This is a genomic window from Kineosporia mesophila, from assembly GCF_021129235.1.
Lineage (GTDB): Bacteria > Actinomycetota > Actinomycetes > Actinomycetales > Kineosporiaceae > Kineosporia > Kineosporia mesophila.
Map to the genome: position 1 here is coordinate 1 of NZ_JAJOMA010000004.1, position 115,343 is coordinate 115,343.

At 69.3% G+C, this 115,343-nt stretch carries 101 protein-coding genes and 3 tRNA genes (1 of these 104 running past the window's edge); 52 read left to right on the forward strand and 52 right to left on the reverse strand.

What is annotated here, in order from left to right; translation table 11 throughout:
- Nucleotides 1-2,331, reverse strand: a 2,331-nt coding sequence (locus tag LR393_RS06630) for a 5-oxoprolinase/urea amidolyase family protein (RefSeq protein ID WP_231482310.1), incomplete at its 3' end; no start/stop codon positions are given.
- A gap of 124 nt (nt 2,332-2,455) precedes the next feature.
- Here LR393_RS06630 and LR393_RS06635 point away from each other — a divergent pair.
- The 7 genes from LR393_RS06635 (at nt 2,456) to LR393_RS06665 (ending at nt 9,363) form a co-directional block, all read left to right on the forward strand.
- Nucleotides 2,456-3,109 (forward strand): TetR/AcrR family transcriptional regulator, encoded by a 654-nt coding sequence (locus LR393_RS06635; RefSeq protein ID WP_231482311.1) that lies wholly within the window; start codon nt 2,456-2,458, stop codon nt 3,107-3,109.
- A 105-nt stretch (nt 3,110-3,214) separates the two neighbouring features.
- Nucleotides 3,215-4,810, forward strand: coding sequence for an ABC transporter substrate-binding protein (locus LR393_RS06640; protein ID WP_231482312.1), 1,596 nt, complete (start codon nt 3,215-3,217; stop codon nt 4,808-4,810).
- 7 nt (nt 4,811-4,817) lie between these two features.
- Nucleotides 4,818-5,669: an ABC transporter permease gene (locus LR393_RS06645; protein ID WP_231482313.1), complete on the forward strand. Its 852-nt coding sequence runs from the start codon at nt 4,818-4,820 to the stop codon at nt 5,667-5,669.
- Nucleotides 5,666-6,667 (forward strand): ABC transporter permease, encoded by a 1,002-nt coding sequence (locus LR393_RS06650; RefSeq protein ID WP_231482314.1) that lies wholly within the window; start codon nt 5,666-5,668, stop codon nt 6,665-6,667. The genes LR393_RS06645 and LR393_RS06650 overlap by 4 nt, the downstream gene beginning before the upstream one ends.
- Entirely contained in the window at nt 6,664-8,199 is a 1,536-nt protein-coding gene (locus tag LR393_RS06655; protein WP_231482315.1) for an ABC transporter ATP-binding protein, read from the forward strand. Before LR393_RS06650 ends, LR393_RS06655 begins: the two co-directional genes overlap by 4 nt.
- Nucleotides 8,196-9,008 carry an N-acyl homoserine lactonase family protein gene (locus LR393_RS06660; protein ID WP_231482316.1) on the forward strand — a complete coding sequence of 271 codons (813 nt, stop codon included), beginning with the start codon at nt 8,196-8,198 and terminating at the stop codon, nt 9,006-9,008. The genes LR393_RS06655 and LR393_RS06660 overlap by 4 nt, the downstream gene beginning before the upstream one ends.
- A 145-nt stretch (nt 9,009-9,153) precedes the next feature.
- Nucleotides 9,154-9,363 (forward strand): hypothetical protein, encoded by a 210-nt coding sequence (locus LR393_RS06665; RefSeq protein WP_231482317.1) that lies wholly within the window; start codon nt 9,154-9,156, stop codon nt 9,361-9,363.
- 25 nt (nt 9,364-9,388) lie between these two features.
- Here the strand turns inward: LR393_RS06665 and LR393_RS06670 are convergent, their stop codons facing one another.
- The 3 genes from LR393_RS06670 to gabT all read right to left on the reverse strand — a co-directional run bounded on the left by LR393_RS06670 (nt 9,389) and on the right by gabT (nt 14,274).
- Entirely contained in the window at nt 9,389-11,458 is a 2,070-nt protein-coding gene (locus tag LR393_RS06670) for a methyl-accepting chemotaxis protein (protein ID WP_231482318.1), read from the reverse strand.
- A 67-nt stretch (nt 11,459-11,525) separates the two neighbouring features.
- On the reverse strand, nt 11,526-12,953 hold the full coding sequence (locus tag LR393_RS06675) for an NAD-dependent succinate-semialdehyde dehydrogenase (protein ID WP_231482319.1): 1,428 nt from the start codon (nt 12,951-12,953) through the stop codon (nt 11,526-11,528).
- Between the two features lies 1 nt (nt 12,954).
- Entirely contained in the window at nt 12,955-14,274 is a 1,320-nt protein-coding gene (gene gabT / locus LR393_RS06680; RefSeq protein WP_231482320.1) for a 4-aminobutyrate--2-oxoglutarate transaminase, read from the reverse strand.
- Nucleotides 14,275-14,344: 70 nt separating this feature from the next.
- Between gabT and LR393_RS06685 the strand changes: the two genes are divergently transcribed.
- From LR393_RS06685 to LR393_RS06730, 10 genes are all read left to right on the forward strand, one after another.
- Nucleotides 14,345-15,283: a LysR family transcriptional regulator gene (locus LR393_RS06685; protein WP_231482321.1), complete on the forward strand. Its 939-nt coding sequence runs from the start codon at nt 14,345-14,347 to the stop codon at nt 15,281-15,283.
- Between the two features lie 90 nt (nt 15,284-15,373).
- A complete protein-coding gene (locus LR393_RS06690; RefSeq protein WP_231482322.1) occupies nt 15,374-16,711 on the forward strand; it encodes a flavin monoamine oxidase family protein in 1,338 nt (445 codons plus the stop codon).
- A 277-nt stretch (nt 16,712-16,988) separates the two neighbouring features.
- The gene (locus tag LR393_RS06695) at nt 16,989-17,894 is read left to right on the forward strand and encodes an ABC transporter permease (protein WP_231482323.1); all 906 of its coding nucleotides are present in this window, start codon (nt 16,989-16,991) and stop codon (nt 17,892-17,894) included.
- A complete protein-coding gene (locus tag LR393_RS06700; protein ID WP_231482324.1) occupies nt 17,894-18,664 on the forward strand; it encodes an ABC transporter permease in 771 nt (256 codons plus the stop codon). The genes LR393_RS06695 and LR393_RS06700 overlap by 1 nt, the downstream gene beginning before the upstream one ends.
- Before the next feature lie 53 nt (nt 18,665-18,717).
- Nucleotides 18,718-19,812, forward strand: a complete 1,095-nt coding sequence (locus tag LR393_RS06705; RefSeq protein ID WP_231482325.1) for an ABC transporter substrate-binding protein — start codon at nt 18,718-18,720, stop codon at nt 19,810-19,812.
- A gap of 34 nt (nt 19,813-19,846) precedes the next feature.
- Entirely contained in the window at nt 19,847-20,956 is a 1,110-nt protein-coding gene (locus LR393_RS06710; RefSeq protein WP_231482326.1) for an ABC transporter ATP-binding protein, read from the forward strand.
- Nucleotides 20,953-21,777 (forward strand): carbon-nitrogen hydrolase family protein, encoded by an 825-nt coding sequence (locus LR393_RS06715; protein ID WP_231482327.1) that lies wholly within the window; start codon nt 20,953-20,955, stop codon nt 21,775-21,777. The genes LR393_RS06710 and LR393_RS06715 overlap by 4 nt, the downstream gene beginning before the upstream one ends.
- Before the next feature lie 27 nt (nt 21,778-21,804).
- On the forward strand, nt 21,805-22,491 hold the full coding sequence (locus LR393_RS06720; protein WP_231482328.1) for an RraA family protein: 687 nt from the start codon (nt 21,805-21,807) through the stop codon (nt 22,489-22,491).
- The gene (locus tag LR393_RS06725) at nt 22,488-23,222 is read left to right on the forward strand and encodes a 3-keto-5-aminohexanoate cleavage protein (RefSeq protein ID WP_231482329.1); all 735 of its coding nucleotides are present in this window, start codon (nt 22,488-22,490) and stop codon (nt 23,220-23,222) included. The genes LR393_RS06720 and LR393_RS06725 overlap by 4 nt, the downstream gene beginning before the upstream one ends.
- Before the next feature lie 5 nt (nt 23,223-23,227).
- Nucleotides 23,228-23,710 carry an Lrp/AsnC family transcriptional regulator gene (locus LR393_RS06730; RefSeq protein WP_231482330.1) on the forward strand — a complete coding sequence of 161 codons (483 nt, stop codon included), beginning with the start codon at nt 23,228-23,230 and terminating at the stop codon, nt 23,708-23,710.
- Here LR393_RS06730 and LR393_RS06735 read toward each other — a convergent pair.
- Both LR393_RS06735 and LR393_RS06740 read right to left on the reverse strand, forming a co-directional pair.
- Nucleotides 23,707-24,213, reverse strand: a complete 507-nt coding sequence (locus LR393_RS06735) for an Lrp/AsnC family transcriptional regulator (RefSeq protein ID WP_231482331.1) — start codon at nt 24,211-24,213, stop codon at nt 23,707-23,709. The genes LR393_RS06730 and LR393_RS06735 overlap by 4 nt on opposite strands.
- A 10-nt stretch (nt 24,214-24,223) precedes the next feature.
- Nucleotides 24,224-25,153, reverse strand: coding sequence for a nucleoside hydrolase (locus LR393_RS06740; RefSeq protein ID WP_231482332.1), 930 nt, complete (start codon nt 25,151-25,153; stop codon nt 24,224-24,226).
- A 339-nt stretch (nt 25,154-25,492) separates the two neighbouring features.
- Here LR393_RS06740 and LR393_RS06745 point away from each other — a divergent pair, with 339 nt between their 5' ends.
- The gene (locus LR393_RS06745; RefSeq protein WP_231482333.1) at nt 25,493-27,001 is read left to right on the forward strand and encodes a tyrosine-type recombinase/integrase; all 1,509 of its coding nucleotides are present in this window, start codon (nt 25,493-25,495) and stop codon (nt 26,999-27,001) included.
- A gap of 151 nt (nt 27,002-27,152) precedes the next feature.
- Here the strand turns inward: LR393_RS06745 and LR393_RS06750 are convergent, their stop codons facing one another.
- The 3 genes from LR393_RS06750 to mobF all read right to left on the reverse strand — a co-directional run bounded on the left by LR393_RS06750 (nt 27,153) and on the right by mobF (nt 34,320).
- Entirely contained in the window at nt 27,153-28,061 is a 909-nt protein-coding gene (locus tag LR393_RS06750) for a hypothetical protein (protein ID WP_231482335.1), read from the reverse strand.
- The gene (locus tag LR393_RS06755; protein ID WP_231482336.1) at nt 28,058-28,846 is read right to left on the reverse strand and encodes a hypothetical protein; all 789 of its coding nucleotides are present in this window, start codon (nt 28,844-28,846) and stop codon (nt 28,058-28,060) included. The genes LR393_RS06750 and LR393_RS06755 overlap by 4 nt, the downstream gene beginning before the upstream one ends.
- Nucleotides 28,847-29,136: 290 nt before the next feature.
- Nucleotides 29,137-34,320 (reverse strand): MobF family relaxase, encoded by a 5,184-nt coding sequence (gene mobF, locus LR393_RS06760; protein ID WP_231482344.1) that lies wholly within the window; start codon nt 34,318-34,320, stop codon nt 29,137-29,139.
- 946 nt (nt 34,321-35,266) lie between these two features.
- Between mobF and LR393_RS06765 the strand changes: the two genes are divergently transcribed.
- From LR393_RS06765 to LR393_RS06775, 3 genes are all read left to right on the forward strand, one after another.
- The gene (locus LR393_RS06765) at nt 35,267-35,809 is read left to right on the forward strand and encodes an RNA polymerase sigma factor (RefSeq protein ID WP_231482345.1); all 543 of its coding nucleotides are present in this window, start codon (nt 35,267-35,269) and stop codon (nt 35,807-35,809) included.
- Complete coding sequence (locus LR393_RS06770; RefSeq protein WP_231482349.1) at nt 35,806-36,369, forward strand: hypothetical protein; 564 nt, start codon at nt 35,806-35,808, stop codon at nt 36,367-36,369. The genes LR393_RS06765 and LR393_RS06770 overlap by 4 nt, the downstream gene beginning before the upstream one ends.
- 440 nt (nt 36,370-36,809) lie before the next feature.
- Nucleotides 36,810-37,187 (forward strand): hypothetical protein, encoded by a 378-nt coding sequence (locus LR393_RS06775; RefSeq protein WP_231482351.1) that lies wholly within the window; start codon nt 36,810-36,812, stop codon nt 37,185-37,187.
- A gap of 340 nt (nt 37,188-37,527) precedes the next feature.
- On the opposite strand, the gene LR393_RS06780 is transcribed toward LR393_RS06775, so the two are convergent.
- The 7 genes from LR393_RS06780 to LR393_RS06810 are packed head-to-tail and all read right to left on the reverse strand — an operon-like array spanning nt 37,528 to nt 44,544.
- Complete coding sequence (locus LR393_RS06780; RefSeq protein WP_231482354.1) at nt 37,528-38,709, reverse strand: NAD-dependent epimerase/dehydratase family protein; 1,182 nt, start codon at nt 38,707-38,709, stop codon at nt 37,528-37,530.
- A complete protein-coding gene (locus tag LR393_RS06785; RefSeq protein WP_231482358.1) occupies nt 38,706-39,365 on the reverse strand; it encodes a histidine phosphatase family protein in 660 nt (219 codons plus the stop codon). Before LR393_RS06785 ends, LR393_RS06780 begins: the two co-directional genes overlap by 4 nt.
- Nucleotides 39,347-40,507 carry a glycosyltransferase family 4 protein gene (locus LR393_RS06790; RefSeq protein ID WP_231482363.1) on the reverse strand — a complete coding sequence of 387 codons (1,161 nt, stop codon included), beginning with the start codon at nt 40,505-40,507 and terminating at the stop codon, nt 39,347-39,349. The genes LR393_RS06785 and LR393_RS06790 overlap by 19 nt, the downstream gene beginning before the upstream one ends.
- The gene (locus LR393_RS06795) at nt 40,504-41,646 is read right to left on the reverse strand and encodes a glycosyltransferase family 4 protein (protein WP_231482366.1); all 1,143 of its coding nucleotides are present in this window, start codon (nt 41,644-41,646) and stop codon (nt 40,504-40,506) included. Before LR393_RS06795 ends, LR393_RS06790 begins: the two co-directional genes overlap by 4 nt.
- Entirely contained in the window at nt 41,643-42,551 is a 909-nt protein-coding gene (locus tag LR393_RS06800) for an aminoglycoside phosphotransferase family protein (RefSeq protein WP_231482368.1), read from the reverse strand. Before LR393_RS06800 ends, LR393_RS06795 begins: the two co-directional genes overlap by 4 nt.
- Complete coding sequence (locus LR393_RS06805; RefSeq protein ID WP_231482370.1) at nt 42,548-43,513, reverse strand: glycosyltransferase family 2 protein; 966 nt, start codon at nt 43,511-43,513, stop codon at nt 42,548-42,550. Before LR393_RS06805 ends, LR393_RS06800 begins: the two co-directional genes overlap by 4 nt.
- Nucleotides 43,510-44,544 (reverse strand): hypothetical protein, encoded by a 1,035-nt coding sequence (locus LR393_RS06810; RefSeq protein ID WP_231482375.1) that lies wholly within the window; start codon nt 44,542-44,544, stop codon nt 43,510-43,512. The genes LR393_RS06805 and LR393_RS06810 overlap by 4 nt, the downstream gene beginning before the upstream one ends.
- 279 nt (nt 44,545-44,823) lie before the next feature.
- Between LR393_RS06810 and LR393_RS06815 the strand changes: the two genes are divergently transcribed.
- Together LR393_RS06815 and LR393_RS06820 are read left to right on the forward strand one after the other, a co-directional pair.
- Entirely contained in the window at nt 44,824-46,197 is a 1,374-nt protein-coding gene (locus tag LR393_RS06815) for a hypothetical protein (protein ID WP_231482378.1), read from the forward strand.
- A gap of 14 nt (nt 46,198-46,211) precedes the next feature.
- Nucleotides 46,212-46,688, forward strand: coding sequence for an NUDIX domain-containing protein (locus LR393_RS06820; RefSeq protein ID WP_231482380.1), 477 nt, complete (start codon nt 46,212-46,214; stop codon nt 46,686-46,688).
- On the opposite strand, the gene LR393_RS06825 is transcribed toward LR393_RS06820, so the two are convergent.
- The 3 genes from LR393_RS06825 to LR393_RS06835 all read right to left on the reverse strand — a co-directional run bounded on the left by LR393_RS06825 (nt 46,646) and on the right by LR393_RS06835 (nt 48,085).
- Complete coding sequence (locus LR393_RS06825; protein WP_231482382.1) at nt 46,646-47,191, reverse strand: DUF6082 family protein; 546 nt, start codon at nt 47,189-47,191, stop codon at nt 46,646-46,648. The two genes, LR393_RS06820 and LR393_RS06825, sit on opposite strands and share 43 nt — an antisense overlap.
- A 161-nt stretch (nt 47,192-47,352) precedes the next feature.
- A complete protein-coding gene (locus LR393_RS06830) occupies nt 47,353-47,616 on the reverse strand; it encodes a DUF397 domain-containing protein (RefSeq protein ID WP_231482385.1) in 264 nt (87 codons plus the stop codon).
- A 109-nt stretch (nt 47,617-47,725) separates the two neighbouring features.
- Nucleotides 47,726-48,085 carry a hypothetical protein gene (locus LR393_RS06835; RefSeq protein ID WP_231482389.1) on the reverse strand — a complete coding sequence of 120 codons (360 nt, stop codon included), beginning with the start codon at nt 48,083-48,085 and terminating at the stop codon, nt 47,726-47,728.
- Nucleotides 48,086-48,571: 486 nt separating this feature from the next.
- Between LR393_RS06835 and LR393_RS06840 the strand changes: the two genes are divergently transcribed.
- Together LR393_RS06840 and LR393_RS06845 are read left to right on the forward strand one after the other, a co-directional pair.
- Nucleotides 48,572-49,498 (forward strand): helix-turn-helix domain-containing protein, encoded by a 927-nt coding sequence (locus LR393_RS06840; protein ID WP_231482392.1) that lies wholly within the window; start codon nt 48,572-48,574, stop codon nt 49,496-49,498.
- On the forward strand, nt 49,495-49,707 hold the full coding sequence (locus LR393_RS06845; RefSeq protein ID WP_231482395.1) for a DUF397 domain-containing protein: 213 nt from the start codon (nt 49,495-49,497) through the stop codon (nt 49,705-49,707). The genes LR393_RS06840 and LR393_RS06845 overlap by 4 nt, the downstream gene beginning before the upstream one ends.
- A gap of 287 nt (nt 49,708-49,994) precedes the next feature.
- Here the strand turns inward: LR393_RS06845 and LR393_RS06850 are convergent.
- The 5 genes from LR393_RS06850 to LR393_RS06870 form a co-directional block, all read right to left on the reverse strand.
- Nucleotides 49,995-50,068 (reverse strand) — tRNA-Met (locus LR393_RS06850).
- A gap of 127 nt (nt 50,069-50,195) precedes the next feature.
- Nucleotides 50,196-50,269 (reverse strand) — tRNA-Met (locus LR393_RS06855).
- Between the two features lie 101 nt (nt 50,270-50,370).
- A complete protein-coding gene (locus LR393_RS06860) occupies nt 50,371-51,546 on the reverse strand; it encodes a GH12 family glycosyl hydrolase domain-containing protein (protein ID WP_231482398.1) in 1,176 nt (391 codons plus the stop codon).
- Between the two features lie 352 nt (nt 51,547-51,898).
- Nucleotides 51,899-51,975, reverse strand: a tRNA-Met gene (locus tag LR393_RS06865).
- A 67-nt stretch (nt 51,976-52,042) separates the two neighbouring features.
- The gene (locus LR393_RS06870; protein WP_331282915.1) at nt 52,043-55,078 is read right to left on the reverse strand and encodes a UPF0182 family membrane protein; all 3,036 of its coding nucleotides are present in this window, start codon (nt 55,076-55,078) and stop codon (nt 52,043-52,045) included.
- A 113-nt stretch (nt 55,079-55,191) separates the two neighbouring features.
- Here LR393_RS06870 and LR393_RS06875 point away from each other — a divergent pair, with 113 nt between their 5' ends.
- Nucleotides 55,192-55,752 (forward strand): PPA1309 family protein, encoded by a 561-nt coding sequence (locus LR393_RS06875; RefSeq protein ID WP_269326811.1) that lies wholly within the window; start codon nt 55,192-55,194, stop codon nt 55,750-55,752.
- Nucleotides 55,753-55,812: 60 nt separating this feature from the next.
- Here the strand turns inward: LR393_RS06875 and LR393_RS36245 are convergent, their stop codons facing one another.
- Entirely contained in the window at nt 55,813-56,925 is a 1,113-nt protein-coding gene (locus LR393_RS36245) for a YlbL family protein (RefSeq protein WP_231482404.1), read from the reverse strand.
- On the reverse strand, nt 56,922-58,397 hold the full coding sequence (locus LR393_RS06885; RefSeq protein WP_231482411.1) for an NAD-dependent epimerase/dehydratase family protein: 1,476 nt from the start codon (nt 58,395-58,397) through the stop codon (nt 56,922-56,924). The genes LR393_RS36245 and LR393_RS06885 overlap by 4 nt, the downstream gene beginning before the upstream one ends.
- Nucleotides 58,398-58,859: 462 nt before the next feature.
- Between LR393_RS06885 and LR393_RS06890 the strand changes: the two genes are divergently transcribed.
- Nucleotides 58,860-60,431: a zinc-dependent metalloprotease gene (locus LR393_RS06890; RefSeq protein ID WP_231482414.1), complete on the forward strand. Its 1,572-nt coding sequence runs from the start codon at nt 58,860-58,862 to the stop codon at nt 60,429-60,431.
- Entirely contained in the window at nt 60,428-61,021 is a 594-nt protein-coding gene (locus tag LR393_RS06895; RefSeq protein WP_231482417.1) for an NUDIX hydrolase, read from the forward strand. Before LR393_RS06890 ends, LR393_RS06895 begins: the two co-directional genes overlap by 4 nt.
- On the opposite strand, the gene LR393_RS06900 is transcribed toward LR393_RS06895, so the two are convergent.
- On the reverse strand, nt 60,996-61,640 hold the full coding sequence (locus tag LR393_RS06900) for a M48 family metallopeptidase (protein ID WP_231482419.1): 645 nt from the start codon (nt 61,638-61,640) through the stop codon (nt 60,996-60,998). The genes LR393_RS06895 and LR393_RS06900 overlap by 26 nt on opposite strands.
- Nucleotides 61,641-62,208: 568 nt before the next feature.
- Here LR393_RS06900 and LR393_RS06905 point away from each other — a divergent pair.
- From LR393_RS06905 to LR393_RS06920, 4 genes are all read left to right on the forward strand, one after another.
- On the forward strand, nt 62,209-62,364 hold the full coding sequence (locus LR393_RS06905; protein WP_231482420.1) for a DUF5679 domain-containing protein: 156 nt from the start codon (nt 62,209-62,211) through the stop codon (nt 62,362-62,364).
- Between the two features lie 241 nt (nt 62,365-62,605).
- Nucleotides 62,606-63,712: a ThiF family adenylyltransferase gene (locus LR393_RS06910; protein WP_231482421.1), complete on the forward strand. Its 1,107-nt coding sequence runs from the start codon at nt 62,606-62,608 to the stop codon at nt 63,710-63,712.
- A 2-nt stretch (nt 63,713-63,714) separates the two neighbouring features.
- The gene (locus LR393_RS06915; RefSeq protein WP_231482423.1) at nt 63,715-65,091 is read left to right on the forward strand and encodes an ABC1 kinase family protein; all 1,377 of its coding nucleotides are present in this window, start codon (nt 63,715-63,717) and stop codon (nt 65,089-65,091) included.
- 451 nt (nt 65,092-65,542) lie between these two features.
- Complete coding sequence (locus tag LR393_RS06920) at nt 65,543-65,794, forward strand: hypothetical protein (RefSeq protein ID WP_231482426.1); 252 nt, start codon at nt 65,543-65,545, stop codon at nt 65,792-65,794.
- A 251-nt stretch (nt 65,795-66,045) separates the two neighbouring features.
- Here the strand turns inward: LR393_RS06920 and LR393_RS06925 are convergent, their stop codons facing one another.
- The 7 genes from LR393_RS06925 to LR393_RS06955 form a co-directional block, all read right to left on the reverse strand.
- Entirely contained in the window at nt 66,046-67,488 is a 1,443-nt protein-coding gene (locus tag LR393_RS06925) for an alkaline phosphatase family protein (protein ID WP_231482435.1), read from the reverse strand.
- 141 nt (nt 67,489-67,629) lie between these two features.
- Complete coding sequence (locus tag LR393_RS06930; protein WP_231482436.1) at nt 67,630-67,797, reverse strand: hypothetical protein; 168 nt, start codon at nt 67,795-67,797, stop codon at nt 67,630-67,632.
- A gap of 81 nt (nt 67,798-67,878) precedes the next feature.
- Nucleotides 67,879-68,109, reverse strand: a complete 231-nt coding sequence (locus LR393_RS06935) for a WhiB family transcriptional regulator (RefSeq protein ID WP_231482904.1) — start codon at nt 68,107-68,109, stop codon at nt 67,879-67,881.
- A gap of 247 nt (nt 68,110-68,356) precedes the next feature.
- Nucleotides 68,357-68,647, reverse strand: coding sequence for a hypothetical protein (locus LR393_RS06940; protein WP_231482437.1), 291 nt, complete (start codon nt 68,645-68,647; stop codon nt 68,357-68,359).
- Nucleotides 68,648-68,913: 266 nt separating this feature from the next.
- Complete coding sequence (locus LR393_RS06945; protein ID WP_231482438.1) at nt 68,914-69,555, reverse strand: hypothetical protein; 642 nt, start codon at nt 69,553-69,555, stop codon at nt 68,914-68,916.
- Nucleotides 69,555-72,182, reverse strand: a complete 2,628-nt coding sequence (locus LR393_RS06950) for an FtsK/SpoIIIE domain-containing protein (protein WP_231482439.1) — start codon at nt 72,180-72,182, stop codon at nt 69,555-69,557. The genes LR393_RS06945 and LR393_RS06950 overlap by 1 nt, the downstream gene beginning before the upstream one ends.
- A 101-nt stretch (nt 72,183-72,283) precedes the next feature.
- Nucleotides 72,284-74,416 carry an ATP-dependent DNA helicase UvrD2 gene (locus tag LR393_RS06955; RefSeq protein WP_231482440.1) on the reverse strand — a complete coding sequence of 711 codons (2,133 nt, stop codon included), beginning with the start codon at nt 74,414-74,416 and terminating at the stop codon, nt 72,284-72,286.
- A gap of 100 nt (nt 74,417-74,516) precedes the next feature.
- Between LR393_RS06955 and LR393_RS06960 the strand changes: the two genes are divergently transcribed.
- A complete protein-coding gene (locus tag LR393_RS06960) occupies nt 74,517-74,777 on the forward strand; it encodes a mycoredoxin (RefSeq protein WP_231482448.1) in 261 nt (86 codons plus the stop codon).
- An 86-nt stretch (nt 74,778-74,863) separates the two neighbouring features.
- The gene (locus tag LR393_RS06965) at nt 74,864-75,403 is read left to right on the forward strand and encodes a nucleoside/nucleotide kinase family protein (RefSeq protein ID WP_231482449.1); all 540 of its coding nucleotides are present in this window, start codon (nt 74,864-74,866) and stop codon (nt 75,401-75,403) included.
- Between the two features lie 32 nt (nt 75,404-75,435).
- Here LR393_RS06965 and nudC read toward each other — a convergent pair whose 3' ends face one another.
- Complete coding sequence (gene nudC / locus LR393_RS06970; RefSeq protein ID WP_231482451.1) at nt 75,436-76,350, reverse strand: NAD(+) diphosphatase; 915 nt, start codon at nt 76,348-76,350, stop codon at nt 75,436-75,438.
- A 39-nt stretch (nt 76,351-76,389) separates the two neighbouring features.
- Between nudC and LR393_RS06975 the strand changes: the two genes are divergently transcribed.
- The 5 genes from LR393_RS06975 to LR393_RS06995 all read left to right on the forward strand — a co-directional run bounded on the left by LR393_RS06975 (nt 76,390) and on the right by LR393_RS06995 (nt 81,167).
- The gene (locus LR393_RS06975; protein ID WP_231482453.1) at nt 76,390-77,301 is read left to right on the forward strand and encodes a phosphotransferase; all 912 of its coding nucleotides are present in this window, start codon (nt 76,390-76,392) and stop codon (nt 77,299-77,301) included.
- A complete protein-coding gene (locus LR393_RS06980; protein WP_231482457.1) occupies nt 77,285-78,073 on the forward strand; it encodes an endonuclease/exonuclease/phosphatase family protein in 789 nt (262 codons plus the stop codon). Before LR393_RS06975 ends, LR393_RS06980 begins: the two co-directional genes overlap by 17 nt.
- A 120-nt stretch (nt 78,074-78,193) precedes the next feature.
- Complete coding sequence (galE, locus tag LR393_RS06985; RefSeq protein WP_231482460.1) at nt 78,194-79,168, forward strand: UDP-glucose 4-epimerase GalE; 975 nt, start codon at nt 78,194-78,196, stop codon at nt 79,166-79,168.
- A gap of 152 nt (nt 79,169-79,320) precedes the next feature.
- Nucleotides 79,321-79,764: a CoA-binding protein gene (locus tag LR393_RS06990; protein ID WP_231482462.1), complete on the forward strand. Its 444-nt coding sequence runs from the start codon at nt 79,321-79,323 to the stop codon at nt 79,762-79,764.
- On the forward strand, nt 79,761-81,167 hold the full coding sequence (locus LR393_RS06995) for an LCP family protein (protein ID WP_231482465.1): 1,407 nt from the start codon (nt 79,761-79,763) through the stop codon (nt 81,165-81,167). The genes LR393_RS06990 and LR393_RS06995 overlap by 4 nt, the downstream gene beginning before the upstream one ends.
- A 143-nt stretch (nt 81,168-81,310) precedes the next feature.
- Here the strand turns inward: LR393_RS06995 and purE are convergent, their stop codons facing one another.
- Nucleotides 81,311-81,892 (reverse strand): 5-(carboxyamino)imidazole ribonucleotide mutase, encoded by a 582-nt coding sequence (gene purE, locus LR393_RS07000; RefSeq protein ID WP_231482467.1) that lies wholly within the window; start codon nt 81,890-81,892, stop codon nt 81,311-81,313.
- 26 nt (nt 81,893-81,918) lie between these two features.
- Entirely contained in the window at nt 81,919-83,100 is a 1,182-nt protein-coding gene (locus tag LR393_RS07005) for a 5-(carboxyamino)imidazole ribonucleotide synthase (protein WP_269326845.1), read from the reverse strand.
- A 176-nt stretch (nt 83,101-83,276) separates the two neighbouring features.
- On the opposite strand from LR393_RS07005, the gene LR393_RS07010 reads away from it, so the two are divergent.
- Nucleotides 83,277-83,888 (forward strand): GtrA family protein, encoded by a 612-nt coding sequence (locus LR393_RS07010; RefSeq protein WP_231482472.1) that lies wholly within the window; start codon nt 83,277-83,279, stop codon nt 83,886-83,888.
- A gap of 22 nt (nt 83,889-83,910) precedes the next feature.
- Here LR393_RS07010 and LR393_RS07015 read toward each other — a convergent pair whose 3' ends face one another.
- From LR393_RS07015 to LR393_RS07025, 3 genes are read right to left on the reverse strand one after another with little or no spacing between them, the layout of a single operon-like run.
- Nucleotides 83,911-84,888, reverse strand: a complete 978-nt coding sequence (locus LR393_RS07015) for an adenylate/guanylate cyclase domain-containing protein (protein WP_231482475.1) — start codon at nt 84,886-84,888, stop codon at nt 83,911-83,913.
- A complete protein-coding gene (locus tag LR393_RS07020) occupies nt 84,888-85,478 on the reverse strand; it encodes a PH domain-containing protein (RefSeq protein WP_231482479.1) in 591 nt (196 codons plus the stop codon). The genes LR393_RS07015 and LR393_RS07020 overlap by 1 nt, the downstream gene beginning before the upstream one ends.
- 7 nt (nt 85,479-85,485) lie before the next feature.
- Complete coding sequence (locus LR393_RS07025; protein WP_231482480.1) at nt 85,486-86,331, reverse strand: biotin--[acetyl-CoA-carboxylase] ligase; 846 nt, start codon at nt 86,329-86,331, stop codon at nt 85,486-85,488.
- Between the two features lie 111 nt (nt 86,332-86,442).
- Between LR393_RS07025 and LR393_RS07030 the strand changes: the two genes are divergently transcribed.
- The 5 genes from LR393_RS07030 to LR393_RS07050 all read left to right on the forward strand — a co-directional run bounded on the left by LR393_RS07030 (nt 86,443) and on the right by LR393_RS07050 (nt 92,817).
- Nucleotides 86,443-88,065, forward strand: coding sequence for an acyl-CoA carboxylase subunit beta (locus tag LR393_RS07030; protein ID WP_231482481.1), 1,623 nt, complete (start codon nt 86,443-86,445; stop codon nt 88,063-88,065).
- 9 nt (nt 88,066-88,074) lie between these two features.
- Nucleotides 88,075-88,305, forward strand: coding sequence for an acyl-CoA carboxylase subunit epsilon (locus LR393_RS07035; RefSeq protein WP_231482482.1), 231 nt, complete (start codon nt 88,075-88,077; stop codon nt 88,303-88,305).
- A 591-nt stretch (nt 88,306-88,896) separates the two neighbouring features.
- Nucleotides 88,897-89,574, forward strand: coding sequence for a Maf family protein (locus LR393_RS07040; protein WP_231482483.1), 678 nt, complete (start codon nt 88,897-88,899; stop codon nt 89,572-89,574).
- A 149-nt stretch (nt 89,575-89,723) separates the two neighbouring features.
- Nucleotides 89,724-91,391 carry a putative bifunctional diguanylate cyclase/phosphodiesterase gene (locus tag LR393_RS07045; RefSeq protein WP_231482484.1) on the forward strand — a complete coding sequence of 556 codons (1,668 nt, stop codon included), beginning with the start codon at nt 89,724-89,726 and terminating at the stop codon, nt 91,389-91,391.
- A gap of 31 nt (nt 91,392-91,422) precedes the next feature.
- The gene (locus LR393_RS07050; protein WP_231482485.1) at nt 91,423-92,817 is read left to right on the forward strand and encodes an endonuclease/exonuclease/phosphatase family protein; all 1,395 of its coding nucleotides are present in this window, start codon (nt 91,423-91,425) and stop codon (nt 92,815-92,817) included.
- A 29-nt stretch (nt 92,818-92,846) separates the two neighbouring features.
- On the opposite strand, the gene trxA is transcribed toward LR393_RS07050, so the two are convergent.
- Nucleotides 92,847-93,221 carry a thioredoxin gene (gene trxA, locus LR393_RS07055; RefSeq protein WP_345718740.1) on the reverse strand — a complete coding sequence of 125 codons (375 nt, stop codon included), beginning with the start codon at nt 93,219-93,221 and terminating at the stop codon, nt 92,847-92,849.
- A gap of 158 nt (nt 93,222-93,379) precedes the next feature.
- Here trxA and LR393_RS07060 point away from each other — a divergent pair, with 158 nt between their 5' ends.
- Nucleotides 93,380-95,173, forward strand: coding sequence for an acetyl/propionyl/methylcrotonyl-CoA carboxylase subunit alpha (locus LR393_RS07060; protein WP_231482491.1), 1,794 nt, complete (start codon nt 93,380-93,382; stop codon nt 95,171-95,173).
- Between the two features lie 83 nt (nt 95,174-95,256).
- On the opposite strand, the gene LR393_RS07065 is transcribed toward LR393_RS07060, so the two are convergent.
- Both LR393_RS07065 and LR393_RS07070 read right to left on the reverse strand, forming a co-directional pair.
- Nucleotides 95,257-96,069, reverse strand: coding sequence for a purine-nucleoside phosphorylase (locus tag LR393_RS07065; RefSeq protein ID WP_231482497.1), 813 nt, complete (start codon nt 96,067-96,069; stop codon nt 95,257-95,259).
- Nucleotides 96,070-96,077: 8 nt separating this feature from the next.
- Nucleotides 96,078-96,554, reverse strand: a complete 477-nt coding sequence (locus LR393_RS07070) for a gamma-glutamylcyclotransferase (protein WP_231482500.1) — start codon at nt 96,552-96,554, stop codon at nt 96,078-96,080.
- A 133-nt stretch (nt 96,555-96,687) separates the two neighbouring features.
- Here LR393_RS07070 and LR393_RS07075 point away from each other — a divergent pair, with 133 nt between their 5' ends.
- Both LR393_RS07075 and LR393_RS07080 read left to right on the forward strand, forming a co-directional pair.
- Complete coding sequence (locus LR393_RS07075; protein WP_331282916.1) at nt 96,688-98,046, forward strand: NAD(P)H-quinone dehydrogenase; 1,359 nt, start codon at nt 96,688-96,690, stop codon at nt 98,044-98,046.
- A 40-nt stretch (nt 98,047-98,086) separates the two neighbouring features.
- On the forward strand, nt 98,087-99,799 hold the full coding sequence (locus LR393_RS07080) for a phospho-sugar mutase (protein ID WP_231482504.1): 1,713 nt from the start codon (nt 98,087-98,089) through the stop codon (nt 99,797-99,799).
- Here the strand turns inward: LR393_RS07080 and LR393_RS36250 are convergent.
- Nucleotides 99,796-101,898 (reverse strand): tetratricopeptide repeat protein, encoded by a 2,103-nt coding sequence (locus tag LR393_RS36250; protein ID WP_231482512.1) that lies wholly within the window; start codon nt 101,896-101,898, stop codon nt 99,796-99,798. The genes LR393_RS07080 and LR393_RS36250 overlap by 4 nt on opposite strands.
- 29 nt (nt 101,899-101,927) lie before the next feature.
- Nucleotides 101,928-103,034, reverse strand: a complete 1,107-nt coding sequence (locus LR393_RS07090) for an adenosine deaminase (protein WP_231482513.1) — start codon at nt 103,032-103,034, stop codon at nt 101,928-101,930.
- Between the two features lie 144 nt (nt 103,035-103,178).
- Between LR393_RS07090 and LR393_RS07095 the strand changes: the two genes are divergently transcribed.
- Both LR393_RS07095 and LR393_RS07100 read left to right on the forward strand, forming a co-directional pair.
- Entirely contained in the window at nt 103,179-104,201 is a 1,023-nt protein-coding gene (locus LR393_RS07095) for a hypothetical protein (protein ID WP_231482514.1), read from the forward strand.
- A gap of 2 nt (nt 104,202-104,203) precedes the next feature.
- Complete coding sequence (locus LR393_RS07100; RefSeq protein ID WP_231482515.1) at nt 104,204-104,506, forward strand: hypothetical protein; 303 nt, start codon at nt 104,204-104,206, stop codon at nt 104,504-104,506.
- Here the strand turns inward: LR393_RS07100 and ligD are convergent, their stop codons facing one another.
- Nucleotides 104,507-105,598: a non-homologous end-joining DNA ligase gene (ligD, locus tag LR393_RS07105; protein WP_231482516.1), complete on the reverse strand. Its 1,092-nt coding sequence runs from the start codon at nt 105,596-105,598 to the stop codon at nt 104,507-104,509.
- Between the two features lie 3 nt (nt 105,599-105,601).
- Nucleotides 105,602-106,714, reverse strand: a complete 1,113-nt coding sequence (locus tag LR393_RS07110) for an ATP-dependent DNA ligase (protein WP_231482517.1) — start codon at nt 106,712-106,714, stop codon at nt 105,602-105,604.
- A 112-nt stretch (nt 106,715-106,826) separates the two neighbouring features.
- Between LR393_RS07110 and LR393_RS07115 the strand changes: the two genes are divergently transcribed.
- On the forward strand, nt 106,827-107,603 hold the full coding sequence (locus LR393_RS07115) for a beta-phosphoglucomutase family hydrolase (RefSeq protein ID WP_231482518.1): 777 nt from the start codon (nt 106,827-106,829) through the stop codon (nt 107,601-107,603).
- Nucleotides 107,600-109,969 carry a glycoside hydrolase family 65 protein gene (locus LR393_RS07120; RefSeq protein WP_231482520.1) on the forward strand — a complete coding sequence of 790 codons (2,370 nt, stop codon included), beginning with the start codon at nt 107,600-107,602 and terminating at the stop codon, nt 109,967-109,969. Before LR393_RS07115 ends, LR393_RS07120 begins: the two co-directional genes overlap by 4 nt.
- Before the next feature lie 198 nt (nt 109,970-110,167).
- Here the strand turns inward: LR393_RS07120 and LR393_RS07125 are convergent, their stop codons facing one another.
- The 5 genes from LR393_RS07125 to LR393_RS07145 form a co-directional block, all read right to left on the reverse strand.
- The gene (locus LR393_RS07125) at nt 110,168-111,460 is read right to left on the reverse strand and encodes a thymidine phosphorylase (RefSeq protein WP_231482521.1); all 1,293 of its coding nucleotides are present in this window, start codon (nt 111,458-111,460) and stop codon (nt 110,168-110,170) included.
- A 152-nt stretch (nt 111,461-111,612) separates the two neighbouring features.
- Nucleotides 111,613-112,098, reverse strand: a complete 486-nt coding sequence (locus LR393_RS07130) for a cytidine deaminase (RefSeq protein WP_231482522.1) — start codon at nt 112,096-112,098, stop codon at nt 111,613-111,615.
- A gap of 4 nt (nt 112,099-112,102) precedes the next feature.
- On the reverse strand, nt 112,103-113,365 hold the full coding sequence (locus tag LR393_RS07135) for an ABC transporter permease (protein WP_231482523.1): 1,263 nt from the start codon (nt 113,363-113,365) through the stop codon (nt 112,103-112,105).
- Nucleotides 113,362-114,498: an ABC transporter permease gene (locus tag LR393_RS07140; RefSeq protein WP_231482905.1), complete on the reverse strand. Its 1,137-nt coding sequence runs from the start codon at nt 114,496-114,498 to the stop codon at nt 113,362-113,364. Before LR393_RS07140 ends, LR393_RS07135 begins: the two co-directional genes overlap by 4 nt.
- 5 nt (nt 114,499-114,503) lie before the next feature.
- Nucleotides 114,504-115,343, reverse strand: the 3' portion of a protein-coding gene (locus tag LR393_RS07145; RefSeq protein ID WP_231482524.1) for an ABC transporter ATP-binding protein. 726 nt of this gene lie beyond the right edge of the window; 840 of the gene's 1,566 nt are visible here — the last part of the coding sequence; its start codon lies beyond the right edge, outside the window; the stop codon is at nt 114,504-114,506.

Consider the following 115,343-nt stretch of genomic DNA (forward strand, 5'->3'; position numbering starts at 1 on the left):
GGTCCCCGGGGGGGGGGCGCCGGGGGGGGGGAGACGTTGGAGGACGCCGTCCTCACCCGCCGCTGTCGGCAAGACTTCCGTCCGGGTCACGAAGGACACGGTGTCCCCCGGGCGCAACTGACCGAGTTTCCAGCGCTCGGAACGGATCACGGTCACCGGGCAGACGAAACCACCGAGTGACGGGCCGTCCGGGCCGAGCAGGATCGGGGTGTCCCCGGTGAAATCGAGAGCCCCCACCGAATAGGCGTTGTCGTGGATGTTCGAGGGGTGCAGCCCGGCCTCACCGCCGTCCCGGCGCGCCCACTGCGGTTTCGGGCCGATCAGCCGCACACCCGTGCGGGCCGAGTTGAAATGCACCTCGTAACGGGAGCTCAGGATCTGGCGCATGTCGTCACGGGTGAAGAACTCCGGGGCGCCGTGCGGGCCGACCGTGACAATCAGTTTCCAGTGGCTCGTGAAGGGCCCGGGCCGCAGAGGGGTCTGGGCCGGCGCCGTCGAACGGCCCAGACGCAGCACGTCACCGGGCCGCAGCGCCCGCCCACCGTGACCGCCGAACCCACCCAGGGTGAAGGTCGCGGTCGATCCGAGGTACTGCGGTACGTCGAAGCCGCCGGCCACGGTCAGGTACGTGCGCAGCCCGGCGCTCGCCTCCCCGACCGAAACCACCGATCCGGCCGCGACGTCCACCACGGTCCAGTGCCCGACCGGCGTGCCGTCCACCGTGACCGGCGCGGGCGCCCCGGTCACGCAGATCCGGGCGGCGTGCGTGAACGTCAGTTCCGGCCCGTTCGCCGTGCATTCGAGACCGGCCGCGTTGTCGTCGTTCCCGAGCAGCCGGTTACCGGCCCGCAGCGACCGGTCGTCCATCGCACCGCTCGGCGGCACGCCGACCGGCCAGAAACCCTGGCGGCCGTCCGCGTCCTGGATCGTCGTCATCAGGCCCGGCCGGCCCACGGTGACCCGCGGCTCGGGATCGCCCAGATCGTCCAGGGTCCCGGTGTGGTGCTCCAGGCCGGTGAACTCCGGCAGGCTCGTGACCGTGCGCAGCAGGCCGAGATTCACCTCGACCCCGTCGAACCGGGTCTCCCGCAGGGCCTCCCCGAGACCCCGCAACGCGGTGTCCCGGTCGGCGCCGCTCACGATCACCTTGGCCAGCAGCGGGTCGTAGTCGGTCGGGATCCGGGTGCCGGTGGCGACCCAGCCGTCCACCCGCACTCCCGGCCGTTCGGGGAACTCGACCCGGGTCAGCAGACCGGCGTTGGGCCGGAACCCGGCCGCCGGGTCCTCGGCGTAGATCCGCGCCTCCACGGCGTGGCCGCAGACCGGGACCGACCCTTGCGGAAAGGCCGTCAGCAGGTCCTTCTCACCGGACGCGAGCCGCAGCATCCAGGCGACCAGATCCACCCCGGTGACCGCCTCGGTCACCGGGTGCTCCACCTGGAGGCGGGCGTTCACCTCCAGGAACGAGGCCTCACCGCGCTGCGCGTCGTAGACGAACTCGACCGTGCCGGCCGACCGGTAACCGACCGACGCCAGCAGGTTCCGCGCCGAGGAGTGCAGGCGCTCGCGCAGCTCGTCGGGAAGGCCCGGGGCCGGGGCCTCTTCCACCACCTTCTGGTGCCGCCGCTGCAACGAGCAGTCGCGGTCACCGAGCGACACCACGGTTCCGGCGCCGTCGCCGAACACCTGGACCTCCACGTGCCGGGCGCGTTCCACGTACCGCTCGGCGAACACCCCGGTGTCGCCGAAACTGCGCTGCGCGAGACCGGAGACCCGCTCGTACCCGGCCCTCAGCTCCGCCTCGTCGCGGCACACCGACATCCCGATGCCACCGCCACCACCGGTGGCCTTGAGCATGACCGGGTAACCGACGGCGGCCACCGCGGCCACCGCCTCGTCGGCCGACGCCAGCAGCCCGGTGCCCGGGAACACCGGCACGCCCGCGGCCACCGCCGCGGCCCGGGCGGTGTGCTTGGCCCCGAGCAGACGCAGCTGCTCCGGGGTCGGGCCGACCCAGATCAGCCCGGCCGCCTCGACCCGCTCGGCGAACGCCGCGTCCTCGGAGAGGAATCCGTAGCCCGGATGCACCGCCTGCGCTCCCGTGCGCCGGGCGGCGTCGAGCAGGGCCTCCGGATCGAGGTAGCTGCGCGCCGGCCCGATGAGTACCGCCTCGTCGGCCTGCCGTACGTGCGCCGCGGCTCGGTCGACCTCGGAGAACACCGCGATGGTGCGCATCCCGAGACTCCGCGCCGAGCGGATGATGCGGCAGGCGATCTCGCCGCGGTTGGCCACCAGCAAGGCGCCGATCCGTTCCGCCACTGTCCCCGTCACCGACTTTCTGTTGATTGACAGAAAGTCAAGACAGGGCCGATTGACGCCACGTTCCGCGCCGGTTAAGTCGGTGTAACACGGTGCGACAGGAGCAGATCCGGAAGCAGGACCTACACTCCTGGCCATGTCGTCCCTAGGTCGTCCCCGCGCGAAGGGGCCGTCCACGTCCGGCCTCACCACCGAGCAGGACATCCTGGCCGCCGCCGCCCACCTGTTCTGCCAGGCCGGCTACGGCAGCACCAGCACGCACAAGATCGCCGCCCGGGCGGGCATCAGCCAGGCCTCGATGTATCACTACTTCCCGGGTAAACAGGCCATTCTGCTGCGCCTGCTGCTGGAGACCGTACGGCCCTCGGTGGAGTACGCCACGGCCCTGGCCGAGCGCGACGACCCGGCCGACGTGCGCCTGCGGGCCCTGTGCCTCTACGACACCCGGCTGCTGCTGTCCGGGCGCGACAACCTCGGATCGCTCTACCTGACCCCCGGGCTCGACCAGGACGACTTCAGCGAGTTCCGGCTCGAGCGCGAACGGCTCTACGAGGTCTACCGCGAGCTGGTCGCGGGCGTGCTCGGGACCGACCCGGAAACTGCCCGGCCGGCCGCGATGCTGGTCATCGGACTGATCGAGTCGGTGATCCTGCGGCGCCGCACCGAGGGTGAGATGAACGCGGACGAGGTGGCCCCGGCGATCGCCGACGCCGCGCTGCGCATCCTGCGCGTACCCGAGCGCCGACTGCTCTCTGTGGCCCGAGTCACACCCGAAGCCGGTCTGGTTTAACCGAACTCATTGGGCCGCGTATCACTCCGGAAACACTGGGCGGGCTGAATAGGGCCGACTTCCTATCAGTTGATCGAAAGTGCCACCGGCCGAGCGAGGAGCCCCATGAGCCGCCGAATGTCACCTCACCGCAGGCCCCTCCGCCGGAACCTCGGGATCTCGGCCGGACTGGCCACCGTCGCCCTGGCCCTCGCCGCCTGCTCGGGTGGCGGCTCGGGATCGGCCGGGGCCCGGCCGAAGGACGCGCTGCGCCTGGCCATCTCCTCCGAGATGCCCACGCTCGACCCGCAGACCGTGTACCAGTACGAGGGCAACCAGGTTCTCACGGCCGTCTACGAGGGGCTGCTCAGCTACAGCTCCGACTCGACCGACGAAATCGTGCCGATGCTGGCGAAGTCGTACAAGCTCTCCGACGACGGGCTCACCTACACCTTCGCCCTGCGCGACGACGTCACCTTCGCCGGTGGCCGGGCCATGACCTCCGCCGACGTGAAGGCGAGCTTCGAGCGCCTGGCCGCCGCCGGTGTGGAGTCCCAGATGGCGTACATGGTGGCCGGTGTCGCCAAGTACCAGACGCCCGACGAGCACACCTTCGTGGTGAGGCTGAAGGCGCCCAGCAGCTCCTTCCTCTCGCTGGTCGCCAGCCCGTTCGGGCCGAAGGTGATCGACTCGACGGTGCTGGAGGAGAACAAGGCCGACAACGCCCTGGAGTACCTCAAGACGCACACCGCCGGTACCGGGCCCTACCAGCTCGGCTCGATGACCGCGGGCCAGGAGTACGACCTCACCCGGCGCGACGACTACTGGGGTGAAGAGCCCTCTTTCGCGACGGTCACGGTGAAGGTCATCAGTGACGTGGCGACCCAGCTGCTCCAGCTGGAGGGCGGCGACCTGGACATCGTCACCGGGCAGCCGGTGGCCACGCTGCAGCAGTTCGCCAAGGACGGCGACTACCAGGTGCAGCAGTTCCCGACCCTGCAGAAGGCCAACCTGCACGTCAAGACCAGCGGCACCCTGTCGGACATGAAACTGCGCGAGGCGCTGCGCGACTCGATCGACCGCAAGACCCTGGTCAGTCAGGTCTGGGGGGACTACGCCAAGGTCTCCGGGCAGATGTACCCGGCCGGGATGGTGGCCGACGGCACGGCGACCGACACCTGGCAGACCGCGACCGGCAACCTCGCGACGCTGGCCCAGGGCAAGACCATCACCCTCGGGTACATCGCCGGGCGCACCGCCGACCAGCAGGCCTCCGAGGCGCTGCAGGCGCAGTGGACCGACGCCGGGGCCACCGTCGAGCTGGTCGCCGTGCAGGGCAACGACATCTACGGTCTGTCGGGCAGTCTCGACACCGCGCCGGACCTGCTCTTCGAGACCGCCTACCCGGACTCGGCCCACCCCGACACCTGGGCCCGGCTGTTCTGGTACTCCGACCTGACCAAGGGCAACGGCGCGCTGAACTACCTGGCCGGCGGAACTCCCGCCGCCGACCGGTACATCGACCGGGGCGCCGCGGCCACGGACGAGACGGTCGCCGAGAAGGCCTACGGGGCGGCCGGGGACGCGATCCACAACGACATCTCGTACATCACGCTGGCCGACATCGACGACGCGTTCATCATGAGCAAGGACCTCACCGGTGCGGGTCACTGGCTCCCGCTCTCGGTCACCCTCGACCTGCGCACCCTGAAGCGGAGCTGAGAACACCATGACGGTGGCGACCGCGACGCCGGGACGGCGGTGGTTCCGGCTCGCGGGGCCGCGACGGGGCGGAGCCGGGCAGCTGGAACTCTGGTGCCTCTACCTGATCGTCGCGCTCACGGTGATCCTGCCGTTCGCCCACTGGCTCGTGCCCTCTGGTGAAACTGAGATCGTGGGGACGCCTTTCACGGCTCCGGGGGCCCAGCACTGGCTGGGCACGGACGAACAGGGTCGCGACGTTCTCTCCCGGGTGATCCTGGGTCTGGCGTCGTCCTGGTGGGGCGTGCTCGGGATCATCGTGTGCAGTCTGCTCATCGGGACGATCATCGGGACGATCGCCGGCACGCTCGGCGGCTGGGTGGACGCGGTGCTGATGCGGCTCACCGACGCCGTTCTCGCGCTGCCCGGGCCGCTGGTCTCGCTGCTCGTGGTGGCGGCGCTCGGCCCGGGCCTGCGCAACGTGCTGCTGGCCGTCACGGCCACCTGGTGGCCCTGGTACGCCCGGATCGTCCGGAGCGAGGTGCGGGCGGTGCGGGTACTCCCCCACGTGGACGCGGCCCGCTCGGCGGGCATGTCCCCGCTGCGGGTCGCCCTGCGCCACGTACTGCCGGGTGTGCTGCGCCCGATCGTGGTCGTGGCCTCCCTCGACGTCGGATCGGTGCTGTTGCTGCTGGCCTCCCTCTCGTTCATCGGTCTCGGCGCCCCCGCGCCGGCCGCGGAGATCGGGAGCATGTCGGCGGCCGGCTTCACCTATCTGTTCAGTGCGCCCTGGGTCGCCCTGGCACCGGCAGCGGTGCTCTTCACGGTGACCATGGCCGCCAACTTCGCCGGTGACGGTGTACAGGAGCGGATCGGATGACGGGCTTCGCGCGGCAGTTCGGTATTCGCCTGGCCTCGATGGCCGGGGTGCTGCCGGTGCTGACCTTCGTGGTCGAGGAGATCCAGCGGCAGTTGCCCTCCGACCCGGCCCGGGTGCTGGCCGGGCGTACGGCCTCGCCGCAGGCCCTGGCCGCGGCGCGTGAGCGGCTGGGTCTGGACGAGCCGCTGATCACCCACTACGTGGGCTATCTCGGCCGGCTGCTCAGCGGCGACCTCGGCACCTCGGTCTCCACCCGGCGGCCGGTGGCCGACGACATCGCCACCTACCTGCCCGCCACGCTGGAACTGGTCCTGGTCGCGGCGCTGCTGGCCCTGGTCGGCGGGCTGCTGCTCGGCGTGGTCGGGGCCCGGGACGGCCTGACCGGCGGCCTGGTGCGGGTGGTCTCGGTCGCCGGGGCCTCCGCCGCCTCGTTCCTGCTGGCGATCGTGCTGCTGCTCGTGTTCTACCGCGACCTGGGCTGGTTCCCGGCCGGTGGCCGGGGTGACACGGCCGACGGCCCGACCGGCATGACCCTGCTGGACTCGCTCCTGCACGGCGACCCGGGCGGATTTCTCGATGCGGTCCGGCATGTCGTCCTTCCCGCCGTGGTGCTGGCCCTCGGGCCGGCGGTGGCGATCGGACGGGTGCTCCGGGCCTCGCTGCGGGAGGTGATGGCGGCCGACTTCGTCCGCTCGGCCCGGGCCAAGGGCGCCGGCTGGTGGCTGACGGTGTGGCGGCACGGACTGCGCAACGCCGCCGGGCCCGCCCTGTCGATGGCCGGGCTCCAGGTGAGCATCATGTTCGGCGGTTCGGTGGTGGTCGAGAGCCTTTTCTCCTGGCCGGGTCTGGGCCGCTACCTCTCCACCGCGATCGCCGCCTCCGACCTGGCCGCGATCACCGGGGTGGTGCTGGTGCTCGGGGTGGCCTACGTGCTGCTCAACTTCCTCGTGGACACCCTGCAACTTCTGATCGACCCGCGACTGAGGGAGTCGGAGTGAGCAACATCGTGGCCCGGATCAGCGGTCTGACCGTCGGTTTCGGGGACAAGCGGGCCGTGGACGGCGTGGACCTTCAGATCCGGGCCGGTGAGATCGTCGCGCTGGTCGGCGAGTCCGGCTCGGGCAAGACCGTGCTGGGCAGTTGCCTGCTCGGCATCCCACCCGCGCACGCGCAGATCGGCGGCACCATCGACATCGATGGCGTCGACATGCTGCACGGCCCGGAGAAGGCGCGCCACCACGTGCGGCGGCACCGGCTCGGCGCGGTCTTCCAGGATCCGCTGACCTCGCTCGACCCGACCATGAAGGCGGGGGCGCAGGTCTGCGAACGCGGCGCCTCGGACGAGCGCGGTGTGGCGGTGATGGCGGAGTGCGGGGTTCCCGAGCCGGAGGCCCGTTTTCACTACTGGCCGCACCAGCTATCCGGCGGCCTGCGGCAGCGGGTCAGCATCGCCGGGGCGATCGCGACCGACCCCGAGGAGGCGCCCGCGCTGATCGTCGCGGACGAGCCGACCACGGCGCTCGACGTGAGCGTGCAGGCCACGGTGGTCGCCCTGTTCGCCCGGCTGCGCGAACAGCACGGCTGCTCGGTGCTGCTCATCACCCACGACCTCGGGGTGGCCGCGCAGATCGCCGACCGCATCGTGGTGATGTCGGCCGGCCGGATCCGCGAGCAGGGCCCGGCGCGGAAAGTGCTGCGTTCGCCGGAGCACCCGTACACCCGGCAGCTGCTGGCATCGCGCCTGGACATCGCCGGTCCGTTCGGTGCGGCGGAAACCTCGTTCGCCACAGCGAACCCGGTGCTGCGGCTGCGGAACATCACCAAGGACTTCCCCGTCCCGCACCACCGCCGGGAGAGTCGTCGCGTGCTGCACGGGGTTTCCCTGGACCTGGCCGAGGGCGAGTCGGTGGCGCTCGTGGGTGAGAGCGGCAGCGGTAAGTCGACCCTGCTGCGGATCGCGGCCGGCCTCGAGCCGGCAACGGGGGGCACGATCGGGAGTGAAGCGGACGCGCGTCCACAATTGATCTTTCAGGACGCACGCGCCTCGCTGACCCCGTGGATGCCGGTAGGCGCCCAGATCGCGGAGCGACTGGCGCTGGCCGGGGTGGCGAGATCGGACCGGCCGGGGCGGGTTGCCGAACTGCTGGAGCAGGTCGGCCTGGACCCCGCGGTGGCGCGCTCAAGACCGCGGCAGATGTCGGGCGGGCAGTGCCAGCGCGCGGCGATCGCCCGGGCCCTGGCCTCCTCGCCCCGGGTGCTGCTGTGCGACGAGCCGGTCAGCGCGCTCGATGCCACACTGGCCACCCAGGTGGTCGAACTGCTCGACAACCTGCGCCGGACGACCGGGGTGGCGCTGCTGCTCGTGACGCACGACCTGGCCGTGGCCAAGCGCATCGCCGGGCGCATCGCGGTGATGACCGAAGGCCGGATCGTCGAGGAGGGTGAGGTGCGCAGGGTGTTCGAGGCACCGGAGCACGCGTACACCAAGAGTCTGCTGGCGGCTTCGCCCAGTCTGGCGGCCGTTTCGTGAGCGTGCGCGAGTGGGACGCCGCCCTCGGCCTGGAGGGTCGTCCGCTGCGGATGCACCCGATGATCGTGGGCTACGAGCCGATCCGGGAGCCGATCTCGGTGCCCGGCGGCGATCCGGCCCGGTTCCTGCTGGAACCGGTGACCGTGGCCGCCGTGGTGTACGCGAACGGCTGGCTGATGTTCGACAGCGGCTTCAACGTCGACGTGGTGCGCGATCCGGCCGCCCGGGCGGAGTATCTCAACTTCGAGAGCTACACCGCCCTGCTGCCTCCCGGCGATCCGCTGGCCGATCAGGTCGCGGCACTCGGGCTGTCGTGGGACCGGCTCAAGGGGTGCGGCATCTCGCACGTGCATCTGGATCACACCGGGGGCCTGCGCCTGGTCGACGCCCCGGTGCTGATCCAGCGGGCCGAGTACGAGTTCGCGCGGCGCATCCCGGAACTCGACGACAACTACGTCACGGTGCCGGGCGACTTCCTGCGCGCGGACCTGGACATCGTGCTGCTGGACGGCGACACCGAACTGGCCGAAGGCGTCACCGCCCTCGACACCCGCGGCCACACCCCGGGTCATCAGTCGTTCCGGGTCGAGCTGCCCACCCGCACGGTAGTTCTGGCGTGCGACGCGGCGGACCTGCGGCAGAACGTCGTCGAGGCTCTGCCCTGCGGCACCACCATGCGGCCGCAGGACGAACCCCACGCCCTGACCTCGATCCGGCGGCTCCACGCCCTGGACCAGGAGGACGGGGTCGAGGTCTGGCCGGGTCACGACCCGGACTGGGCACCGTGGCGAGAGACCACGATCACCTGACTGTGAGGTTCCTGTGATCAATTGACCAGATTTTCCGGACCTAAATGTCCTACGATCGCCCCTCCTGATCTACTTTTCACCAGGGGCGGTCGTAATCTCCACGCGGATCTCACGGCGCAGGCTGTTCCTGCTGCCGATCATCGTCATGCTCGCTCTGGGCCTTCTCCCCTCCGCCGGGAGCGCCCAGGCCGCGGCCTCGTACAACCCGTCCCACACCCTGGTCGGCATCGACTTCAGCCGGGGCGAACTGCCATTGGCGGCCGGGAAGACGCGGAAGCTCGAGACGGCCTACAGCAACTGGTATTCGGGTCTGACGAACAGCGCCCACCCCTACGAGTTCGCGCGCGAGAGCTGATCACAGCGGCTTCGGCCGGTTCGGCTCACCGCCGGACCGGCTGGAGCCGGTCCTCGACCGCCCGGACCAGGAAGTCGCGCTCCTCGGCGGTCAGATCGGTGAACTGCAGCCCCAGTAGTGGATTGTCGCCTCCGGTCACCCGGACCGCCTGGGCCTTGAGCTGCATCGGACGTCCCAGCACCTCCAGGGCCACCTCGACCCGTTCACCGATCGTCAGGAGAGGGCCGTCCGGTGGCAGGCAGCCGAGTCCGGTCTCGCTCAGGTCGATCAGGGTCGTCGTCCGGGTCTGCCCGCGATGGCTGATCAGGAGCGGAGTGGAGACCGGAACCCGTTCGTGGCCGCGGCGTTCCAGGGCCTCGTCCATACGTTCCATACCGTTCAGCCGCTGGATCGTCTCGCTCAGCGAGGCGTCCAGGTGCTCGACCAGCGCCAGTTGCTGCTCGGCCACCCCGGCCAGTCCGGAGGTGGCCTCGTCGACGCCCTCGATGCTGTCGGCGACCCCGCCGATGGCACCGTGCATCTGCGCGGCGTCCATCTCGATCTGGTTGATGATGCTCGTGATCTGCTCGGTCGACGAGGCCGTGGTCATCGCCAGGTTCTTCACCTCGGCGGCGACCACGCTGAAGCCGCGACCGGCCTCACCGGCCCGGGCCGCCTCGATGTTCGCGTTCAGGGCCAGGAGCTTGGTCTGGTCGGCCACCCCGGCGATCAGGTGGGCCATCCCCGCCACCTGGTTCAGGCTCTCGCCCAGAGCCGTGACCACCCGGTTCGCCTGCTCGGCCCGGGCCACCACGTCGCGGGTGACCTGGTTGGCGCCGGCCACCCGGCCGTCGATCGTCCCGGCCGCGGCCCGCACCGCCTCGACGTCCCGCACCACCGACTGAAGTTCCTCGACGACCGCCGCGGAGGTCTCGGCGACCACTTCCTTGGCCCGCTCCCGGGACTGCTTCTCCGCCTCCCTCTGCCGCAGGAAGGTGTCCCGGACCAGGGTCTCCTGGGCGGCATGGGCCGCGCGTAGCTCCCCGGCGGAGGCATTCAGCTGGTCCCGGGCCACCATCAGCGCCCGGCCGATGTCGCCCATCTCGTCCCGGCCGGACGGGAGCGGGTGGCTCCCCAGGTCCCCCTCCGTGATCGCCATCACGCCGGCCACGGTCTGGAGGACATCGTGCCGGGTGCGCCACCAGACCCCGACCGCCAGCCAGACCCCGATCGCGAAGAAGACCAGGGCCAGAGTCAGGACCCGGTCGCGGCGTTGCTCCAGCCGGTCGATCCGGGTGTCGAGCAGCTTCTCCAGCACGGTGGTGAGCGGGACGACAGCGGCCGTCGCGGCCGTGGTGAAGTCCTCGGCCCCCACCGCTCCCGGATCGGCCAGACCCCCGCTGAGCTGGGCGGCCAGCGCGCGGCCGGCGTCGGCGAGGGCCGTCGCCGGGGCGAGTTGCTGATCCAGGCCGTCCAGGGAGCTGTTCGCCGCGGCTGTCTTCACGTCGGCCGCGAGGGTGTCGGCGGAGCTCTGCAGGGTCCCGGCCCGGACCGCCTGATCAGCGATCCGGGAACTGAGCGACCCGCCGGTGCCGGGATGGGCGGCGTGCACCGCCACCTGCATCATCCTCGGCAGTTCGACCACCTGCGCGTCCATCACGTAGAAGGAGTCGAGGTCCGGGTCGAGAATGAGGTTGGAGTAGTTGCCGATCGCCGTCACCAGCCGGGCCAGGGAATCGATCTGGGCGGTGGGATCGGCGCCGGCGTCGCGCAGGTCCCGCACGGCGTCGTCCAGCCGCAGTTCGGGATGGTCCCCGGCCAGCGTGGTCAGGGTCGCCAGGTCCGGGGTCCGCCCGGCCAGCACCTGGATCATCTCGCCGAGCACCGGCTTCAGGGCGTCGGCCCCGTCGCGCTCGTGCCCGGCGAAACCGGTCTGCTCGTTCATCACGGCCGCGAACGACCAGGTCGCGACCGCCCCGGGAACCAGCAGCATGACGATGACCAGCATCAGGCGTGAACTGGAACGCAGCCGGTCCGTCACCGCCAGGGAGGGACGCAGGAACGCCGGTTCCCGGCTCCGGTGATCCACTCCCTGGTCGGCCTCCCACGCGGTCATCCCCCCGTCTCGACGGATACCGGCCGATTCTTGATCGCTCAGCTGCTATCAGACGACCACCAGGCAGCTACCAGGCGACGCTGAAGTACTGCGTCTCCGTGTACTCCTCCAGCCCGGCGCGGGCGCCCTCCCGGCCGATGCCGCTCTGCTTGACCCCGCCGAACGGCGCCGACGGGTCGGAGACCAGGCCCCGATTGACACCGACCATGCCGGCCTCGACGCGCTCGGCCAGCTTCAGTGCGGCGCCCAGGTCACCGGCGAAGATGTAGGCGGCCAGTCCGTACTCGGTGGAGTTCACCTGGGTCAGCAGGTCTTCGGTGTCGGTCCAGGTGACGATCGGGGCGATGGGGGCGAACGACTCCTCCCGCACCACGTCCGACTCCGAGGTGACGCCGGTCAGCACCACCGGGGTGAAGAAGTGCCCGGGTGCGGTGGCGGGTTTGGCTTCGTGGGCGATGCGGGCACCGGTCACCAGGGCGCTCTCGACCAGACGGTGGACGTTCGCCAGGGCTTTCGCGGAGATCAGCGGTCCGATGTCGCAACCGTCAGCGGCCGGGCCGACCTTCAGGGCCTCGACGCGCGCACCCAGCCGGGCGGTGAACTCGTCGGCGACATCGGCGTGCACGTAGAACCGGTTGGCCGCGGTGCAGGCCTGGCCGCCGTTGCGGAACTTGGCGATCATCGCGCCGTCCACCGCGGCGCCCAGGTCGGCGTCGGCGGTGACGATGAAGGGAGCGTTGCCACCGAGCTCCATCGACGTGTTCATCACCCGCTCGGAGGCCTGGCGCAGCAGCTGGCGGCCCACGGTGGTGGAACCGGTGAAGGAGATCTTGCGGACGCGGGGGTCGTCGGTCCAGGCCGCGACGATCGCCGGGGCGTCCTCGCCCGGCACCACGTTGACCACGCCGTCGGGAATCCCCGCCTCAGCCATCAGGGCGGCGATGTGCAGGGCGGTGAGCGGGGTCTCGGCGGCGGGCTTGAGCACCACCGTGCAGCCGGCGGCCAGGGCCGGGGCGATCTTGCGGGTCGCCATGGCGGCCGGGAAGTTCCACGGCGTGACCAGCGCGGCCACACCGACCGGGTGGTGGGTGACGATGGTGCGGGTGCCACCGGCCGGGGAGGAACCGAAGTCACCGTGCGGGCGCACGGCCTCCTCGGCGAACCAGCGGAAGAACTCGGCCGCGTAGGTCACCTCGCCGCGGGCGTCGGTGAGCGACTTGCCGTTCTCGGCCGCGATCAGCTGCGCGAGTTCCTCGGCGTCGCGCAGCATCAGCTCTCGGGTCTTCATCAGCAGGTCGGCCCGGGCGCGGGGCGCGGTGTCGGCCCAGGCGCGGAACGCCTTCGAGGCCGCGTCGACGGCCAGCACGGCGTCGTCCGGGCCGGCGTCGGAGACCTGGGCGATGACCTCGAGCGTGGCCGGGTCGACCACATCGAACGTGCCCCGGCTGCCCGCCTGCCCGGTGCCGCCGACGAGAACACCCTTGGTGTAATCCATCTCAGATCTCCTTCAGCGCAGCGACAATGACGTCCAGACCCTCGGAGAGCAGCTCGTCGGAGATGCTCAGCGGCGGCAGGAACCGGATCACGTTGCCCCAGGTGCCGCAGGTCAGGGTGATCACACCCTGCGCGTGAGCATAGGCCGCGACCGCCTTCGCCAGCGCACCGTCCGGCTCACCGGTCGCCGGGTCGACGAACTCCGCGGCGAGCATCGCGCCCCGGCCGCGGATGTCACCGATCCGGGGGTCTTTCAGGTCGCGCAGCCGGCCGAGCACCAGGGTTTCGATCTCCTGCGCCCTCCCCAGGAGCCCGTCGGCCTCGATCGTCTCGATCACGGCGAGCGCGGCGGCGCAGGCGAGCGGGTTACCCCCGTAGGTGCCACCGAGACCGCCGGGGTGAACCGCGTCCATGATTTCCGCGCGGCCGGTGACCGCCGAGAGCGGAAGCCCACCCGCGATGCCCTTGGCCGAGACCACCACGTCGGGTACGACGTTCTCCTGCTCGACCGCGAACCAGGTTCCGGTGCGGCCGAACCCGGACTGCACCTCGTCGGCGACGAAGACCACGCCGTTCGCGGTGCACCAGTCGGCCAGCGCGGCGAGGAATCCGGGGGCCGGGACGATGAAACCACCTTCACCCTGGATCGGCTCGATCACCAGCGCGGCGAGATTCGCGGCACCCACCTGGGTCTCGATCTGCGCCAGCGCGCGCCGGGCCGCCTCCGGACCGGAGAGCCCGTCGCGGGAGGGGTAGGACATCGGCGCGCGGTAGACCTCACCGGCGAACGGGCCGAACCCGTGCTTGTAGGGCGCGACCTTGGCGGTCATCGCCATGGTCAGGTTGGTGCGGCCGTGGTAGGCGTGGTCGAACACCACCACGGCGTCGCGGCCGGTGTGGGAGCGCGCGATCTTGACCGCGTTCTCGACCGCCTCCGAGCCCGAATTAAACAGGGCCGAGCGCTTTTCGTGATCGCCGGGAGTGAGCCGGGCGAGCGCCTCGGCGACCTGCACGTACGACTCGTAGGGGGTGATCATGAAACAGGTGTGGGTGAAGTCGGCGACCTGGGCCCGCACGGCCTCGACCACACGCGGGGCGCTGCTGCCGACCGTGGTGACGGCGATGCCCGACCCCAGATCGATGAAGCGGTTGCCGTCGACGTCCTCGACGATGCCCCCGGCCGCTCGGGCGGCGAAGACCGGCATCGTGGTGCCGACCCCCGGGCTGACGAAGGCCTGCTTGCGCTGCATCAGGGCGGCGGACTTCGGACCGGGCAGCGGTGTGCCGAGGTACCGGCTCTGTTCGAGGGGCTCAAGGGGCATGTAACGAGAGTGCGGCGCCAACCTCATGTTGTCCAAGACCTGTTCAGCACTAAATTCATGCCTTGTGAGCATGAACCTGCGATTGCTGCGTTACTTCACCGAGACGGTCGACGCCGGCTCGGCGACCCGGGCCGCGGCCCGGCTGCACGTGACCCAGCCCGTGCTCTCCCGCCAGCTGCGCCAGCTGGAGCAGGACCTCGGCCTGCCGCTGTTCGAGCGGCAGGGACACCGGCTGCGGCTGACCCCGGCGGGTGAACAGTTCCTGCCCCTGGCCCGGAACCTGCTGCGCCAGGCCGACGAGGTGCGGCGGGCCTCGGCGTCGATCGCCTCGGGGCGCCTGGACCAGCTGCACCTGGCCGTGCCCACGACCACGCTCAACGACGTGCTGGCCCCGTTCCTGGCCACCCTGCACCCCGACGACCCGGTGCCCATCGTGCGCCAGCTCGACCCCCGCGGCGCCGACGCGGCGCTGAGTTCGGGTGCGGATCTGGCCATCGTGCCCCGGCCCCCGGCCCGGCACCTGGCCTCGCACGCGCTGGCGGTGCTGCCGATCTGGGCCCAGGTGCGCAGGGACGACGAATGGGCCGACCGCACGACGGTGGACGTCGGTGAGCTCGCCGAGAGGACGCTGCTGCTGCTCACCGCCGACTTCCGGCCCCGCCAGCTGCTGGACGAGGCGCTGGACGGTGCCGGCCTGAGTTACCGGGAGGTGGTCGAGTGCACGAACGCCCGGGTGGCCCAGGCCCTCGCCGCGGCGGGCCGGGGGGTGGCCGTGGTCTCGGACGATCCCCGTTTCGACCTCACCCCGGTGGCCGTGACCGGCCCGGCCGGACCGGTCCGGATCAGCCTCTACGCCGCCTGGGACCCGCAGCACCACGCCGCGACCGCCCTGGCCGACCTGGCCGGGCGGCTGGCCGCCTTCTGCGCCGAGCAGTACGGCCCGGAGGTGGTTCCACCCACCGGAGCCGAAACTTCGGAAACCGTGGGCCCAACCGCGTCCACCCGTTGATTTCGTCGCCGTTAACCGCGCTTGACGCGAATTCGAGTGCCACCGACACTCATCACGACGATATACGTACCTCCAGGGAGATTCCTGATCATGAGTGCCGCCCTAACTGATGTCGACGTCGTGGTCGTGGGGGCCGGCGTCACCGGCCTGACCGCCGCCACCCGCCTCACGAAGGCCGGCCACAGCGTGGTGGTGCTGGAGGCCCGCGACCGTATCGGCGGGCGCCTGTGGACCGACACGATCGACGGCGTGCGCCTGGAACTGGGCGGGCAGTGGGTCTCCCCCGACCAGTCCGCCCTGCTGGAAACCCTGGACGAGCTCGGTCTGAAGACCTTCAGCCGCTACCGCGAGGGCAGCAGCGTCTACGTCGGCCGCGACGGGGTGCGCCGCACGTTCGACGGCGCCGCGTTCCCGGTGTCGGAGTACACCGAGGCCGAGGTCGACCGCCTCACCGTGCTGCTGGACCAGCTCGCCGGGCAGATGGACCCGCTGAGCCCGTGGGACCTGCCCGGAGCCGCCGAGCTCGACCGCATCTCCTTCTCCACCTGGCTGGAACAACAGACCGACGACGTGGAGGCGCGCGACAACATCGCCCTCTACATCGGCCCGGCCATGCTGACCAAGCCCGCGCACTCCTTCTCCGCGCTGTCCGCCGTGCTGATGGCCGCCAGCGCGGGCAGCTTCAGCCATCTGGTCGACGCCGACTTCATCCTCGACCAGCGGGTGGAGGGCGGCCTTCAGCAGGTGCCGCTGCTCCTGGCCGGGCAGCTGGGCGACCGGGTGATCACCGGCACGCCGGTGACCTCGATCGCGTGGGACGCCGACGGCGCCACGGTGAACGGCACCTGGCGGGCGAAGCGGGTCATTGTGGCCGTGCCGCCCACCCTGGTCTCCCGCATCGGTTTCTCGCCCAGCCTGCCCCCGGTGCACATGCAGGCCCGTCAGCACACCTCGTTCGGCATCGTGCTCAAACTGCACATCACGTACCCGACGCCGTTCTGGCGCGAGGACGGGCTCTCCGGCACCGCCTTCAGCCCGTACCAGGTGGTGCACGAGTCCTACGACAACACCAACCACGACGAGACCCGCGGAACACTCGTCGGTTTCGTCTCGGACGAGAACGCCGACGAGCTGCTCAGGCTGTCGCCGGACGAGCGTCGTGCCCGCACCCTGGCCTCGCTGGCCGCCTACTACGGCGAGAAGGCCCTGGAGCCGGAGGCCTACTACGAGAGCCAGTGGATGGCCGAGGAGTGGACGGCCGGCGCGTACGCCACCAGCTTCGACATCGGCGGCCTGACCCGGTACGGCGCCACGCTGCGCGAGCCGGTGGGCCCGCTCTCGTTCGGCACGTCCGACGTGGCCGGCCTCGGTTTCCAGCATGTCGACGGGGCCATCCGGGTGGGACGGATGCTCGCCGACTCCATCTGAGGAGCACCTGCCGAGAACTGAAAACAGCGACAAGGCCCGGGTTCTGCACAGAGCCCGGGCCTCGCTGCGTCATCCGGAACCGTATCTGCGCAGGTCGCCAACGGGAACCCGGCCGGGTGACGGGGCCCACACTGCGAAATGCGTCAAGGAGAAACCTGCCTACGACGGGTTCCGTCGCCCTCGGCCATGTCGCGGGACCCGGGATTCACGCACGATTAAGCATCTCGTCATCACGGGGCACGAACCCAGGAAACCACAGGGAAGGACGGATCCAGCGATGAGCGCAAGCACCGCAACAGCACCGGCGCGGGGCCTACGGGCACCGGCCCGCGGCACCCTGCTCGGGTACCTCCTGCTGCTGCCGGCCGTCGCGGTGATCGTCCTTCTGGTCATCGTGCCGATGGCCGTCATCGCCCGGCAGAGCTTCGCCCTGAGTGACCCTCTGCTCGGCGGCACGATGGGCGGTTTCACCTGGGACAACTACGCGAAGCTGTTCGACCCGGTGTATGCCAAGACGATGGGCTACAGCCTCGGCCTGGCCGCCCTGAACGCGGCGGTCTGCCTGGTGGTCGGCTACCTGCTCGCCTTCTACATCTCCACCCGGCCGGCGAACCGCCAGCCGGTGCTGCTGATGCTGGTGATCATCCCCTTCCTCACCGACTTCCTGGTGCGCACCTTCGCCTGGATCACCCTGCTGGGATCCGGTGGCCCTTACGTGAGGATAGCCCGCGCACTGGGTTTCGACGCCTCGTCGCTGGTGCCCTCGCAGTTCGCGGTGATCATGTCGCTGCTGTACGCCTTCCTGCCGGTGGCGGTGTTCCCGATCTACGCCTCGATGCGGGCGATCGACCCGTCGCTGCGGGAGGCGGCCTCCGACCTGGGAGCCGGCTGGTGGCAGACCCACCGGCGCATCTTCATCCCGCTCTCGGCCACGGGCATCGGCTCCTCGATCATGCTGACCTTCGTCCCGACACTGGGGGTCTTCGTGATCCCGGTGCTGCTCGGCGGCGGAAAAGACCCGCTGGTCGGCAATCTCATCGTCACGCTGTTCACCGAGTTCCGGAACGAGCCGATGGGCGCGGCCATGTCGATGGTCGTGCTGGTGCTGATGCTCGCCTCGGTCGCGGTGATCACCGGTCTGCTGCGGCTGCTCTCGATCCGCTCGAACAGGAGGGCCGCCTGATGGACCGCGTCGTCGCCTGGTTCTGCCGCCTCGTCTTCGTCTTCCTCTACGTCCCGATCGTCGCGGTCGTGGTCTACAGCTTCAACGCCTCCGAGGTCAGCTACCGGTTCACCGGGCTCACCACGCACTGGTACAGCGACCTGTTCCACGACGACCGGCTGCTCGCGACCCTGCGCACGAGCATCGTGGTCGGTGTGCTGGCCGCGCTCGTCGCCACCGCGATCGGCTTCCTGACCGCCTTCTCCCTGGCCCGGTTCCAGGTGAAGGGCCGGGCCTTCTTCCTCGGTGCCATCCTGATCCCGCTGATCGTGCCCGAGATCGTGATCGGTGTGTCGCTTCTCGAGGTCTTCAGCAGCATCGGCATGCAGACCGGCATCCTCACCCTGGTGCTGGGCCACATCGTGATCACGCTGCCGCTGGCCACGCTGGTGCAGATGGGCGCGATGGCGGCGCTCGACCCGAGCCTGTCCGAGGCCGCCACCGACCTGGGTGCCACCGGCTGGATCACGTTCCGGCGGGTGCTCTTCCCGCTGCTGCGGCCCTCGGTCCTGGCGGCCTTCCTCCTCAGCTTCACCACCTCGTTCTCCAACATCGTGATCTCGACCTTCACCTCCGGGGTCGGGTCCACCACGCTCCCGCTGCGGATCTACTCGTCCCTCCGCACCGGTCTCACACCGGAACTGAATGCCCTGGGAACCCTCCTGGTGCTCTTCACCCTGGTCGTGATCTTCCTGGTCGGTGTCCGGCAAATGCGGCGGATCCTGGCCTGAAAGCGCTCTCCCGGTACCGCTTCTCTCACTGCCCCTGCGTGAAAGGTCCCCCTGTGAAGACCAAGGCTCTCCTCGCCGCCGGCCTCGCGGCAACGTCCGTCCTGGCCCTCGGCGCCTGCGGTTCGTCGTCCTCCGGCTCCACCGCGAGCTCCGGCTCCAAGTCCAGCGACTCGGGAGGCAACCAGACCCTGGCGATCTACGCCTGGGCCGGTGAGATCCCGGACTCGGTGATCGACGGTTTCGAGAAGGAGACCGGGATCAAGGTCACCGTCGACACCTTCGACAGCAACGAGACGATGATCGCCAAGCTGGCGACGGGCAAGTCCGGCTACGACATCGTCGAGCCCAGCCAGTACGCCGTGCAGCTGATGGTGCAGCGCAACCTGCTCGACACGATCGACAAGTCCAAGCTCGAGGGCTTCGACAACCTCAACACCAAGTTCGTGAACCCGAGCTTCGACGCCGACAACGCGCACAGCCTCCCCTGGGCCTGGGGCACCACCGGCATCCTCTACAACGAGAAGTGCACCGGCGGTGAGATCACCAGCTGGAGCGACCTGTGGGACTCGAAGTACAAGGGCAAGATCTACATGCTGAACAACATGCTGTCGGCGTACATCGCCGGTCTGCAGGTTCAGGGCCTGTCCGCCACCACGACCTCGCAGGCCGACATCGAGAAGGCCACCACCAAGCTGCTCGAGCAGAAGCCGCTGCTGGCCGGCTACAACAGCGACAACTACGCCGACCTGGTCGGCTCGGGTGACGCCTGCATCGCCGAGGCGTACAGCGGCACCACCGCCGCCAAGGCCGTTCAGGCCAACCAGGACGTTCACTTCATCATGCCGTCCGAGGGCGGCACGCTCTGGACCGACTCGTTCTCGATCGTGAACGGCACGAAGAACCAGACCGCGGCCTACCAGTGGCTGAACTACACCCTCAAGCCCGAGGTCGCCGCGCTGCTCACCGACGACGGCTCGCTGGCCACCGCCAACTCGGCGGCCCTGGACCAGATCAAGAACGAGGACCTGGCGAAGAGCCCGGCCGTCTACCCGTCCGACGCCCAGCTCGCGAAGGCCGAGTTCATCGTCGACCCGGGTGAGGCCCTGACCTACTACCAGGACGGCTGGACCAAGGTCTCCGCATCCTGATTTTCCGAATCCTTCAGCACGGGAAGAGCAAACGATGACCCAGACGTCTGCCGTCCGGCTCCGCGGGATCACCAAGTCCTTCGGGAGCAACCTGGTGGTCGAGCCCCTCGACCTCGAGATCGGCCGCAACGAGTTCTTCAGCATCCTCGGCCCCTCCGGCTGCGGGAAGACCACGCTCATGCGCATGATCACGGGTTTCGAGACCCCGACCGCGGGCTCGGTGGAACTGGACGGCAAGACCGTCGACCGGGTGCCCACCCGGCAACGGGACCTCAACATGCTCTTCCAGAGCTACGCGCTGTTCCCGCACCTGTCCGTGTACGAGAACGTCGCCTTCGAACTGCGGGTGCGCAAGACCGCGAAGGCCGAGCTCGACCGGCGGGTGCGGGAGGCGCTGGCCCTGGTACGGCTGGAGGACTTCCCGCAGCGCAAGCCCTCGGAGCTCTCCGGCGGTCAGCGTCAGCGGGTGGCCCTGGCCCGCGCCGTGGTCGGCCGGCCCGCCGTGGTGCTGCTCGACGAGCCCCTCGGCGCCCTGGACCAGAAGCTGCGCAAGGAGATGCAGTTCGAGCTCAAGCGCATGCAGCGGGAAGTGGGGATCACGTTCATCTACGTGACCCACGACCAGGAAGAAGCACTGACCATGAGCGACCGGATCGCGGTGATGAGCAAGGGCCGCGTGCTCCAGGTCGCCGGCCCCACCGAGATCTACGACGCGCCGAACTCCCGGTTCGTCGCGAGCTTCATCGGCAGCTGCAACCTGATCGACGCGGTGATGTCGTCCGCGGACACCGTGGAGGTGGCCGGGCTCGGCCCGGTACCCGCCACCGTGACCGGCGGTTTCGCGACCGGTACTCAGGTCGTCGTCGCCGTTCGGCCCGAGCGCATGACCCTCACCGACCGGCCCACCGAGGGATCTTTCGCCGGTGTCATCTCGGAGCGGGTCTTCCTCGGTGACGAGTGGACCTACCACGTGAAGACCGGCGGGACCGAGCTCACCGTGCGGGTCCCCAGCGGCGAGACGTCGGCCGCCCTGGCCACCCTGCCCGAGGGCGGCCAGGTCTGGGTCAGCTGGCCCACCGCGGCCGGCCGGGTGCTCCCCGCGGACGACACCACCTCCCCCTCCCTGATCGGATCTCCCGCATGACCGCCGAAAACCCTTCCCTGCTGGCCGCCGTCGTACAGCTGGCCCCCACCACCGACGCGGCCGCCAACCGTGAGGTGATCACCTCGCTGGTCGCCGAGGCGGCGGCGGGCGGGGCCCGGCTGGCCGTGCTGCCGGAAGAGGCGATGCTGACCGCCGGTGAGGTGAAGGACGAGCCGGTGGCCGACGTGGTCGCCCGCGAGTGGCCTGCGTTCGTCACGTTGCTCTCACGGCTCTCGATTCAGCACGACATCTGGCTGATCGCAGGGGGTTACGAGCCTTCCGGACAGGCCCGCCCGTACAACACCCTGGTGGTGCTGAACCCGCGCGGAGAGGTGGTCACCAGCTACCGCAAGGTGCACCTGTACGACGCGTTCAGCTACAAGGAGTCGGACTACGTGGTGCCCGGCCCGGACCTGCCGCCGGTGGTCATGGTCGAGGGCGTCGCGATCGGCCTGATCAACTGCTACGACATCCGTTTCCCGGAACTGGCCCGCAACCTGGTCGACCGCGGCGCCGACGTGCTCAGCGTGTCGGCGGCCTGGGTCGCCGGCCCGGCCAAGGAAGACCACTGGACCACCCTGGTACGCGCCCGGGCCATCGAGAACACTTGCTGGGTACTGGCTTCCGGCACCAGCTCGGCCGACTGCATCGGTAACAGCCTGGCCGTGGACCCGCTCGGCGTGGTCCGCGCCGGTCTCGGCCCGGTGAAGACCGGGGTGGGCCTGGTGCGGATCTCGCTGGACCGCACCGCGGAGGTGCGGGAGATCCTGCCCTCCCTGGCCAACCGCCGCCTCTCCGTGAGTGTCGAGATCCCGGCCTGAGCCTCGTCCTCTGCTGTAAGGAACATTATGACTCTCACCATCGGCACCCCGCCGCCGGCGCTCTCCCCCGAACTGACCGAGAAACTCGGCCGGGTCTCCTTCCCGACCATCGGCCACTACCTCGAAGAGGGATTCGTCGAGCCGGCGATCCAGCGCCAGTGCGGTACGAGGAAGGTGGTCGGGCGGGCGATCACGGTGCGCCTGACGGGTCAGGACTCGACCGTGCTGCACCACGCGGCGGGATACTGCGAGCCGGGTGACGTGTTCGTCATCGACATGGGCGGCGACACCCGTCACGCCCCGGTCGGTGAGGTGCTCGGTGAGATCCTGCACGCCCGCGGTGCGACCGGCGTGATCATCGACGGCGTGATGACCGACATCGACGAGGTCGAGCCGCTCGGCCTGCCCGTGTACTCGCGCGGTCGCAGCGTTCTCACCACCAAGCTGCTGCACCTGGACGCCGGTGGGCTGCACGTGCCCGTCAGCATCGGTGGGGTGACCGTGCACCCGGGTGACGTGGTGCTGGCCGACCGCAACGGGGTCTTCATCGCCGCGCCGACCGTTCTCGAGGGCATCGTCGACACCGCGCTGGCCGATGACGCCGAGGAACCGGAGCTGGTCGAGCAGGTGCGCCACGGTGAACGACTGGGCGACCTGACCGGCGCCACCACAGCGATCCAGAAGATCCTGGCAGAGCGAGAGGCCACCCGATGAGCACCCTGATCAAGGCCGCGATCAACGGCGGCCGCGGATACGCCGAGAACCCGGCTGTGCCGATCACGCCCTCCGAGATCGCCAAGGCCGCCTTCGAGGCCGTGCGGGCCGGGGCCGATGTGGTGCACGCGCACGCCCGCACCAGCGACGGCGGGCAGACCATCCACCCGGACGACATCGCCGCCCTGGTGCGCGCGGTGAAGGCCGTGGACCCGAACATCGTTCTGGGCACCACCACCGGCCTGTGGACCTGTTCCGGGCACGCCGAACGGATGACACTGCTCGAGGCCTGGCCGGCCGACGCCCAGCCCGACTTCGCCAGTGTCGCGTTCTGCGAGGAGGGTGCGGCCGAGGCCGCCCAGCTGGTGCTGGCCAAGGGCATGGTGCTGGAGTCGGCCGTGTGGGCCCCCGCCGACGTGCCGGCGCTGCTGGCCTCGCCGACCCTGCACCAGAACGTGCGCATCCTGATCGAACCGGAGATCGAGGACGTGGACAAGGCGGTCACGATGGCCCGCGAGATCGCCGCACAGGTACGTGCCGCCGGGGTGAAGGCCCCGATCCTCTACCACGGCTACGAGGTCACGGCCTGGCCCCTGGTGCGCGCGGCGTTCGAGGACGGCTGCGAGACCCGGGTGGGCTACGAGGACATGCTCCTGCTCGAGGACGGCACCCCGGCCCTCGACAACGCCGCGATGGTCCGGCTGGCCCGGGAGATCGAACTGGCACGATAGAGCGCATGGCAGTCGACGAGATCGACCGCCGCCTGGTCGAGCTGCTCGGCGAGGACGGGCGGCGCACGTTCACCGAGATGGCCGCCGTGGTCGGCGTCTCCGAGGCGACCGTGCGCGCCCGGGTGCAGCGGCTCACCGCCGACGGCACCCTGCGCATCGTGGCCCTGTGCAATCCCCTGACCCTGGGCCACCAGTCGGTGCGGCTGCTGCTCACCGTGCGCGGGCTCACCCCGCGCGCGGTGGCCAGGAGCCTGCTCGGCCTGCCGATGATCGGTCATGTGGGCCTCACCTCGGGCGCGCACGACATCTACGTCGAGGCCACGCCGCGGGATCTCGCCCAGCTGGCCGACCTGCTCGACGAGCTGCGCCGCACGCCCGGGGTGGCCACGATCGACCAGTACGTGATGACCCGCCTGTACAAGGACTACTCGTGGTCGGGGCTGCGCAACCTCACCGGTGAGCGCGCCCACGGGGGCGGATCGACCTAACTCGCACCGGATGTCGGATGGGGACGGGTGGGCCGGTTCACCGGCTCGCGGAAGCCGGCCCAGAGGTAGTCGTCCTTGATCACCTCGAGCACAGTTGCCGTCTCCACCGTCTCGACCCCCTGCACCCTTCGCACCTTTTCCGAGAGAAAGGTCGAGAGGTGGGCATTGTCGGTAAATCTGACGTCGACGATCAGGTCGAAGCTGCCGATGCAGGCGCCGACGTACTTCACCTCGGGCATCTCCGACAGGGCGGTGGCCACACTGGCGAGCGTCGCACCCCGCACCCGGATCGACAGGTGAGCCTCCAGGAAGCCCATTTTCGTGGCATTGGGCATCCCGACGACCTGAACGATGCCGAGGCTCAGCAGCCGCTTGTAGCGAGCCCGCACACTGCCCTCGGAAAGCCCGACATACCGCCCGATCTCGCCGAAAGAGCGGCGGCCGTCGATACGCAGCTGATCGATGATCTTGCGGTCGATCACGTCGACGGCCTCGATCTCCATACGAACGACTCTAGGCGTTCTTCAGGCCGAGGAGCCGCTCGAGCAGGAGCGGACCGACCGCATCGTCGATGGCGGTGACCACGTCGATCGCCGGACCGGTCTCCACCGGCACGGTGCGGCCCCGCTCGGCGCCCGAGGTCTCGACCCGGATGCCGGTGGACCGCACGGTGGCGGCCGCGACGTCGCCGACGGCCAGCATCGTGGCCATCGGGTCGTGGAGGGCGCTGACGCGCCGGCCGTACCGGACCTCGTGGAAGCCCAGGTAGCAGTCGAGCATGCCGGCCAGCGCCACCTGGAAGACGCCCCCGGTGGCCGCCAGCGCGTCCTGGGCGGTGACGTCGAGCATGTGGGTCAGGGTGACGTCCAGCGGCACCAGGGTGACCGGCCAGCCGGCCCCGAGCACGAGGGCTGCGGCCTCGGCGTCGTTCCCGATGTTGGCCTCGGCGTGGTCGGTGATGTTGCCGGGCACCCAGACCGCGCCACCCATGATGGTGACGTGGGCGACCAGCTCGGGCAGGCGCGGCTCCAGCTCGAGGGCCCTGGCCAGGTTGGTGAGCGGCCCGACCGCGACCAGGTGCAACCGGCCCGCGTGGGCCAGTGCTGCCTCGACGATCTGCTGGGCACCGCTCACCGATTCCGGTTCGCGGGCGGACCGGGCGAGGGTGACGTCGCCGATGCCGTTCCCGCCGTGCACGTGCGGGGCGCCACCGGCGTAGCTGCCCACCAGCGGGTCGTGCTCGCCGACGGCGACCGGGATGTCGTCACGCCCCAGCACGGCCAGCAGGTCGAGCGTGTTGCGGGCCGCCTGCGCGGCGTCGATGTTGCCGCTCACCGTGCTGATGCTCACCAGCTCGATGCCGGTGCAGGAAACCAGGTGCCCCAGGGCCAGGGAGTCGTCGATCCCGGTGTCGCAGTCGAAGTGGACCGGCAGCTCGGACAAGGTGACTCCCAGGAGAAGGCGAAACGAACAGCCGATCAGCCTATCCCAGCATCGTTTCGGGCCCGGACCCGGACGGGCCGCCAAACCCATTGAGGCCTGGTCACCGGGGTTCCGGTGACCAGGCCTCAATCTTTGTAGCGGGGACAGGATTTGAACCTGCGACCTCTGGGTTATGAGCCACGCGCAGGCGTCAATCCACCCCTGTTCAGCGGTGCCATATTCTAGATAAAGTGCAGGTCAGAGGCACAATCAGCGTTCGCCGTGGTTCGCTACGAACCGGAGGCGAACGTGCTAGTTCGCTAGCTGATTGCCAGCAGATGATCTTCGAAAGGGCACGGCGTGGGGTACGTCATCACCAGGCTCGGCAAGAACGGCCACGAGCGTCACACCGGCATGTACCGCGACCTCACCGGCACGCCCCGCTCGGCCGGAACGTACGACAGCAGCGAGACCGCTCTGCGCAAGGCCAACGCCGCTGAGGACGACGCCAAGGCCGGCCGCGGTGGGAACCCCAAGCGCTCCCGGGCCACTCTGCGCGCCTACATCGAGACCGAGTGGCTGGTCCACCACGTCATCGAGGACACCACCCGCGAGGGATACCTCTACCTCCTACGCCGGTACGTCTACCCCGAGATCGGTGACCTGCGCCTGCGCGACCTCCAGCCCGAACGCATCCGGGCCTGGCTCACGCGTCTGTCCAGCGTCCACGACGCTAACCCGCCTACCGTCCGCAACGTCAAGGTCGTCTTCGACGCCGTCATGACCACCGCCGTGAACGACCAGATCATCCCCACCCACCCCGGACGCGGTATCCGCACCCCACCCGTGGCCCGCAAGCCCCGCCGCACCATCACCGCCGAGCACTACCAGCGCCTGCACGAAGCCCTGGCCGACGAACCCCTCATGCAGCTACTCGTCGAGACCGACATCGAGACCGGCCTGCGCTGGGGAGAACTGTCCGAACTACGCCCCCGCGACATCGACTGGGACAGCTCCATCCTCACCATCTCCCGCGTCGTCATCCACCTGCGCGCCAAGACCACCCAGGGTGGACCCCAGTTCAAGGTCAAGCACTACCCCAAAGACAAGGAATGGCGTCAGATCAAACTGGCCCCTCACCTGCGAGACAAGCTCCGCGAGCACTGCACCAGCCGCCAGCTCAAGCGCGATGACCTTCTCTTCCCCCTGCCCGAGGTCACAGGACCGGCCCGGCGACGACGGCCAATCGTCCTGCCCGACCCCGTGACCCTGGGCTTCACCGAGCCGAACGAGAAAGAACGCCGCTACCGTCACGGCACCCTGACCGCCTACCAGGCCGGGCGCTGCCGCTGCCAGTACTGCAAGGACGCCGTCGCCGTATACCGCGCCGAACGCCGAGCTGCGGGCAAGGACAACCCACGCAACCCCCGCGAGACCGCCACCGACGCAGAACGGCACATGTCCAACGACTGGTTCCGCCACAACATCTGGAACCCCGCCCTCACCCGCGCCGACGTCGGCTTCCGCGTCACCCCACACGGCCTACGTCACGCCCTCGACAACATCCGTACACCCACCCGCATGTTGGCTCAAAGGTTAATCCCAGAGGCATCTTCCGCTGTCTGTGCACTGCAACCAACTCCTGCAGCAACTTCCCTATCAGCCGACACCGCGATCCAGGGACACAACACCGGCGCCACCGATGGCGAGACCACGGCTCATCTGGCCACCGTCACCGCACTGCCCACACCCAGCACCAACCCCGCTGAAACCTTACAAGGCATGGATCCTGACCTTGTCCGACTGGTCCTCGCCGGATTACTCAATCAAATACGACCCACAGCTGAACCTACCGAAAAGACCTATTGAAAGATGCAGACATCGCGCACGCCTGAACGGTTTATAAGGAAACCGGTGAGGCTCTTCCAAAATTGCGAACCGGACGATGAGAGCAAGATTCGAAACGACATTGACCCATGAGAATCAGACGGCGAGCTGGCTTCAGCGATCGGGCACCCTTTCAGGGACGAGGGGTCGACCTATCCCACCACAGGCGGATAGGTGGGGGCTGAGATGCGGGAAGGATCTCACTGTAGTCGTTTTTGAAAAGTGTATTTACAGGAGGAACGTTCCATACTTGGGCATCAGAAATCAGCCATCTGTCGTGCCAGTCACGCAGACTGTCGTAACGCCACTCGCTCTGCACTCCCTTTAATGCCATCTCTGAAGAGAAGCGGTCAAAATCTTTTCTGGATCTCTCAGTTAGAACGTTTGTGTCATTGCCCGAAAGTATACGTATTTCCTTGACGCGCGCCGTATCCGTCTCTTCTGCGAGTTCTTCCAATGCTCGTGCACCAAAGTGTGGATCGGCCCAAATGACGGTGCCCCCTAGGGAACGAAGTAGGCGACGAAGACGTACCACGTTGAGAAAGGGCGTTTGAGGCGAAATCATTGCGGCCATGTTCTTGACCTCTCCAGCATTTGGAGACTTTTCATCCGATCCTTCAATGCGAACCGTCTTAAACTTCTTTGAGTATGTAAGAACCTGAAGTTTATTCAACCATATCAACGTGGGTCGCAAGTCCGAGATTGATGTAATGCGACCTGCTGCTCGATGCTTCCGGAGGAGATCAAGGACTCCTTCTTCAGGCACGGCACCCAGCCCGCGCGTCTCCTGTTCTATTACTTGTATGGGCGTTAATTGACGCAACAATCGCCCCAGAGCCAGCTCGGCTTCGCCGTTCTGCCGTAAAACGTGTCGCAGCTTGAACAGCGATTCGCCTGCTGCCGTGAGCTGGCCATCAAGCACAAGACCGCAGCGCTGCAGGAGATAGCCCGAGTGATCCTTAGGCGACTCATTCAGAGAGAAAAGCCGGATAGCTTCTAGCAACTGTTCCGGGTTCGTCACAAAGATTTCGTCGTCGTTCACCGATGCCCGAATCCCAGGGTGTGTAAAATATCCAGAACCTCCGGAGCATCATACTTAGAGAGGTCGATGCTTACGTTTATGCTAGCTTGCGTCGCATATCCGACAGAGGGAATGGGATGTTTCGAACCAACTGATATCGCTGCCGTGTGACGATCATTTACTTCTGTCGTTTCCTTCGAAACGGTCTGTGCAATATACGCCCCTGCCTGCGGATCGGCATCGTTCAGCAATGCATCCTTCGACGAATCGGTAAGAAAATTCATCTGAACGGACCCGTCCGCTGCAAGCATGTCCGCGAAGTCAAGACTTTTTAGAAATGCCCCGGCGGCGAGCCTGGAATCCTTTGGTGTTTTTTCATACTCGTACCGCAGCTTCGAGGCAAGCTTATCTTTCGATGGCATGGGCGTACCAGAGAACGTTCGGATGAGTTCCTGATACGCTTTTACATTCTGGACTGCTTGGCGCCTGGCCATAGATTGCTTATCGTCAACCCCATCTTGGACCAGGTTCAGACCAATCTCGCTCAAATAAATCTCATTTGGACGAGTCTCAATAAGACCGAACGCTCGAAGAAGAGTGATCTTACCCAGGAACGCACCATTTTTTGTACTTCGATGGCCAAGGCTCTTGGCAAGGACTTCTCGCGTCACTGAGCTGCGGCGTGCTACCTCCCACACTTTGCCAGCATGTGCGCTTGCTACGGAAAGCCCGCTGAGAGGAAGTATGCCCTTGGCGGGCTTCCTCGCAGAATGATTGTTTTCCGATGGGGGCAACTGCTCGGTCATTGACGCTCCATGGCTCACTTCAACTTCGCTGCCACCGCACGCCCCAGGGCCATGACTTCGTCACGCCTCGTGTCGGTGGAGATACGCCGAGTAGAAGAACGTAGCACGCTCGAGCGTCGCGCGCAGTGCTAATGCATGCGCTGCGGCAACGACTTCCTTGACATCAGGCAGTGGCGACGTTGTGCCTCATCTGCTCTTTCGCGTCATGGATCTCATAGACGCCGAGACGCGTTACAGAGCACGCGCCGCTGAATCAGGCATTCGTCCCCGCTTGGGACGGTAAGCGTTGTCTAGAGCCTTGGACGCGGTCCACGGTATCGCTGGGGGTCTTGCGGTGGTCGTAGACGGGGGGCCGCCGATGGTGTGGGGGCGGGCTGGGGCGCCGGTGCTGGCGTGGGGTTCGGGCGCGTATATCGGGTGCGGTTGACGCGGGGCGTCGTAGCCCGCCTGGCCCGCTGGTCGGCGCCCGCGCTGGGCACCTTCGCCCTGCCGCTGGTGGGGTCGCTGAGGTGCCCGCGTTCGCGCAGGACCTGGTGCAACTGCTGGACGTGGGCGGGGTGCGTGACGATGGCGTCCAGGTCGGAACCGGCGACGCCAGCCGTGCCGGCTGCCTGGGCTGGGGGTTCGGGACCGAGCCATCGGTGGCCGAGTTTCGCGGTGATGTCGGCACTGATGGCGAGGCGTTCGGTGTCCGGCAACGCGCGGTACAGGTCGATCGCGATCTGGCGTTCACGGTGCACGGGGTACACCTGGCCGGAGTGTGACCCAGGGCCGGTGGCCGTTGTCCTGGTGCGTGCTGGTGTCCTGTTCGGGGAGCGCTGCGGCTGGTTGTCAGACGACTGGCTGATCTCGTAGGCGGTGTGAAGGGCGTGGGCGGCCTGCCAGTAGCCCTGGTGGTGCGGGCTACTCGCATCGATGTAGGGACCCAGGGGTCGCCGGGAGTTCGGGGCGTCGTTCTCGCTGGTCTGGTCGGTGATCTGGTGCTGGTCGCGGTGCGCGGCTACGACGGCGACCTGCTGCATCCACGCGGCCTGCTGGCGGGGGTCGGTGGGTGGGATGCCCAAACTCTGGAGCCAGACCGGGCGGGTGGTGATCGCGTGCTGGGCGAGCTGCTCGACGCGCTGGCGCAGTTGTTCGGCGGCGGCGCGGGTGTAGTCGTCGTGCCGGGCAATGGCTGGAGTCCAGGGCGGCAGACCGGCCTCGACGGGGGCGAGCTGGGTACTGGTGGTGGCGTACCGGCGCACGTGGGTGACCAGATCGGCCAGGGAGACGGCAGCTGCCTCATCTCCGTCTTGTGTCTTGCGGGGCAGGATCCGGGTGATGTCAGTGCCTGCGTTCTCCTGGGCCTTGAGCAGCCAGGCCAGCCGCGACCACTGGTCGCTGAGCGTCGTGGTGCTCGTGCTGGATCGCTCCGTCCCCGGGGCCGTTGGGGCCTCGGTGCGAGTACCCGCCGTAGCGCCTGACTTCCCGGCGTTCGTGCTGGCATGGCTGCTGGTCTGAGAGATGGCGGGGTGGGTGTCGGCGTACTCGCCCAGGCGCCAGGCCAGGACGCTGCTGATGCTGCGGGCCCCGGCGAGGTCACGCCGGTTTCCGACCTCGCGGAGGACGTTGGCGGGGTCGTGGCCGGCCTCGTCCAGGCGCCTCAGGGCGGCCTGGACGGCGGGCCAGGCCGCTTCGCGGGTGGTCTGCTCGGCCAGCCGCGAGCCAATGACCGGGCCCAGCAGACCGCTGTAAACGTTGCGACTGGCGACCGTTTCGGTGCGCCGGATCGGCGCGTACGGGCCCGGATCAGCGGGGGTTTTCAGGGCGGTCGCCGGGTCGAGCGGTTCGTGTGTGGTGGTGATGTCGGCGATCAGGCGTGCGTATCGGGCGGCGTCCTGGCGGGTGGGCGCAGCCATCGGCGCGGGCGCGTGATGCTGGCTGGTCAGGGTCGTGATGCGCTCGGCCAGGACCTGCGCGCGGGTCGGTGGGGCCACATCTAGGCTCATCTGACTGAACTGAACCGACGACGTTGTCGACGGCGCCGACGGTACTGACGGGGTTCCGGTAGCGGTCAGGGGGCGGCCGGGGACGGTGAGTGTGTCCGTCCAGGTGGCGTCGTCCGTGACGACTTTCAGCAGGTCCTTGGGGTTCCATCCGGTGGTTGCCGCGTGGTGCAGGGCGCGGGCGACGTCGGGCCAGGCCGGGTCGTTCAACAGTGGTGTGGCCGCGCTCTTGCCGAGGAGCTGGGTGAGGTGGCGGCGGTGCTCGGTGGCGTTCAACCGTTCGACCGCGTGGACGTAGCGGGGCATGAGCGTCGCTAGGGACTCGCTCTCGGTTTGGGCGTCGCGGATGGTCTGGGTCGCGGACACCTGAGCGCCCTCAGCGGCCAGCACCGTGTGCAGGACGGCCAGGGCTGCGCGGGCGTGGGGGTCGTGGGCGGCGGCGTCGGCGCGGTGGTCTTCATCGACCGACAGCAGATGATGCGTGGCCACATACAGGTAGCTGGCTTTCGCGGCGCGGGTCAGGGCGACGTACAGGTGCTCCCGCAACATGCCCGCGCTGATCAGGGCGTGCATGGTGGCGACGGTGGAGCCCTGGGTGCGGTGCACCGTGGACGCGTACAGCAGCTCCACGTGCTCACGCACGTACGCGCTCGGTAGGCGGATCTGGCCGCCGTGTTCCAGGTGGCGGACCTGGAGTGAGCCGTCCTCGTGCCGGGACTCCACACGCCAGGCATCGCCGTTACGCACGAAATCCTTGCCCTGGTGGGTGGACAGGCGCCGGGAGTTGTGGCGGGTGACGATCCAGTCCCCGACCCCGGCACTGTTGCCGTCGTGCAGGGTGATGCCGTCGGTTTCGACCTGCCCGGCCTTCACGCGGTCGGCACGGGCCCGGGCGGACAGGGCGGTGACGTCGGCGTTGGACGCGGCCGCCATTACCGAGATCTTCCCGGCTTGCACATCGGCCCACCAGCCACTGTAGGCGGCATCGGTCATCGCCTCGACCGAGCCACCACGGATACGGTCCCGGCTGGCGTAGAAGTCCAGTCCGGCGGTGTCGCCGGTGCGGATCTTGAGGGTCGCGGCGGCTTCGTCCGAGTCGCGGAAACGGTGCAGCGTGGACAGTTCCACCGCCCCAGCCTCGGCGGCGATCAGCCGCAGAGCACCGCCGGACTCGACGGCGGACAACTGCCGGTAGTCGCCCAGCAGCCGCACGGACGCGCCGTGGTGGGCGGCGATGGCGGTGATCCGGTCCAGGGTGAACGTGCCCGCCATCCCGGCCTCGTCTACCAGGATCACGTCCCCCCGCCGCACGGCCAGCGGACGCAGATTCGGGGGCAGAGCGACGGCGTGGCCGGTCTCGAAGGCGTGGCTGTGGTGGCCGGACAGGTGCTCGTGCAGGAACTTGTGGACGTTCTCGGCCGGGACGCCCAGGTCCTTGGCCAGTACCGCGGCCGAGGCCGCGGAGGTGGCCAGCGGGATGAGGCGTCGCTGCTGCGCTTGCAGGGTGTGCAGGTAGGCCACCATCGTCGTGGTCTTGCCCGTCCCGGCCGCCCCGATGCCCACCGTCAGGAGACGTTCATCGGTGGCGAACGCGCTCACCATCGCCCGCTGACCGGCATCCAGGGGGCGACCGTGGCCGGCCTCGAACCCGTCCAGCGTCGCACTTATCCACGCGGCCGAGGGCACGCCGATCGGCTGCGTCACGTTGGTCGCCGATGCCTTGGCGTGAGCCTGGTCGGGGGTGGTGGCAGCGCTCACGAGACGCTGTTCAGCGTCCAGCACGGCCTGGCTGGTGTACCGGTCGGCGGCGTGCTGGACGAACACCGAGACGCCGTCCGAACGCCTCAGACTCTCCGGCTCGGCCAGCAGAGTGGGGGCCTCGATGCTGATGCTCAAGCCCCGGGACATGGCCTGCTTGACCACCGCCGCTACGGCGGCCTGGTGCTCCTCCAGGCCAGCAATGGCGACAGGCGCCTGAGCCACCGCAGGGCCACTGTCTGCGCCGGTGGAGTTGCCCGCCGTGGTGCTGTCGGTGGGGTGGATATTGGTGATCGGTTGGTGCCGGGCGGCGGTGACCTTGACCAGGCGCTCGGCCTCGGCTCGCAGGTTCCATACCGTCCAGGTGGAGCGTTTCTCGGCCACGTTCGCCACAACCTGCGCAGCCAGCACCTGCACCGAAACCGCAGGCACAGAACGCACACCGGGCTGACTGGCGGCGGGATTGCGGTGTGTGGGGTCGGGGACGGCGGCCATGACCTGGCTGATGACTTCGCGGCCGTGGCGCGTGAAGGCTTGTTCCCTCCACATGGCGCGCATCGTAGGTAGGGACCGGGCAGCGTGCTTGGCCTGGCGGGTATCCAGGTTCGCGCGGCGGGCCAGCTTGTGCGCCATGGACGCGGACGGTTCGTGCCCGTGCTCGGCCCGGTAGGCACTGGTCAGCTCCTCATACCGCGCAGTGAGAGCGCTGCGGCGGCGAGAGAAATCCTTGATCAGTGCCGGGCTGATCCCGGCGATCTCGTACACCGGCTGCTTACCCCGGCTCATCTCCCGCGCCTCGAACCGCACACCCGTCCGGGCGCTCAGGGCGATCTGGAAGGCCGTGTTGTAGTGCTCGGAGGCGGCCACGGTGAGGCGGAACAGGGCGCGCCCGTCCAGGGTCCGCCAGATCCCGTCGGCGCCTTGGACCTTGTTCGAGATCGCGACGTGCGTGTGGGGATTGGGGTCACCGTCGCGGCTGTCGTAGTGGTCGAAGGAGACGCCGATCAAGCCCTTGGTCTCGATCTGCGCCACACCGTTCGTGCCGGTCCGGGTGAAAGCCGCGTGCTCCTCCAGCATCGCCAACGTGGCGTCCTTGGCCTCATGGTGGGCGGCCATCACCGCGTCACGCACCCACGCCCGCTCATCCAGAGCCCACAACAAGGCAGCGGACTTCACCGGCGCGAACACCAGGTCGTACCCGGCCACGGACGTGTGCTGGCGGCGGGCCTCCTGTGCCCGGATCCGTTTCTCCTCGGCCGGCTCAGGGACGCGGCCGGTCTCCTCGATCAGCGCCGCCACCCGCTCCTGCACGCGCTGCTCGAACGGTTCCAGCGCTTGATACGTCGCGAACGGACGCCCAAGCGTCACCGAGCGCAGGGCCTCGCCGTTGACCTTCGCCACCTGCGCCGCGCTCATGCCCGCGGTGATGTGCGCCTGCTGGTAGGCGGCCATTCTCGCCTCGGCGTCCGGGTGCAGGCCCATCCCGAACAGCGCCCGCATCTGCTCCGCCTCAACCACCCGGGCGGGCTGGCCTTTCAGCGGGTTCAGGTCCAGGAGGTAGCGTCCTCGCCCGATCCAGACGCCCGGCGGGTTGCCCTCGGCCGTGTAATACGCGGTCGCATCCTGGCCCGGCTGGGGCATGAGCTTTTGGTCGGCGTGGGCGGTGGCGATGTCGCGCATCAGGTACAGGTAACCGTCCCCAGCGGTCAGTTTCGCGATCGTCATCACCATGACAGCCGACCCTCGGGCGGGCGGTGAGCACACGCGCGTGCGCTACGGCCTGCACCACCACTCATCGCGTCCATACTCCTTCGTGAATCCTCTTTCTGGCCTGGTCGTGTGCTCTGGTGGTGGGCCGTGCGCACAGCGGTCAGGCCCCCGGCCTGACCGTTACAGACTGTCCGTGGGAGCCGCCGAGGCTCGCGGGTCCAGTGCGGCCCGCAGGGTCGTCCGCAGGACCCGAAGGGCACTTGAGGCGCGAGAAGCGGCCCCACAAGCTGCACGGCCCACCACCAGAGCACCCACCAAAACCTCTACCTCCAGGGCCATCTCTTGCCATCGGTGAACCCTGATGTACGACAACGAACTTCACCGAACTGAGACGGTTGCCTGCGGGCTTGGATGGCACTAAAATTGCTTATTCGCAGGTTGTTTCATGGAACTAGGGTCGCTAACTCCGCCGCTTCATGCAAGAGGTGTCTGGCTTTTCCCGCTCTTGTATAGGCGGATTGGATCTTTCTACCGCTGCCGAGGGCGGGTTCGCGGACGGGGCCCCAAGGACGGCGTACGGACGGCCCCTCTGCTGACAAGCTGATCCAGGACATCAGCGGGCGACGAGGGAGATCGCGATGACTGATGGAAAGGCCTCTCGGCGTTCCGAGGGCCGGGTGGACGCTGGGGCGGTGGTCTGGCTGTTGGTCGGCTTGGCTGACTCAGGGGAGACGACGTACGACCGACGGCACCTGGAAACTTCTGGGAGCGTGCGGCTGCCGGTGGACGAACTGGTGTATGCGTAACCTTCAGCGGTAGGTGGCGTGGTTCTCGCAGCAATAGAGCATGCATCCCTGCGGGTTAAGAGGATTCCTGGCCAGCGAATCGGTCAGACGGGTGCTCCCTGTAACGCCCGGTGCTCATGCGGGGAAGCAAGGACATGACGACCAGGACTCAGGGGCGCGACGTGCGGACCGTCGCGACCCAGCCTGAGCAACTTGAGGCTTTCTACCGTGAGCACCTGCCCTTCGTCCGCAGCTACGTGGCCCGCCGGCTGGACGACCCCTACGACATCGCGGATGTGACGGCCGACATCTTCCTCCGCGTGATCAGGTCAGCAGCCACCTACCAAACGCAGCTCGGACCGCCGCGCGCCTGGTTGACCGGGATAGCCAGGAACGCGGTCGCCGAGCACCGGCAGGTAAGCGCCCAGTACGAAGCCACCGTCCGCCAGGTCAGCGGGAGGCGGTGGCTGGACGAGGATTCTGCTGACCGCATCGTGCAGCGGGTCGCCGCCGAAGCGGACGCCCGAGTGGTGCTCGGCCTCATCTGCGAGATCCCGGCCTCCCTGCGGGCAGTCGTCGAACTGGTGGCGGTCGACGGCCTCGCGGTCGCCGAGGCAGCTGCCGTCCTCGGGATCAGCGCCGGAGCCGCACGGGTGAGATATCACCGCGCCCGCCGCCTGCTGCGTGAGTTCCCAACCTTCCCCCGACATGAGGTGACGCCGTGATCAACCGACCCGGTCCAGAACTGGACGCTTTCGAGAAGCAGTTGCTGGCCCAGTTGAAGACCGTGGTGGGCACCCAGGCCTCCGCCGCACCATCGGTGCCCGTCCAGCGACGCCAGCCGCGGCTCTGGTATCTGCCCGTCGCCGCGGCAGCCGGCGCCCTAGCAGTCACGCTTGTCGCGATGGCGCTGCGGCCAACCCCCGCCTACGCGGTCTCGGGCGGCAACGGCAAGGAAGTGACCGTGAAAGTCAACCGCCTGGAAGGCGCCCAAGCCCTACAGGCTGCGTTGCGCGAACGCGGGATCACCGCCGACATCACGTACCTGCCGAGCAATAAGGCCTGCGAGTCCGGACGCTACTCCGAAGTCGACACCCCAGGCCTTTCCCTGACCGTCAGCGCCGACAAGTTCAAGGTGACGATTCCCGCGGGCGCGGTCGGCACGCAAGACACCTTCGTTCTTTCGGCCTCCGTGACGCCCATCGATCACGGCGTCCAGGCCATCGTCGACTTCGGAATTACTCAGGGCGCAATCGCGCCCTGCTCTGTAGTCGACGCGTCATAGGATCCCTGGCGTTGAAGATTCGTCTCAATCGAGGAACTCTCGGCGGATACGTGGCGGTCGGCCTTCCGACGACGGTCGACCGGGCATGGCGGGGTCTCATGAGACTGGTCCGCATTAATTCTCGGTTAGCCCCTGCTATCCGGACGTTTTCCGTACGCTGGGCCGTTACCGCGGCGCTGATCGGGTACGCACGGTGTTCGACTGGCGAGCAGTAGCTCGCAGCCCAGCGCGAAGTCTCCGCCGGTCTCGGAGTGGTTGAGAAGCGCGACGGTTCGGTGGATACCGATGTAGCCATCTGGCGGAGATCTCGTAAATGGGCGGTGACCGTAGCTCTCCGTCCGTAGCTTGCTCATATGCCAGCCCACCGCCCCGTGAGAGTTACCTGTCTAGTTGTCGCACTAGCACTTAGCGCCTGCGCAGGTGCGAGCGATGGCGATCCGATGGCTGAACCTGGCTCAGCCGCTCAACTGGCAGCGGATGCCCCCTCGCCGTCCTCATCTGCCATCACCGATCCGCTGAGCTACTGCCGGGAATTAATTGATCACAACCAGACCGCACTGGCAGCAATGCAGACATTCATCGATGACCCAAGTGGTCAGTCCACAGACGTGATCGGCGTCAAGGCAGCACGGGCCACGCTGACCCGAGATGCTGAGACGGCACCAGCGCAACTGCGACCGGACCTCGAGAAGGAGGCCGCGGTCCTGGGAGACATCATCGAGGCGCTTGACACGGGCGTGAACCGGACGATCGAGACCGGCACATTCAGCAGTGCCTCCATACGGGTCCTTACCGGTTGCGAAGGCGCGGCCAGATGACCCTCTTCGCAGCAGGTGTCGGAGCGATCGCTTCTTGACACCTAACGTGAAACCTGGGGCAGAAGGGCCCTGCCAGGTGTTGCGGTCGCTACATAGGTTGCCCGGGTTGCTCCACGCCGGGACCCGGTCCCGGCGTGATGGCCGCCGGGCCATCACGTTGATCTCTCACAGTCCGAACTGGTGTGGGGGGTCATCGATCCGGGGTCTCTCTGAAAGCCCTGTTCCCCGTCCCGGTCTGCGGTTTTCTTCAGCCAAGATCTGCTGAGCGTGCTGGATCTCTGGGTCGGTGGACTTTCGGTGGACTGAGGCAGACCCGCTCCGATCTCGGTAAGCCGTTTGGTCACGCGGACTGATTGCCTGATGGCGATGTCGGGTTCCCTGGCCACGATGGTTCGTCCGGCGGCTTCGGGAGCGACGGACGCACCCTGCTCGGAGGCGAGATGCGCAGGGATCGGGATGCTGGAACCGGATCCCGATCAGGTTCCGGTGGGGGTGAGGAAGGCGTGGTCACGGTAGCCCGGGCCAAGTGCCATCGTGTTGCTTGTGTTGCGCTCATACGACCGATCTGAGCTCGGCGTCGGCCGACGAGGGCGGCGACGCCCGAAATCAGATTCGTCCGGGTGCTCCAGCCGAGTGTCTGGGCGGCTCTCGTGGGGTCGAGCTGCATGCGCGGAATGTCGCCGGCCCGGACCTGGCTCGGACGGGTTTGGGTACGTGGGACAAGGTTGACGACGAGCTGCTGCAGGGTCTGGATGCTGGTTTCGATGCCGCTACCGATATTGACCCGGCCGGCCGGAGTAGTGCTGGCTGCCGCGACAAATGCTGCGGTGACGTCGTCGATGTGGACGAAGTCGCGGGTCGCGGTGCCTGCACCGTTGATCCGGATCGCGTTCCCGGAGAGCGCTTCGGCGACGAACCGGTCGATGACGGCGTGCTGGTTCCCGGCTCCGTAGACGTTCCCGAGGATCAAGGTGGTCACTTTGAGGCCACGCTCGACCGCGAACCAGTCGAGATACTCCACAGCCGCGGCCTTGCTGAGGCCGTAGGGGCTCATGGGCGCCAGACGGGCTGTCTCCGGTACAGGAAGCCGTTCCGGGCGTCCATAAATGGCACAGGTAGCCGCGAAGATCAGGTGCGCCCCAACCTCAGCGGTGGCTTCGGCCACGAGGAGGCTGCCGCGAAGGTTCACGTCGGCGTCGTGGACGGGATAGGCCACGGAAACCGGGACTGAGGCCTGGGCGGCCAGGTGCATGACCACCTCGGGCTGGTACTGCATCATCGTGGCTCGGACGCCGCTGGAGCGGATGTCCTGCCGAACGGTCTGGCGATGGTTGCGCCAAAGCCTGGGTTGGGGTCCTGAGTCGGCGATGTCGAGTCCGACGACCTCGGCTCCCGCGTCGTTGAGTCGCTGGACGAGGTGGCGGCCGATGCCTCCGGAGGATCCGGTGACCAAGATGCGGCGGCCTTGCAGACTGCTCGCAGAGGGCAGCACCCAGGGTGCGTCCAACGGGCGGTCGTTCATCGGATACCTGCCAGGTGCGCGGTGTCGTTGTGGCAGATCAGAGCCCAGCGCTGTCCAGCGCCGGGGCGCAGCCAGGACACCGGCTGCTGGCTCCAGGTGGTGAGGGCGGACTGGTGAGCGGCGAAACCGATGGGCAGGGTGGCGGTGCTGTCCAGGCCGCAGAACAGATGGTGGGCTGCGGTAACGGTCTCGCCGTGCCCGACCAGCAGCACCCGCTGACCGCGGTGACGTCCCAGCACGTCGCGAAGAATCTGGTGGACGCGTTTCTGGTGGTGATACCAGGACTCAGCGCCGGCGGCCACGGGCCGGTCCGGGTGCAGGCTCGGAGCGGCACCGAACAGGGCGACGACCTCGTCCCACGGGGAGCCGTCGGCTGAGCCGTAGTCGGGTTCGCGTAGGTCGTCCATCACGGTGGGCGCCAGGCCGGTGGTGATGGCGATCGCGTCGGCTGTCTGCCGGGCTCGCAAGATCGGGCTGGTGTACAGGGCGGTGTAGGGCGCGTGGGCGTGTTCGATGCCCAGGCGCTGGGCGAGACGTTCGGCCTGCTGGTGGCCGGTGGGCGTCAGGCCCCGGCAGCGGTTCGGTCCTTCGATGGTCTGGTCGATGTTGCACCAGGCCTGCCCGTGGCGGGCGATGGTCAGTTCCCCGTTCTGCATGACGTTCTCCTGACGATCTCTCGGTAGAAGGACAAGCACGAAGCTGCGTGGGCAGCAGCCGTGAACTGCGGCGACCGCGCCTCGGCGGCCTCACATAGACGGCTGCGGTGCTTGCTGTCGAGGGCCAGACGGTCGAGCGTTGCGGCCAAGGCCGTGGGGTTGCCGGGTGGCACGGCGGTACCGGCGTCCTGTATTAGCTCGCGCATGTTGGCCACATCGGTCGCGATGATGGGGCGCCCGGCGACAAGGTAGTCAGCGATGGCGCCGGAGCCCTGGAACGTTGCGTGGGGCTGGTACGGGAAGAGCCCTGCGTGGCTATCGGCCACAAGGGCGGCCCGGGACGGGCCGTCCAGATAGTGCGGCAGGACGACGAATTCGGCAGCGCGCCCCAGGTGAACGGCCGTCCCGACGGCTGCCCGCAGGTCGGCCCCAGCTTGAGCTGGGTCGTCCCAGAACGGGCCGGCCAGTACGACCCGCAGCTGGGATCGGGTGAGGTTCAGAGCTTTGATCAGACCGGAAATGTCTTTCCAAGGCGCGGCATATCCGCTCAGGGTCAGCTTTGTAACGCCGGGGCGAGAATCGTGCAGCGCGGCGTCCAGGTGCGGGTTGCTTGAGGGGTTGACGTCGTCGGGAATGGTGGTGGGCAGCGGGATCGTGCGCGAGGGCACGTCGGTGGTGTCGGGCAGGTGCGTGCTGAGGATGCGACGTCCGTAGTCTCCGAAGTACACCAACGCGTCGGCCGTGGCGAACGTCTGGTCCACGGACGCCCTGAGTTGGGTATTCGGGCGATGCGTCGTGAACAAGGTGGGGTCGAGGGCGTGCACGTGGATCACCACGGGTACGTCACCGGTCCGGTGCTGGTGGTGCCAGATCATCGGCAGGAGCTGCTCGATCTCGAGGTTGCCGAAGTGCAGGCTGACCACGTCGTACGCGCTGGGCTCGGCCTGGATGGCGAGGTGGCTAGCGTCGGCCAGCATGCGCTCAACCGTGAGGAACTGCCCTTCCTTCTCGTCGTAGGGCACCCCGGCTGATCCGAGCCGATCGACGTGAACTCCCAGGCGGCGCAGGTGGATGGCCAGGACGTCCAGGTAGGGCGGGAGACTTCCTTCAGCGTGCTCGGGGCCGACCAGCAACACCTTCACCCGCTCACCGCCGGGCTGAGCAAGTCCTGGTAGGCCCGGATCGTGGCGGCGGCGTTGTGCTCCCACCGGAAGGTGGAGGGCAGGGCGCCCTGCAGAGTCGGGCGCCGTCCGAGCAACTCCAGCAGGTCGCCTTCGTCCCGCCACCGGTAACCGGTGCTGGCGTGGGTCACGAGCTCGGAGCCCGCGGCCAGGTCCGCCGGGATCAGGGCCGGGGTGCCGCAGGCCAGGGCCTCGGCGATAGCCAGGCCGTAGCCCTCCCAGCGGGAGGTGCTCAGCAGATAATCAGCGCGTCGGTACACCGCGGGCAGGTCGTCGGTGCCGAAGTCCTGGCACACCAGCACGTTTCTCGGGAGATCGACCGGGTACTGCACGATCCCGTGCCCCAGAACGATCAGCAGTCGCACCGACTCCCCGAACCCCGTGGCCAGGCGCTGCAGACGGTCGAATCCCTTCATCTGCGTGAGCTTTCCGACCCACACCAGACGTAGCAGACCGTCGTCAGCGCTGTTGTTGAAGTACTCGCTCCAGGCCGGGGCCGAGGTAATGAGCTCGGGCAGGGACTGGCGTGCGATGACCGCTCCGCTCCGGTCGAGCTCGACGGCCCAGCCGGACTCCGGGCGTGTGAGCCCGCTAGCAGTGAAACGGTCCCTATCGACGCCGTTTGCAATGACAGCCGGCCGGTCGATGCCGTAGGCAGCGGCCAGGTCATCGGCCGCGAACCGGCTGACAGCCACTACCTGATCGGCCCGATGGCACAGCTGCTGCTCCTCGGCCGCCAGCTCGACGGCGTTCATCGTCGCCGCAGACAGGTCCCCGCGCACCAGCACCGGGGCCCGGGTGCTGCGCGGGCGTTCCAGATAGGTGAGCAGTTCGGCTTCCCAGGTCGAGCACTCCACGACGTCCGCGGCGACCTGATCGAGAGCCCTAGCGGCGGCTACCCGGTGCGCTGCCAGGTTGTTGGTGCGCGGCAGCGTCACCACCCTCACGCCCTCACGCTGCACCGGGTACGGGGTCTCCTGGGTGATCAGGATGACATCGAGCCCAGCCTTCACGAGCTCCTCGGCCAGGGCCAGGTAGAGCGTGCAGATCCCGCCGCGCACGACCTGGTGAAGATCCCGGTGGACCAGTGCAACCCTCACGACAGCTCCCCGGCCAGATCATCGGCCAGGGCACCAACGCGGCCCCGCACATCCGCCCAGGTCCGCGTCAAGTACGCCAGCCGCTCGGCACGCACCGGCCCGGCGGGAATCTCTCGGTGGGTACGCAGCTCTCGGGTGCATATCGTCGACACGTTGCACCAGAACCCTGCCTGCGCGATCGGCTCGTCTCCCACCAGCTGCTCGATGCGCTGACGCACAGTCGGGATGCGGCCGAGCAGGAGCCACAGCACGGCGGCATCCAGGCCCGGCAGGAAGAGCCCGGCGAACTCCCAGTCCAGGACCCCACTGAGCCCCGCGCCCGGCGCGCTGAGCACGTTGCCGGGCAGCAGATCGCCGTGGGCCAGACGCATGGGACCGGCGGCCTTGGCCAGGACGTTCAGCGCCGCCTGGTCGCGTTCGTTCAGGATCTGATAAGCCCGGTAGCGGGTGAACCGGTCCGGGTAGTTCCACACGACAGGAAAGGCACCGGCAGGCGCTGACCACGTTCGCAGGTCGTCGGCAGCCTCTAGCAGTGCTCCGACCTGTTCGACGCTGAGGTCGTCCGGGTAGCGATCGTGAGAGATCGGTGTGCCGAGCAGCCGGGTCATCACCAGGACCGCGGCATCGGGGTCTGCGGTCACCAGGCGGGGTGCGGGCACCGGCGGGGGGTGCTCCTCGAAGACTCGGTAAGCGGTGATCTCCTGCGCGAACTTGGCCTGCCAGAAAGGACTATCGTCCAGGAGCACCTTGACCACGACAGGCTGGTCCCCGGTTTCCGCAGCCAAAAGCGCGGCCTTGCCATTGCGGTGGATGAGCAGGTCCGGCCCGTCAGCCAAGACCAGGTCACATTCGAGGTCGGTGGTAGCGGAGCGGACTCGCTCGAGCCAGGTGCCGGGCACGTTCACCAGATGACCTCCTCATGGTGGAGGGCGGGGCTGGTGGCCGGGTCGGCTACCAGGGCCAGCTGCTTTTTGGTCTCCTCACGAGGCAGGTCCCCGTTGATGGAGGCGGCGATCAGCCGCAGCGTCCGCTCGTAGTAGTACATGTCCGTCGGCAGGCCGGCACTCAAGCGGGCCTCCAGGACCTCGTACATCCGAAAGAACATCTCCCGGTGCACGCCAGCCACACTCGTGGGGTCCACGGGCCAGCGCTGGTGCAGGAGACGCTGTCCGTGTTCGAACTTTCGTGACCCGGCGATCGTCCTGGCGGCGTCGCCGGTCATCGACGTCGCCGCGGCGATGCGGTGATAGACGGTGGTCGGCGTGTTGAGGTGTTTCATGTGCCAGCCGTGCCCGTTGACCAGGCCGAGCCACAGCGCGTAGTCCTCCTGCAGGACGTTGCCCGGGTTGAGGGCCGCGTCGTGCGGGTCGAACCGGCGGGTGACGACGGAGATCACCGGTGTCAGGTTGGTGACGGCCAGAAGATCCGGGTTGAACGCGTGATCGAAGCGGTGCCGGGACGGCACTACCTGCCCAGGTTCGGCCGGGGCGTGCGCCACCAGGCATGTTGTGTAGACCGCGTCGACGCCCTCCTCACCAAGCCCTCTCAGAGCAGTGCGCAGGTGATGAGGCAACCAGACGTCATCATCATCCAGGAACGCCACGTACTCACCCTCGGTCGCGGCGATGCCGACCTTCCGGGCCGCAGATAGACCCAGATTCACGCTCAGGTTGATCAGGCGGATCGTCGCCGACGTTCGCTGCCTGGCCTCCTGCACGACAGCGCTCACGTCGCTGCCGCCGTCGTTGATCAGGACGATCTCGTGACCGTCCACGTCCTGGGCGCCGGCGCTGTCCAACGCGCGGCGTAGGCCTTCCGGCCGGTTGTACGTCGTGATAACCGTACTCACCGTTGCCTGCGCACTCATGAAGCCTTCTCCCTCAGGAAGTGGAGCAGCGGTGCGGGGTCGCCCGCGTGCTGATACCGCATGCTGGAGGCCGTGGCGGCCAGCTGGCCGGTCAGCCTGACGCCGTCTCTGGCGAAAGTCATTGCGTCACGGTGACTGCTGGCAATGAATCGCTCGCTGAGCCGACCCTCCGTCAGCCAGTCCAGCCGCAGATGATCCGCCAGTGCCCCGGCCGAGCTGACGGCACCAACTTCGCTGACCACAGGTGCTTCACCATCAGCGGCCGACAGGTAGGACGGAAAGACCAGAGCAATTCGCAAGTTCTTCAGTGGCAGCAGGACGGGGTTCGCTTGCTGAAATCTGGAAAAGGTGAAGTAGACAGCGTCATCCGCCCGATAACGCTCTGAGGGCGGAATCCGCCGCCAATGATCGACATCGAAGTCGTTGAAGTCCCAAGGTTCTGGAAGTCGGTCCCACAGATCCACCACTGTCCCGGCCTTGACCGGGATTGGGGTCGGCAAAGACGTTGCTAAAAGACCTCGCTCACGATCGCGCAGCAGAATAAGGTGGTCGTTCGACAACCATCGCCATCCGTGATCGAGGACGCACCGCAGGGCCAAGGTCGTCTTCCCACCGCGCTTATCCGCGGCGAACACGATCACCTGCTCATCGTTGTAGACCGCCGAGGCATGAACCATTGTGTACCCGGCCGTCTCGCACGACTCCAGGAACACCTCACGCACCAGCTTCCGGGTTGTTACGGCCAGGCTGAAGGCAGACTCCGACCGTAGTCTCACTGACCGATGACGACGGTCCAGATCAACCCCGACACCGAATCCAGTGTGAATCGTAGCCCCGTCCGCAGGCGCCGCCTCGGCGGTGAACGTCCACGACGGGGCCTGGTCAACGGTGGCGAGCGGATAGAACTCAGCCACCGTCTCCAGCACCAGCTTCACCCGAGAACGAACGGCGACGACGGCATCGCCCAAGCGCACCCGCACCGTGACCTCATCCGCGAACCTCATGCCACCGCCACCTTGCGCATCAAGCATCGAACGTGCTCCTCCCCGTGTGTCCAACCCTCGTGTCAGGACTCGCGTCAAGCCGTTCACGACTTCGCTTACGGACCTCGCCACAACCAAATAACCGATCAGGCCCCCCGTGCGCAGCAGATCTCTGCCGTGAGACGCGAAAGCTTCAACTGTGCAGGCATTGACGCGGTACCGATCGAGCTGAACTGCCCAGTTCGCCGGTAGAGACAAGTCAATGCCAAGAGCTGCCCGGGGAGCTAGAGTTGAAAGCGCGGTAGGGCGTTTATCCGGTTTAAACCGATGGAGTTCTTCGTGGGCACCACGCCAGCTCAGCGTTCCCAGAACCAGCTCCTGCGCCAGTACCTGCGCGAGCTGGATATGACCTACGATTCCCTCGCCCGCGCCGTCTCCAATGTCGCGGCCGAGAATGGTGAAGTGTTGCGCACCAACAAGTCCGCTGTGGCTCACTGGATCGCAGGTACCGAACCCGAGGACCGGACCATCCTTTACATCGTTGAGGCCCTCTCACGCCGCGCCGGGCGAACGATTTCGCCGCGACGGCTTGGCTTTCGAGACGTTGCACAACTTCTCCTACCGGTTCAGCATCCTGGGCAGAGCGCGGCAGTGCTGTCCCGTATGGATCTGGAACGTCCGGGTGTCCTGGCCGCAGCCGTCTACACGGTCACCGCAGCACAGGTACCGCTGACCTACGATCCAGAGCCCGTCTCACGCCTCCTGCGGGCAAGTTCCGGATGCGCACGCATTGGCAGCCAGGACGTGAGCGTCGTGCGAACCGTCACCCAGGCCTTCGCATCCGCAGACGAGATTCTCGGCGGAGGGCATGGATTGTCCACCGTCGCGACCTATCTCGCCGATACTGCGGCCCCGATGCTGAGCGGTCGCTTCGCCACCGAGAAGGTCCGCTGCGAGGCATTCGCCGCAGCCTCCGAGCTGGCCTGGCTGCTGGGCTGGAAACACCATGACCTTGGGCACGAAGGCGCGGCCCAGCAGTACTACCTCCTTGGCTACCAGCTCGCCATGGAAGCTGATCCACAAGCACACGCTGCCTGGATGATGCGCGCCATCGCCCACCAGGCCCTGAGCCTGAACCATCCCCAGCACGGACTTGTCATTCTCCAGAAGGCTCTCCAGCAGGCCCGAGGCAGCCTTGACGGCTCCACCGAGGCTCTCCTGCACATCACGCAGGCCAGAGCCCACGCCGCACTACAAGAACGCACCTTGGCAGCCCGCGCCCTCCTGGCTGCCGAGGACGCCCTCCGTCGTCCTGCCGAGCCCCAGCCAAGCTACTCGCGGCTGATGGGGCCGCCCCAGGCCGCTGTGGACTCGCACACCGCCAGGACTCTCACCGAGATCGGAGATCACGCCGGTGCGGCGCATCGTCACCGAGCAGCCTTCGCCTCCTGGGACCTGCGAATGTACCCGCGTGTGCACCTTCTGACGCACATGGATCTCGGCGACAGCCTCGCCGCCCAGGCCCACGCCGACGAAGCCATCAACGCCTGGAATCAGGCAGTTGACCTGGCCGAAGGCCTGGACTCCGGGCGCAGCCGATCGGCCTTCGAGTCAATCCGCAGCACGCTCAGCATCTACCGCCGCAGGCGGGTTCCGGGCGCAGCTGGGCTCGCTCAGCGGGTCCACGACCTCGCATCTTGATTAGGATCATCCCCATGACGGACACCGCACTGCCGGCGGCCATCGACTCACACACGCTCCTGGTCGCCGCGGTCATCGTCCACGACCAGGACAAAGAACAGGTACTACTGCTGCAACGAGCCGCTGGGGCCAAGTTCGCCCCCCTGCACTGGGATCTGCCGGTCGGCAAGGCCGAAAAGGGCGAGGCCATTACGACAACGGCAGCCCGTGAACTGCATGAAGAAACCGGCTTGATGGTCAAAGCGGAAGACTTGCAGGTTGCTGGCATCATCCATGGAGCCTGGGGCGTCGAGGCACCCAATGGATTCTTGACCGTCGTCTTCGTGACCACGTGCTGGACCGGTGAGCCCATCAATGCGGAGCCGCATAAGCACAAGCAGGTCAGCTGGCATCCAACAACCAACATCCCCACCGACTTCGTCTCCACCACCCGGGCGGCCCTCGGCAACTATGTAGACAGGAACGTCTCCGTATTCACCGAGGGCTTCTGACTGACAACTGATTCAGCTACGCGGGCGCCGGGCTGTGCTGAATGGCGGTCTTGGCGGCGGCCTGAAGCGCCGGCCGCGGCCGCTTCTTGAAGGACCTGCGCAAAGCGCTGGCTGTGTTCATCGTGTTTGGGGTGCTGGAAGCGCTCCAGCGCCTGCTGGCAGTAATCCTGGCCAGCCTCCGTCGCGAACAGGCGCGTGAGGTTGTCCTCCAGCCGCGACCATGACTCCACGCCCGTGCGGACCATCATGTCGTGGTACATCACCCAGCCGTTCAGATACAGGTGCGCGCCGCTGTGGCCCGGGAAAACCGTCTCGCGCAGGTCAGGGTCATCGATCCCCTTCTCGACCAGGCGCAGGTGGATGTCCCGGGCCGCATGCTGGAGGTCGGTCGTGATCTTGAGCGCGGCGGAGTTGGCTACCGATGCTGCCGAGACAGCCGCCCACACCGCCGAGGCTGCCGCCACAGCGGCACTACCAGCGACAACTGCGGAACAGTACTTCATGCGAAACTCACTTTCGTAGAAAATCTTTGAGGTTTTTGGCCTCCTGCCTGCCGTCTGATGGCTCGTACCAGAGAGGCGGAGGTGAGGCGCCGGGACGGGTGGAGGGTGTCGGCGGGTGACTGTCACCCGTCCCGGCGCTGTTTCCCGGGGTGCGCCCGGGTCTAGAGGGCCGACGTCCAGGCGGAGACGGCATCGATCACGTCGTCCGCGGGCTCGACCGGCGGACCGGCGGGTCGGTTGAACTCGCCCAGGGCCGCGCCGTGCAGGAATTCTTCCCACTCTTTCGGGGTGAACATCAGCTCTTCCCCATCGATGTTGCGCGCACTGCGCACGAACACGTATTTGCTCGCGTGCCTGACCTCGACACCCGAGGGGACCTCAGGGTCGGCGACCGAGGATCGCAACCATGTTCGGAATCCCTTCACGTTCTGCTCCTTTCGGCCCGCCAGCGCCCCCGTGGCGCTTGGCGGGAGACTGTGAGTGTTCTCGGCGGGGCCGGTGCTCGCCCTGACCTGAGGAACGGGCACCGGCTCCTCACTGCCCGCGAAGCCGGTGCTGGATCCGGCGAGACGGGCCTTCGGGCCGACGCGGCGCAACGGAGGGAAGACGCGTCGCGGCAGCAACTCGCGACGTGGATTCGCAGGGCTCCTTAAAGGTGATGTAGAAGGTCACATCGGCCTGGGGCGACGATGCCCAGGCCACGTCGGTGGCCTGGGGAATGAGCCTGGCGATCCTGATCGGGTCGATGCCTTCAGACAGGCCGGCGCGGCTGATCTGCACGAGGTAACGTCCGTCTTCAACCGGCAGGACCAGCACCGCCGGACCCCGGCGCTCCACCAGGAACCGTTTCGCCTGGTCAGGGGTCGGTCGTGGTTCGGGGGTCTTCAATGGCACGTTGAGCCCCCCTCAAGGCGTCACGGTTCACGTACGGTTGGAGGGCAGCGGGATGCCCGGGGTTCACCCGGACTCCCGCCGCCGTCTAGCGCTCAGCGTCTGCGCGCAGCAGCGAGACTCCGCCGTCCCGGCGTCCTGTGACACCGAGAAGCGGAACGGCAGACCCTGAGCAGTCTGTGAGGTGCTATCTCGGACCGGCATCGCCCAGCGACGCGCTGAGCGACGAGCGCGCTTCAGCGCCCAGCAGGGAAAGGACCCGAGGTGGAGGCTGGCGGTTCGCAGATGGCGCTGAAGCTGTCAGGGCACAGGGAAAGCGTTGCAGGCGAACAGTCTTGGCACATTGCTGGTTCCTCCCCAGTAACCTCGCACCGTCGACCTACAACCACTATGACGACACTCTGCGTCGCGGCGCTACGTCGCCTTTCTGGACGCAGGAAACCCGACATGACTGGGGCGACACTGCGCACTGCTGCCTACACTGGCGACATGACGGGGGCGAAGTCACCACAAAAGAGACAGGTCGCGCGGCCAGCTACAACGAGGAAGACCGAATCCAAGGAAGCCTCTATCAGAACCGCTACGAAGGCGACGGCCACGAAGAGGGGCTCCGGGGTCAACCTGCCCGGATATCTGCTGGCTGTATCCCTCAAGCGCTACCGGCTACAGCGCGGCCAGCGCCACGAAGACCTTGCTGCCCTGGGGTATGGCTCCCGATCCAAGTGGTCGGAACTGGAGAACTTCGACCACCCCTACAAGCTCGCCGACGTCATCGCCCTGTGCGAGCTGTTTCAGGTCCCCCTCTCCCAAACTGCGCAGATGAAGAAATGGGCACGTCAGGCTCGCGCCGTAAACTGGGCCGACGGAGAAAGCCCGCTGCTCGCGGACGACTCGCAATGGTCGACCTATCTAGGCTCCGAGGGCCTGGCCGTCGGCATCCGAATCGCCTCCCACGTCATCCCCGGCCTGCTCCAGGCCCGCGGCTACGCCGAGTTGGCCGCGAGCGTGCCCGGGATGAGCCCAGAACGGCTGGATAAGGTCGTCGGCCTGCGGTTCGACCGGCAGGATCAGCACATCGGCCGGGCCGTGGTCGAGGTCGCGCTCGGAGAGGAGGCGCTGTATCGCTTCGGCGGCATCCCCGCCATTATGGACGAGCAGATCCGGCATCTGCTGTACCTGGTCGAGCGGGGAGCGGACATCCGCATCCTGCCCTACGATTCCGGCGGTCTTCTCACCCTGTGGGGAGAAGTCACAATTCTGACCTTCCCCGAAGACACCGGTCTGACACCAGTGATCTACGAGGAGGGCCACTCCGGCGGAAAATACAGTTCCACCCCGGGCGTCGTCGGGCGCACGATCACACGTACGACAGCGATGTTCGAGCAAGCAGTTCCGATCAAGGAGTTCCTGGAATGAGCGAGTCCAACACCACCGACACCACCCAGTGGCAGAAATCGTCCTTTAGCGGCGACCAGAACTGTGTGGAGGTCCGCCGCAACGGCGACCGGATCGAGGTCCGCGACACCAAGAACCGTGCCGCTGGCGTGCAGTCTTACACCTTCGCGGAGTGGGCTGCGTTCGAGGCCGGCATCGGAGCAGGCGAGTTCAGCCACCTGACCCGGTAGTTCCGGCATCGGGAGACTCCTATAACGTCCAGACGCCCCGGCCAACCGAGTGAGGTAGCCGGGGCGTCCTCTGTGCGTATGAAGCCCCGGCCATCGGGGCCAGCCTCGTCGTTCCCCTGCTGCCGCTTGCGGAGCCGCGCCCTCACCCGGCAGTAGTCCGCTCAACAGCCGCCCGGACCCGTCCTAGTTCGCAGTGACGTATTCGTCCTGCCAGCAAATTGCTAGCAAACGATCACTGGCCTGGTCCCTCTCATGAGGGACCAGGCCAGTGATCTGCACTTTCACAGTAGCGGGGACAGGATTTGAACCTGCGACCTCTGGGTTATGAGCCCAGCGAGCTACCGAGCTGCTCCACCCCGCGTCGGTAACTCAAGACTGTCACACCCGGGCCGAGAACGCGAATCGGTTGCTCCACCAGAACCGCTCCGCCAGGAACGAGTGAAGCCCGACCCTCAGGATCAAGGGCCGGGCTTCGTTCACTGCGCTTGTAGCGGGGACAGGATTTGAACCTGCGACCTCTGGGTTATGAGCCCAGCGAGCTACCGAGCTGCTCCACCCCGCGTCGGTAGTTTAAGAGTGTCACACCCCGTCCGGGAACGCGAATCCGCTGACCCGGACGGGCCCGGTCCTCGCCTGAGGACCGGGCCCGATCGCCGCTGGGGGTCAGGCGGCGCTGCAGCTCAGCTTCGGGGTGGTGGACGCACCGTCCACCTGCATCCCGAACTGGGTGGTGCCGTTGGAGGCGACCGCACCGTTGTAGTTCAGGCTGGTGGCGGTGGCCTTGGTGCCCGACTGGGCGGAGGTGGCGTTCCAGCTGGAGACGACCTTCTGGCTCGCGGGCCAGGTCCAGGAGACCTTCCAGTTCTTCGAGGTGGTGGCGCCGGTGTTCTTCACCGTGACCTCACCGATGAAGCCCGAGCCCCAGGACTGGGAGACCTTGTAGGTCGCGGTGCAGGTGGCCGAACCCGTGCCCGTACCGGTGCTGGGAGCGGTCGTGGTGGGAGGCGTCGTGGTGGTGGCCGTCGGCGTCGCCGCCGGGACGGTCGGCGCTGCGGTCGTCACGACCGGGGTCGAGCCGCTGGTGCCCTTGGTGACCGCGAAACCGGAAATCCCGAGGCCCTTTCCACCACTCCACGGCTCGAAGCCGGCCTGGATGCTGGTGAGGTACCAGGAGCTCTGCGCGTAACCCCGCTGCACGGCGTCGTTGTAGAAGTCCGTCACCTTGAAGTCGACGGACGAGGCCGCCGAGGTGCGCACGTACGAGATCACGTTCCAGCCGGTGTTGCCGTACCAGACGTCCCACGTGCCGCCGGCGGTGGTGACCGTGCCGACCTTGGAACCGACCGGCGAGGCGCCACCGGAGTGGTTGGCCCAGACCATCAGCTCGGCGCCGGTGTTCTGGCCGTCCTTGCGCGCGGTCGGGTCGAACCAGATGTCGTACGAGGCGTTCCAGACGCCGCCGGAGACGTACTTCAGCGAGGCCTTGGAGCCGAGCCCGATGAACTCGGTGGAGCTGGCCTTGATCGGCGAGAAGTTGTTGGTGCAGTTGTTGTAGTGACAGCCCCAGACCAGCGAGGGGTAAGCCGTCGGGGCCCCGCCGGAGTTCACACCGTCCTGCTGGGTGATGGTGAACCCGTCGTCGCTGACGTCGATGCACTGGGCGGCACCGGTTCCCCAGCGGTTGTTCTGGACGATGTACTCACCGCCCTGCACCTTGGTGGAGGCGTACTGGTCGCAGAGGGTTGTCTCGACGGCCGAGGCCGGGCCGGACAGCATGATGCCGCCCCCGACGACGGCGGCGGCCACAGCGGCGGCGGCCAACGCGATACGAGCCTTCATGAAGGGTGTCTTCTCTTTCCGGTGTCAGGGCACGCGGCGTCGAAAGCCACGATCGGACGGTTACGCCTGTCCAGTTGTCGGCCACCGGCCGAAAGTTGCCCAGCGACTTGGATTTAGGATCGATTTAGCGAAGGTGCCTGGCAACGGGCCCTTTTGCCGAGGCTGGAGATATCGAGGAGAGCAAGGGGACGAGCGTTCCCCCTGGGGTCCGGCTCCCTACGCACCCCACACGGGACCCGCGCGACCCACTCCGATGAGGCCTGAAACCGACTCGCACATCGGCGTCCTCAATCCCGGAGACAAACGATTGAGGCCCGGTCTTCTCAGTGAGAAGACCGGGCCTCAATATCTTTGGTAGCGGGGACAGGATTTGAACCTGCGACCTCTGGGTTATGAGCCCAGCGAGCTACCGAGCTGCTCCACCCCGCGGCGATGTCTCAACCATAGGCCGTCCTCAGGACAGACAGCAAATCGACACCGCCGCGAGGCGTTGCGTTCAGTTCGACGTCGGACTGGCGGCCGCCTTCGCGCTGGGGCTCGTACTGACGCTGGGACTCGCACTCGCACTCGCGCTGGGCGACGCGCTGGGCGCCGGCGTCGCATCGGCGGCCGTCTGCGCGGCCTTCAGCGCGGCCTCCGCCTCCGTCGCCCGTTCCAGTGCGCTCTCCAGGGTCTTCTGCGCCTCGCCGTAGGCGGCGAAGTCATTGTTCTGCAGAGCCGTGCGCCCGTCGGTGAACGCCTTCTGGGCAGCCTCCAGAGCGCTGTTCAGGCGCTGCTGGGCGTTGGCCACCGCCGTGTCACCGGTACCGCCGGAGTCGCCACCGGATCCTCCGGTGTCTCCGGTGTCGCCGGTACTGGCCTCCCCGAAGACCTGGTCGAGCGCGCCGTTCAGGTCGTCGGCGAACCCGATCTCGTCACCGAACGAGACGAGCACCTTCTGCAGCAGCGGGTACGAGGTGTTGCCGCTGCCCCGCACGTAGACCGGCTGTACATAGAGCAGACCACCGGCCAGGGGCAGCGTGAGCAGGTTGCCTCGCTGCACCGAACTGTCGTTGCCACGTTGCAGCTGGTTGAGCAGGTAGGAGACGTCCGGGTCGGAGTTGAACGAGTTCTGCACCTGGCCCGGGCCGGATATCACCGTGTCCTTGGGCAGTTGCAGCAGTCTCATCTGCCCGTAGTCGGACCGGGGTTTGCCCGGATCACTGCCCGCGTCCGCGTCCACCGCCAGGAAGCCGGTGAGCACGCTGCGGGTCCGGCCGGCCGGGATGAAGGTGGACGTCAGCGAGAAGTTCGTGGTGTCCGTGCCCGGCATCTGCAGGGTCAGGTAGTACGGCGGCTGCAGGGCGTTGGCCGTGGTCTTCGTCGGGTCGTCCGGCACCGTCCAGAAGTCCTGCTGCGAGTAGAACGCGTTCGCATCGGTCACGTGGTACTGCTGCAGCAGCTCGCGCTGGACCTTGAAGAGGTCTTCCGGGTAGCGCAGGTGCGACATCAGGTCGGCGCTGATGTCGCTCATCGGCTCGACCGTGTTGGGGAAGACCTTGGTCCAGGCCTTGAGGATCGGGTCGTCGTTGTCCCAGGTGTAGAGCTTCACCGAGCCGTCGTAGGCGTCGACCGTGGCCTTCACCGAGTTACGGATGTAGTTGACCCGGGTGTTGTCCAGGGCGCTGACTGCCGTGGTGGTCTTGGTGATCGAGTCGGACGTCGCGTCTTCCAGCGTCTGGGTGCGGGAGTACGGGTACTGCGAGGTGGTGGTGTACGCGTCGATGATCCAGGTGATCCGGCCGTTCACCACGGCCGGGTACGGGTCGCCGTCGAGGGTGAGGAACGGCGCGACCTTCTCGACCCGCTCGCGCGGCGTGCGGTCGTAGAGGATCTGCGAATCGGAGTTCACCTGCTTCGACAGCAGGATGTTCTGGTCCTGGAACTTGATCGAGTAGAGCAGCTGGCGCAGGGTCGAGCCGACCTTGACGCCACCGTCGCCCGTGTAGGTGTAGTTCTGCTGGCCGCTGGTGGCCTTGTCGTCGGGGATGTCGAGTTCCTGCGGGCTGGCCCCCTCGGGTGCGCCCACGATCGAGTAGTCCGGGGAGTTCTCGCCGAAGTAGATGCGGGGCTCGTACTCACCGAGCTCCCCGGTGCTGGGGATGCTCGACTCCATGAACACCGGGCGGCCGTCCGCGGAACGCTCGTTGCCGTAGGCCGCGACCATGCCGTAGCCGTGGGTGTAGACGATGTGGTCGTTGACCCAGTTGCGCTGCTCGCTGGGGGCCGCGTCGATGTTCAGCTCGCGGGCGGCCACCACGGCGTCGCGGGTCTCCCCGTCGATGTCGTACTTGTCCACGTCGAGGGTGTCCGCGAACGAGTAGTACTGCTTGATCTGCTGAAGCTGCGAGAACGTGGGGCTGACCAGCGAGGGGTCTTGCAGGCGGATGCCCGGGATGCTCTCCGCGCTGTCGCGCAGATCCTTCTCGTCGGCCTCGGACTGCGCGTTGTAGGTCTCGGTCTTGATGTTCTCCAGACCGTACGCGTCCCTTGTCGCCTTGATGTTCTTCTGGATGTAGGTGCGCTCCAGCTCCTGCGCGCTCGGCTGCACCTGGAACCGCTGCACGGCGGCCGGGTAGATGCCGCCGATGACGATCGCGGAGACCACGAGCAGCGCGGTGCCGTAGAGCGGGATCATCCGCCAGCGGTCGACGAAGGCCGCCACGATGAACAGGATCGCGATGATCACCGCGATCCCGGCCAGCACGCCGCGCGAGGTCAGCCCGGCGTTGGCATCGGTGTAGGTGAGACCGGTGATGAGCCGCGAGTCTTTGGTGGAGAGCGCGTACCGGGCGAGCCAGTAGTCCAGGCCGCGCAGCACCAGGAACGAGCCGGCCAGCACGAACAGGTGGATACGGGCGGCCGAGGTGAGGCGCTGCCCACCGCCCTGGACCCGCAGGCCGCCGTAGAGATAGTGCGTCACTAGTGCAGCGATCGCGGCCAGGAACACCGCGGCGGTCAGGAAGCTGACCAGGAACTGCAGCCACGGCAGCGTGAACACGAAGAACCCGATGTCCATCTTGAACTGCGGGTCTTTCTGGCCGAACGGCACCCGGTGCAGCCACAGCTGAACGGTCTGCCACTGCTGGCTGGCCGCCGATCCGGCGAACAGGCCGAGCACGATCGGCACGGCGATGCCGACCAGGCGGCGCAGCGGCTCGATGCTCTCGCGGTAGCGGTCCAGCCCCACCTGCTCGGTGGAGATCGGGGCGTAGATCGGGCGGCTGCGGTAGCCGATGATCAGCGAGGCCGCCACGGCCGCGCCCATCACGGCGGCGCCCAGCACGAACAGGACGATCTTGGTGATCAGCTCGGTCCGATACACCTTCGCGAATCCGACCGACTGGTACCAGAGCACCTCCGTCCACATCTGGGACGCGATCAGACCCAGCACGATGAGCACGCCGAGAGTGATCAGCGTAGGTGCCAGAGCTCCGCGCCTGCGTTTGTTCAGGACCGGCCGTGGGCCTCGGGGGTCGCGCTCGTAGGTCACGCATGGAGAACTTACCCACCATCCGCCCGGTTCCCTACCTGACGCAGCTGATGTGGCGCTGTGAATCCCGGGTCCGGCAGTTGGGGAAGCCCGAAGATCTTTCGGGTGGAAGGATGCGGGCCGTGACAGAAGAACTCGCCGACCCCCGCTCGCTCTCCGTCCGCCGCGTGATCGTGGAGCTGGAACGTCACGTCGCCACCGCCGGCTGGGACGCCCCGGTGCGGGTGTTCGCCCTGGTCAAGACCGCGGCCGCGCTCCAGCGAGACCCCTCCCTGGGCTCCCGGCTGCCGACCGAGGTGATCAACGCGTCGCAGGAAGACCCCGACCACCTGACCGCCGTCGAGCAGGAGGGCCTGCCGCAGGCCCAGAACCTGGAAGAACTCCTGCACCAGATCGCCTGGCCGGAGTCGGTGGACGGCTGCGCCGTGGTGGTGGAGCGCACGGTGCTGCCGCCCGAGGTGGAGGAGCAGATCCCGGACGACGAGGAGTCGGCCGCCGCCTGGATCGAGCAGCACCCCGACCGCCGTGACGTGCGGCTGGGCGCCGCGGTGCTGCGCTCGGGCGAGTACTGCTGCGCCGTGCGGGCCCGCGACCACGACGCCGACGACAACGTGGCGGTCGGCCGTGACCTCGCCCCCGGTCTGGTCGAAGGGGTGGCCGCGACCCTCGACTGACGGGACCGACACCGCCGGTGCGGTGCCTCGTCCTCAATTGATTCAGGAACCGCGATTAATTCAGGAACCGCACCCGGCCAGCCCGGACGCGTTGCCGGCGGCGATCTTCTCGACGTCGGTGCGCGCCTGGTCGAGCGTCTTGACCTTGACCACCTGCAGGCCGTCGGGCACGTGCCCGACCACCTCGTTGCAGTTGTCCGCCGGGGCCAGGAAGTACTCGGCGCCGGCCTCACGGGCTCCGACCAGCTTCTGCCGGATGCCACCGATCGGGCCGACCGTGCCGTCGGCGTCCATCGTGCCGGTGCCGGCGATGTCCTTGCCGTTGGTGAGGTCGCCCGGCGTGAGCTTGTCGATGATGCCCAGCGCGAACATCGTGCCGGCGCTCGGGCCGCCGATGTCCTCGATCTGGATCTTCACGTCGAACGGGAAGTCGAAGTCCGGCGTGATGTAGATGCCGAGCACCGTGTCACCGTCTTCGGCCTGGACGGTCTGCGTGGTGACCGTGCGGGCCCGGCCGTCGCGGCGGACCTTCACCGTCACGTCGTCGCCCGGGTTCGTGACCGCCAGCCGGGTGCGCAGCTCGGCCAGGTCACCGACGGTCTTCCCGTTCAGGCCGAGGATCACGTCGTCCTTCTTCAGCGCGTCGGCCGCCGGCGCGGACGGGTCGGTGCCCGCCACGGTCAGCGTGGTCGGCACGTCGATGCCCAGCGCCCACAGGGCCGCGGCGGTCGCGCTCTCCTGTGACGATGTCATCTCGGCCTGGTTCTCGGCGTCCGACTGCTCCTGGGTCTCCCCCGGCGTGAACACCTGCTCCTGCGGCACCACCGCGCTGCTGCGCCGCAGCCAGCCGTCGATGACCTGGATCAGGGTGACCTTCCGGTCCGGACCGCCGAGCACCGAGACCGTGGTCAGGTCGAGCGTGCCGGAGGTCTCGTAGGTCTGGTGGCCGGAGATCGAGATCAGCGGCTTGTCGTCGACCTTGCCCAGGGTGTTCAGCACCGGACCGGGCTTGAGGATCGCGTACTTCACCGGCAGCAGCACCACCACGGCGGACAGCACCACCGCGAACAGGCAGGCGATGAGCATCACCGCGGTGCGCGGGTCGATCAGGCCCGACCGGGGCGGAACCCAGTCGTCGTGGTGTTCGGGCTGGGCTCCGGGCTGGTCGGTCACGGCTCAAGGGTAGAGCGGCGGCGTTTGGACTGACGCGACCTGGCCTGCCGCACGATCGCGGCGGTTCCCAGCAACGCCACGGCCGCCCCGGCCGCACCCATCGCGGCATCGCGCCCGCCGACCCTTCGACCGCTCGGTGTGGCCCGGCGGCGACGCTGGTCGTCGAGCAGCCCCTTCAGGCAGGACTCGTTGTCCTGCTGCGCCTCCCACCCCGCGGCGAGCAGTCCGGCCGAGCCGATCACCCAGGGGTGCACGACGTAGGCCAGCTCACTGGCCGGGGTGTTCAGCACCCCGACCCGGTTCAGCCGCTCGGCGGTGCTGAAGGCCAGACCGGCGGGCACCTCCAGGCGCCGCATCCCACTGATCGTCTCGACCTGGGACTCGTCCAGCGACCCGGCCGCGCCCACGGTCAGCGAACCGTCCAGCCCTCGGGTGATCGCCGTCCAGATCGCCGCGGACAGGTCGTCGACGTGACAGAACTGCCACTGCGTACCGGTGCCGCGCAGCACCAGCAGGCGGGGCGCCTCGAAGTGCCGGGTGACGGCCGTGTCCACGCCCGGGCCGACCAGGGCCGCGGGGCGCAGCAGGGTGAAGGCCAGGCCCGGGTGCACCCGGGGGATGCGCTCGAGCACCCGCTCGACCTCCAGCAGGTCGCCCACCTGTCCCTCGTCGGGCTCGGCACGGCAGGTCGCGTCGTCGGCCAGGGGCACCGGGTTGTCGGGGCGGGCACCGAGCACCATCGCACTGGTGACCGCGACCAGTCGGCGCGCTCCGACCGCGGCCGCGGCCATGCTCACGGCCTGCGCCGCGCGGACGGCCCGCAGCCTTCGGTCCGAGGCACTGCCGGTGACCGACTCGGCCAGGTCGTCGGCGGTGGCCAGGTGGATCACGACGTCGGCGGAGTCCAGGGCGGTGACCACGTCGGGCGAGGAGATGTCGGCCGGGCGCCAGTCCACCCCGGTGTCGGTGCCGGGGACGATGCCCAGTTCCGGGACGGAAGGCTTGGGTTTCGGGTCTTTCGGCTTCGGCTCGAGGCGGGCGGAGAGCCCGGCGGGGAGGTAGGAGCGGCGGCGGGGCCGCTCTTCGGCGGTGCTGGTGGTGTCGGGAATTGAGGACGAGGTGGCACCTTCGTCGGTCGGTGCCCCGTCGCTGCCGGGGTCGGCGGTGACGGGCGGGTCCGGGTCGATCTCCTCGGCGGAGTACTCCAGGCCGGGCTCGGGAGCGAGTTCCGGGGTGGGCTCGGGGTGCTTCACCGGGGCAGGCAGGACCAGCCGCTCGATCCGCTCGGCCGAGTCGATCGCGATCACCCGCAGCGGCGCCGGCCCGGAGCCGCTGGTTTCACTCATCCGGGCCAGCAGGGCGCGCACCAGCGCCCGGCCGGCGGGACCGGCGGCGCCCGTGACGGCGATCACCCCTGGAACCGGCTGACCACCTGATCCGGGCAGGAGACGGGGGCGGCGTGTCGGGGTCACGGGGGAATCCCATCATCACCAGCCGATTCCTGGCACCCCGGGGCACCGGGGCAACAGCACGAGTACGGATGGACGACGTTGTCAGGCGCAGCACCTCGAGAACCGCCCCTTTCCTCCGTGATCATGCAAAACCTCCCCGGAGTTCTAGAACTTTGACGCTTACAGTTCTAGAACTCTGGGGAGGTTTTGCATGATCACGGAGGGTTTGGGAGGGGCTTGGCGAGGTTGGGGGCGTTCGCCGTGGGCGGATGCGGTCCGGGGCTCGATCGGGTCGGCCCGGTCGTTGGGACTGCTGACGAGGTCGTGGACGGCGGTGTCGGCGCGGTCGGCTGGGTCGGTTCGCCGGATCGGTGCGACCCTGGTGCCCAGGACCTCAACGGCCTGGAACGATCTTCGGTAGGACGGGGCCATCCGGCTCCGGGCGACGGCGGCAGCCGACAGCCAGCGAGGGAGACACAGAACATGAGCGAGGGAAACCGGGACGGCCAGGACGCTGAGTCCGACGGCCCCCGCGACGACGAGAGCGGCGAGCCGGGCTCGAACACGCCGGACGTACCCACCGGCGGTGAGCCCCGCCGGGGCACCGGCCCCCGCATCGGCTTCGGCTCCGACCTGCCCACCGGCGGCCGGGACAGCGCCCCGAAGAAAGAGCCGGAAGACCCGCTGGCCGGGCTCTTCTCCGCCTTCATGGGGGGCGGGGCCCAGCTCCCGCCGGACGTGCTCGGCAATCTCCCGCCCGGCATGATGAACCTGCCCGGTATGCCGCAGGACCCGCAGGCGCTGCAGGCCATGCTCAGCCAGGTGCAGCAGATGATGAGCACCGGCGGCGACGGCCCGGTGAACTGGGAGCTCGCCACCAGCGTGGCCCGTCAGGCCGCGGCCGAGGGCGGCGACCCGAGCGTGGGCGAGGCCCAGCAGCGCAAGGTCGCCGAGGCCCTGCGCACGGCCGACCTGTGGCTCGACCGGGTCTGCGACCTGCCCGCCGCGACTGCGCGCACCGAGGCCTGGAGCCGCGCGGAGTGGATCGAGAACACGCTCGGCGTCTGGAAGATCATCGTCGAGCCGGTGGCCGACAGCGTGGGCGAGGCAATGGCCAAGGCCCTCACCGAGCAGTCGCCGGAAGAGATGCGCGGTCTGCTCGGCAACGCCCTGCCGATGATGCGCAAGATGGGTGGCACGTTCTTCGGCGCCCAGCTCGGCCAGGCCCTGGGTGGTCTGTCGCGGGAGGTGATCGGCGGTGGTGACGTCGGCCTGCCGCTGCTGCCCGCCGGCCGGGTCGCGCTGATCCCCTCCAACCTGACCGAGTTCGGCAGCGGCCTGGGTCTGGAGGAGGACGAGGTCCGGCTGTACCTGGCCCTGCGCGAGGCCGCCCACGCCCGGCTGGTGGCGGGGGTGCCGTGGCTGCGGGCGCACCTGCTGTCGCTGGTCGAGGAGTACGCGCGCGGCATCGTCATCGACACCGACCGCATCGAGTCGGCGATCCGCGAGATCGACCCGACCGACCCGCAGGCCATGCAGGCGGCGCTGGCGTCCGACATCTTCGAGCCCGAGCGCACCCCGGCCCAGCAGGCCGCGCTCGACCGGCTGGAGATGGCGCTGGCCCTGGTCGAGGGCTGGGTGGACACCGTGGTCGACGAGGCCGCCCGCACCTCCCTGCCGCACGCGTCCGCCCTTCAGGAGACCATCCGCCGGCGCCGTGCCGCCGGTGGCCCGGCCGAGCACACGTTCGCCTCCCTGGTCGGTCTGGAGCTGCGGCCCCGCCGTCTGCGCGAGGCCGCGGCGGTGTGGTCGGCCCTGACCGCCGCCCGCGGGTCCACCGGCCGGGACGCGCTCTGGGAGCACCCCGACATCGCCCCGGGCGAGGCCGCGTTCGCCGACCCGATGGGCTTCGCCCAGGTCGACAAGGCTGACGACGACATGGACGCGGAACTGGCGAAACTGCTGGACGGCGGTCTCGGGGACGCCCCCGGCGAGGACGGCAGCGCCCCGGGCCGGTCCAAGGACGACAAGACCGAGGACGACGAGGACCAGTGACCGACACGCCCCGGGGCGGCACCGTACTTCTCGACGACGTCGGCGCCGCCCTGCGCGACGCCCGGCCGGACGGCCCGGACGAGCGCTTCGAGCAGACGGCGTGGCTGGCCCTGCTCGCGAGCACGGGCGACGGCCTGCTGCGCCGCACGCAGGCCCCGGCCCACCTGACCGCCTCGGCGGCGGTGCTGAACGAGGACGGCTCCCAGACCTGCCTGGTGTTCCACCACAAGATGCGGAAATGGGTGCAGCCCGGGGGCCATTTCGAGCCGGACGACACCAGTGGCGCCCAGGCCGCGGCCCGCGAGGTGGTCGAGGAGACCGGGCTGACGGGCCGGGTGCTCGGTGCACCGGTACTGCTGTCCCGGCACGGCGCCCCGTGCGCCCCCGGCGTGGTGGACTGGCACCTCGATCTGCAGTACCTGATGGTCACGCCGGTGGTCGAGCCGACGCCGAGCGACGAGTCACCGCAGGTGAAGTGGTGGCCGGTCGGCGAGCTGCCCGACAACCTGGCCTCCGGCGTCCCGGAGCTCGTGCACCGGGCCGGTCAGGTGCTGGCCACCACGCTCAGGACACCCGGGACGTCTCGCTGACCTCGACCTCTTCCTCGGTCTCGGTGTCACCGTGCTCGGCCCGGTCGGCCGGGGTCTCGCCGTCGGACGTGGAACCGGGCGGGTCGTCGTCCACCGGCAGGTCGCGGGCCGCGGAGAATCCCTCGAGGAAGCCGCGGGCCCGCTCGGTGCGGGGATAGGTGTCGAGCAGCGACCAGAAGTCCGGCCCGTGACCCGGCTGGATCAGATGGGCGAGCTCGTGCAGCAGCACGTAGTCGAGCACCCACGAGGGCATGCCCAGCAGCCGGGTGCTCAGCCGGATCGAGCGGTCGGCGGGGGTGCACGAACCCCATCGGGTGTTCTGGTTCTGCACCCAGGTGACGCTGGCCGGGGTGGCCAGCCCTCGTAGATGCCGCTCGTTGAGGGTGAGGGCCCGGGTCAGCAGCTCCTCGTCGCCCGGGCGCCGGCGGCGCTCCTGGGCGGAGAGCCGGTCCAGCATGCGCTGCACCCACTCCTGCTCCTGGCTCCGGGTGAAACGTGCCGGTATGAGCACCACGGTCCGGCCCCCCTCGCGGTAGGCCGTGACCGTGCTGCGGCGCCGTCCGCTCCGGCGCACCTCGACCCGCGGGTCGTCCGACGGTTCCGGCGTGCTATTGGCCACCTCCGCACCGTACCCGGCGAATGCCCTGAGAATCAGTGATCAAACGCAGTGTGATCGCAGAACCGCAACTGGAAATGTCCGGCGGTGAACGGTCCAGAAGACTTCCAAATCCCGACATAGCCGCCCTATCCACAGGTCCGGCCCCTAATCCCACAGAGTTATCCACAGGCGCGAGGGCACCGGGGCACCTTCGATGCAGTCCGGGGGTGCATGAACGATTGACTGCACGGCGAGTACCTCATAGCGTGATCCACGAGGGCTCCGGGTAACGATCTTCGCGCGCTGGGGAAGGCGCACGGTGATCGGCCCGGGGTCCCTTTTTCATGTGGCGGTTCTTACTACGAGTACCCGGACAGGGCGTTACAAAACCGACATCTTGCCTCACACGGGCAGTCTCCCGGCGCGCCGAATAGCCGTCTAAGCAGGCACGACCTGCGTGCTGGGCTAATGTGACCTTCCGACCGGGCCGGGGAGTCGCCGCGGAAGGCGTTACGCCCAGTCAGGGCATCGCCTCGTTACGAGCGGTCGATGCGTCCAGACCAATTCACAACCCGTAACAGGAGCGAACATGTCGGACACCTACAGCGGCGAGTTCTACTGCGTGAAGTGCAAGGAGAAGCGTCAGGCCGAGGGCAAGGTCGTCGAGACCAACGGCCGTCGCATGGCCAAGGGCGTGTGCCCGGTGTGCGGGACGAACCTGAACCGCATCCTCGGCAAGGCCTGACCAGCACCTTCGGGCAGTCGTGGGGTCCGGGAGGATCCCTCGGCTCCGTGGGCCGGCCCAGTGACGACAGACGTCGGCGGGCCGCAGGTGCGGCGGTGGCGCGGGCCAGGGCACGGTGACGAGCCCTGGCCGCCACCCAGGCATTTTCACCCTAGTTATCCACAACCCCGGGTCGTCCTGTGGACGGCCCCGCGCACGACGTCGTCCTTCCTGACACCCTTCACAGGTCGAGGGGAAAATCGTGCGCATTCGTCTCAAGCCGGGGTTCCGGCGGGCCTGGCGGGATCCGGCCACGTTGCAGATCGGGCTCTCCCGGCGACGGGGCACCGTGATCACCGGCCTCACCCTGCAGGACATTCCCCTGGTCGAGGCTCTTCAGCACGGTATCGACACCTCGGTGCCCGGATCGCTGTCCTCGTACGGCGATCCCGAGCGGGGCGGCGCCCTGATCGGACTCCTGCGCGACTGCGGGGTCCTGGTGTCGTCCGCGTCGTCCGGGCCCGGTCTCCCCGGTCCGGCCCGCCTGGGGCGGGCCGGTGCGCGGCTGGCTCCCGATGCGGCCGTCTGGTCCGTGGTGCACCCGCACTGCGGCGACGGCTGGCAACTCCTCGCCGGCCGGGCCGACCGCCGCGTGGTCGTGCGCGGCGCGGGGCGGCTGGGCAGCTCGATCGCCGCCACCCTGGCCGCGGCCGGGGTCGGCACCGTCGTGGTGCAGGACCCGGGCCGGGTCACCGCCGCCGATCTGGCCCCGGCCGGAGCCGGTCTGCCCGACCTCGGCCGCCCGCGGATCGCAGTCGGCCAGGACCTGGTGCGGCGCGCCGGCGGGCACTCCCCGCAGCCGGGCAACCCAGGCACGCGACCGTCCGCCCGGCGCCCCGAACCCGATCTGGTCGTCCTCGTCGACCACGGCACCGCCGACGCCACCCGCGCCGACGCCCTGATGAGTGCAGACGTCTCCCATCTCTCGGTGGTGGTGGGTGAGGACGGCGTCGTGGTCGGTCCCCTGGTACTTCCGGGCGCCAGTCCCTGCCTGCGCTGCCTGGACCTGCACCGGAGAGATCGCGACCCGGCCTGGTCCGCCCTGGCCGGCCAGCTGCGCAACCAGGGTGAGACACCGCAGGAGTCGGCGAGCTCGGCCCTGGCCGCCGGGCTGGCGAGTCTGCAGGTCCTGGCCCACCTGGACGGTCTGGCCGAGCCCGCCGCCGTCGGCGCCACGCTCGAGGTGGAGCTGCCCGACGGCCTGGTCGCGCGCCGTCCCTGGCCGGTGCATCCCGGTTGCGGTTGCTCCTGGCCCGGAACCGCGGACGATGCGGACGCGCGCGCTACCGCACGAGAAGGGAGAATGTGACAGTGACAGATCTGCCGCGTCGCGCGGTCACCCGGACGGCGAAGCTGGCGTCCCTGCCGTTGACCGCTGCCGGGCGTACCGCTCTGGGACTGGGTAAGCGTCTCGGTGGGAAGCCGGCCGAACTGGTCGCGGCCGAGATGCAGGCCCGCACCGCGGAGCAGATGTTCCGCGTGCTGGGCGAGCTCAAGGGCGGGGCGATGAAGTTCGGCCAGGCCCTGAGCGTCTTCGAGGCCGCGCTGCCCGAGGAGGTCGCCGGGCCCTACCGAGCGACCCTGACCCGGCTGCAGGATTCCGCTCCCCCGCTGCCGGCCGCCACGGTGCACCAGGTGCTGGCCGAGCAGCTGGGCCCGCGCTGGCGCACCAGCAAGTTCCAGAGCTTCGACGACCAGCCCGCGGCGGCGGCGAGCATCGGTCAGGTGCACAAGGCCGTCTGGCGCGACGGCCGGCCCTGCGCGGTGAAGATCCAGTATCCGGGGGCGGGGGCGGCCCTGATCTCCGACCTCAATCAGGTGACGCGGGTGGGCCGGATCGCGGGCGGCTGGATCCCGGGCCTCGATGTGAAGCCGATCCTGGACGAGCTCAAGGCCCGCATGGTCGAGGAGCTCGACTACACGCTCGAGGCCAGGACCCAGGCGAAGTTCGCGAAGGCATTCCGGGGCGACCCGGTGTTCGCGATCCCCGAGGTCCTGGCCAGCAGCGAGCACGTGATCGTCAGCGAGTGGCTCGAGGGTGTGCCGTTGTCGAAGCTGATCTCCTCCGGCACCCGCGAGGAACGCGACCTGGGCGCCCGCCGCTACCTGGAGTTCCTGCTGGCCGGCCCGGCCCGCGCCGGGCTGCTGCACGCCGACCCGCACCCGGGCAACTACCGCCTGCTCGACGACGGTCGTTTCGGGGTGCTCGACTTCGGCGCGGTCAAGCGCCTGCCCCAGGGCATGCCGCCGGAGATGGGGCGCCTGCTCACCCTGGCCATGGCCGGTGAGTCGGAGGCGGTGGTCGCGGGCCTGCGTGAGCTCGGCTTCATCAAGTCGTCCATCACGATCGACGGCGACGCCCTGCTGACCTACCTGGCCCCGTTCCTCGAGCCGATCCGGCACTCCCGCTGGCGCTTCGAGCGGGCCTGGATGCGCTCGCTCTTCACCTATATCAACGATGTCCGGCGGCCGGACTGGACGATGGGCCTCAAGCTCAACCTGCCGCCCGAGTACCTGCTGATCCACCGGGTCTGGCTGGGCGGCATCGCGGTGCTCTGCCAGATCGACGGCGACGTGCCGGTGCCCGAGGTGCTCGAGCAGTGGCTGCCGGAGTTCGACGCCGGGGCCTACGAGCTCGATGACGAGCTCGACGGCGACCTCGATGACAACGAGGTCGCGCGCGACTGAGCCGTACGGGTACGCACGGGCACTGCAGTGATGCGCACCACATCGTCCTTTCGCAACCGGCCACGCCGGGCATCCGTCGAAGTACTGGCGGGTGTCTGTTAACTCTTGCCCCCGCACGCCACACCCCGGGCCCGAGCCCGCCGCACCTGACCGTGCGTGAACCCCGGCCCAGCCGTACCGGGATCTCTCCGGCCACCCACCGGCCGACCTCGCACTCCCTGCTACCAGCGCCGTCGGCCTTCCGGGAGACATCACGGAGCGTTGCGAACGGCTGGGGAGAACGCGGTTCCACGGGTTAACCGACCCTCCAGTTTTCGAGACGCCTATCCCGTATTCTGAGATTAATCAGCATCCCCCGCACGGCCCACGGATACATCCAGATGTCGTGCAGATATCCGCCGGGACAGCGAACCGTCATCCGCGCGTTACGCGAAATGCGTACCCTGAACCCATGAATGGCTCACTGCGTTCAGAGACCCGGATCGCCGAATCCCAACCTGCCGGTCTGGCTGCGATTCCCTCGCAGTCCGGCACCCACACCCACTGCCGAACCTGCCTCGCGCCGGCTCCGCAAGCCCTGTACCGCGTCGTCGGAGCCTGGTCGGTGATCAACGGCGTTGCTCTCTGGGACTGCGAAACCTGTGCCCGGGAGCGGATTCTGGAGATCGAAGCCGGCCAGGACGTACGCCGCAGCCGACGCTGACCAGCCCTGACCCACACCCGTAGACCACACGTACCCCCGCACCGCCGGTAGCTCAGGCCGCTCCCCTCACCCGGTCGGGAGCGGTACCGGCATCACCTGTGACCCACCACGCCACAGGCGTGACCCGGTCGACGGCGAATATCTCGGACCCCCCGTAGATGATTGCCTGACGTACATTTCCTGAGCGCCCGTCACACCATTTACCAGGCCTTATCCGGAGCACCGGCCGGACGATCATTCCCGAACGCGGTTCATTCCACGTTCAGGTAGACGAAGCCTGGCCCCTCGTCGCGGTAGGTGACGCCCAGTCGCCCACAGACGTCGGCCAGGGCCGGTCTCCACGACCCGGTCACGCCCGGGTCCGCCGCCTCGAAGCCGTGGTCCGCGGTGAGCAGGAAAGTCACCTGCTGCCGCAGTCCGATGGCGTCCAGGTGAGCCAGAAAAATGCCCAGCCGCCGGTCCGCATCGCGCAGGCTGTTGCGCGCGATCGGTGAGCGCGGCCCTCCGGCGTGATGCCCGGCATCCGTGACGACGGTCGACCACCAGGTCAGGTACGGGGCCGTCGCCGGATCGGCCCACTCCCGCAGCACCTGCGCGAGCCCGGCCTCGTCGACCCGGGTGGCCCAGGCGAAGTAGCGGTCGTCCAGATGCGGGCTGCCGGTGGCCGGGGGCAGGAAATCCGTGACGGAACTGCCCGGCGTATCGCCCAGGGCGCGGACGACCTGCATCGTCGACGTGGTCGCGCCGCGGTCCACCGCCTCGTTCACGCACACGCTGCGGCTGCCCGGCCGCGCCCGGGCGAGACGCTCGAACACCGTGCGCACGCCGGGCCGCAACCATTCGGCGCTGCGGTGCCAGGTGCTCTCGTCGTTCGCGTTGATGCGCTCGCCCCGGGCCCGGTCGTAGAAGACGTTGCCGAGAACGCCGTGGCGCCCGGGGCCGACGCCGGTCAGCGCGGTGGTGTGATTGCACAAGGTCACACTGGGGAACTCGGCCACGGCCCCACCGGTCAGGGCGGAGCCGTCGGCCAGCAGTTCGGCGACGGCCGGCAGCTCGCCCTCGGCCGCCAGGGCAAGTAGCTCCGAGCTCGGGGCGCCGTCCCAGAGCAGACCGACTACGCGACGGGAGGGGACCTCGTCCATCATCTCGACCGCCTGACCCTCGAAACCCTCGAGGGCTCCGGGATCATCGACCCCGGCCAGACGCAACAGCGTCGGGGCGACGTCGATCATCCGGGCGTACCCCGGTACCCGACCGGCCGGCGGGATGCCCGCACCGGAGAGCAGGAACGGCGCCCGGGACTGGATCACGTCGAGCGAACCGTGCTCACCGGCGTGCCCACCCTCGTCCGGGAAGAAGTGTGAGGGCGTGTGGATCACGACGAGATCCGGACTGCGATCGGCGTCGGCGAAGAACGACAGCAGTCGCCGGGCCGGTTCGGGATAGGCATTGGACGCGTTCGGCGGCGAGGGGTTCGCGCGCTCCCGGTCGTAGGGCAGGAAGGCGAGCGGGTCGGTGACGGCCAGCGGGTCGGACCCGGCGATCACCTCGTGCCGCTCCCCCGTGAACAACCGCACCACACCTCGCTGCCCGTGCACCACGACGGTCCCGGCCGGTTCCGGATAGGCCACGAGGTCGACGATGTGGGCCAGGTGCGGCCGGGTGAGGGCCTCGGCGATCTCACGTGCGCTCATGGCAGGTGAGATTAGGTGGCAAACGCCGAACGGGGGCTGACCACCCCCTCCGATGGTCAGCCCCCGTCCGAAGTCCAAGACGTGGTGAAGAGTCCTGGCGTTGCTTCACTGATACAGGTCAGTGGCGAAAATTTCCGGCGACTACCGGACCGACCCCACCCGGGCCGTCGTCGCCTTCGTCCACGGTGCCCGCTTCGTGCGGCGGCGGGCGCGCTTGGCCACGCTGACGTAGCGCTCGTCGGCGGCGAGTGCCCTGGCCTCGTGGTGCTGCAGTTTCATCAGTTCGAAGTTGTACAGGCTGGCGTGCATGGCAGTTTCCCCCTGGAAACGAAAAACATTATGTGAGTAAAACTTCGGGTGCTCGGGGCGGGCGGCCGCCGGATCCGGAGATCAGGCAGCCACCACGACCTTCCGCGGCCGGCCCCGGGGGCGCTTGCGCGCGACGACCACGCCGGCGACGAAGAGCTCGCCACCCCAGACGCCCCACGGTTCGTTGCGCTCCAGCGCGCCGGCCAGGCATTCCTGCCGCACCGGGCAATCGCGGCACAGTGCCTTCGCGTGCTCCACATCCGTCGGAGACTCGGCGAACCAGAGCTCCGCGTCGAACACCCGGCAGGGCATCTCGGTCGAGGTCTCGTCGATCTCTTCCACCAAGGCGTCGAGCAAGGCGGTGAGCTGCACGGGTTTCATCCCCCTCGGGTTGTTCCCCCGGTTACGGCCGGGAGCTGTTTCATCTTTCGCTGAATTGGAGTTGAGATTGGACGTTCTGCTCATCACGGAAACCTGAAAACCCTTGTCAGACAACGAAAAAGCCGTGGACCCCGATTGGGGTCCACGGCTTTTTCGCGAGGCCGGAAGCGGCGTATGCCTATCCGGTGCCATCGCTGGCCTGTGACCCGTAAAGGGGCTTGAAGAAATCGGAGGACGGTCGCACGGCGGCCAGACGGCCAGCCTTGGCGGCAGCAGCCCCACTCATGGCGCCGGCCCAGGAGGAACCCAGGGACAACGGAGCGGGCTGCAGGCAGACTGCACCCGTGTTCACGAGTTCAGTCGCGCCGACGTGATACCGGACCTCATTCAGCGATGAGGACACGGACGCGGCTTTGCCCTGGACGGCGACGGTGGCGGCGGTGATCCGCATGTCAATCGTGGTCTTCACGTGTCGCCACCTCCTGCTCTAGTCCCGGGCCGACCTTCTTCAGGCCTGCCGTGGTGCGATTGTTGTCACTGACAGGACAACGAGATCGAGAGTAGACGCCCCCGTGCCTGGCGGACAACGTATTTAATGGCGAATACTTCGCGGCACCCACCCGAACGGGTCAGTAGGTGGTCCTTTGTCCTTGCCGCGCAAGACTTTTAGAAGTTCCAAAAAAGTTTTGAGAGTGCGTGGTCAGGCTCTGCGCAACCTCTGCCGGACCTCTGGTCTCAGCTGCGGTTGGCCGCGATCAGGATGAGGAAAAGCACCGGGAGCGCCCCGAAGCACATCAGCAGGCCCAGCCGGGTGGGTACGGGCGCGGGGGTCACGTCGGGGTCCCGGCCCTTGTTGCCCAGCCGCAGCAGCAGCGACGCGGCGACGAAACCGACCAGCGGCACCAGCACGCCGTACCGGAGGAAGTCGGGGTTGTTGCCGGTGGTCGCGAACCCGATGAACTGGACCGCCATGATCACCAGCGCGGTCACCCCGAAGACCACGAAACCGCGTAGCCCGCTGCCCAGACGGGGCAGCAGATTCGGCTGGATCGCCCGGTTGTGGGCGTCCGCCCCCTGGATCTCGGCCTCGTCGATCAGCTGGGCCACCCGGCCCAGGTCGGTCTGCGGCTCCACGTGCCCCTCGGGCCGGGTGCCGGCCTCCGGCGGGAACTTCAGCTTCGCCTTCTGGGCGAAGGCCGACAGGTGGTAGCGCTGGTTCTCCAGACGGGCCACCAGCTCGTCAGCGTGCTCGGACATCTCGGCGGCGCCCTCGCGGATGCCGGCCGTGCGGGCGTTCTCCTCGGCCCGCACCGAGTCCAGCCGGCGCGCGTACTCGGCGTACTCGGCCCAGCCCTGCTGCGGGGACGACGGCGGCATCAGGCGAACTCCTCGCTGTAACGGCCGGGCGACACGAACGGCACGATCAGGTCCTCGCGGTCCTCGTGCCGGTCGATCAGCAGGGCCCGGTTGTGCCGGGGCTGCCAGCGCAGGTTCGCCCGGCCGAGCAGGAGGCCCACCTCGTTGCCCTTCACGTTCAGGGCGACCAGGCCGGCCACGTCGTCCTTGCCCGTGGACCCCAGGTCGTCGCTGAGACGCCGCACGCCGCGCCACCAGCCGAAGATGTGCACCCCGGAGGCCGGGCCCTCCCGCAGGATCGTGCGGAAGTCGTCGATACCCGCGGCCCGGCCGGGCTTCTTCTGCCGGAGCGAGGAGGCGGCCGCGTCGGCGCCGTAGACGAACAGGTAGTTGGGCCGCATCCGGTCGGGCGGGGTGTTCGCGAACTTCCGCAGCAGCTCGCGGTACTCGGGCAGGCGCAACATCTCGGCCCGGTGCCCGGCACGCTGCAGCCGTTGCTCGAGGATGAAGACGTCTTCCTCGGCCGACCCGATCAGGCTGACCAGGTGGAAACTGGCCTCGCCGGGCTCGTGCTGCTGGGCCAGGCTGATCGCGGCCGAGGCGAGCACGTCGGCGCCGACCGCCGAGGTGCCGAGCACTCCCAGGTGACGGCCGGGTGAGGAGTCGAGCGGGAAGCCGGCCGACGACAGGCCCACGTCGACCTGGCGGCCGACCAGCGCGACCTTGCGGCGGCGGCCGGTGGCGCGGCGCGGGGGCGGCGGGGCCTCGTCCACCGAGTACTCGGCGTACCCGATGAAGACCGCGGGCGGCGGGGAGCCGGGGGTGCGCATTTCCCACATCCGGTGCCGCAGCGCGTGCAGGCTGGACGCGTCCGCGTCGGGGAACCGGGCCCGGCGGTTGGCGCTGGCCACCCCGGCGGCGTGGTTGAGCACGACCTGGCCGATCGGCAGTGCGGCCGCGGCGTCGTTCATCGCGTTCAGGATGCCGCCGCCCCCCGACAACGCGACCCGCATGCCGAACTGCCCGAACACCGACGTGCTCTTGCCGAAGAGCGACTCGATGCCGGAGACCGACTGGCTGGCCATGATCAGGTGGATGCCGTAGGACCGGCCCTTGCGGGCGATCTCCTCCAGCAGGGCGACCGAGCGCTTGGCCGTGTCGTCGGTGCCCTTGAGCAGCACGTGGAACTCGTCGATCACGGTGAGGATGCGCGGCAGCGCCACGTCGGGCCGGGAGGTGCGCAGCTGGGCCAGGTTGGTGACGCCGGCCTTCTTCATCGCGGCGGCCCGGCGGCTCATCTCGCGCACCAGCTCGGCCAGTACGGCCAGGCCGTACTCCCGGTCGGACTCCACCCCGACGGTGCGCGCGTGCGGCACCCAGGTCGGGTCGATCTCGGTCGGGATGAACTCCGAGAACGACACGCCCTCCTTGAAGTCCAGCAGGTAGAGCGCCAGCTCGTCGGGTGAGTAGCGGGCGGCCAGGCCGTAGAGGATGTCGAGCAGGAACACCGTCTTGCCGGAGCCGGTGCGGCCCGCGACCAGCCAGTGCGGGGTCTGGTCGTCGAGCGAGACCACCGCGTCGCCCCGGCCGATGCGGCCCACCAGCGTGGTCAGCCCGGTGATCGACGACTCGGTCCAGAGTCGCTCGGGCACCAGGTCGTCGAACAGCAGCGCGCCGTCGGACTCGGCCTTGGCCGCGACCCGGCGGCACAGCTCGTCGATCAGGCCGGGCGGGGGCGGGGAGTCGAGTGTGACCGTGGCGTTGAGTGCGCGGCCCTCGGCTCCGAAGCTCTCCAGCGGCGGGTCGCCGACCCGGAAGTGCCCGTGCGAGGAGGGGTCGGCGGTGATCATCGTGGTGCGTTCCAGCGGCACGGCCTTGTCCCACGCCGACCGGGACCGGCTCGGGCTCCCCCAGCCGGTCAGCAGCAGGTGCACGCGGGCGGCCGGGCCGGCGTGCGAGAGGGCCGCGATCCGGGAGTAGTCGCTGCGGGTGCAGCTCGCGGGCAGCGCGGCGGTCACCACGACGAGTACGTCGGGCGACGGGTTCAGGCCCGCCTGCACCTGTTTCACCTGTTCCTCAGCCTCGGTGAGCAGCTCGCGGAACTCGTCCAGGTCGCTGACTGGCTCGTTCATCACGCCGGCGGGCACCAGCGGGTGGAACGGTGCCAGGGGGGCGCCGAGGGCACCCCCGTCGACGGCGAGCAGGCGCAGCTGACCGGCCGGGAAAGCCGCCACCAGCCGGGTGATGATGCTGCGCAGGAGCCCGGCGACGGCCGGGTCGCGGGCGTCGGTGTCGATCGCGATGTGGCCGACCCCGGTGAACGGGACGATCACCGGGAACCCGACGCCGGGCAGGGGCTGCGCGTCGCCGATCCGGATCATCGCCGGGTCGCCGGCCCGGGCGGAGTGCTCCAGGGGAAAACGCTGCTCCCCGATCACCGCCCAGGGTGCCCCCAGCCACTGCGGGGCGGCGTCAGCCGCGGCCCGCTCCAGCCGGGCCGCCAGCGCGGTCTGCTGCTGGGCCGACTCGGCGCTGTGCGTCGACTCCGCCTCGAGCCGGTCGAGACGCTCGCGCACCGCATCGAGCAGCCCCTCGGCCTGCCGGTGCGTGTTGACGGCCCGTCCGAACAGCGTCTTCGCGCTGACCACCGAGTGATCCTCCGAAATGTGACCGTACCGAGCCCAGGTGTGCCCAAGTGTCACGAACCACGATAGGCGGTACGGCGATCACCGAGCACCCGGAAGTGGCGCTAAGCGGACTCCCACGGCGCCCCGGACAGCACGGACAGCACGTCGTCCCCCCATTTCTGCAGCTTGACGGCCCCCACGCCGGGCACCCGGGCGAGTTCGCCGGGCTCGGACGGGTTCGCCTCGGCGATGGCCATCAGCGTGGCGTCGGTGAAGATCACGTAGGCGGGCACCCGGGTCACCTCGGCGGCGGCCGCGCGCCAGTCGCGCAGGCTCTGCAGCGTCTGCTCGTCGTACCCGGTCGGGCAGGACGAGCAGCGGCCGACCTTGCGCTCCACCGCCCCGGTCAGCGACCGGCCGCAGATCTTGCACAGGGCCGGCGGCGGGCGGTGCGCGGCGGCGGCCCGGGCCTCCTGCGGCTCGCGCACCTTCTGCGCCCGCCGGGAGACGGTGTCCGCACCGGCCTCGGGGAACAGTCCGTCGAGGAACCGCGAGGGGTTACGGCTCGCCCGGCCCCCGGGGTTGCGCGACCGGGCCCAGGACAGGTGCAGGTGCTCGCGGGCCCGGGTGATGCCGACGTAGAACAGCCGGCGCTCCTCCTCCACCGCGTCCCAGTTCTCGGCGAACGAGATCGGCATCAGGCCCTCGGACACCCCGATCAGGAAGACCGCGTCCCACTCCAGGCCCTTCGCGGCGTGCAGCGAGGCCAGCGTGACGCCCTCGACGGCCGGGGCGTGCTGGGCCGAGGCGCGCTCGTCCAGCTCGGTCACCAGGTCGGAGAGGGTGGCGTCGGAACGCGCCGCCTGCATGTCGTCGGCGAGCGCGACCAGGGCCTGCAACGACTCCCAGCGTTCGCGCACCCCACCGGCCTGGACCCCGGTGGGGGCCGCCGGCGTCCATCCGCAGTGCGACAGGACGTCGCGCACCGACTCGCCCAGGGTGCCGTCGCCGAGCCCGCCGCGCGCCGAGCCGCGGATCAGCATGACCGCCTCGCGCACCTCCTTGCGGGCCCAGAAGCGCTCGCCGCCGCGCAGCACGTAGGCCAGGCCGGCGTCGGCCAGAGCCTGCTCCATCTGCTCGGACTGCGAGTTGGTGCGGAAGAGCACGGCGATCTCGCGCATCCGCACTCCGTCCTCGAGCAGCGCGCTCACCTGCTTGACCACGGCCGCAGCCTCCGCGGCGTCGTCGTCGTGGCTGCTCAGGCGGGGTGCCGGGCCGGCCTCGCGCTGCGAGCGCAGTTCCAGGGGGGCGGGGCCGGAGGTCTTCACCCGGCGGGCGAGCAGCCGGTTGGCCAGGGCCACGATCTGCGGGGTGGAGCGGTAGTCGCGTACCAGACGCACCACGGTGGCGTCGGGGTAGGTGTGCTGGAAGGTCATCAGGTGCTCGGGCGAGGCGCCGGTGAAGGAGTAGATGGTCTGGCTGGGGTCGCCGACCACGCACAGCTCCTTGCGGTCGCCCAGCCACTGGCTGAGCAGGCGCTGCTGGAGGGCGGAGACGTCCTGGTACTCGTCCACCACGAAGTGCCGGTACTGGCCGCGCACCTCGTTCGCCACGTGCGGGTAGCTCTCGATCAGCCCGGCCATGAGCAGCAGTACGTCTTCGAAGTCGATCACGCCGCGGTCGGTCTTGGCCTCTTCGTAGACCTGGATCAGCCGGGAGACGCTCTCGACGCCGAAGCCGCCCGGCTCGCCCCGGCCGGCCGTGCGGGCGGCCTTGACGTAGCTCTCGGGAGTGAGCAGCGAGACCTTCGACCACTCGATCTCGGCGGCCAGGTCGCGCACGGCGGCGCGGTCGACGGTGAGCCGCAGGCGGGACGCGGCGTCGGCGACCATGCGGGCCTTGTGCTCGAGCAGTTCCGGCGGGCGGCCGCCGATCACGCGGGGGAAGAAGTAGCCGAGCTGGCGCAGGGCCGCGGCGTGGAAGGTGCGGGCCTGGACGCCGCCGACGCCGAGCTGGCGCAGGCGGGTGCGCATCTCGCCGGCCGCGCGGGCGGTGAAGGTGACGGCGAGAACCTGCTGCGGTTTGTAGACGCCGGAGTGCACGCCGTAGGCGATGCGGTGGGTGATGGCGCGGGTCTTGCCGGTGCCGGCCCCGGCCAGTACGCAGACCGGGCCCCGCACGGCGAGGGCGACCTCACGTTGTTCGGGGTCCAGCCCGGCGAGCATGCCGTCGGCGCCGTGGGCTGGGTTGGTCATCGGTGCAGTCTCTCAGCCGGGCCCGGCCACCGGGAACACAGCCCCGGGTGGCGATGTTGAGAGCTCGACGAGTTAGGCGAAGGACCTGAGGAAGGTTGCGATGGAGACCCCGGCACCCGGCACGATCACCATGTTCAGCACCACCTGGTGCGGCTACTGCAATCGGCTGAAGAAGCAGCTCGACCGTGATGGCATCGGCTACACCGAGGTCAACATCGAAGAGGTGCCCGACGCCGCCGAGTACGTGATGTCGGTCAACGGTGGCAACCAGACCGTGCCGACCGTGGTCTTCCCGGACGGCAGCGCCGCGACCAACCCCTCGCTGGCCGAGGTCAAGTCGCGCCTCGTCCCGACTGCCTGAGTCCCCTGACTCTTCGGGAGCTCGCCGAGCACGTCGTCCGGCAGCTGATCGCGCTGTCGGGCGACGGCCGGCGGCTGCGCCTCGGCGTGGACGGGCCGGTCGAGGCGGACACCGCCCGGCTGGCCGACGCGATCGCGCAGGAGCTGGAGAACAGCGCCGTGCCGGTCGCCCGGGTGAGCGCGAAGGACTTCCTGCGCGGGCGCTCGGTGCGGCTGGAGTACGGGCGCGAGGACCCGGACGCGGTCTACGACCTGTACTACGACTTCCCGGCGCTGCGCCGGGAGGTGCTCGACGCGTTGCTGCCGGACGGGCGCCACACCTGGCTGCCCCGGTTGCGCGATCCGCACACCGACCGCTCGGTGCGCACGCCCCCTCAACCCGCTCCTGCGGGCACCGTGGCCGTCGTGGACGGCCGGTTCCTGGCCCGCGACGACATCCGCGAGGCGTTCGATCTGGTCGTGCATCTCGACGTCTCGGTCAATGCCTTAGGACGCCGGTTACCTCCGGAGGAGGCCGCCCGCGTCACGGGTGCGTGGTCGCGGTACCTGGCGGACGCCGAGCCGGCGAAGCACGCCGATCTCGTCGCCCGCTTCGATCATCCGGACCGGCCCGCCCTGCGGCCGTGAGCGCGAGGTGACAACCTCGTCTTCAATTCGTGTCACCAACCCGAGGGGTCATCGGGAATCGCCGCGCCGTACCAGTTCTCGATGAGCCGCCGGGCGATCGACACGGCCGGGGGCAGCACCAGCGTGCCTGCCTTGATGTCGGCCTGCAGCTCGTCGCGGCTCCACCAGCGCGCTTCGGCGATCTCCACCTCGTCGACCTTGATCTCGCTGCCGAGCGCCCGGCCGTGGAAACCGAGCATCAGGGACGACGGGAACGGCCAGGGCTGGCTGCCCCGGTACTGCACCTCCCCGACCACCACACCGGCCTCCTCGGCCACTTCCCGGCGGACCGCGTCCTCCAGCGACTCGCCCGGCTCGACGAACCCGGCGAGCGTCGAGTAACGGTTCTCCGGCCAGCTCGCCTGACGGCCCAGCAGCAGGCGGTCATCCTGATCGGCGATCGACATGATCACCGCGGGATCGGTGCGCGGGTAGTGCTCACGGAGGCACTCGGGGCACTGCCGGACCCACCCGCCCTGCGCGACACCGGTGGCGGCGCCGCAGTTCGAGCAGTGGGTGTGGAAGGTGTGCCAGGCCGTCAGCGCGACCGCGGTGGTGAAGATGCCCGCGCCGGTGTCGTCGAGCAGCGAGCCGACCTCCCGCAGCGAGGCCCAGCGCACTCCCTCGGGCACCGCCGGGCGCTCGGACACGGACAGCGCCAGGTAGTCGCGACCGTCGCCGTCGGTACCCAGGAAGAACTGCTGGCCGTCGGTTTTCAGGTTCAGCACGGATTCCACGGGCCACAGCAGCACGGTCGGCGCGTCGGTCACCGCGGTCTCGCCCTCGTGGAACAGCGCGACCCGGGTCCGGGGGTCGTCGAGCAGGCTGTCGATCAGGCCGGGATCCGCCCGGCGGTGGGCCGCCCGGTCGAGCGTGGAACGGGACAGGGCGAGACGCTCCAATGACATAGCCGCACCCTAATCGGGATCCGCGGTTACGGTGGTCGGGTGCCCTCCCGATCGCCCCTCTCCCTGGCCGCACTGGCCTCGGCCGCCGTCAACGGCCTGGAACCGATGCGCACGCAGACCCTCGACGCCACCGCCGACGACGTCGACACCGCCCTGATCGAGGACAATCTGAGCCGGCACTGGGTGGTGCGGGCCCCGCGCACCGACGTGGCCGGGATGCGCCTGGACGCGGAGTCGCAGCTCGTCGGCAAATTGCGCTCCTGGGTGCCGTTCGGCCTGCCCGAGGCCGAGGGTGTCGCCCCGCTGCGCAACGGCGGGCGCGCCCTGGTGCACCGCCGGCTGCCCGGACGGGCCGTGCGTCCTCTCGAACTGCTGCACCGCCCGGCCCTGGCCGCCTCGTACGGCGAGGCGATCGCGGCCATCCACAACCTGCCCACCCACCTGGCCGAGGAGGCCGGGATGCCGGTCTACACGGCCGAGGAGTACCGGTTCCGCCGGCTGGCCGAGCTCGACCGGGTCGCGGCCACCGGCCTCACCCCGGTGCGGCTGCTGACCCGCTGGGAACACGCCGTCGAAGAGGTCGGCGCCTGGCGTTTCGTGCCCTGCGTGGTGCACGGCGACCTGGCCGGCGACAACGTGCTGGCCGAGGGCGAGAAGGTCACCGGGGTGATGGAGTGGTCGGAGACCCGGGTCGCCGATCCCGCCGACGACCTGGCCTGGGTCTCGATCGGCGCGACCGAGCCGGCCATGCGCCCGGTCTTCGCGGCCTACACCGCCGCCCGCAGCGAACCGGTGGACACCGACCTGGTGCGCCGCGCGCGGCTGTCCGGCGAGTTCGCGATCGCCCGCTGGCTGCTGCACGGCGTGCACAGCAACGACGCGGGCATCGTGGACGACGCCGTCCAGATGCTCGCCGACCTGGAGGCCGGAGTCGGTGACGAACCCTGGTGAGAGCCTGCGCCTGGCCTCGCTGAACCTGTTCTCCGGGCGCACGGCCCAGGGGGTCGCGGCCGGCACCGAGGCATTGTCCGCGGCGGCCGTGACGCTCGACGTCGACGTGCTCGCCTGCCAGGAGGTCGACCTCGGCCAGGCCCGCTCCGGTCTCGACCACACCTCGGTTCTGGCCGCGGCCCTGGACACCCGGTGGGCCCGTTTCGAGCCGACCGTCCTGGGGACGCCCGGGGAGACCTGGGTGCCCTACTCCGGCGGCCCGGTGGACGGGCCCGCCTACGGAATCTGCCTGATCTCCCGCATTCAGGTGCTCACCTGGCACACGCTGACCATGGAACCGGCCCGCGGCCGCTTCCCCCTCCCGGTGCCCGGCCGGCCCCCGCGCCTGGTCTGGCTGAAGGACGAGCCCCGGGTGGCACTCGCCGCGCGGCTCGCGAACGGCGTCACCGTGGTGTGCACCCACCTGTCGTTCGTGCCCGGGGTGAACGTGCGTCAGCTGCGCCGCCTGCGGACCTGGGTGGCGGAGTTCGCCGACGGCCCGGTGGTGGTGCTCGGCGACCTCAACCTGCCGCCGCTGCCGGTCCGGGCCCTCACCGGCTGGACGCCCCTGGTGAACACGCCGACCTTTCCCGGGTGGCGGCCGGGTGTGCAGCTCGACCACGTGCTCGGGGTGGGCCTGCCGCCCGGCACCCGGGCCCGGGGAGCGGGCGTCGCGGACCTTCCGGTGGGCGACCACCGTGCCGTTCGGGTAGTTCTCGACCTGCCGGGCTGACCGTTCCCGGGTGAGTTTCGGCCCTGGCGGGGTCTTTGCCCGGCCGTTCGACATGCTCTGACATCGTTCTGACAGTGGCCGTGATCCGGGCGTTCAGACCCGGTGGGTAGGGTTGCCGATATGACATGGCTTGTGACCGGTGGCGCCGGGTACATCGGCGCGCATATTGCCCGCTGCCTCGAGGAGTCCGGGCGGTCCGTCGCGGTCCTGGACGACCTCTCGACCGGAGTACGGGGTTTCGTCGGCTCCGGGACGCGGTTCCACGAAGGCTCGATCCTCGACCGGGACGCGGTGCGGGCGGCTCTGACCGAGCCCGACGGCACCCCGATCACCGGCGTGATCCACTGTGCGGGCTTCAAGTACGCGGGCGAGTCGGTCAAGCGGCCGCTGCACACCTACACCCAGAACGTGCAGGGCACCCAGGTGCTGCTCGAGGTGATGGCCGAGGTCGGCGTCGAGAACATCGTGTTCTCCTCCAGCGCAGGCGTCTACGGCACACCGGACGTCGAGCTGGTCACCGAGAGCACCGCCACGACGCCCGAAAGCCCTTACGGCGAGAGCAAGCTCATCGGCGAGTGGCTGCTGCGCAACGTCGGCCGGGTCTCCGGCCTGACCCACACCTCGCTGCGGTACTTCAACGTGGTCGGCTCGGGTCACTCCGACATCTACGACGTGAGCCCGCACAACCTGTTCCCGGTGGTGCTGAAAACCCTCACCGAGGGCGGCATCCCACAGGTCCGGGGCAACGACTACGCGACGCCCGACGGCTCCTGCGTGCGCGACTACGTGCACGTGCAGGACATTGCCCTGGCCCACGTCGCGGCGGCCGCCCGGATGGAGGCCGGCCAGGACATCGAGCGGGTCTACAACCTGGGCAGCGGCAGCGGCGCCTCGGTGCTCGAGATCATGACCGCGGTCGCCAAGGTCACCGGTATCGCCTTCGAGCCGAAGATCGTCGACCGGCGCCCGGGCGACCCGGCGCGGATCGTGGCCGACGGCCAGCTGGCCCAGCGTGACCTGGAGTGGGACACCCGGCACAGCCTGGAAGACATGGTCGCCTCCGCCTGGGCGGCGTGGCAGTCGGTCGCCAGGTAACCAAAGACGACGCGCACACCTGGGGTGCAGCCCTGTACCCCAGGTGTCGTTGCGTAGCAGGGGTTTGACGGAAAGTCGGCCTTGTCATCAGTTCCCTGGGACTGGTTCCCGCAGTGCGGCATTTTGTCGGAGTCTCAGGGCAGACTGTGCGTATGGAGACCGGCCCACCCAAGGCGCACCGTAACGATCCCGGCGTGATGCAGCGCCTGCTCACCACGCCCGCACGTTGGGCGGTGGTCGGGCTGTCCGACAACCGCGCCCGCCCCGCCTACGGTGTCGCACGCTACGTGCAGAACCTCGGCATGCGCATCGTGCCGGTGCACCCGAAGGCCGGGAAGGTGCACGGCGCCACCGGCTACCGCACGCTCACCGAGGCCACCGCGGCCGTCGGCCCGATCGACGTGGTCGACTGCTTCGTCCGCAGTGAACTGGTGGGCGATGTGGTGGACGAGGCGATCGCCGTGGGCGCGAAGGCCGTCTGGCTGCAGCTCGGCGTGATCGACGAGGCCGCGGCCGCCCGCGCGAGCGCCGCGGGCCTGAAGGTCATCATGAACACCTGCCCGGCCATCGAGGCTCCGAGACTGGGAGTGGCATGAGCGACGACAACTACTGGTCACCCGACGAGGCGGCCGGCCGTCCGCGCCGGCGCCCGGGAGATCAGCAGAACCCGCAGAACCCGCGGGGTGCCCGGCGGGACGAGTACCCCTACGACCAGGACAACGACGAGGTCGGCGACATGTACCGCCAGCACGGCGGCGCCGACCCGCACGCGCAGTACGGGCAGTACGTGGACGAGCACGACGAGGCTTACGGACGCGGTGGTGTCCCCGGCGGTCCGGGCGGCGATGCGTACGGGGCCAGGTCGCGGGGCGCGGACGACAGCGGCGCCGGTGCTCCTGGCGGTCGCGGTCCGGGCGGTCCGGGCGGTCCGGGCGGTCGGGGTCCCGGTGGCCCGGGTGGTCGTGGGCCGGGTGGCCCCGGCAGCCGGCCGTCGGCGGTGGGCACCGGCCGCAGCCTGCCCCGGCCGAGCGTGAAGCTGGTGGTGCTGATCGTCGTGGGTCTGCTCATCGCCTACCCGATCATTCTCGGGTTCACGGCCTGGTCCAGCCTGAACCGGGTCGACGCGATCGAACCGGCGCACCAGGACTCGAAGCTGGAAGACACCCCGGGCCGTACCTACCTGGTGGTGGGCAGCGACGCCCGTGACGACCTGAGTGCCGAGGAGAAGAAGGAGCTCGGCACCGGCTCGGTCGCCGGGCAGCGCACCGACACGATCATGCTGCTGCACGTACCCTCCGGCAGCGGCCCGACGGTGCTGATCAGCGTGCCGCGTGACTCGTACGTGCCGATCCCGGGCCACGGCAGCAACAAGATCAACGCCGCGTACTCCTTCGGCGGGCCGACGCTGCTGATCCAGACCCTGGAGAACGTCGGCGGCGTGAAGATCGACGAGTATGTCGAGACCGGCCTGGGTGGCTTCGCCAACATCGTCAACGCGATCGGCGGCGTGGAGCTGTGCCCCCAGCGCAACATGAAAGACGCGAAGGCACACATCAACCTGAAGAAGGGCTGCCAGCAGATGGACGGGAAGACCGCCCTCGGCTACGCCCGCGCCCGGTACAGCGACCCCAAGGGTGACCTCGGCCGCGTCGAGCGGCAGCGCGAGACCCTGGCCGCCATCGCCAAGAAGACTCTCTCCCCCGGCACACTGATCCAGCCCTGGCGGGCCATCCCGGCGGCCAAGGCCGGCGGCGGGGCCCTGACGATCGACGAGAACACCGGCCCGGTCGCCCTGACCAAGTTCGTCCTGGCGATGAAGGCGGTCTCGGGCAGCGAGGGCATCTCGATGACCGTGCCCATCGGCAACGTCGACTACCGCGTCAACGGCATGTCCGCGGTGAAGTGGGACACGCAGAAGGCCCTGCAGATGTTCGCCGCCCTGAAGAGCGACGACACCTCAGCCCTCCAAGCCCTGGCCGACGAGCAGAAAGACAAGTAAGCCGGAGGTACTCAGACCGAACGGACCACGGCCGCGGGTGCTGGCAGCCCCTCACCAATCCTCCGTGATCATGCAACCGTTCCCCGGGGAAGTGGGGGTACCTCCCGGCCGGAGGCTGGGGGATTGCATGATCACGGAAGGTTTCAGCGGGCGGTGAAGCCCGTCGAGGGGCGTACGGGCTCGGCCGGGCCCACGCCGGACTCGGTGGCGGCGCTGTTCGCCCGGGCGCGGAGTTTCTCGCCCTTGGCGTGGGCGGCGTCGCGCAGTGACACCGAGAAGTCGACCAGGGCCGTGCGCAGGCCGGCGGCGAACTCGCCCTCACCGGCGGCCAGGATGCGGACGGCGAGCAGGCCGGCGTTGCGGGCGCCGGCGATGGAGACCGTGGCGACCGGGATCCCGGCGGGCATCTGGACGATGGACATCAGGGAGTCCATGCCGTCCAGGTACTTCAGCGGCACGGGCACCCCGATCACCGGCAGCGGGGTGACGCTGGCCAGCATGCCGGGCAGGTGGGCGGCACCCCCGGCGCCGGTGATGATCACGCGCAGACCCCGCTCGTGGGCGGCGGCGCCGTAGCTGATCATCTCCTGCGGCATGCGGTGGGCGGAGACCACGTCGGCCTCGTAGGGGACGCCGAACTCCTCCAGGGCGAGGGCGGCGGCCTCCATCACGGGCCAGTCCGAATCCGAGCCCATGACCAGGCCGACCAGTGGCTGAGCAGTCATTGCCGAAACCTCGTTCACTCGTCGGATCACTCGTCGATGTCGCCGCGGATGAACGCCGCGGCGTGCCGGGCCCGGTCCAGGCAGTCGTCCAGGTCGTCACCGCAGACGGTGACGTGGCCGACCTTGCGGCCGAGCCGGACCTCCTTGGCGTACATGTGCACCTTCACACCCGGGTCGCGGGCCATCACGTGCAGGTAGCTGCGGTAGAGGTCCTCGTACTCGCCGCCCAGCACGTTGACCATCACGGTCCACGGCGAGCGGGCCTTCACGTCGCCCAGCGGCAGGTCGAGCACGGCCCGCAGGTGCTGCTCGAACTGGCTGGTCACGGCGCCGTCGATGGTCCAGTGCCCGGAGTTGTGGGGGCGCATGGCCAGCTCGTTGACGAGGATGCGGCCGTCGGCGGTCTGGAACATCTCGACCGCGAGCACACCGACCACGCCGAGCTCACCGGCGATCCGCAGCCCCACGCTCGTGGCCTGTGCCGCCTGATCCTCGGTCAGGCCGGGTGCCGGGGCGATCACCTCGTGGCAGATGCCGTCCTTCTGCGTGCTCTCGACCACGGGCCAGGCCGCGGCCTGGCCGGAAGGACTGCGGGCGATGAGGGCGGCGAGCTCGCGGGTGAAGGCGACCTTCTCCTCGGCGAGCAGCCCGTCCGGCCCGGCGGCGGCCAGCCACTGACGGGCGGTGTCGGCCTTCTCCCCGGCCAGCTCGTCGAAGAGCAGAACACCCTTGCCGTCGTACCCCCCGCGCGGTGTCTTCAGCACCACCCCGCCGTCCAGCGAGGCGGCGAACGCGGCCAGCTCGTCCCACGTGCGCACCTGGGCCCAGCGCGGGCAGGGCAGCCCGAGGTCGGTGAGCTTGCGGCGCATGGCGATCTTGTCCTGGGCGAAGCCGAGCGCGGCCGGGCCGGGACGCACCGGCACCCCGTCGGCGACGAGCTTCTCCAGGATCGCGCCGGGCACGTGCTCGTGCTCGAAGGTGATCACGTCGACGCCGGAGGCGAACGCGGACACCACCGAGATGTCACGGTGATCGCCGACCGGCGCCTCGTGGATGGCGAGCGCGGCGCTGGCGGCCTCGGACTCGGCCAGCACGCGCAGGCGCACGCCCATCTCGACGGCCGGGGGCTGCATCATCCGGGCCAGCTGCCCGCCACCGATCACCCCGACGGTCGGGAAGCCCCCGGGGATCGGGTCGGCCGCGGTCAGCGGGGTGAGCCGGACCTTTCCGAACGGGCCGGTCGCGCCGGTCGCGTCGGGGCCGGTGGTTTCGGGGGTGCGGGGTGTGGAGCTCACGGCGGTCAGAGTAACGATGCGTCGGGCGTACGTGTACGAGGCCCGTCTCCGCTTAGCGATCCTCAGGTAGTCATGGCACTGTTTGGCCAATGGCTGCCGATTCACCTTTTACCCGCCTGCGCAGGTCGGTCGATCTGCTGTACCGCGAGGTGGCGAAGTTCGGTGCCGTCGGCGGCGTCGCGTTCATCGTCGACACCGGTGTGTTCAACCTGCTGCTGCACAGCGGCGCCGGTGACGCGCTCGGGCTGAGCCACAAGCCGCTGACCGCGAAGACCATCTCGGTGCTGGTCGCGACGCTGGTGGCCTGGCTGGGCAACCGCTACTGGACCTTCCGCCACCGCCGCCGGGCCTCGCGCCGCCGCGAGTTCGTGCTGTTCCTGGTGATGAACGGGGCCGGCCTGGCCATCGCCCTGGCCTGCCTGGGCTTCTCCCGCTACATCCTGGGCCTGGACTCACCGCTGGCCGACAACATCTCCGGCAACGTGATCGGCCTGGTGCTGGGCACCCTGTTCCGGTTCTGGGCCTACCGCACGTTCGTCTTCACCGACGACCAGGCCGGGGCCGGGGCCTCGAAGCACCTGACTCCCCCGGGCACACCCGAGGCGATCGCCGAGGACCTCGAGGAGAAAGCCCATCAGGAGATCAACGTCCGCCCCAAGACGTCGGGCGACAACAGCTGGGGGCACCACCCGGCCCGCTAGGGCTGGGGGACCTCAATTAGTTTCAGTCGACCGTGATCAGCTGGTCGCTGATCCCCATCGGCGCGACCAGCAACGGCTGCACCTGACCGAACCCCCGAACCAGCCGGGGGCGCTGGGCGACCAGCTCGATGCCGGGGTGATTCTGCAGTGCCTTGGCCGTGCCCGGATCGGTGACCACCGTGCCCGGCTCGGCCAGCGAGGTGAGGCGGCTGGCCAGGTTGACCGTGTTGCCGTACACGTCGCCGAGGCTGCGCAGCACCGGCCCGTGCACCATGCCCACCCGCACGTCCGGCACCACGTCGTCGTCGGCCATCCGGGCCGAGATGGACAGGGCGATCAGGGCGCCGGTCATCTCGTCCGGCGCGATGAAGAGCACCTCGTCGCCCACCGTCTTGATCACCCGGCCGCCCCCGGCCGTGACCACGTCGGAGGCCAGCCCCTCGAACCGCTGCACCAGCCGGGACAGTTCCCGGCGGGGCAGACGGCGAGAGAGACGGGTGTAGGAGACCAGGTCGGCGAAGCAGACCGTGACGGCGTCGGCGGGACGGCCCGAGGCGGCGTCGAAACGGCTGATCGCGGCGACCAGCTGACGACGGAACGAGTAGAGCAGCAGCTCCTCGAGCTCGGGGGTGAGCTGCTCGATGAGCTTGATCGGGTCTTCGGGAACACCGCTGGGACTACGGCTGGCGAGGAACTCCAGCAGGGCCTCGATCTGCCAGGACACCAGCCGGTCGGTGGTCTGGCCCAGGGCCCGGGCGCAGGCGATCGCGGTCTCTTCGTCGATCAGGTCGTGCCGGACGAGCCCGACGGCGCGTTCGAGGGCCTTGCGGTCGGTGTCGTTGAACGCCACCTCCTCGTCGTCGACCCCGGGAAATCCCAGGGCGCGCCACAGCTTGCGGGCCGACAGCAGAGAGACGCCGACCCGCTTGGCCACCTCCCGCCGGCGCAGCGTCCAGGGGCCGCCGAGCAGGTGGGAGGTGAACTCGTCCCGGTTGGTCATCAGCGGCGTCCGTGGTCTTCGGGTGTGTCGGCGGCGGCCGGACCGCGGTACTCCTCGTCGAAGGCGTTGTCGAGGGAACGGGCGATCGAGGGGTCGAGCGGACGGCCACCCTCGTAGCCCCGCGCGTCGTCCGAGAGCTCGTGCAGCGTGCGCTGCACCAGCTCGACCTTCGGGATGTCGGTCAGCACCAGCGGACCGCCGTCACTGGCGTTCTCCACCTTGAGTGTGCCGCAGCCGAGCATCCGCTCGATCAGGCTGTGCTCGAACGACACCTCGTTCAGCCGGGTGAGCGGCATGTCGTGGCCGGAGCGGTTGAGCACGCCCCGGCGCAGGATCAGGCGCTCGGTGGTGACGACGTAGATCTCGTTCCACCAGACCAGGATCGGCCAGAGCACCCAGCGCAGGGCGACGAGCAGGCCCAGGCCGGCCGCGACGATCGTCACGATCGGCTGGCCCAGCAGGAAACTCGCACCGATCAGGGCGAGGACGAGGATCAGCAGCAGGATCGGCCAGGCAATGACCTTGATGTGGCGGCGGAGCACCAGGACGAGTTGTTCATCGTCGGCCAGGAGACGCGTCGGGAAACCCATGGGCAGATCATGCCGTTTCTGGGTTGCGGATGTGCACCACGTCGCCTGCCGAAAGAGGCGAAATGACACCATCTGGTGTCAGCAAGAGCAGACGCCCGCTGTCGTCCACCCCGTCGGCGATGCCGGTGCGGCTGACCCCACCAGGCAGCTCAGCCCGCACGGTGCGACCGATCGTGGAACAGCGTTCACGGTAAGCAGCCGCGATGCCGCTGGGCCCGTCGCTCTCGAACTCGGCCAGCCGGCGGGCCAGCGAGCGCAGCACCGCCCGCAGCACCGTGTCGCGGTCGGTGGTGGCCGAGCCGGACAGCCGCAGCGAGGTGGCGGTGGGTACCGGCAGTTCGTCCTGCGACTGGCTGACGTTGAGCCCGATACCGATCACTACGGCGCCGGGCGTGGCCTCGACCAGGATGCCCGCGACCTTCAGATGGTCGCCGGCGTAGCCGTTGCCGTCGATCGTGGGCAGCAGGACGTCGTTGGGCCACTTCAGGGTGGCGGGCAGACCGCAGACCCGGGTCAGCGCGTCGGTGACGGCGACCCCGGTCAGCAGGCTGATCCAGCCCCAGTTCTCGATCGGGGCGGTGGGACGCACCAGGACCGAGACCGCCAGGCCCGAACGGGCCGGGCTGACCCACTCGCGCCCGAGGCGTCCCCGGCCCGAACTCTGGCTGTCGGCCACCAGCACCGCACCGCCGCTCTCCCCCGCCTTGGCCCGTTCCATCAGGTCAGCGTTGGTGGAACCGGTCTCGGAGACCACGTCGACGCGGCTCCACGCGTCCGGCCCGGAGGCCAGGGCCGCGCGCAGCGACGCCTGCCGCAGGGGTGGGCGATCCAGATCGGTCCAGTCGGCTGACATGCCGATCAGGATAGGCCGGGTGTGACCTGCGTCCCGATCCGGTCCGGTACGGGGGCGGGATACGCGGCTAGGCTCGCGAGAGTTCCGAGCCGTCCGACGAGGGAGCGCGCGATGTCCGACCCGGTATCCATCGACGAGGTCGGCGGGCCCGACGCGGCCGGGCATCCCGACATCCACACGACCGCCGGGAAACTGGCCGACTTCCACCGCCGCAGCGACGAGGCCGTGCACGCCGGTTCCGAGCGGGCCGTGGAGAAACAGCACGCCAAGGGCAAGCAGACCGCCCGCGAGCGCCTGCTCGCGCTGCTCGACGAGGGCTCGTTCGTGGAGCTCGACGAACTGGCCCGGCACCGGTCGACGGCATTCGGGGTGGATCGCAGACGTCCCTACGGCGACGGCGTGATCACCGGGTACGGCACGATCGAGGGCCGCCAGGTGTGCGTGTTCAGCCAGGACGTCACGGTCTACGGCGGCTCGCTGGGCGAGGTCTACGGCGAGAAGATCGTCAAGATCCAGCAGATGGCCGTGCGCACCGGGGTGCCCCTGATCGGCATCAACGAGGGTGGCGGCGCGCGGATCCAGGAGGGCGTGGTCTCGCTCGGCCTGTACGGCGAGATCTTCGCCCATCATGTGAAGGCCTCCGGCGTGATCCCGCAGATCTCCCTGATCATGGGCGCGGCCGCGGGCGGGCACGTGTACGGCCCGGCGCTGACCGATTTCGTGGTGATGGTCGACCAGACCTCGCACATGTTCATCACCGGCCCCGACGTGATCCGCACCGTCACCGGTGAGGAGGTCACGTTCGAGGAGCTCGGCGGGGCCCGCACCCACAACACGCTCTCCGGCAACGCGCACTACCTGGGCACCGACGAGGCGGACGCGCTGGAGTACGTGCGCTCGCTGGTCTCGTACCTGCCGGACAACAACCTGTCCGACGCCCCGGCGCTGCCTTTCGAGGCCGACCAGGAGCCCGACGACGAGCTCGACGCGTTCATCCCCGACTCCGCGAACCAGCCCTACGACATGCACACGGTGATCGAGCACCTGGTGGACGAGGGCGAGTTCCTCGAGGTGCACGCCCTGTTCGCGCCGAACATCATCGTCGGGTTCGGACGCGTCGAGGGCGCGCCGATCGGGGTGGTGGCCAACCAGCCGATGCAGTTCGCCGGCTGTCTCGACATCAACGCCTCGGAGAAGGCCGCGCGGTTCGTGCGCACCTGCGACGCGTTCAACATCCCGGTGCTCACGCTCGTCGACGTACCGGGCTTCCTGCCCGGCACCGACCAGGAGTGGAACGGCATCATCCGGCGCGGCGCCAAGCTGATCTACGCCTACGCCGAGGCCACCGTGCCGCTGGTCACGGTGATCACCCGCAAGGCCTACGGCGGTGCCTACGACGTGATGGGCTCCAAGCATCTGGGCGCCGACATCAACCTGGCCTGGCCGACCGCGCAGATCGCCGTGATGGGGGCCCAGGGGGCGGTGAACATCCTCTACCGCAACGAGATCAAGCAGGTGATGAGCTCCGGCGGCGACGTCGAGGCGGCCCGTCAGGAGTTCGTCACCGAGTACGAGGACACTCTGGCCAACCCCTACGTCGCGGCCGAGCGGGGCTACATCGACGCCGTGATCCAGCCGTCCCGCACCCGCGAGCACGTCGTCCGGGCACTACGGGCCCTGCGCACCAAGCGCGAGCAGTCGCTGCCGAAGAAGCACGGCAACATCCCGCTGTGAGGATCTTTCATGCTTGAGGACGAATCAACTGAGCGACCACTGTTGCGTCTGGTTCGCGGGGACGCGACCGAGGAAGAGGTGGCCGCGCTGCTCGCGGTGATCAGGACCGTGGGGAGCTCCGACGGCTCACTGGGGCAGGAGGCCGGGCCGACCTCGAGCTGGACCGACCGGGCATCCCTGACACGACAGCAGTTGTCACCCGGTCCCGGTGCCTGGCGGGCATCGGGCCGGGCACGCTGACCCACATTCCGGCGTCCAGGCCCTCAGGAACCCAGGGGCGATCTGGGCCCCAGGCCCCAGGCCCCAGGCCCCGAGCCACCGCACCCCCGAGCTCACAGCCCACAAACCGCAGCCCGCAGCCCGCAGCCCGCAGCCACCGGGCCACCGGGCCACCGGGCCACCGGGCCACCGGGCCACCGGGTGCAGTGGGCCACCGGGTGCAGTGGGCCACCGGGTGCAGTGGGCCATCGGACCCACCGGGTGCAGTGGGCCATCGGACCCACCGGACCCACCGGACCCACCGGACCCACGGGACCCACGGGACCCACGGGAGCCGGCCACCCAGACAGACCCCCTGCGCAATGTGTACACCTGGTACATCCGGTACCGGATGTACCAGGTGTACACATTGCTTGCCCACCCTCACCAGAACCCCCCCGCGTGCGTCGACGAAGCCGGCTTGATCGGGATTTCGCTGCCCGCCCAGGTGCCCCGGTCGTCCGTCGAGGCCCCGCCGACCAGGACCAGTCAGGGCACGTCACGAGCACGTCACGAGCACGTCCCGGGGCGCCGGGCGCCGGGCTCGTCAACTGACTGCTTCACTTGTCCGCCGTGAGCACTCATATCCCCCTGACCCTCGCCTCTGCCTCCCCCGCGCGCCTGGCCACCCTGCGCGCGGCCGGGATCGAGCCCGCCGTGCGGGTGTCGGACGTCGACGAGCCGGCCGTGCTGGCCCGCACCGGCATCACCGAGCCGGAAGACGTCGCGCTGCTCCTGGCCAAGGAGAAGGCCGAGGACGTCGCCCGCACGGTGGAGCGGGAGTACCTCGACCAGGACGACGAGGACGACGAGGCTCCCGAGCCCGGTCTGGTGCTTGGCTGCGACTCGGTGCTGGACCTGGACGGCGTCGCCCTGGGCAAGCCCGCCGACGCGCAGGACGCGGTGCGGCGCTGGAAGGAGATGCGCGGGCGTAGCGGACGGCTGTGCACCGGGCACTGGCTGATCGACCTGCGCGACACCGAGAACGGCGGCACCGGCGGCACACTCGGTGCGGTCTCGATCACCACCGTGCACTTCGCCAAGGTCACCGACGAGGAGATCGAGGCCTACGTGGCCACCGGCGAACCGCTGGCGGTGGCGGGCGCCTTCACCGTGGACGGGATCGGCGGGGCCTTCGTCAGCGGGATCGAGGGCGATCACCACGGCGTGGTCGGGCTGTCGCTGCCGCTGCTGCGCGACCTGACGACGGAACTTGGCGTGGCCTGGCCGTCGCTCTGGACAGGGAAGTAACAGAACGTGGCCAAGTTTCGCATGTGACACCAGTTGGTGGCATCTATCTGTTTCGGTTGCCGACCCCACGATCACCGTCAAGACTGGTTCACATGGGCTTGACCAGGGCCAGCCGGCATCGCCCGACCACCGCGACCGAAACGAGTGAATTGCCCCGCATTGACCTCGAACACACAGGTCAGAGCGCGGACCTGAAGATCCGGACGACCCCCGCGGGCCGACCGGACCTCGCCGGTGCGGCGATCGTCCCCCGCCCCTCGCCGCCGATGCTCGTGACGCCGCACCCAGCTGACACCGATGTCACCGAGCGCAACCGGGTGCACGAAGAGGAGAAGTTGCCCGCGTGGCTCGTCCTCCAGGTGACCGCCTTGATCGCCGTGGTCGTCGGCGCCTGCGCCGTGCTCGTGACGGTGACGCAGGGAGTGCCGCACACCTCGAGCATCGGGGCGGGCATCGCCCTGGCCTGTCTGGTCATGGCCGGTTTCCGGGCCCGCACGCTGCTGCGGAGCGCCCGCGGGCCGCAGCCCGACCGGGACGACACCGACCCCCTCACCGGCCTGGCCAGCCGCCGGGCCCTGGCCCAGGCGCTGGCCGCGCCCGGGGCGGGCACCGGATCCATGCTGCTGATCGACCTGGACAACTTCCGCGACGTCAACGAGGCCCTCGGGCACGAGACCGGCGACCGGCTGCTGACGGCGGTCGGGGCCCGGCTGCGCTCCTCGCTCCGGCCCGGGCAGATGCTGGCCCGGCTGGGCGGCAACGAATTCGCCGTCCTGCTCCCGGGGGCCGGGCAGGACGAGGCCCAGCGCATCGCGAACGGCCTGCAGACCGCTCTGCACGAGCCGTTCGACGTGTGCGGGTCGCGGCTGCACACGGCGGCGAGCATCGGCATCGCGACCAGCCCGCCCTCTCTCCCCCCGGAACGGTCCGACCTGCTGCGCCGGGCCGACGTGGCCCTGCACCACGCCCGGCGCGACCGCACCGGGCAGTCGCTGTACGACCCGGGCGACGACGACAGCGGTGAGCGGCTGCGCCGCACCGCCGAACTGCGCCTGGCCCTGACCCGCGGCGACATCGAGGTGCACCTGCAGCCCCAGGTCGATCTGGGCAGCGGGCGCATCGTGGGCGCCGAGGCCCTGGCCCGCTGGCGTCACCCGCACGAGGGGGTGCTGCTGCCGGCCGTCTTCCTGCCGCTGACCGAGCACACCGGGCTGGCCCGGCCGATGGCCGCTCTCGTGCTCGACCAGGCCCTGGCCGCCTGCGCCTCGTGGTGGCGGGAGGGTCATCACGTGCCGGTGAGCGTGAACCTGAGCGCCGACGACCTACGCGACGAGGAACTGCCCGGCCGGGTATGGGCGGCCCTGCAACGGCAGTCGCTGCCCCCGGCCGCGCTGCGGGTGGAGATCACCGAGCAGTCGCTGCTCACCGATCCGGAGGCGGCGTCCGTGCTGCTGCGGCGCTGGCGTCAGGACGGCATCTCGGTCTCGATCGACGACTTCGGCACCGGGTACTCGTCGCTGTCGTACCTGCGGCAGCTGCCGGTGGACGAGGTGAAGCTCGACCAGGCGTTCGTCACGGACCTGGCCCGGGAGTCGACCGCCACGATCGTGCAGCACACCATCGCGATGGCCCACGGTCTGAAGGCCCGGGTGGTGGCCGAAGGGATCGAGCAGGGCCCGACCGCCCGGCAGCTGGCCGACCTCGGCTGCGACACCGGGCAGGGTCTGCTCTACGGGGGCGCGGTGACCGCCCCGGAGTTCCTCGAACGGTTACGCACCGTACCCGCATTGTCCACAGATCGCGCATCTCGACCCTGACCCACGGTTCCTTGGGATAAGTTGTCGAATCATGGACGGCCGCTCCCCGGAACGCGGATCACGCCGCGAGCAGGAGACCGGCGCCGCACCGACGACCCCGAAGACGCGTCGCGAGCTGCGTGCGGAGCGTGAGGCTGCCGAGCGCGCCCAGACCCTGAGCGGTGGGCTGCCCGTACGCCCGGTGCCGGTGGACCGTTCTCCCAGCACCAGCCCGACCAGCACCAGCCCGACCACCACCAGCCCGACCGGCACCAGCCCCACCGCGCGGCAGAAGGCCCCGGCCCCCTGGGACGTGCCCGAACCGGAAGAACCGCCGGGTCGCCGCCTGGAACGCCCCGGGCGCGGGCCCCTGGCCGAACGCTTCCCCGCGCGTCCGACTCCCCTGGGCGGTGTCGGCCCGGATCCGCACGACGACCACGACGACCGCCAGGACGACCGCTCTGACGACGACCACGACCCGCACCACCCCACCGACCCGCGCCGGCGTCGCCGCGCGGGCCTCTGGCTGACCGCGATCGCCCTGCTCCTGGCGCTGTGGACCGCCACGATGTTCCTCGACTCGGTGTCGCCGCTGGTCTCCGCCCCGTCGGCCCTGGTGCCGCTGGTGACGATCTGCGCCCTGCCGGTGATCGCGATCGGGGTGGGTGGCAAGCACTTCATCTCGACCGGCATCGCCACGCTGGCCGCGCTGCTGCCCTGGGCGATGGTCGCGGGGTACGCCTCGTCCCGGGACCTGCCCGCCGGCACGACGGACACCGTGCGGGTGATGACGGTGGACGGTAACCACGGTCGGGCGAGCGCCTCGGACGTGGTGGGCGCGGCGACCGACTACTCGGCGGACGTGGTGATCGTCACCGGCCTGAGCACCACGCTGGCCCACGAGCTGACGGTGTCGGGCCTGAGCCGGAACACGCCGCCGGTGTGGATGCACGTGTCGGGCGACCAGACCGACGGCATCGGGATCTGGAGCCGGCTCACCATCTCCGGCCTCACCGAGGCGGAGGGGTACGACTCACCCGTCGCCACCGGGGTGCTCGAGGTGAACAAGGCCCGGGTCGGCCTGACCGTGGCCCAGTTGCCGGGGAGCCCGCTGCGGCCCGGGAAGGGCTGGCGGGCCGGCCTGAACCGGCTCTCACACCAGCGGGTCGAGGGCGCCACGAGCGGATCGTTCCTGGTCGGCGGCCTCAACGTGGCTCCTTGGCAGCCGGCGTTCCGGATGCTCGAGAAGGCCGGCTGGGAAGACGCGGCCGACATCACCGGCAAGGGCCTGCGGCCCACCTGGCCCTCGTGGTCACCGCTGCCGGTCACCCCGGCCGACCACGTGCTGGTGGACGAGAAGCTCGGCGTGGGCTCGACCGCGACGGCCAACATCGGCGGCAGTTCACACCGGGCGATCGTCGCGGCGCTGGAGGTGCCGGTGGGCTGATCAGCCCACCGGCACCTCGGGACGTCGGATCAGCTACGGCCGGCTTCCTTCAGCTGGGCCTCGTACTGGGTGCGGACCTCTTCCATGTCGAGGTCGCGCACCTGACGCAGGATGTCGGTCAGGGCTGCCTCGGGAAGGGCGCCGGGCTGGCCGAACACCGGGATGCCGTCGCGGTAGACCACCAGCGTCGGGATCGAGGTCACGCCGTACTGCGCAGCGAGTTCCTGCTGGTCCTCGGTGTCCACCTTGGCGAACTTGGCGTCCTCATTCGTCTGGGAAGCCTTCTCGAAGACGGGGGCGAACTGGCGGCACGGACCGCACCAGGAGGCCCAGAAGTCGATCAGGACAATGCCGTCCTTGACCGTTTCGTCGTGGTTCTGCTGGGTCATCGTCATAGTAGCCACGGTTGGTCAACCGACTTCCCCGCGGCACTGTTCCCGGGAGAGCCGGCCGGAGGGCGACTGCCCCCCTTCAACGTGTCCTGAGCCACTTCCCGAGGGGTCCGGGAGAGCGATACCGGCGATACTCTCCGATGTCGAGAGGTTGTCGAGAGGGAGCCGAGATGACGACGCCGTCCCCGGAGCCGGGTAGCCCCCGGCCCATCAGCAAGGTCCTGATCGCCAACCGTGGCGAGATCGCGGTGCGGATCGCGCGCGCCTGCCGGGACGCCGGTATCGCCTCGGTGGCCGTGTACGCCGAGCCCGACCGTGATGCCCTGCACGTCACCGTGGCCGACGAGGCCTACTCGCTGGACGGCACCACCGCCGCGCAGTCGTACCTCGTCGTGGACAAATTGCTCGACGTGGCCGCCCGCTCCGGCGCCGACGCGGTGCATCCGGGCTACGGGTTCCTGGCCGAGAACGCCGACTTCGCCACCGCCGTCATCGCCGCCGGCCTGACCTGGATCGGGCCGCCCCCCTCGGCGATCGATGCGCTCGGCGACAAGGTCAAGGCCCGCCACATCGCCCAGCGCGCCGGTGCGCCCTTGGTTCCGGGCACGAAAGATCCGGTGCGAACTGCGGACGAGGTGGTCACCTTCGCCCGCGAACACGGGCTCCCGGTGGCCATCAAGGCGGCGTTCGGCGGTGGTGGGCGGGGGCTGAAGGTCGCCCGCACGCTGGAGGAGATCCCGGAGCTGTTCGAGTCCGCGACCCGCGAGGCCGTGGCCGCGTTCGGGCGCGGCGAGTGCTTCGTCGAACGGTTCCTCGATCATCCGCGGCACGTGGAGACCCAGTGCCTGGCCGACGCGCACGGTCACGTGGTGGTCGTCTCCACCCGGGACTGCTCGCTGCAGCGGCGCAACCAGAAGCTGGTCGAGGAGGCTCCCGCGCCGTTCTTGACGCAGGAGCAGAGGGCCGAGCTCTACCGGGCGTCCAAGGCGATCCTGTCCGAGGCCGGATACGTCGGCGCCGGGACGTGTGAGTTCCTGATCGGCCCGGACGGCACGATCTCGTTCCTGGAGGTCAACACCCGTCTTCAGGTCGAGCACCCGGTCTCCGAGGAGGTCACCGGGCTGGACCTGGTGCGCGAGCAGCTCCGGGTCGCCGCGGGCGAGCCGCTGGGTTACGACGACCCGGCGATCCGCGGGCACTCGATCGAGTTCCGGATCAACGGTGAGGACGCGGGGCGCAACTTCCTGCCCCAGCCGGGCACCGTCGTGGTCTTCGAACCCCCGTCCGGCCCGGGCGTGCGCCTGGACTCCGGCGTGGTCGCGGGTTCGGTGATCGGTGGCGGGTTCGACTCGATGCTGGCCAAGCTGATCGTCACCGGCGCCACCCGTCGCCAGGCGCTGGAGCGGGCGCGGCGGGCGCTGGGCGAGTTCGTGGTCGAGGGCCTGCCCACGGTGCTGCCCTTCCACCGGGCCGTCGTGGCGGATCCGGCCTTCGCCAGTGAGCCGTTCAGCGTGCACACCCGCTGGATCGAGACCGAGTTCGACAACACCATCGCGCCCTGGACCGGACCGGCCGCCGACGATGCCCCGGAGGAACCGCGCGAGCGCGTCGTGGTCGAGGTCGGCGGCAAGCGCCTGGAAGTGGTGCTGCCGGCCGGGCTGGGCACGTCGGGCACCGCCCGGGCCTCGGCGACCGATGGGAAGAAGGCTCCCCGCCGCACCCGGAACCGGGCCGCGGCCGCCGTCAGCGGTGACGCCCTGACCTCACCCATGCAGGGCACGATCGTCAAGGTCGCCGTCGAGGAGGGGCAGCGCCTGGAGGTGGGCGACCTGGTCGTGGTGCTCGAGGCGATGAAGATGGAACAGCCGCTGACCGCTCACAAGGCGGGCACGGTGACCGCCCTGACCGCGGAGATCGGCCGGACCGTCACGTCCGGCGCGCTGATCTGTGAGCTGAAAGACTGAATTGAAGAACTGGACCGAAGGGCTGACCGGCGCGTTCAGCGCCGGCCGGCCCGGACGTCCATAGTCATGGAGCTTTCAGGAACTCAGAGCCGCCGGACGACCTCGGCGAGCATCGAGCCCACGCGCTCGGCGGCGGCCTTGCCCTCGGCCAGCACCTCGGCGTGGCTGAGCGGCTGGCCGGTGATGCCCGCGCCGAAGTTCGTCACCAGCGAGACACCGAGGATCTCCAGGCCGGCCTCGCGGGCCGCGATGGCCTCCAGCGCCGTGGACATGCCGACCAGGTCGGCGCCGAGCCGCCCGGCCATGCGCACCTCGGCCGGGGTCTCGTACTGCGGGCCGCGGAACTGCGCGTAGACGCCCTCGGGCAGATCGGGCTGCACCTCGCGGCAGATCGCCCGCAGCCGGGTCGAGTACAGGTCGGTGAGGTCGACGAAGGTGGCGCCCTCGAGCGGGGACGCACCGGTCAGGTTGATGTGGTCGCTGATCAGAACCGGGGTCCCGGGGGGCCATTCGGGGTTCAGACCGCCACAGCCGTTGGTCAGCACCACCATCGAGCAACCGGCCGCCGCGGCGGTGCGCACCCCGTGGGCCACGGCGCGCACGCCCTTGCCCTCGTAGTAGTGCGTGCGGCTGCCGAGGATCAGGGCGTGCTTGGGAGCACCCTCCGAGTTGATCCGCACCGAGCGCAGCTGGCCCACGTGGCCGGGCACGCCGGAGACCGAGAAGCCCGGCACCTCGGTGGCCGGCACCTGCGCCACGGTCTCGCCCAGCAGGTCGGCGGCCGGGGCCCAGCCGGAGCCCAGAACCAGGGCCACGTCGTGCTTCTCGATACCGGTCAGCTCGGCGAGGCGCTGCGCCGCCTGGGCGGCCAGCTCGGTCGGGGAAAGGTCAGTCATCTCAGGGCTCACTCGTTCGGGGGAAGGTGCTCAGGGGTGTCGCTCGACACGCACGGGCTGGTGCGCAGGTGGTGCACGTAGTCGCTGGGCGCACCGCCGGCCTCGGCCGCGTCGCCCAGCATGCCCAGGTAGTGGGCCGCGGGCAGGCCACCCTCGTAGGCGTCCAGCACGTGCACCCAGGCCACCGCGTCGCCGTCCAGGGTCTGCACCCGGACGTGGATCTTCCGGGACTGCCCGGTGGCGAGTCCCTCCCACTCGTCCAGCGCCTGCTCGTCGCCGGAGGTGACGTCGTACAGACTGACGTAGACCTGCGCGGCCGGGTCTTCCACCAGGGTCGCCAGGGCACCGTCCACAGCGTTGGGAACCTGGGCGAAGGTGAGGCGCCAGCCGCTGATCCACCCGAACCCGCGCAACGGCGAGTGGGGCGCCCGCAGCGCCATCCGCTCGGGGTCGAGGTTCGCGCCGTAGGCGGCGTAGAGATCCATGAGGGACAGAGTAGGGATTCACCGGTGCTGACGTGCAAACGCCCGGTGTGACAACTGGGACTCATTGGCATCGTGTGTCGTCGTGCACCCCGCTCGGGCGTGCCGCCCGGCCCGGGTGCGGGACAATGGCCCGGTGAGCGTGAAGAGCAGGATTGTCATCGTCGGCGGCGGGCCCGGCGGGTACGAGGCCGCGCTGGTGGCGTCCCAGCTCGGCGCCGACGTCACGGTGGTCGAGGAGAACGGGCCGGGCGGTGCGGCGGTCCTCACCGACGTGGTGCCGAGCAAGACCCTCATCGCCACCGCCGAGGTACTGGCCACGGTCGGCAGCTCCGGCGAGCTCGGCATCCACGGGCTCGGCCGGGTGCGGGCCGACCTGGGCGAGGTCAACCGCCGGGTGAAAGACCTGGCCCAGGCGCAGTCCCGCGACATCACTCGGCGCCTGGAGACCGAGGGTGTGCGCATCGTCGAGGGCCGCGGGGTGCTCGAGGGCCCCAGCCGCGTGCGGGTCGGCGACCAGGTCATCGAGGCCGACACGCTGCTGATCTCCACCGGCGCCGCCCCCCGGGAACTGCCCGACGCCCGGCCCGACGGCGAGCGCGTGCTGAACTGGACCCAGCTCTACGACCTGGAAGAACTGCCGGAGAAGCTGGTCGTGGTCGGCTCCGGCGTGACCGGGGCCGAGTTCGCCAGCGCCTACCACGCGCTCGGCGCGCAGGTCGCGCTGGTGTCCAGCCGCGACCGGGTGCTGCCGGGCGAGGACGCGGACGCCGCCGAGGTGCTGGAAGACGTGTTCCGGCGGGGTGGCATGGAGGTGCTGTCCCGTTCGCGCGCGCAGAGTGTCAAACGCACGGACGCGGGGGTCGTGGTCACGCTGGCCGACGGCCGCACGGTCGAGGGCTCGCACTGCCTGATGGCCGTCGGCGCGGTGCCGAACACCTCCGGCCTGGGGCTGGAGGAGGCCGGGGTCACGGTCTCGGCGTCCGGGCACATCGGGGTCGACCGGGTCTCCCGCACCAGTGCGCGCGGGGTCTACGCGGCGGGCGACTGCACCGGGGTGTTCCCGCTGGCCTCGGTCGCCGCCATGCAGGGTCGCAAGGCGATGTGGCACGCGCTGGGCGACGCGGTGTCCCCGCTGGAGCTGCGGCTGGTGAGTTCCAACGTGTTCACCTCCCCCGAGATCGCCACTGTCGGGGTGACCCAGGCCCAGGTCGACGCCGGGCTGGAGGCCGTCTCGGTGAAGCTGCCGCTGGCCACCAACGCCCGGGCCAAGATGCAGGGCATCCACGACGGTTTCGTGAAGCTGTTCGCCTCGCCATCGGGCCGGGTGCTCGGCGGCACGGTCGTGGCCCCGCGCGCGTCCGAGCTGATTCACCCCATCACGCTGGCGGTCTCGGCCCGGCTCACGGTCGACGAGGTGGCCTCGGTGTTCACCGTGTACCCGTCGATCTCGGGCTCGGTGGCCGAGGCGGCGCGGCAGCTGCACATCGGGTAGCCGCAGGCAGACGCCGGTGACGACCAGGTAAGTTCTGGGTGTGGACGAAACCGAGCTCGCGGGTCTGGTAGACCGCGCGACCCATTGGCGGGACGCGGACCCCGATCCCCGTACCCGGCGCGAGGTGGACCGGCTGATCGAGCTGGTCACCTCCGGCGATTCCACTGTCTCCGGTGAAGCGGTCGATGATCTCGTACAACGCTTCTCCGGCTCCCTCCAGTTCGGCACCGCGGGTCTGCGCGGCGCACTGGGCGCGGGGCCGAACCGGATGAACCGTGCTGTCGTCATCCGCGCCGCCGCCGGCATCGCCGGCCATCTGCACCACGCCCTCGGGCCCGACGGGGAGCCGCCCCGGGTGGTGGTGGGGTACGACGCCCGCCACGACTCGGACGTATTCGCGCGGGACACCTGCGCGGTGCTGACCGCGGCGGGGTGTGTGGCCCAGTTGCTGCCCGGCCCGCTGCCGACCCCGGTGCTGGCGTTCGCGTTGCGGCATCTGCACGCCGACGCCGGGATCATGGTGACGGCGAGCCATAACCCGCCCCAGGACAATGGTTACAAGGTGTACCTGGGTGGGCGGGCCGACTCCTCCCCCGGAAGTGGCGCCCAGATCGTCCCCCCGATGGACGACCTGATCGCCCACCAGATCTCGGCCGCACCGCCGGCCATCGACGTGACGATGGCCACCGACGGCTGGGAGCAGGTCGGCCCGTCGATCGTGGACGAGTACCTCGCCTCGGTCGGTGCCGTGCTCACACCGGGCGGCGCCCGCGAGATCAGCATCGTGCTGACCCCGCTGCACGGTGTCGGCGGGGACACGGCGGTGCGGGCCTTCGCGGCCGCGGGTTTCCCGGCCCCCTACCTGGTCGAGCAGCAGGCGCAGCCCGACCCGGACTTCCCCACCGTGAGTTTCCCCAACCCGGAAGAGCCCGGTGCGCTCGACCTGGCGCTGGCCGCCGCCCGCGAGCGCGGTGCCGACCTGGTGATCGCCAACGACCCGGACGCGGACCGCTGCGCCGTGGCGGTTCCCGTGCCGGGCGCCGGCTGGCGCATGCTGCGCGGTGACGAGGTCGGGGCCCTGCTCGGCGACTACCTGCTGGTCCGGGGCGCCCAGGGCGTGGTGGCCAGCTCGATCGTGTCGTCGCAGCTACTTTCCCGCGTCGCGGCGGCCCACGGCGTGCGTCACACCGAGACCCTGACCGGCTTCAAGTGGCTGGCCCGGGTTCCCGAGCTGGCGTACGCCTACGAGGAGGCGCTGGGGTACTGCGTCTCCCCCGGTGCCGTGCGCGACAAAGACGGAATCAGCGCGGCGCTGCTGATCGCCGAGTACGCGGCGCAGTTACGGGCGCAGGAGCGCACCCTGCTCGACGCCCTGAACGATCTGGCCACGCGACACGGTCTGCACGCCACCGACCAGTTCTCGGTGCGGGTGGACGATCTGGCCCAGATCTCGGACATGCTCGAGCGCATCACGCAGCGGCCACCGGCGAATCTCGGTGGCAGCCCGGTGAAGTCGGCCGAAGATCTGTCCGCGGGAGTGGACGGGCTGCCCGGCACGCCCGGCCTGCGCTACCGCACGACCGGCGGCGACCGGGTGATCGTGCGCCCGAGCGGTACCGAACCGAAGCTGAAATGCTATCTGGAAGTCGTAATTCCGGTGGAAGACGGCTCGGTGGACCGGGCCCGGGAAGTGGCCGCGGACCGGCTGGCCCGCATCACCGCCGACGTGTCCCAGGCGCTGGGCATCAGCTAGGGCCGCCGGTAACCGCCTTCACGGAAAGACATCTGAGTGACTGCAGGCCTCTCGCCCTCCTGGGGTGAGGGGCCTGTCTTCATCAGCTGGGTGGGCCGGCTCGCCGATTCGGTCAGGTCGGTCAGGGCGGTCAGGTCGGTCTGAGCAAAACCGGCCTTCTCCACGACACTCTCGATGTAGTAGTCGTCCGGTGCGATCGACCGGGCGGTCTCGAGCAGTCGTTTCGCCTCGGCCGGGCGCAGCTGCAGCAGGCGGATACCGGCCAGCGACGCGAAAGCCCGGCCGGCGCGCGGGTACCGGGCCACGTACTCTTCGAGGTCGGCCTCGGCGGCGTTCGGGTCGTTCAGCGCCAGGTTGACCTCGGCCCGCAGATAGGCGATGTGGTCGTCCTCGGAGTCGATCTCGACGCGGCGCAGCGCGGTGTCGAGACCCATCTGGTCGTGGCCGCTCTCGTTGAGGGCGAAGGCCAGGTCGCGGACGATGGACGAGTCTTCCGGGTGCAGCTGCATCGCCCGGCGCAGCAGCGGCACGGCCAGGTCGTAGCGTTCGCGCAGGTGGAACAGGCGGCCGAAACGAGCTGGGGCACCGTCGATGTCGGGATAGTGCTCGATGAAGCGCAGGGCGCTCTCGACCGCCTCGTCGGTGTCCCCGGCATCCAGGTCGACGATGATCAGGGCCTCGACGGCCAGGTCGTCGTCGGGGTGCATCTCCAGGTAGGTGACCAGGTCGAGACGGGCGTCCTCAGGGTCGCCCAGCACCTGCTGGCACTTGCCCCGGACGTACCACATCCGGTTGTCGGCGGGGTTCAGCTCCAGCGATCGGGTGGCGTGCGGCAGGGCCTCGGCCTCGCGGTCGAGCATCCACAGAGCCCGGGCCAGGCGGCCGTGCTGTGCGCCGTCGTCGGGATCGGCCGAGAGGGCCTGCCGCAGGTAGGGAACGCACTCGTCGTAGCGGTGACGGGTGAACAACCATTGCCCCATCAGCCCGGCAATGCCTGCTCTTTCCTGCGCGGGCATGGTCACCGCGGCCAGGCTGCAGTCGCGCCAGGCCTGGTCGAAGGCCTCGTCGTCGTGTTCCTTCAGCTGCAGCAGGATCGCCGCGCGTTGCAGCAGGGCCTGCGGGTGGGCCATCACCGCGGCCGTGTCGGGCTTGGGACCGAGCGCCTCGTCGAGCAGTTCGAGGGCCTCGGCCAGGGCCTCGCGGCTGCCGGTGCCGTGGTGCACCCGGTAGATCGCGTCGGCCAGCATCAGCCCGGTCTCGTTGCGGGGCGCCCCCATGGCCCGGGCCTTGCGCAGCAGTTCGGCACCGCGAGCGTACCGGCCCTCGGCGAGCACCACCTCGATCTCGCCCTCGAGCCGGCGCAGCTCGCGCATCGACTCCAGGTTGGTGCGGCCGGCCAGGTAGTCGGGGCTGAGGGTGGGCACGCGGGAGGCCACGGCGGTCTTGAAACGGGGCCAGGAGAACAGCTCGACGCCCTCCGGGCCGGGCTCCAGCACCTGCCCGGTCATCACCAGCGAGGGCGGCACCTCGCCCTTGGCCTCGCGCACCCCCGCGCCCTCGACCACGCCGATCCGGGTGCGGCCGGTCTCCAGCACCGGCGCCTTCAGCTGCCCGCCGACGAGCATCGGGAAGGCCTCGGAGACGAGCAGCTTCGCGTGGACGTCGCCGTCCAGCCGGGCTCCGCCGGACGGGCCCGCCCCGGCGAAGACCTCGGAAACCCGCAGATCGCCGTGCACCACGAGCTCCAGCCCGCTGATCACCACGTTGCGGGCCTTCAGGTCGCCGAGCACGTACAGGCTCATGCCGTTGTTCGTGCGCGGATGCTGCACGGCCGTGTTGACCAGGAGATTCCCGGCGATGATCAGGCCGTGCACATCCGGCTCGGGACGCGTGAAGGCAGCAGACACCGCCTCGGCACCGGCATGGGGGTCGAGGTCGAGTTCGTCCATCTCGACATCGCCGACCAGGAGCAGCAACGAGAGCGCCGGGTTGGACGCCAGCAGCCGGGCCATCATGGTCCGGCGCAGGTCATAGCGCCCCACCGCATCCGCGGCGAGCACGCGCCGGGAGCCCGGGAAGCGGGCCGGCCGGTACGCCACCGCTCAGTCCTCCTTCGAGCTCAGGCCGATCAGCTGATAGCCAGTTGGGCGTAACCGGGTTTGACCACGTCCTCGATCAGGGCGAGTCGTTCGTCGAACGGGATGAATGCACTCTTGAGGGCATTTATGGTGACCCATCGTAGGTCTTCCAGGGTCCATCCCGCCTGCTCGACGAGCAGCGTCATCTCCCGGGTCATCGACGTGCCGGACATCAGCCGGTTGTCGGTGTTCAGGGTGACGCGGAACCGCAGGTCTTTCAGCAGGCCGATCGGGTGCTCGGCGACGCTCGCCGCGGCTCCCGTCTGCACGTTGCTCGTCGGGCACAGCTCCAGCGGGATGCGCTTGTCGCGCACGAACCCGGCCAGCCGGCCGAGCTTCGCGGCCGGGCGGCCGTAACTGTCGCGACCCCCCAAGACCTCGATGTCTTCCATGATCCGCACGCCGTGACCGAGCCGGTCGGCGCCGCAGACCTGCACGGCCTCCCAGATGCTCGGCAGGCCGAAGGCCTCACCGGCGTGAATGGTCACGTGCATGTTGGCTTCGTGCAGGTAGTCGAAGGCGTCGAGGTGACGCGAGGGCGGGTACCCGGCCTCGGCCCCGGCGATGTCGAAACCGACCACACCGTTCTCCCGGTGCCGCTCGGCCAGCTCGGCGATCTCGCGACCCCGCGCGGCGTGCCGCATGGCGGTGACCAGCTGACCGGTGCGGATCGGGGTACCCGCCGCCGCGGCCTCCTTCTCACCCTCGGCCAGACCCTCCTGCACCGCGACGACCACGTCGTCGAGCGACAGGCCACCCTCGAGGTGCTGCTCCGGGGCCCAGCGGATCTCGGCGTAGACCACACCGTCCGCGGCCAGGTCGATCGCGGCCTCACGAGCCACGCGCACCAGGTCTTCACGGCGCTGCATCACCGCGACGGTGTGCACGAACGTCTCGAGGTAGCGCTCCAGGGAACCGGAGTCGGCGCTGCTGCGGAACCATTCGCGCAGCTCTTCCGGGTCGGTGGTGGGCAGCTCGTGGCCGATCTCCGCGGAGATCCCGACGATCGTCTCCGGCCTCAGACCACCGTCGAGGTGGTCGTGGAGGAGGACCTTGGGGGCCCGGGCGATGCTGGCTGAATCAATTGGACCGGTCACGGGAGGAGCTTATAGCGCGACACCCGTCCCATAGGGGTTCCGAACCGATCCGCCGCGTGATCGTAATTGCCAGGGCCGTTGGTCGCAGGCGAGCGGTTCATCCGTACTTGTCAGCGTTACGTAACCACCTGTAGTAACTGATACGTGACAACGCGTACCGGCCTGATCGCCGCTGCGGTCACCGGCCTGGCCACGGTGCTGGCCGAGTCGCAGACCCGGTGCGGCCGGGCGGCGGACACCACGCAGGCGCAGGCCGAGAACGCGCTGCTGGCCGGATGGGACGGGGTCGCCCACGGCTACGAGAGCGCGTCCGGGCACCTCTCGGAAGTGCTCTCCCACCTGTCGGATCTGGAGGAGCGGCTGACCCACGCGGTGGAGGTGCTCGACCGGGTGCACGACGACCTGTCGGCCCCCGAGGTCTCCGGGCACCTGGGCGCCGTCATCGCGGAACTCGGCGAGGAGCATCTCGACAACGCCGCCCTGGCCGCCGACAAGGCGCTCCGGCACCTGGAGACCGTCGAGGCCGGCTGGCTCGTCGGTGTCGCGCAGGACCTGGCCCGCGACCTCCAGGAGTCGGGCGAAGCGCTGATGACGATCCGGGACGACCTCGCCGAGGAGATCGGAGCGGCCGACGCCCTCGGCCCCACCGACACCGAAATGACGCCCCGTGTCGAGGAACTGCGCCGCCAGGGCCACGGCCCCCAACGACACGGGCCCCAGGTCACCGATCAGCAGCTGACCGACCGGGTGCTGTGGTGGATCGACCCGATGACCGGCACCACGGTGGACGGGGACACGGGCGGCCAGCACCGGTGCGCCAAGGTGGCCACGAAGGTTGCCTCCGAGGCCTCCTATGTGGCGGCCGAGGCGTTCATCCGCAGCAGCCGAGCCTTCGACCAGGCCCGGCGCCAGGCCGAAGCCGGACACGAGAGCATGATGAAAGTCGTTGTCCCCCTGCCCGACATCTATGGACCGGGCTACCGCGAACGGATTCGGGGAGTGCAGCGCAACGGCTCCCGCACGCATCCCACCGGTGACCCGGCAGGCACCCGGCCGCCCACGGAGGTCGACTTCACCGACGGTAGAATGATCGCGGTCTACACGCGGCGACCCGGCGGGAAGTTCCGGCTGAAAACGATGTTTCCTGACCCCCGAGGGGCTGTTTGAGCATGCTGGACGCCGACGTCACGGGGTTCCTCCGGTATTCGAGCACGTACATGCATGTCAATGCCCTGGGGAGGGACTACGAGGAGACGTTCATCAGGGATCTCACCCGCGTGCCGCCGACCCCCGAGCACCAGAGTTTCCGGCGCGGCTTCGCCAAGGCCCGGCTGGGGCAGCTGTCCCCCGAGGCGTACGAACGGGAGACCGGCTGGTATTTCGACGACGACGCCGAGTTCCACACCCATCTGGCCCGGCTCTGGCAGAAGTTCTACGGCGATGCCGACCCCCGCGACAGCCTGACCGGATAGCTATTTCGGCTGATCCCCGTCCCACCGGGCCGGGTCGGCGTACCAGTCCCGGTCGGCGATGCCCTCGGTGTCGGCGCGGGAGACCGACGGACGAGCGCGCTTGGGTTCGCCGGGCATCTTCGGGTAGTCGGGCGGGAAGGGGAGTTCGCCCAGGCCCCGATCGAGGTCGTCCTGCCACAACGCCAGTGCGGGAGCGATGTCCCCCGGGGCCGAGTGCAGGTCTTCCCAGGGGTCGCCCCGATCCGCCAGCAGCTGCGGAACCGTGCGCACAGTCAGGGTTCTCGGGTCGACCTCAGGCAGCTCGTCCCAGGTCAGCGGGGTGGAGACGGGGGCGTGGGGCAGGGGACGCGGACTGTAGGCGCCGGCCATCGTGCGGTCGCGGGTGCACTGGTTGAAGTCGACGAAGACCCTCTCGCCGCGCTCCTCCTTCCACCAGGCCATCGTCACCCGGTCGGGGTCGCGACGTTCCAGCTCCCGGCCGATACCGATGGCCGCGTGCCGCACGTCGAGGAACTCGTGGTCGGGGGTGATGGGGACGAAGACGTGCACGCCGCGGTTGCCCGAGCTCTTCGCATACCCGGTGAGGCCGAGCTCTTTCAGCAGGTCACGCAGCTTCAGCGCGGCCCGCACGGCGTCGTCGTAGTCGCGGCCGGGCTGCGGGTCGAGGTCGAGGCGCAGCTCGTCGGGGTTGTCGGCGTTCCCCGACCGCACCGGCCACGGATGAAAGGTCAGCGTGTTCATCTGGACCGCCCAGACCGCGGTGGCCACCTCGTCCACCACCAACTGCGGATGACTGCGCCCGCTCGGGTAGGTCACCGTGACCGAACGGGCGTAGGCGGGCACCCCGCGGGGCGGGTTCTTCGAGTAAAAGCGTTCCCCGTCAACACCTTCCGGGAAACGCTCGAGCGAGACCGGCCGGTCGCCCAGCGCCCGCACCAGCGCCGGGCCGACCGCCACGACGTACTCGGCCAAGTCCTTCTTGGTGAGCCCCACATCGGGGTAGAGCAGCCGGCCAGGACTGGACAGGCGCACCGACCGGGCACCCTCCGGACCTTCGACCTCGATCTGCACCGCTGCGCTCTTGGCGGCCATCACTCAACCCTCCCCAACTTGACGCAGGATCCGTGGCGCCCGTGCTCCCGAAGGCGAGAGGACGTCCTCAAGCCGGAAACTCACGGGCCGCTCGAGCTGGCCGTACCCGCAACTGCCCGGTTCGCGATCGGTGCGCCAGCGCCGGAACTGCGCGGTGTGGCGGAACCGGTCGCCCTCCATCTGGTCGTAGGCCACCTCGACCACCAAGGAGGGACGCAGGGGCACGAAGGAGAGATCCTTCGTCGAGTTCCAGCGGGACACGTTGCCGGGCATGCGCTGATGCTCGTGGGCCTGGGCCTCCGCCCACTGGCCCCACGGGTGCTGCCCCAGCTCTTCCACGGCCATCCGGTAGGGCTCGAGTTCCTCGACCAGCTCGGCGCGCCGGATCATCGGGAACGACGCCGCGACGCCGACGTGCTGCAGCGAGCCGTCCTCGCGGTACAGGCCCAGCAACAGCGAGCCGACGACCGGGCCGCTCTTGTGCCAGCGGAAACCGGCCACCACGCAGTCGGCGGTGCGGGCGTGCTTGACCTTGAACATGGCCCGCTTGTCAGGCAGGTAGGGCCCGTCCAGCGGCTTGGCGACCACCCCGTCCAGACCGGCGCCCTCGAACATGCCGAACCACTCCTGCGCGGTGGCCAGGTCGCCGGTGGCGGGCGTGCAGTGGATCGGGGCCCGGGCGGCGGACAGGGCCTCGACCAGACGCGCCCGGCGCTCCGAGAACGGTTGCCCCATCAGGTTCTCGTCGCCCAGAGCGAGCAGGTCGAACGCGATGAACGAGGCCGGGGTCTGCTCGGACAGCAACTTGATGCGACTGGCCGCGGGATGGATGCGCTGCTGGAGCACCTCGAACTGCAGACGGTCGTCGACGACGGTGACGATCTCGCCGTCGATCACGCAGCGTTCGGGAAGGTTCTCCCGCAGTGCCTCGACGAGCTCCGGGAAGTACCGGGTCATCGGTTTCTCGTTGCGGCTGCCCAGCTCGACCTCGTCACCGTCCCGGAACACGACGGTACGAAATCCGTCCCATTTCGGCTCGACGTGGCCGACGTCGGGAATCTCCGGCACCGACTTGGCCAACATCGGTTTGACCGGCGGCATCACGGGCAGATCCATGCCGCCATCGTGTCATCGCGGGGGCTCGCGGTGGGGAAAGAACAGGCAATGTCGCCGCACGCGAGGCCGAACGCGTCTGCAAGCGGGCGCCCGCTGTGGTCTGCTTGGACACATGTCCGATCCGCAAACCGCGCGGCCGAAAGACGTCGGCCTCCCCGAACACGTACTGGCCTGCCTCTTCGATCTGGACGGGGTGCTCACCGACACGGCGTCGGTGCACGCCTCCGCCTGGAAGAAGATGTTCGACTCGTATCTCGCCGAGCGCGCCCAGCGCCTCGGCGAAGCGTTCGTCCCGTTCGAGATCGCCACCGACTACGTGAAATACGTGGACGGTAAGCGCCGGCAGGACGGCACCCGCAGTTTCCTGGCGTCCCGCGGCATCACCCTGCCGGAGGGTGACGCGGCCGACTCGCCAGAAACCGAGTCGGTCAATGGTCTCGGCACCCGGAAGAACAATCTGGTGCACGAGATGATCGCCAAAGACGGTGTGACCATCTTCGACGGCACGTTCCGCTACCTGGAGGCCGCGCAGGCCGCCGGGCTGCGCATCGCCGTCGTCTCCAGCAGCGCCAACACCGCCGAGGTGCTGCGCGTGACCGGCCTGGAGAAGTTCGTCGAGGCCCGGGTCGACGCCCAGGCCGCGATCGCCGCCGGCCTGAACGGCAAGCCCGCTCCCGACACCTTCATCGAGGGCGCCCGGCTGCTCGGCGTCGAGCCGAACCAGGCCGCGGTCTTCGAAGACGCCATCGCCGGTGTCGAAGCCGGACGATCCGGGCACTTCGGCATCGTCATCGGGGTCGACCGGGTCGGCCACGCCGCCGCACTGTCCCAGCATGGGGCTGATGTGGTGGTTACCGATCTCGCTCAGCTGATAGATAACCGCGCATGAACCGTCGAGCGGCATTCACAGTCGAGCCCTGGTGCATCCGGGAGACCGAGCTCCACCTGGAAGACCTCGGTTCCACCGAGTCGGTGTTCGCCCTGTCCAACGGGCACATCGGCATTCGCGGCAACCTGGACGAGGGCGAACCGCACGGCCTCCCGGGCACCTACCTGAACTCGGTGTACGAACGAAGGCCCCTGCCCCACGCGGAGGCCGGTTACGGCTACCCCGAGTCCGGCCAGACGATCATCAACGTCACCAACGGCAAGCTGATCCGCCTGCTGGTCGACGACGAGCCCTTCGACCTGCGCTACGGCCACCTGGACAAGCACGAGCGGGTGCTCGACATGCGCGCGGGCACGCTCAAGCGCGAGGTCGAGTGGCGTTCGCCCGCCGACCAGTCGGTGCGGGTCACGAGCACCCGGATGGTGTCGTTCACCCACCGCTCGGTGATGGCGATCGCCTACGAGGTCGAGCCACTGCACGAGACCGCCCGCGTGGTGCTGCAGTCCGAGCTGGTCGCGAACGAGCAGATGCCCGAGGGCGGTTCGGTCGACCCCCGGGTGGCCGCGGCGATGCACAATCCGCTGCAGGCCCTGGAGCACGACTGCAACGGCAACCGCATCACCCTGGTCCACGAGACCCGGCAGAGCGGGCGCCGCGTGGCGGCCGCCGCCGAGCACGTCATCGAGGTGCCCGAGGGCGTCAAGGTGTCCACCAACTGGGGCGTGCGGCCCGACTGGGGCCGGCTCACCGTCACGGCCACGCTGAAGCCCGGCCAGAAGCTGCGGCTGATCAAGTTCGTCAGCTACGGCTGGAGCTCGCAGCGTTCCCTGCCGGCCCTGCGTGATCAGGTGGCGGCCGGCCTGACCGGGGCCATCCACACCGGCTGGGACGATCTCCTGGACGAGCAGCGGCAGTACCTGGACGAGTTCTGGGCCCGCGCCGACGTCGAGGTGGACGGCGACGAGGAACTGCAGCAGGCCGTGCGTTTCGCGTTGTTCCACATCTTCCAGGCGGGAGCCCGGGCGGAGCAGAGGCCGCTCCCGGCGAAGGGCCTGACCGGCCCCGGGTACGACGGTCACTGCTTCTGGGACACCGAGACCTTCGTACTGCCGGTGCTCATCCACACCGCACCCCGGGCAGCGGCAGATGCCCTGCGCTGGCGGCACAGCACTCTGCAGAAGGCCAAGGACCGCGCGGCCACGCTGGGCCTGAAGGGCGCGTCGTTCCCGTGGCGCACCATCAACGGTGACGAGTGCTCCGGCTATTGGCCGGCCGGCACGGCGGCGTTCCACATCAACGCCGACATCGCCGACGCCGTGATCCGCTATCACGACGCCACCGAGGACGACGAGTTCGACCGCGAGATCGGCCTGCCCCTGCTGGTCGAGACCGCCCGGCTGTGGCGCTCCTACGGCGCTTTCGACCGGGACGGCTGGTTCCGCATCGACGGGGTCACCGGGCCGGACGAGTACAGCGCGATCACCGACAACAACGTGTACACCAACCTGATGGCGCAGCGGAACCTCCGGGCCGCGGCCACGGCTGCCTCCAACTACACCGACGAGGCAGCCGTTCTCGAGGTGGACGCGGAGGAGATCAGCGCCTGGCGGCAGTGCGCCGACTCGATGTTCATCCCGTTCGACGAGAAGCTCGGCGTGCACCCGCAGGCCGAGGGCTTCACCCGTCACGCGGTGATGGACTTCGAATCGCTGACCGAGGAGGACTACCCCCTCCTGCTCACGATGCCGTACGTGCAGCTGTACCGGCAGCAGGTGGTCAAACAGGCCGACCTGGTGCTGGCCATGCAGTTGCGCGGCGACGCGTTCACCCCGGAGCAGAAGGCCGCGAACTTCGCGTACTACGAGAAGCTCACGGTCCGCGACTCGTCGTTGTCGGCCTGCACGCAGTCGGTGATGGCGGCGGAGGTCGGGCACCTGGGCCTGGCCTACGACTACACCATCGAGAACGCGCTCACCGACCTGCACGACCTGCACAGCAACACGATGAACGGCCTGCACATCGCCTCACTGGCCGGCACGTGGATGTCCCTGGTCGCCGGGTTCGGCGGAATGCGCGACACAACAGGCACTCTCGCCTTCGCGCCGCGTCTTCCGGAGGGCCTGGACCGGCTCGCCTTCACCATCACCCACAAGGGCCTGCGCCTGCGGGTGGAGACCGACGGCAAGCAGGTGACCTACCTGCTCACCGAGCACGAGCGCAACCCCGCCGACGAGCTCGAGATCCTGCACCACGGTGAGCTGGTCACGCTGAAGATCGGCGACCCGGTCAGCCTGGCGGTGCCGCCCACCCCGACGCACCCCCGGCCGACCCAGCCCTTCGGCCGGGAGCCCATGCGCCGCAACTAGTCCCAGGGTCCCAGGCAACAAAGGCAATAACTAAGGACGCCCACCCGCCCCGATCGGGGCGGGTGGGCGTCCCCAGTTTGGTTGCCCCCAAACCCGTTCGTGATCATGCAAAACCTCCCCAGAGTTCTAGAACTCTCGTCATCACAGTTCTAGAACGCCGGGGAGGTTTTGCATGATCACGGAGGATTTTTGAGGGCTTCAGCCGGCCGTGATGCGGTCGATGATCAGCGGGCGGTGCGCCGGGCGGTTGCCCTCCGGGGCGATCTGGTAGCCGCCCTCCAGGGCCTCGATCGCCTGGTCGAACCGCTCGGGGGTGTCGGTGTGCAGGGTGAAAAGGGGCTCACCGGCGCGCACCTCGCCACCGGGCTTGACGTGCATCTCGACTCCGGCGCCGGCCTGCACCGGGTCTTCCTTGCGGGAACGGCCCGCGCCCAGACGCCACGCGCTGACGCCGACGGCCATCGCGTCGAGGCTCACCAGCACGCCGCCGGCGGGGGCGAGCACCTGGTGCGTGTGCTGCGCGACCGGCAGCGGGGCATCGACGTCGCCACCCTGCGCCGCGATCATCCGGCGCCACGAGTCCATCGCCCGGCCGTCTTTCAAGGCCTTCTCCGGGTCACCGGAAAGGCCTGCGGTCTCGAGCATTTCCTGGGCCAGCGCCAGAGTCAGCTCGACCACGTCGGGCGGACCGCCGCCGGCCAGCACCTCCAGCGACTCGCGCACCTCCAGCGCGTTGCCCGCGGTCAGGCCCAGCGGCGTGGACATGTCGGTCAGCAGCGCCACGGTGTTCACCCCCGCGTCCGCCCCCAGCCGCACCATCGTCTCGGCCAGAAGACGGGCCTGCTCCTCGCTCTTCATGAACGCGCCACTGCCGACCTTCACGTCGAGCACCAGCGCCCCGGTGCCCTCGGCGATCTTCTTGCTCATGATCGACGAGGCGATCAGCGGCACCGCCTCGACGGTTCCGGTGACATCGCGCAGGGCGTACATCTTGCGGTCGGCCGGAGCCAGGCCCTCACCCGCGGCACAGATGACCCCGCCCACCTCGTCGAGCTGGCGGGCCATCTCGGCATTGCTCAGCCGGGCCCGCCAGCCCGGAATCGACTCCAGCTTGTCCAGCGTGCCCCCGGTGTGACCGAGCCCGCGCCCCGACAGCTGCGGCACCGCCGCGCCGAGCGCCGCGACCAGCGGGGTCAGGGGCAGCGTGATCTTGTCGCCCACGCCCCCGGTGGAGTGCTTGTCGGTGGTCGGGCGGGACAGGCCGCTGAAGTCGAGGCGCTCCCCCGAGGCGATCATCGCGGCGGTCCACCGGGAGATCTCCTCCGGCAGCATGCCGTTCAGCAGGATGGCCATCAGCAACGCGGACATCTGCTCGTCGGCCACCACCCCGCGGGTGTAGGCGCCGACCACCCAGTCGATCTGTGCGTCGCTCAGTCGGTTGCGGTCACGTTTGGCGGCGATCACGTCGACGGCGGCGAAAGGTTCGGTCATGGTCGCGAGGTTAACGAAGGGACGTGTGGGACGGCAGGGCGAGTCCCGTTCTGCCCTTCTGCCCGCCGCGTAGCCCGGCGCATGACCCCCTAAACCAATCGTGATCATGCAAAACCTCCCCGGGGAGGTTTTGCATGATCACGGAGAAGGGGTCAGGTGTGCGTCGGGCCCGTCGCGCGGGACAGATCGCTCGGCCCGAACGCGTCCGGCAGCACCTGCGTCATCGGGACGATGCCGTGGCTGGTCTCGACCAGCAGTTCCGGACCACCGAATTCGTAGAGCAGCTGACGGCAGCGCCCACAGGGCATGAGCGACTCACCGTCGGGGCCGACGCAGGTGAAGGCCACGAGACGGCCTCCGCCCGTAGCGTTGAGCGAGGACACCAGCCCGCACTCGGCGCACAGACCCACACCGTACGAGGCGTTCTCGACGTTGCAGCCGGTCACGATGCGACCGTCGTCGACCAGGGCCGCCGCGCCCACCGGGAACCCGGAGTAGGGCGCGTAGGCCTTCTCCTTGATCAGGCGGGCCGCGGCCCGCAGGGCGGTCCAGTCGATCTGTTCCGGCCCGGCGTCACCGGCCACCCGACCCGGGTAGAAGTCCGGGTCCGCGGCGGCCGCCTGCGACTGTTCCGTCATGCGGTTACTTCCCCTCCGGCCGGTAGACCAGCCCGTCGGCCTTCGGCATGCGCAGCCGCTGGGCCGAGAGGGCGAGCACCAGCAGCGTGGTGACGTACGGCGTCATCGTGGTGATCGGGCCGGGCAGCTCGTCGCTGTTCAGGTACCAGACCAGCGACAGCACGGCGAAGACCAGGCCGACCGCGGCGGTGACCCACTTGCGGCGGTACAGGTTGAGCGCCGTGACGACCAGCAGCAGGGCGAAGACCACGAGCAGCAGGGCGTGCACGGCGACCGCGTTGCGCAGCTGCATGGCGTCGGTGTAGCCGAAGAGGCCCGCACCCATCATCAGGCCGCCCGGACGCCAGTTGCCGAAGATCATCGCGGCGAGACCGATGTAACCCCGGCCACCGGTCTGGCCCTCGCGGTAGATGCCGGAGGCGACGATGGCCAGGAAGCCACCAGCCAGACCGGCCAGGCCGCCGGAGACCGCGACGGCGATGTACTTGTACAGCCGCACCTTGACGCCGAGGGACTCCGCGGCGTGCGGGTCCTCGCCGACCGAGCGCAGGCGCAGGCCGAACGGGGTCTGCCAGAGGATCACGTAGCTGGCGATCACCAGCAGCACGGCGAGCACGGTCAGGATCGAGACGTTCGTCAGCAGGCCCCGCAGGATGCCGGCGATGTCGGAGATCAGGAACCAGTGGTGCTTCTCCAGCGGCTCGAGCACCCCGTCCAGGCCGGGGACCGAGGGACGCGGCAGCGCGGAGATCGGCGGGGACTGGGTCTCGCCACCGCCCGGGCTGTCGGCCAGCAGCTCACCGGCCAGGTACTGGGTGACGCCCAGGCCGAGGATGTTGATCGCGACACCGGACACCACGTGGTCGACACCGAAGGTCACGGTGGCCACGGCGTGCACCAGACCACCGATCAGGCCGAACAGCACGGCCGTCAGCAGACCCGCCCAGGGGCCGTGCTGCCAGCCGATCCAGCCGGCGCCGAAGGTGCCGAGGATCATCATGCCCTCGAGACCGATGTTGACCACGCCGGCCCGCTCGGACCACAGGCCGCCGAGACCGGCCAGGCCGATCGGCACGGCCAGGGTGAGGGCGGCGCTCACGGTGCCGGCCGAGGTCAGGTCGTTGGCGTCGGTGAGGACCCGGATCAGGCTCAGCACGGCCAGCGCGACCAGAGCGTAGAGGGCCAGGCGCAGCGGCTGGCTCAGGCGCGTGGCCCTCTCCGGGGCCGGAGCGGCGGGCGGGGTGGTCGTTTCCAGCGTGGTGCTCATGCCTGCGCTCCCTGCGGCGTCTTGTCGTTACCGGCGGCGGGCGCGGGCGGTTCGCTCAGACGGCGGCCGACCTCACGCTGCTGGGCGACGATCCGGTAGCGACGGACCAGTTCGTAGGCGATGACGACGGACAGCACGATCACGCCCTGGGTGATCATGACGATCTCCTTCGGCACGCCCTCCAGGTCGAGGATCTGCGAGGAGTTGTCCAGGAACCCGAACAGCAGGGCCCCGATCGCCACGCCGAGGGCGGTGTTGCGGCCCAGCAGCGCGATCGCGATGCCGGTGAAGCCGATACCGGCCGGGAAGTCGAGCGAGTAGGTGTACGACGAGCCGAGCAGCTGCGGCATGCCGACCAGACCGGCGATACCGCCGGAGACGGCCATGCTGATCAGGATCATCCGCTTCACGTTGACGCCGCTGGCGACCGCGGCCTCCTCGTTACGGCCGGCCGCGCGCAGGTCGAACCCGAACCGGCTGTGCTCGATCACGAACCAGTAGAGGAAACCGACGATCACGGCGAGGACGATCAGGCCGTAGACCTTCAGCGGGGAGTCCGGCACCAGGCCGATGCCCGGTACCTGGCCGCTGGCCGGGATCGGCTTGGTGCCGATGTTGTTCGAGCCCTCGGCCTGCACCGCGAGCTTGTCGGTGGTGAGCAGGAAGGCGATCAGCGCGGTGGTGATCGAGTTCAGCATGATCGTCGAGATCACCTCGCTGACCCCGCGGTACACCTTGAGCAGACCCGCGACGGCGGCCCAGAGCCCGCCGACCAGCACGGCCACCAGCAGGATCAGGCCGACGTGCAGGATCGGGGGCAGGCTGACCGCGCCACCGACCGCGGCGGCGAGCATGGCCGCCAGCCGGTACTGACCGTCGACGCCGATGTTGAACAGGTTCATCCGGAACCCGAAGGCGACGGCCAGCGCGGCGAAGTAGTAGGTGACCGAGCCGTTGATGATCATCGCCGTGGTACGCGGTTCCTTGGCGTACTCGATCATCTGCTTGAACGTGTCGAACGGATCGTTCCCGGCGGCGGCCAGGACGGCCGAGGTGATCGCCAGGGACAGGATGATCGCCAGCGCCGGTGCGGCCAGGGACAGGCCGACGCGGCGGACGGTGTCCGCATTCATGCTCTTCACGCAGCCTCACCGGCCCCGGTCATCGCGGAGCCGAGTTGTTCGGGGGTGACGGTCGAGGGGTCGACCTCGGCGACGAGCTCGCCGCGCAGGATCACGGTCAGGCTGTCGGACAGGCCGATCAGCTCGTCCAGGTCGGCGCTGATCAGCAGCACGGCCAGGCCCTCGGCCCGGGCGGTGCGCAGCAGGTCCCAGATGGCCGTCTGCGCGCCGATGTCGACGCCGCGGGTGGGGTGGGCCGCGATCAGCAGCTTGGGGTTGCCGCTCATCTCGCGACCGACGATCAGCTTCTGCTGGTTACCGCCGGACAGGGAGTTCGCCAGCACGTCGATGGACGGGGTGCGCACGTCGTACTCGCGCACGATCCGCTCGGTGTCGGTGCGGGCACCGGCCCGGTCGACGAGCGGTCCACGGACGTTGGGCTTGCGGCTCTGGTGGCCGAGGATCCGGTTCTCCCAGAGCGGGGCGTCGAGGATCAGGCCGTGACGGTGCCGGTCCTCGGGGATGTACCCGCAGCCGGCCTCCCGGCGGCGACGGGTGGACCACGAGGTGATGTCGTCGCCGGTCAGCTTGATCGTGCCGCTGTCGACCGAGCGCATGCCCATGATCGACTCGACCAGCTCGGCCTGCCCGTTGCCCTCGACCCCGGCCAGGCCCAGCACCTCACCGGCGTGGATGGTCAGGGTGACGTCGCGCAGCAGGTGCCGGGCGCCGTCGATGAGATTGATGCCGGACAGCTCGAGGACGGGGCGGTCGGTGACCGTCGAGTCGCTGGTCTGCGGGGAGGGCAGTTCGCTGCCGACCATCAGCTCGGCGAGCTCGCGGGAGCTGACCGTCTT

What these genes read in the sequence shown, in the direction of transcription:
- LR393_RS06635 (WP_231482311.1), top strand. Translation starts at nt 2,456, where the DNA reads ATGTCGTCCCTAGGTCGTCCCCGCGCGAAGGGGCCGTCCACGTCCGGC.
- LR393_RS06640 (WP_231482312.1), top strand. Translation starts at nt 3,215, where the DNA reads ATGAGCCGCCGAATGTCACCTCACCGCAGGCCCCTCCGCCGGAACCTC.
- LR393_RS06645 (WP_231482313.1), top strand. Translation starts at nt 4,818, where the DNA reads ATGACGGTGGCGACCGCGACGCCGGGACGGCGGTGGTTCCGGCTCGCG.
- LR393_RS06650 (WP_231482314.1), top strand. Translation starts at nt 5,666, where the DNA reads ATGACGGGCTTCGCGCGGCAGTTCGGTATTCGCCTGGCCTCGATGGCC.
- LR393_RS06665 (WP_231482317.1), top strand. Translation starts at nt 9,154, where the DNA reads ATGCTCGCTCTGGGCCTTCTCCCCTCCGCCGGGAGCGCCCAGGCCGCG.
- LR393_RS06670 (WP_231482318.1), bottom strand. Translation starts at nt 11,458, where the DNA reads ATGACCGCGTGGGAGGCCGACCAGGGAGTGGATCACCGGAGCCGGGAA.
- LR393_RS06675 (WP_231482319.1), bottom strand. Translation starts at nt 12,953, where the DNA reads ATGGATTACACCAAGGGTGTTCTCGTCGGCGGCACCGGGCAGGCGGGC.
- gabT (WP_231482320.1), bottom strand. Translation starts at nt 14,274, where the DNA reads ATGCCCCTTGAGCCCCTCGAACAGAGCCGGTACCTCGGCACACCGCTG.
- LR393_RS06685 (WP_231482321.1), top strand. Translation starts at nt 14,345, where the DNA reads ATGAACCTGCGATTGCTGCGTTACTTCACCGAGACGGTCGACGCCGGC.
- LR393_RS06690 (WP_231482322.1), top strand. Translation starts at nt 15,374, where the DNA reads ATGAGTGCCGCCCTAACTGATGTCGACGTCGTGGTCGTGGGGGCCGGC.
- LR393_RS06695 (WP_231482323.1), top strand. Translation starts at nt 16,989, where the DNA reads ATGAGCGCAAGCACCGCAACAGCACCGGCGCGGGGCCTACGGGCACCG.
- LR393_RS06700 (WP_231482324.1), top strand. Translation starts at nt 17,894, where the DNA reads ATGGACCGCGTCGTCGCCTGGTTCTGCCGCCTCGTCTTCGTCTTCCTC.
- LR393_RS06710 (WP_231482326.1), top strand. Translation starts at nt 19,847, where the DNA reads ATGACCCAGACGTCTGCCGTCCGGCTCCGCGGGATCACCAAGTCCTTC.
- LR393_RS06715 (WP_231482327.1), top strand. Translation starts at nt 20,953, where the DNA reads ATGACCGCCGAAAACCCTTCCCTGCTGGCCGCCGTCGTACAGCTGGCC.
- LR393_RS06720 (WP_231482328.1), top strand. Translation starts at nt 21,805, where the DNA reads ATGACTCTCACCATCGGCACCCCGCCGCCGGCGCTCTCCCCCGAACTG.
- LR393_RS06725 (WP_231482329.1), top strand. Translation starts at nt 22,488, where the DNA reads ATGAGCACCCTGATCAAGGCCGCGATCAACGGCGGCCGCGGATACGCC.
- LR393_RS06730 (WP_231482330.1), top strand. Translation starts at nt 23,228, where the DNA reads ATGGCAGTCGACGAGATCGACCGCCGCCTGGTCGAGCTGCTCGGCGAG.
- LR393_RS06735 (WP_231482331.1), bottom strand. Translation starts at nt 24,213, where the DNA reads ATGGAGATCGAGGCCGTCGACGTGATCGACCGCAAGATCATCGATCAG.
- LR393_RS06755 (WP_231482336.1), bottom strand. Translation starts at nt 28,846, where the DNA reads ATGACCGAGCAGTTGCCCCCATCGGAAAACAATCATTCTGCGAGGAAG.
- mobF (WP_231482344.1), bottom strand. Translation starts at nt 34,320, where the DNA reads ATGGTGATGACGATCGCGAAACTGACCGCTGGGGACGGTTACCTGTAC.
- LR393_RS06775 (WP_231482351.1), top strand. Translation starts at nt 36,810, where the DNA reads ATGGCTGAACCTGGCTCAGCCGCTCAACTGGCAGCGGATGCCCCCTCG.
- LR393_RS06780 (WP_231482354.1), bottom strand. Translation starts at nt 38,709, where the DNA reads ATGAACGACCGCCCGTTGGACGCACCCTGGGTGCTGCCCTCTGCGAGC.
- LR393_RS06785 (WP_231482358.1), bottom strand. Translation starts at nt 39,365, where the DNA reads ATGCAGAACGGGGAACTGACCATCGCCCGCCACGGGCAGGCCTGGTGC.
- LR393_RS06805 (WP_231482370.1), bottom strand. Translation starts at nt 43,513, where the DNA reads ATGAGTGCGCAGGCAACGGTGAGTACGGTTATCACGACGTACAACCGG.
- LR393_RS06810 (WP_231482375.1), bottom strand. Translation starts at nt 44,544, where the DNA reads ATGCTTGATGCGCAAGGTGGCGGTGGCATGAGGTTCGCGGATGAGGTC.
- LR393_RS06815 (WP_231482378.1), top strand. Translation starts at nt 44,824, where the DNA reads ATGGAGTTCTTCGTGGGCACCACGCCAGCTCAGCGTTCCCAGAACCAG.
- LR393_RS06820 (WP_231482380.1), top strand. Translation starts at nt 46,212, where the DNA reads ATGACGGACACCGCACTGCCGGCGGCCATCGACTCACACACGCTCCTG.
- LR393_RS06825 (WP_231482382.1), bottom strand. Translation starts at nt 47,191, where the DNA reads ATGAAGTACTGTTCCGCAGTTGTCGCTGGTAGTGCCGCTGTGGCGGCA.
- LR393_RS06840 (WP_231482392.1), top strand. Translation starts at nt 48,572, where the DNA reads ATGACGGGGGCGAAGTCACCACAAAAGAGACAGGTCGCGCGGCCAGCT.
- LR393_RS06845 (WP_231482395.1), top strand. Translation starts at nt 49,495, where the DNA reads ATGAGCGAGTCCAACACCACCGACACCACCCAGTGGCAGAAATCGTCC.
- LR393_RS06860 (WP_231482398.1), bottom strand. Translation starts at nt 51,546, where the DNA reads ATGAAGGCTCGTATCGCGTTGGCCGCCGCCGCTGTGGCCGCCGCCGTC.
- LR393_RS06875 (WP_269326811.1), top strand. Translation starts at nt 55,192, where the DNA reads ATGCGGGCCGTGACAGAAGAACTCGCCGACCCCCGCTCGCTCTCCGTC.
- LR393_RS06890 (WP_231482414.1), top strand. Translation starts at nt 58,860, where the DNA reads ATGAGCGAGGGAAACCGGGACGGCCAGGACGCTGAGTCCGACGGCCCC.
- LR393_RS06905 (WP_231482420.1), top strand. Translation starts at nt 62,209, where the DNA reads ATGTCGGACACCTACAGCGGCGAGTTCTACTGCGTGAAGTGCAAGGAG.
- LR393_RS06920 (WP_231482426.1), top strand. Translation starts at nt 65,543, where the DNA reads ATGAATGGCTCACTGCGTTCAGAGACCCGGATCGCCGAATCCCAACCT.
- LR393_RS06925 (WP_231482435.1), bottom strand. Translation starts at nt 67,488, where the DNA reads ATGAGCGCACGTGAGATCGCCGAGGCCCTCACCCGGCCGCACCTGGCC.
- LR393_RS06930 (WP_231482436.1), bottom strand. Translation starts at nt 67,797, where the DNA reads ATGCACGCCAGCCTGTACAACTTCGAACTGATGAAACTGCAGCACCAC.
- LR393_RS06935 (WP_231482904.1), bottom strand. Translation starts at nt 68,109, where the DNA reads ATGCCCTGCCGGGTGTTCGACGCGGAGCTCTGGTTCGCCGAGTCTCCG.
- LR393_RS06945 (WP_231482438.1), bottom strand. Translation starts at nt 69,555, where the DNA reads ATGCCGCCGTCGTCCCCGCAGCAGGGCTGGGCCGAGTACGCCGAGTAC.
- LR393_RS06955 (WP_231482440.1), bottom strand. Translation starts at nt 74,416, where the DNA reads ATGACCAACCCAGCCCACGGCGCCGACGGCATGCTCGCCGGGCTGGAC.
- LR393_RS06960 (WP_231482448.1), top strand. Translation starts at nt 74,517, where the DNA reads ATGGAGACCCCGGCACCCGGCACGATCACCATGTTCAGCACCACCTGG.
- nudC (WP_231482451.1), bottom strand. Translation starts at nt 76,350, where the DNA reads ATGTCATTGGAGCGTCTCGCCCTGTCCCGTTCCACGCTCGACCGGGCG.
- galE (WP_231482460.1), top strand. Translation starts at nt 78,194, where the DNA reads ATGACATGGCTTGTGACCGGTGGCGCCGGGTACATCGGCGCGCATATT.
- LR393_RS06990 (WP_231482462.1), top strand. Translation starts at nt 79,321, where the DNA reads ATGGAGACCGGCCCACCCAAGGCGCACCGTAACGATCCCGGCGTGATG.
- LR393_RS06995 (WP_231482465.1), top strand. Translation starts at nt 79,761, where the DNA reads ATGAGCGACGACAACTACTGGTCACCCGACGAGGCGGCCGGCCGTCCG.
- purE (WP_231482467.1), bottom strand. Translation starts at nt 81,892, where the DNA reads ATGACTGCTCAGCCACTGGTCGGCCTGGTCATGGGCTCGGATTCGGAC.
- LR393_RS07010 (WP_231482472.1), top strand. Translation starts at nt 83,277, where the DNA reads ATGGCTGCCGATTCACCTTTTACCCGCCTGCGCAGGTCGGTCGATCTG.
- LR393_RS07015 (WP_231482475.1), bottom strand. Translation starts at nt 84,888, where the DNA reads ATGACCAACCGGGACGAGTTCACCTCCCACCTGCTCGGCGGCCCCTGG.
- LR393_RS07020 (WP_231482479.1), bottom strand. Translation starts at nt 85,478, where the DNA reads ATGGGTTTCCCGACGCGTCTCCTGGCCGACGATGAACAACTCGTCCTG.
- LR393_RS07025 (WP_231482480.1), bottom strand. Translation starts at nt 86,331, where the DNA reads ATGTCAGCCGACTGGACCGATCTGGATCGCCCACCCCTGCGGCAGGCG.
- LR393_RS07030 (WP_231482481.1), top strand. Translation starts at nt 86,443, where the DNA reads ATGTCCGACCCGGTATCCATCGACGAGGTCGGCGGGCCCGACGCGGCC.
- LR393_RS07035 (WP_231482482.1), top strand. Translation starts at nt 88,075, where the DNA reads ATGCTTGAGGACGAATCAACTGAGCGACCACTGTTGCGTCTGGTTCGC.
- LR393_RS07050 (WP_231482485.1), top strand. Translation starts at nt 91,423, where the DNA reads ATGGACGGCCGCTCCCCGGAACGCGGATCACGCCGCGAGCAGGAGACC.
- LR393_RS07060 (WP_231482491.1), top strand. Translation starts at nt 93,380, where the DNA reads ATGACGACGCCGTCCCCGGAGCCGGGTAGCCCCCGGCCCATCAGCAAG.
- LR393_RS07065 (WP_231482497.1), bottom strand. Translation starts at nt 96,069, where the DNA reads ATGACTGACCTTTCCCCGACCGAGCTGGCCGCCCAGGCGGCGCAGCGC.
- LR393_RS07070 (WP_231482500.1), bottom strand. Translation starts at nt 96,554, where the DNA reads ATGGATCTCTACGCCGCCTACGGCGCGAACCTCGACCCCGAGCGGATG.
- LR393_RS07100 (WP_231482515.1), top strand. Translation starts at nt 104,204, where the DNA reads ATGCTGGACGCCGACGTCACGGGGTTCCTCCGGTATTCGAGCACGTAC.
- ligD (WP_231482516.1), bottom strand. Translation starts at nt 105,598, where the DNA reads ATGGCCGCCAAGAGCGCAGCGGTGCAGATCGAGGTCGAAGGTCCGGAG.
- LR393_RS07110 (WP_231482517.1), bottom strand. Translation starts at nt 106,714, where the DNA reads ATGGATCTGCCCGTGATGCCGCCGGTCAAACCGATGTTGGCCAAGTCG.
- LR393_RS07115 (WP_231482518.1), top strand. Translation starts at nt 106,827, where the DNA reads ATGTCCGATCCGCAAACCGCGCGGCCGAAAGACGTCGGCCTCCCCGAA.
- LR393_RS07120 (WP_231482520.1), top strand. Translation starts at nt 107,600, where the DNA reads ATGAACCGTCGAGCGGCATTCACAGTCGAGCCCTGGTGCATCCGGGAG.
- LR393_RS07125 (WP_231482521.1), bottom strand. Translation starts at nt 111,460, where the DNA reads ATGACCGAACCTTTCGCCGCCGTCGACGTGATCGCCGCCAAACGTGAC.
- LR393_RS07130 (WP_231482522.1), bottom strand. Translation starts at nt 112,098, where the DNA reads ATGACGGAACAGTCGCAGGCGGCCGCCGCGGACCCGGACTTCTACCCG.
- LR393_RS07135 (WP_231482523.1), bottom strand. Translation starts at nt 113,365, where the DNA reads ATGAGCACCACGCTGGAAACGACCACCCCGCCCGCCGCTCCGGCCCCG.
- LR393_RS07140 (WP_231482905.1), bottom strand. Translation starts at nt 114,498, where the DNA reads ATGAATGCGGACACCGTCCGCCGCGTCGGCCTGTCCCTGGCCGCACCG.